This is a genomic window from Azospirillum oleiclasticum, assembly GCF_013423485.1.
In the GTDB taxonomy this organism is placed as follows: Bacteria; Pseudomonadota; Alphaproteobacteria; order Azospirillales; family Azospirillaceae; genus Azospirillum; species Azospirillum oleiclasticum.
The window spans coordinates 1-108275 of sequence record NZ_JABFFR010000028.1 but is presented as its reverse complement, the minus strand read 5'-3'; the positions used below and the strand labels follow the sequence as shown (position 1 = coordinate 108275).

111 protein-coding genes and 2 tRNA genes are annotated in these 108275 nt (G+C 70.0%); 60 read left to right on the top strand and 53 right to left on the bottom strand.

Features of this window, described 5'->3' with window-relative positions:
• Positions 1 to 199: 199 nt before the first annotated feature.
• From HL658_RS25770 to HL658_RS25760, 3 genes are all read right to left on the bottom strand, one after another.
• A tRNA-Gly gene (locus tag HL658_RS25770) sits at positions 200 to 274 on the bottom strand.
• Between the two features lie 4 nt (positions 275 to 278).
• Positions 279 to 355, bottom strand: a tRNA-Asp gene (locus HL658_RS25765).
• A 63-nt stretch (positions 356 to 418) separates the two neighbouring features.
• The gene (locus tag HL658_RS25760) at positions 419 to 2608 is read right to left on the bottom strand and encodes a patatin-like phospholipase family protein (protein ID WP_180285332.1); all 2190 of its coding nucleotides are present in this window, start codon (positions 2606 to 2608) and stop codon (positions 419 to 421) included.
• Between the two features lie 141 nt (positions 2609 to 2749).
• Between HL658_RS25760 and HL658_RS25755 the strand changes: the two genes are divergently transcribed.
• The 3 genes from HL658_RS25755 (at position 2750) to HL658_RS25745 (ending at position 6878) form a co-directional block, all read left to right on the top strand.
• Positions 2750 to 3730: an SDR family oxidoreductase gene (locus HL658_RS25755; protein ID WP_180285333.1), complete on the top strand. Its 981-nt coding sequence runs from the start codon at positions 2750 to 2752 to the stop codon at positions 3728 to 3730.
• Positions 3731 to 3813: 83 nt separating this feature from the next.
• Positions 3814 to 4710 (top strand): TrmH family RNA methyltransferase, encoded by an 897-nt coding sequence (locus HL658_RS25750; RefSeq protein ID WP_180285334.1) that lies wholly within the window; start codon positions 3814 to 3816, stop codon positions 4708 to 4710.
• 302 nt (positions 4711 to 5012) lie between these two features.
• A complete protein-coding gene (locus tag HL658_RS25745) occupies positions 5013 to 6878 on the top strand; it encodes a transglycosylase domain-containing protein (protein WP_180285440.1) in 1866 nt (621 codons plus the stop codon).
• A 7-nt stretch (positions 6879 to 6885) separates the two neighbouring features.
• On the opposite strand, the gene HL658_RS37865 is transcribed toward HL658_RS25745, so the two are convergent.
• From HL658_RS37865 to lepA, 4 genes are all read right to left on the bottom strand, one after another.
• Entirely contained in the window at positions 6886 to 8475 is a 1590-nt protein-coding gene (locus tag HL658_RS37865) for a DUF3369 domain-containing protein (RefSeq protein WP_180285335.1), read from the bottom strand.
• 71 nt (positions 8476 to 8546) lie between these two features.
• Complete coding sequence (locus tag HL658_RS25735) at positions 8547 to 9458, bottom strand: SH3 domain-containing protein (protein WP_180285336.1); 912 nt, start codon at positions 9456 to 9458, stop codon at positions 8547 to 8549.
• Between the two features lie 76 nt (positions 9459 to 9534).
• Positions 9535 to 9774, bottom strand: coding sequence for a hypothetical protein (locus tag HL658_RS25730; RefSeq protein ID WP_180285337.1), 240 nt, complete (start codon positions 9772 to 9774; stop codon positions 9535 to 9537).
• A gap of 177 nt (positions 9775 to 9951) precedes the next feature.
• A complete protein-coding gene (lepA, locus tag HL658_RS25725; protein ID WP_180285338.1) occupies positions 9952 to 11754 on the bottom strand; it encodes a translation elongation factor 4 in 1803 nt (600 codons plus the stop codon).
• A 271-nt stretch (positions 11755 to 12025) separates the two neighbouring features.
• On the opposite strand from lepA, the gene HL658_RS25720 reads away from it, so the two are divergent.
• On the top strand, positions 12026 to 12646 hold the full coding sequence (locus HL658_RS25720; protein ID WP_180285339.1) for a hypothetical protein: 621 nt from the start codon (positions 12026 to 12028) through the stop codon (positions 12644 to 12646).
• Between the two features lie 331 nt (positions 12647 to 12977).
• Positions 12978 to 15413 carry a PAS-domain containing protein gene (locus tag HL658_RS25715; protein WP_180285340.1) on the top strand — a complete coding sequence of 812 codons (2436 nt, stop codon included), beginning with the start codon at positions 12978 to 12980 and terminating at the stop codon, positions 15411 to 15413.
• Between the two features lie 20 nt (positions 15414 to 15433).
• Here the strand turns inward: HL658_RS25715 and HL658_RS25710 are convergent, their stop codons facing one another.
• A complete protein-coding gene (locus HL658_RS25710; RefSeq protein ID WP_180285341.1) occupies positions 15434 to 17320 on the bottom strand; it encodes a peptidoglycan-binding protein in 1887 nt (628 codons plus the stop codon).
• A 43-nt stretch (positions 17321 to 17363) separates the two neighbouring features.
• Positions 17364 to 18284 carry a hypothetical protein gene (locus HL658_RS25705; protein WP_180285342.1) on the bottom strand — a complete coding sequence of 307 codons (921 nt, stop codon included), beginning with the start codon at positions 18282 to 18284 and terminating at the stop codon, positions 17364 to 17366.
• Between the two features lie 308 nt (positions 18285 to 18592).
• Here HL658_RS25705 and leuC point away from each other — a divergent pair, with 308 nt between their 5' ends.
• Complete coding sequence (gene leuC, locus HL658_RS25700) at positions 18593 to 19999, top strand: 3-isopropylmalate dehydratase large subunit (protein WP_180285343.1); 1407 nt, start codon at positions 18593 to 18595, stop codon at positions 19997 to 19999.
• 53 nt (positions 20000 to 20052) lie between these two features.
• On the opposite strand, the gene HL658_RS25695 is transcribed toward leuC, so the two are convergent.
• On the bottom strand, positions 20053 to 20289 hold the full coding sequence (locus tag HL658_RS25695; protein WP_180285344.1) for a DUF1127 domain-containing protein: 237 nt from the start codon (positions 20287 to 20289) through the stop codon (positions 20053 to 20055).
• A 99-nt stretch (positions 20290 to 20388) separates the two neighbouring features.
• On the opposite strand from HL658_RS25695, the gene HL658_RS25690 reads away from it, so the two are divergent.
• The gene (locus tag HL658_RS25690; RefSeq protein ID WP_180285345.1) at positions 20389 to 21126 is read left to right on the top strand and encodes an ArsR/SmtB family transcription factor; all 738 of its coding nucleotides are present in this window, start codon (positions 20389 to 20391) and stop codon (positions 21124 to 21126) included.
• A 116-nt stretch (positions 21127 to 21242) separates the two neighbouring features.
• Entirely contained in the window at positions 21243 to 21986 is a 744-nt protein-coding gene (locus HL658_RS25685; RefSeq protein WP_180285346.1) for a family 16 glycosylhydrolase, read from the top strand.
• Positions 21987 to 21993: 7 nt separating this feature from the next.
• Here the strand turns inward: HL658_RS25685 and HL658_RS25680 are convergent, their stop codons facing one another.
• Positions 21994 to 23385, bottom strand: a complete 1392-nt coding sequence (locus HL658_RS25680) for a hypothetical protein (RefSeq protein WP_180285347.1) — start codon at positions 23383 to 23385, stop codon at positions 21994 to 21996.
• Between the two features lie 237 nt (positions 23386 to 23622).
• Here HL658_RS25680 and HL658_RS25675 point away from each other — a divergent pair, with 237 nt between their 5' ends.
• The 7 genes from HL658_RS25675 to HL658_RS25645 all read left to right on the top strand — a co-directional run bounded on the left by HL658_RS25675 (position 23623) and on the right by HL658_RS25645 (position 30562).
• A complete protein-coding gene (locus HL658_RS25675; RefSeq protein WP_343055334.1) occupies positions 23623 to 24261 on the top strand; it encodes a chemotaxis protein CheC in 639 nt (212 codons plus the stop codon).
• Complete coding sequence (locus HL658_RS25670) at positions 24242 to 26098, top strand: sensor histidine kinase (protein ID WP_180285348.1); 1857 nt, start codon at positions 24242 to 24244, stop codon at positions 26096 to 26098. The genes HL658_RS25675 and HL658_RS25670 overlap by 20 nt, the downstream gene beginning before the upstream one ends.
• Positions 26095 to 26493, top strand: coding sequence for a response regulator (locus tag HL658_RS25665; RefSeq protein ID WP_180285349.1), 399 nt, complete (start codon positions 26095 to 26097; stop codon positions 26491 to 26493). The genes HL658_RS25670 and HL658_RS25665 overlap by 4 nt, the downstream gene beginning before the upstream one ends.
• A gap of 531 nt (positions 26494 to 27024) precedes the next feature.
• Positions 27025 to 27543, top strand: coding sequence for a peptide deformylase (gene def / locus HL658_RS25660; protein WP_180285350.1), 519 nt, complete (start codon positions 27025 to 27027; stop codon positions 27541 to 27543).
• 25 nt (positions 27544 to 27568) lie between these two features.
• On the top strand, positions 27569 to 28528 hold the full coding sequence (gene fmt / locus HL658_RS25655; RefSeq protein WP_180285351.1) for a methionyl-tRNA formyltransferase: 960 nt from the start codon (positions 27569 to 27571) through the stop codon (positions 28526 to 28528).
• Positions 28510 to 29247, top strand: a complete 738-nt coding sequence (gene truA, locus HL658_RS25650; protein WP_180285352.1) for a tRNA pseudouridine(38-40) synthase TruA — start codon at positions 28510 to 28512, stop codon at positions 29245 to 29247. The genes fmt and truA overlap by 19 nt, the downstream gene beginning before the upstream one ends.
• A gap of 16 nt (positions 29248 to 29263) precedes the next feature.
• Positions 29264 to 30562: a branched-chain amino acid ABC transporter permease gene (locus tag HL658_RS25645; RefSeq protein ID WP_343055333.1), complete on the top strand. Its 1299-nt coding sequence runs from the start codon at positions 29264 to 29266 to the stop codon at positions 30560 to 30562.
• A gap of 145 nt (positions 30563 to 30707) precedes the next feature.
• On the opposite strand, the gene HL658_RS25640 is transcribed toward HL658_RS25645, so the two are convergent.
• The 8 genes from HL658_RS25640 to HL658_RS25605 are packed head-to-tail and all read right to left on the bottom strand — an operon-like array spanning position 30708 to position 40535.
• Entirely contained in the window at positions 30708 to 32639 is a 1932-nt protein-coding gene (locus tag HL658_RS25640) for an HWE histidine kinase domain-containing protein (RefSeq protein WP_180285353.1), read from the bottom strand.
• The gene (gene cheB / locus HL658_RS25635) at positions 32636 to 33724 is read right to left on the bottom strand and encodes a chemotaxis-specific protein-glutamate methyltransferase CheB (RefSeq protein ID WP_180285354.1); all 1089 of its coding nucleotides are present in this window, start codon (positions 33722 to 33724) and stop codon (positions 32636 to 32638) included. The genes HL658_RS25640 and cheB overlap by 4 nt, the downstream gene beginning before the upstream one ends.
• Complete coding sequence (locus tag HL658_RS25630) at positions 33721 to 35958, bottom strand: response regulator (protein WP_180285355.1); 2238 nt, start codon at positions 35956 to 35958, stop codon at positions 33721 to 33723. Before HL658_RS25630 ends, cheB begins: the two co-directional genes overlap by 4 nt.
• The gene (locus HL658_RS25625) at positions 35955 to 37577 is read right to left on the bottom strand and encodes a methyl-accepting chemotaxis protein (protein WP_180285356.1); all 1623 of its coding nucleotides are present in this window, start codon (positions 37575 to 37577) and stop codon (positions 35955 to 35957) included. The genes HL658_RS25630 and HL658_RS25625 overlap by 4 nt, the downstream gene beginning before the upstream one ends.
• Positions 37578 to 37596: 19 nt before the next feature.
• Positions 37597 to 38199, bottom strand: coding sequence for a chemotaxis protein CheW (locus HL658_RS25620; protein ID WP_180285357.1), 603 nt, complete (start codon positions 38197 to 38199; stop codon positions 37597 to 37599).
• On the bottom strand, positions 38196 to 39608 hold the full coding sequence (locus HL658_RS37860; protein WP_180285358.1) for a CheR family methyltransferase: 1413 nt from the start codon (positions 39606 to 39608) through the stop codon (positions 38196 to 38198). The genes HL658_RS25620 and HL658_RS37860 overlap by 4 nt, the downstream gene beginning before the upstream one ends.
• Before the next feature lie 12 nt (positions 39609 to 39620).
• Entirely contained in the window at positions 39621 to 40136 is a 516-nt protein-coding gene (locus HL658_RS25610; RefSeq protein WP_180285359.1) for a chemotaxis protein CheW, read from the bottom strand.
• A gap of 3 nt (positions 40137 to 40139) precedes the next feature.
• Positions 40140 to 40535 carry a response regulator gene (locus tag HL658_RS25605; protein WP_180285360.1) on the bottom strand — a complete coding sequence of 132 codons (396 nt, stop codon included), beginning with the start codon at positions 40533 to 40535 and terminating at the stop codon, positions 40140 to 40142.
• A 477-nt stretch (positions 40536 to 41012) separates the two neighbouring features.
• On the opposite strand from HL658_RS25605, the gene HL658_RS25600 reads away from it, so the two are divergent.
• The 3 genes from HL658_RS25600 to HL658_RS25590 are packed head-to-tail and all read left to right on the top strand — an operon-like array spanning position 41013 to position 43697.
• A complete protein-coding gene (locus tag HL658_RS25600; protein ID WP_180285361.1) occupies positions 41013 to 42557 on the top strand; it encodes a diguanylate cyclase in 1545 nt (514 codons plus the stop codon).
• 58 nt (positions 42558 to 42615) lie between these two features.
• The gene (locus tag HL658_RS25595; RefSeq protein WP_180285362.1) at positions 42616 to 43179 is read left to right on the top strand and encodes a hypothetical protein; all 564 of its coding nucleotides are present in this window, start codon (positions 42616 to 42618) and stop codon (positions 43177 to 43179) included.
• Positions 43180 to 43184: 5 nt separating this feature from the next.
• Positions 43185 to 43697: a hypothetical protein gene (locus HL658_RS25590; RefSeq protein ID WP_196242363.1), complete on the top strand. Its 513-nt coding sequence runs from the start codon at positions 43185 to 43187 to the stop codon at positions 43695 to 43697.
• A 339-nt stretch (positions 43698 to 44036) separates the two neighbouring features.
• Here the strand turns inward: HL658_RS25590 and HL658_RS25585 are convergent, their stop codons facing one another.
• The 4 genes from HL658_RS25585 to HL658_RS25570 all read right to left on the bottom strand — a co-directional run bounded on the left by HL658_RS25585 (position 44037) and on the right by HL658_RS25570 (position 45591).
• Positions 44037 to 44429, bottom strand: coding sequence for a PspC domain-containing protein (locus tag HL658_RS25585; RefSeq protein ID WP_180285363.1), 393 nt, complete (start codon positions 44427 to 44429; stop codon positions 44037 to 44039).
• Between the two features lie 12 nt (positions 44430 to 44441).
• Entirely contained in the window at positions 44442 to 44672 is a 231-nt protein-coding gene (pspB, locus tag HL658_RS25580; protein ID WP_180285364.1) for an envelope stress response membrane protein PspB, read from the bottom strand.
• A 71-nt stretch (positions 44673 to 44743) separates the two neighbouring features.
• Positions 44744 to 45421 (bottom strand): phage shock protein PspA, encoded by a 678-nt coding sequence (gene pspA / locus HL658_RS25575; RefSeq protein ID WP_180285365.1) that lies wholly within the window; start codon positions 45419 to 45421, stop codon positions 44744 to 44746.
• Between the two features lie 29 nt (positions 45422 to 45450).
• On the bottom strand, positions 45451 to 45591 hold the full coding sequence (locus HL658_RS25570; protein WP_180285366.1) for a hypothetical protein: 141 nt from the start codon (positions 45589 to 45591) through the stop codon (positions 45451 to 45453).
• Between the two features lie 174 nt (positions 45592 to 45765).
• Here HL658_RS25570 and pspF point away from each other — a divergent pair, with 174 nt between their 5' ends.
• Positions 45766 to 46767 carry a phage shock protein operon transcriptional activator gene (gene pspF / locus HL658_RS25565; RefSeq protein WP_180285367.1) on the top strand — a complete coding sequence of 334 codons (1002 nt, stop codon included), beginning with the start codon at positions 45766 to 45768 and terminating at the stop codon, positions 46765 to 46767.
• A 6-nt stretch (positions 46768 to 46773) separates the two neighbouring features.
• Here the strand turns inward: pspF and HL658_RS25560 are convergent, their stop codons facing one another.
• The gene (locus tag HL658_RS25560; protein ID WP_180285368.1) at positions 46774 to 47214 is read right to left on the bottom strand and encodes an RNA polymerase sigma factor region1.1 domain-containing protein; all 441 of its coding nucleotides are present in this window, start codon (positions 47212 to 47214) and stop codon (positions 46774 to 46776) included.
• A gap of 153 nt (positions 47215 to 47367) precedes the next feature.
• On the opposite strand from HL658_RS25560, the gene msrA reads away from it, so the two are divergent.
• The 3 genes from msrA (at position 47368) to HL658_RS25545 (ending at position 50636) form a co-directional block, all read left to right on the top strand.
• The gene (msrA, locus tag HL658_RS25555; protein WP_180285369.1) at positions 47368 to 48006 is read left to right on the top strand and encodes a peptide-methionine (S)-S-oxide reductase MsrA; all 639 of its coding nucleotides are present in this window, start codon (positions 47368 to 47370) and stop codon (positions 48004 to 48006) included.
• A gap of 123 nt (positions 48007 to 48129) precedes the next feature.
• Positions 48130 to 48663 carry a PAS domain-containing protein gene (locus tag HL658_RS25550; RefSeq protein ID WP_180285370.1) on the top strand — a complete coding sequence of 178 codons (534 nt, stop codon included), beginning with the start codon at positions 48130 to 48132 and terminating at the stop codon, positions 48661 to 48663.
• Positions 48660 to 50636, top strand: a complete 1977-nt coding sequence (locus HL658_RS25545) for a DNA translocase FtsK (RefSeq protein WP_180285371.1) — start codon at positions 48660 to 48662, stop codon at positions 50634 to 50636. Before HL658_RS25550 ends, HL658_RS25545 begins: the two co-directional genes overlap by 4 nt.
• A 56-nt stretch (positions 50637 to 50692) precedes the next feature.
• Here the strand turns inward: HL658_RS25545 and HL658_RS25540 are convergent, their stop codons facing one another.
• Complete coding sequence (locus HL658_RS25540) at positions 50693 to 51931, bottom strand: extracellular catalytic domain type 1 short-chain-length polyhydroxyalkanoate depolymerase (protein WP_180285372.1); 1239 nt, start codon at positions 51929 to 51931, stop codon at positions 50693 to 50695.
• Between the two features lie 85 nt (positions 51932 to 52016).
• Entirely contained in the window at positions 52017 to 52436 is a 420-nt protein-coding gene (locus HL658_RS25535; protein WP_180285373.1) for a CopG family transcriptional regulator, read from the bottom strand.
• A gap of 231 nt (positions 52437 to 52667) precedes the next feature.
• Here HL658_RS25535 and HL658_RS25530 point away from each other — a divergent pair, with 231 nt between their 5' ends.
• Complete coding sequence (locus HL658_RS25530; protein WP_180285374.1) at positions 52668 to 53162, top strand: DinB family protein; 495 nt, start codon at positions 52668 to 52670, stop codon at positions 53160 to 53162.
• 5 nt (positions 53163 to 53167) lie between these two features.
• Here the strand turns inward: HL658_RS25530 and HL658_RS25525 are convergent, their stop codons facing one another.
• Together HL658_RS25525 and HL658_RS25520 are read right to left on the bottom strand one after the other, a co-directional pair.
• The gene (locus HL658_RS25525) at positions 53168 to 53422 is read right to left on the bottom strand and encodes a helix-turn-helix domain-containing protein (RefSeq protein ID WP_246337882.1); all 255 of its coding nucleotides are present in this window, start codon (positions 53420 to 53422) and stop codon (positions 53168 to 53170) included.
• A 133-nt stretch (positions 53423 to 53555) separates the two neighbouring features.
• Complete coding sequence (locus HL658_RS25520) at positions 53556 to 53891, bottom strand: type II toxin-antitoxin system RelE/ParE family toxin (protein WP_246337880.1); 336 nt, start codon at positions 53889 to 53891, stop codon at positions 53556 to 53558.
• Positions 53892 to 54077: 186 nt separating this feature from the next.
• Between HL658_RS25520 and HL658_RS25515 the strand changes: the two genes are divergently transcribed.
• Complete coding sequence (locus tag HL658_RS25515; protein ID WP_180285376.1) at positions 54078 to 54452, top strand: hypothetical protein; 375 nt, start codon at positions 54078 to 54080, stop codon at positions 54450 to 54452.
• A gap of 3 nt (positions 54453 to 54455) precedes the next feature.
• Here the strand turns inward: HL658_RS25515 and HL658_RS25510 are convergent, their stop codons facing one another.
• Entirely contained in the window at positions 54456 to 55277 is an 822-nt protein-coding gene (locus HL658_RS25510) for a PAS domain-containing protein (RefSeq protein WP_180285377.1), read from the bottom strand.
• A 145-nt stretch (positions 55278 to 55422) separates the two neighbouring features.
• Entirely contained in the window at positions 55423 to 56448 is a 1026-nt protein-coding gene (gene cobT, locus HL658_RS25505) for a nicotinate-nucleotide--dimethylbenzimidazole phosphoribosyltransferase (protein WP_180285378.1), read from the bottom strand.
• A 123-nt stretch (positions 56449 to 56571) separates the two neighbouring features.
• Between cobT and cobS the strand changes: the two genes are divergently transcribed.
• The 3 genes from cobS (at position 56572) to HL658_RS25490 (ending at position 58571) form a co-directional block, all read left to right on the top strand.
• The gene (cobS, locus tag HL658_RS25500; RefSeq protein WP_180285379.1) at positions 56572 to 57351 is read left to right on the top strand and encodes an adenosylcobinamide-GDP ribazoletransferase; all 780 of its coding nucleotides are present in this window, start codon (positions 56572 to 56574) and stop codon (positions 57349 to 57351) included.
• Complete coding sequence (locus tag HL658_RS25495; protein WP_180285380.1) at positions 57348 to 58001, top strand: histidine phosphatase family protein; 654 nt, start codon at positions 57348 to 57350, stop codon at positions 57999 to 58001. Before cobS ends, HL658_RS25495 begins: the two co-directional genes overlap by 4 nt.
• A gap of 63 nt (positions 58002 to 58064) precedes the next feature.
• Positions 58065 to 58571 (top strand): pyridoxamine 5'-phosphate oxidase family protein, encoded by a 507-nt coding sequence (locus HL658_RS25490; protein ID WP_180285381.1) that lies wholly within the window; start codon positions 58065 to 58067, stop codon positions 58569 to 58571.
• 74 nt (positions 58572 to 58645) lie between these two features.
• Here HL658_RS25490 and ald read toward each other — a convergent pair whose 3' ends face one another.
• Entirely contained in the window at positions 58646 to 59767 is a 1122-nt protein-coding gene (ald, locus tag HL658_RS25485; RefSeq protein ID WP_180285382.1) for an alanine dehydrogenase, read from the bottom strand.
• A gap of 157 nt (positions 59768 to 59924) precedes the next feature.
• On the opposite strand from ald, the gene HL658_RS25480 reads away from it, so the two are divergent.
• Complete coding sequence (locus tag HL658_RS25480) at positions 59925 to 60386, top strand: Lrp/AsnC family transcriptional regulator (RefSeq protein WP_180285383.1); 462 nt, start codon at positions 59925 to 59927, stop codon at positions 60384 to 60386.
• Positions 60387 to 61381: 995 nt separating this feature from the next.
• Here HL658_RS25480 and acs read toward each other — a convergent pair.
• A complete protein-coding gene (gene acs, locus HL658_RS25475; protein WP_180285384.1) occupies positions 61382 to 63322 on the bottom strand; it encodes an acetate--CoA ligase in 1941 nt (646 codons plus the stop codon).
• 345 nt (positions 63323 to 63667) lie between these two features.
• Here acs and HL658_RS25470 point away from each other — a divergent pair, with 345 nt between their 5' ends.
• A complete protein-coding gene (locus HL658_RS25470) occupies positions 63668 to 63898 on the top strand; it encodes a hypothetical protein (protein ID WP_180285385.1) in 231 nt (76 codons plus the stop codon).
• A 36-nt stretch (positions 63899 to 63934) separates the two neighbouring features.
• Here the strand turns inward: HL658_RS25470 and HL658_RS25465 are convergent, their stop codons facing one another.
• Positions 63935 to 64138 carry a hypothetical protein gene (locus tag HL658_RS25465; RefSeq protein WP_180285386.1) on the bottom strand — a complete coding sequence of 68 codons (204 nt, stop codon included), beginning with the start codon at positions 64136 to 64138 and terminating at the stop codon, positions 63935 to 63937.
• A 243-nt stretch (positions 64139 to 64381) separates the two neighbouring features.
• Here HL658_RS25465 and HL658_RS25460 point away from each other — a divergent pair, with 243 nt between their 5' ends.
• The 5 genes from HL658_RS25460 (at position 64382) to HL658_RS25440 (ending at position 67651) form a co-directional block, all read left to right on the top strand.
• Positions 64382 to 65335 (top strand): ABC transporter substrate-binding protein, encoded by a 954-nt coding sequence (locus HL658_RS25460; protein WP_246337878.1) that lies wholly within the window; start codon positions 64382 to 64384, stop codon positions 65333 to 65335.
• Positions 65336 to 65402: 67 nt separating this feature from the next.
• Positions 65403 to 66191 carry an ABC transporter permease gene (locus tag HL658_RS25455; protein WP_180285387.1) on the top strand — a complete coding sequence of 263 codons (789 nt, stop codon included), beginning with the start codon at positions 65403 to 65405 and terminating at the stop codon, positions 66189 to 66191.
• Positions 66192 to 66195: 4 nt separating this feature from the next.
• A complete protein-coding gene (locus HL658_RS25450; protein ID WP_180285388.1) occupies positions 66196 to 66984 on the top strand; it encodes an ABC transporter ATP-binding protein in 789 nt (262 codons plus the stop codon).
• Between the two features lie 61 nt (positions 66985 to 67045).
• Positions 67046 to 67258 carry a hypothetical protein gene (locus HL658_RS25445; RefSeq protein ID WP_180285389.1) on the top strand — a complete coding sequence of 71 codons (213 nt, stop codon included), beginning with the start codon at positions 67046 to 67048 and terminating at the stop codon, positions 67256 to 67258.
• A gap of 141 nt (positions 67259 to 67399) precedes the next feature.
• Positions 67400 to 67651 (top strand): hypothetical protein, encoded by a 252-nt coding sequence (locus HL658_RS25440; protein ID WP_180287675.1) that lies wholly within the window; start codon positions 67400 to 67402, stop codon positions 67649 to 67651.
• Between the two features lie 12 nt (positions 67652 to 67663).
• On the opposite strand, the gene HL658_RS25435 is transcribed toward HL658_RS25440, so the two are convergent.
• On the bottom strand, positions 67664 to 68392 hold the full coding sequence (locus HL658_RS25435) for a hypothetical protein (RefSeq protein ID WP_180285391.1): 729 nt from the start codon (positions 68390 to 68392) through the stop codon (positions 67664 to 67666).
• A gap of 7 nt (positions 68393 to 68399) precedes the next feature.
• Positions 68400 to 69473: a Do family serine endopeptidase gene (locus tag HL658_RS25430; RefSeq protein ID WP_180285392.1), complete on the bottom strand. Its 1074-nt coding sequence runs from the start codon at positions 69471 to 69473 to the stop codon at positions 68400 to 68402.
• Positions 69474 to 69611: 138 nt separating this feature from the next.
• Between HL658_RS25430 and HL658_RS25425 the strand changes: the two genes are divergently transcribed.
• From HL658_RS25425 to HL658_RS25390, 8 genes are all read left to right on the top strand, one after another.
• On the top strand, positions 69612 to 69812 hold the full coding sequence (locus HL658_RS25425) for a hypothetical protein (RefSeq protein WP_180285393.1): 201 nt from the start codon (positions 69612 to 69614) through the stop codon (positions 69810 to 69812).
• A 234-nt stretch (positions 69813 to 70046) separates the two neighbouring features.
• Positions 70047 to 71576 carry a jacalin-like lectin gene (locus HL658_RS25420; protein WP_180285394.1) on the top strand — a complete coding sequence of 510 codons (1530 nt, stop codon included), beginning with the start codon at positions 70047 to 70049 and terminating at the stop codon, positions 71574 to 71576.
• A 167-nt stretch (positions 71577 to 71743) separates the two neighbouring features.
• Positions 71744 to 73153, top strand: a complete 1410-nt coding sequence (locus tag HL658_RS25415) for a cytochrome ubiquinol oxidase subunit I (RefSeq protein ID WP_180285395.1) — start codon at positions 71744 to 71746, stop codon at positions 73151 to 73153.
• Between the two features lie 5 nt (positions 73154 to 73158).
• Positions 73159 to 74163 (top strand): cytochrome d ubiquinol oxidase subunit II, encoded by a 1005-nt coding sequence (cydB, locus tag HL658_RS25410; protein ID WP_180285396.1) that lies wholly within the window; start codon positions 73159 to 73161, stop codon positions 74161 to 74163.
• Positions 74164 to 74359: 196 nt separating this feature from the next.
• Entirely contained in the window at positions 74360 to 75208 is an 849-nt protein-coding gene (locus HL658_RS25405; protein ID WP_180285397.1) for an electron transfer flavoprotein subunit beta/FixA family protein, read from the top strand.
• A 67-nt stretch (positions 75209 to 75275) separates the two neighbouring features.
• Complete coding sequence (locus tag HL658_RS25400) at positions 75276 to 76355, top strand: electron transfer flavoprotein subunit alpha/FixB family protein (protein ID WP_180285398.1); 1080 nt, start codon at positions 75276 to 75278, stop codon at positions 76353 to 76355.
• Positions 76356 to 76404: 49 nt separating this feature from the next.
• A complete protein-coding gene (locus HL658_RS25395) occupies positions 76405 to 77706 on the top strand; it encodes an FAD-dependent monooxygenase (protein WP_180285399.1) in 1302 nt (433 codons plus the stop codon).
• 5 nt (positions 77707 to 77711) lie between these two features.
• The gene (locus HL658_RS25390) at positions 77712 to 77999 is read left to right on the top strand and encodes a ferredoxin family protein (protein WP_425485370.1); all 288 of its coding nucleotides are present in this window, start codon (positions 77712 to 77714) and stop codon (positions 77997 to 77999) included.
• A gap of 106 nt (positions 78000 to 78105) precedes the next feature.
• Here the strand turns inward: HL658_RS25390 and pdxY are convergent, their stop codons facing one another.
• Positions 78106 to 78969, bottom strand: coding sequence for a pyridoxal kinase PdxY (pdxY, locus tag HL658_RS25385; protein WP_180285401.1), 864 nt, complete (start codon positions 78967 to 78969; stop codon positions 78106 to 78108).
• A 207-nt stretch (positions 78970 to 79176) separates the two neighbouring features.
• Between pdxY and HL658_RS25380 the strand changes: the two genes are divergently transcribed.
• The 3 genes from HL658_RS25380 to HL658_RS25370 all read left to right on the top strand — a co-directional run bounded on the left by HL658_RS25380 (position 79177) and on the right by HL658_RS25370 (position 80999).
• Positions 79177 to 79611 carry a hypothetical protein gene (locus HL658_RS25380; protein ID WP_180285402.1) on the top strand — a complete coding sequence of 145 codons (435 nt, stop codon included), beginning with the start codon at positions 79177 to 79179 and terminating at the stop codon, positions 79609 to 79611.
• Positions 79612 to 79694: 83 nt separating this feature from the next.
• Positions 79695 to 80567 carry an HpcH/HpaI aldolase/citrate lyase family protein gene (locus HL658_RS25375; RefSeq protein ID WP_180285403.1) on the top strand — a complete coding sequence of 291 codons (873 nt, stop codon included), beginning with the start codon at positions 79695 to 79697 and terminating at the stop codon, positions 80565 to 80567.
• A 144-nt stretch (positions 80568 to 80711) separates the two neighbouring features.
• Entirely contained in the window at positions 80712 to 80999 is a 288-nt protein-coding gene (locus HL658_RS25370; RefSeq protein WP_180285404.1) for a con-10 family general stress protein, read from the top strand.
• Between the two features lie 58 nt (positions 81000 to 81057).
• Here the strand turns inward: HL658_RS25370 and leuB are convergent, their stop codons facing one another.
• Complete coding sequence (leuB, locus tag HL658_RS25365; RefSeq protein WP_180285405.1) at positions 81058 to 82170, bottom strand: 3-isopropylmalate dehydrogenase; 1113 nt, start codon at positions 82168 to 82170, stop codon at positions 81058 to 81060.
• 96 nt (positions 82171 to 82266) lie between these two features.
• Positions 82267 to 82878, bottom strand: coding sequence for a 3-isopropylmalate dehydratase small subunit (gene leuD / locus HL658_RS25360; protein WP_180285406.1), 612 nt, complete (start codon positions 82876 to 82878; stop codon positions 82267 to 82269).
• Between the two features lie 270 nt (positions 82879 to 83148).
• Here leuD and HL658_RS25355 point away from each other — a divergent pair, with 270 nt between their 5' ends.
• Together HL658_RS25355 and HL658_RS25350 are read left to right on the top strand one after the other, a co-directional pair.
• Positions 83149 to 83583: a GtrA family protein gene (locus tag HL658_RS25355; protein ID WP_246337876.1), complete on the top strand. Its 435-nt coding sequence runs from the start codon at positions 83149 to 83151 to the stop codon at positions 83581 to 83583.
• Positions 83584 to 83745: 162 nt separating this feature from the next.
• Entirely contained in the window at positions 83746 to 84042 is a 297-nt protein-coding gene (locus HL658_RS25350) for a hypothetical protein (protein ID WP_180285408.1), read from the top strand.
• 22 nt (positions 84043 to 84064) lie between these two features.
• Here HL658_RS25350 and HL658_RS25345 read toward each other — a convergent pair whose 3' ends face one another.
• Entirely contained in the window at positions 84065 to 84835 is a 771-nt protein-coding gene (locus tag HL658_RS25345) for a TrmH family RNA methyltransferase (RefSeq protein WP_180285409.1), read from the bottom strand.
• Positions 84836 to 84921: 86 nt separating this feature from the next.
• On the opposite strand from HL658_RS25345, the gene dapF reads away from it, so the two are divergent.
• From dapF to ftsY, 3 genes are read left to right on the top strand one after another with little or no spacing between them, the layout of a single operon-like run.
• On the top strand, positions 84922 to 85755 hold the full coding sequence (dapF, locus tag HL658_RS25340) for a diaminopimelate epimerase (RefSeq protein WP_180285410.1): 834 nt from the start codon (positions 84922 to 84924) through the stop codon (positions 85753 to 85755).
• Positions 85752 to 87047, top strand: a complete 1296-nt coding sequence (mtaB, locus tag HL658_RS25335) for a tRNA (N(6)-L-threonylcarbamoyladenosine(37)-C(2))-methylthiotransferase MtaB (RefSeq protein WP_180285411.1) — start codon at positions 85752 to 85754, stop codon at positions 87045 to 87047. Before dapF ends, mtaB begins: the two co-directional genes overlap by 4 nt.
• Positions 87044 to 88210, top strand: a complete 1167-nt coding sequence (gene ftsY, locus HL658_RS25330) for a signal recognition particle-docking protein FtsY (RefSeq protein ID WP_180285412.1) — start codon at positions 87044 to 87046, stop codon at positions 88208 to 88210. The genes mtaB and ftsY overlap by 4 nt, the downstream gene beginning before the upstream one ends.
• A gap of 134 nt (positions 88211 to 88344) precedes the next feature.
• On the opposite strand, the gene HL658_RS25325 is transcribed toward ftsY, so the two are convergent.
• The 3 genes from HL658_RS25325 to HL658_RS25315 all read right to left on the bottom strand — a co-directional run bounded on the left by HL658_RS25325 (position 88345) and on the right by HL658_RS25315 (position 91307).
• Positions 88345 to 88740, bottom strand: a complete 396-nt coding sequence (locus HL658_RS25325; RefSeq protein ID WP_180287674.1) for an SAM-dependent methyltransferase — start codon at positions 88738 to 88740, stop codon at positions 88345 to 88347.
• A gap of 232 nt (positions 88741 to 88972) precedes the next feature.
• Positions 88973 to 89365, bottom strand: coding sequence for a hypothetical protein (locus HL658_RS25320; protein WP_180285414.1), 393 nt, complete (start codon positions 89363 to 89365; stop codon positions 88973 to 88975).
• Positions 89366 to 89408: 43 nt separating this feature from the next.
• The gene (locus HL658_RS25315) at positions 89409 to 91307 is read right to left on the bottom strand and encodes a hypothetical protein (protein ID WP_180287673.1); all 1899 of its coding nucleotides are present in this window, start codon (positions 91305 to 91307) and stop codon (positions 89409 to 89411) included.
• Positions 91308 to 91501: 194 nt separating this feature from the next.
• On the opposite strand from HL658_RS25315, the gene HL658_RS25310 reads away from it, so the two are divergent.
• On the top strand, positions 91502 to 93025 hold the full coding sequence (locus HL658_RS25310) for an AMP nucleosidase (RefSeq protein WP_180285416.1): 1524 nt from the start codon (positions 91502 to 91504) through the stop codon (positions 93023 to 93025).
• 96 nt (positions 93026 to 93121) lie between these two features.
• The gene (locus HL658_RS25305; RefSeq protein ID WP_180285417.1) at positions 93122 to 94093 is read left to right on the top strand and encodes a lipid A deacylase LpxR family protein; all 972 of its coding nucleotides are present in this window, start codon (positions 93122 to 93124) and stop codon (positions 94091 to 94093) included.
• Here HL658_RS25305 and HL658_RS25300 read toward each other — a convergent pair.
• Positions 94090 to 95280, bottom strand: coding sequence for an MFS transporter (locus HL658_RS25300; protein WP_211109846.1), 1191 nt, complete (start codon positions 95278 to 95280; stop codon positions 94090 to 94092). The genes HL658_RS25305 and HL658_RS25300 overlap by 4 nt on opposite strands.
• Before the next feature lie 117 nt (positions 95281 to 95397).
• On the opposite strand from HL658_RS25300, the gene HL658_RS25295 reads away from it, so the two are divergent.
• Complete coding sequence (locus tag HL658_RS25295; protein WP_180285419.1) at positions 95398 to 95835, top strand: MerR family DNA-binding protein; 438 nt, start codon at positions 95398 to 95400, stop codon at positions 95833 to 95835.
• A gap of 3 nt (positions 95836 to 95838) precedes the next feature.
• Here HL658_RS25295 and yihA read toward each other — a convergent pair whose 3' ends face one another.
• The 6 genes from yihA to HL658_RS25265 all read right to left on the bottom strand — a co-directional run bounded on the left by yihA (position 95839) and on the right by HL658_RS25265 (position 100374).
• A complete protein-coding gene (gene yihA, locus HL658_RS25290) occupies positions 95839 to 96492 on the bottom strand; it encodes a ribosome biogenesis GTP-binding protein YihA/YsxC (protein WP_180285420.1) in 654 nt (217 codons plus the stop codon).
• 80 nt (positions 96493 to 96572) lie between these two features.
• Complete coding sequence (gene yidC / locus HL658_RS25285) at positions 96573 to 98330, bottom strand: membrane protein insertase YidC (RefSeq protein WP_180285421.1); 1758 nt, start codon at positions 98328 to 98330, stop codon at positions 96573 to 96575.
• Positions 98331 to 98391: 61 nt separating this feature from the next.
• A complete protein-coding gene (gene yidD, locus HL658_RS25280; RefSeq protein ID WP_180285422.1) occupies positions 98392 to 98676 on the bottom strand; it encodes a membrane protein insertion efficiency factor YidD in 285 nt (94 codons plus the stop codon).
• Positions 98673 to 99065, bottom strand: coding sequence for a ribonuclease P protein component (gene rnpA / locus HL658_RS25275; RefSeq protein ID WP_180285423.1), 393 nt, complete (start codon positions 99063 to 99065; stop codon positions 98673 to 98675). The genes yidD and rnpA overlap by 4 nt, the downstream gene beginning before the upstream one ends.
• Positions 99066 to 99073: 8 nt before the next feature.
• Positions 99074 to 99208 (bottom strand): 50S ribosomal protein L34, encoded by a 135-nt coding sequence (rpmH, locus tag HL658_RS25270; RefSeq protein ID WP_180285424.1) that lies wholly within the window; start codon positions 99206 to 99208, stop codon positions 99074 to 99076.
• Between the two features lie 143 nt (positions 99209 to 99351).
• Positions 99352 to 100374 carry an aspartate-semialdehyde dehydrogenase gene (locus tag HL658_RS25265; protein ID WP_180285425.1) on the bottom strand — a complete coding sequence of 341 codons (1023 nt, stop codon included), beginning with the start codon at positions 100372 to 100374 and terminating at the stop codon, positions 99352 to 99354.
• 141 nt (positions 100375 to 100515) lie between these two features.
• Here HL658_RS25265 and HL658_RS25260 point away from each other — a divergent pair, with 141 nt between their 5' ends.
• On the top strand, positions 100516 to 100779 hold the full coding sequence (locus tag HL658_RS25260) for a hypothetical protein (RefSeq protein WP_180285426.1): 264 nt from the start codon (positions 100516 to 100518) through the stop codon (positions 100777 to 100779).
• 17 nt (positions 100780 to 100796) lie between these two features.
• Here the strand turns inward: HL658_RS25260 and HL658_RS25255 are convergent, their stop codons facing one another.
• Positions 100797 to 100967 (bottom strand): hypothetical protein, encoded by a 171-nt coding sequence (locus HL658_RS25255; protein ID WP_180285427.1) that lies wholly within the window; start codon positions 100965 to 100967, stop codon positions 100797 to 100799.
• Positions 100968 to 101119: 152 nt separating this feature from the next.
• Here HL658_RS25255 and HL658_RS25250 point away from each other — a divergent pair, with 152 nt between their 5' ends.
• The gene (locus tag HL658_RS25250) at positions 101120 to 101974 is read left to right on the top strand and encodes a branched-chain amino acid aminotransferase (protein WP_180285428.1); all 855 of its coding nucleotides are present in this window, start codon (positions 101120 to 101122) and stop codon (positions 101972 to 101974) included.
• A gap of 35 nt (positions 101975 to 102009) precedes the next feature.
• Here the strand turns inward: HL658_RS25250 and HL658_RS25245 are convergent, their stop codons facing one another.
• Together HL658_RS25245 and HL658_RS25240 are read right to left on the bottom strand one after the other, a co-directional pair.
• Positions 102010 to 102465, bottom strand: a complete 456-nt coding sequence (locus HL658_RS25245) for a TerB family tellurite resistance protein (RefSeq protein WP_180285429.1) — start codon at positions 102463 to 102465, stop codon at positions 102010 to 102012.
• Positions 102466 to 102550: 85 nt separating this feature from the next.
• Complete coding sequence (locus HL658_RS25240) at positions 102551 to 103183, bottom strand: S24 family peptidase (RefSeq protein WP_180285430.1); 633 nt, start codon at positions 103181 to 103183, stop codon at positions 102551 to 102553.
• 176 nt (positions 103184 to 103359) lie between these two features.
• On the opposite strand from HL658_RS25240, the gene HL658_RS25235 reads away from it, so the two are divergent.
• The 5 genes from HL658_RS25235 to HL658_RS25215 are packed head-to-tail and all read left to right on the top strand — an operon-like array spanning position 103360 to position 106799.
• Complete coding sequence (locus tag HL658_RS25235) at positions 103360 to 103725, top strand: hypothetical protein (protein ID WP_180285431.1); 366 nt, start codon at positions 103360 to 103362, stop codon at positions 103723 to 103725.
• The gene (locus HL658_RS25230; protein ID WP_180285432.1) at positions 103722 to 104141 is read left to right on the top strand and encodes a hypothetical protein; all 420 of its coding nucleotides are present in this window, start codon (positions 103722 to 103724) and stop codon (positions 104139 to 104141) included. The genes HL658_RS25235 and HL658_RS25230 overlap by 4 nt, the downstream gene beginning before the upstream one ends.
• Positions 104138 to 105793 (top strand): portal protein, encoded by a 1656-nt coding sequence (locus tag HL658_RS25225; RefSeq protein ID WP_180285433.1) that lies wholly within the window; start codon positions 104138 to 104140, stop codon positions 105791 to 105793. The genes HL658_RS25230 and HL658_RS25225 overlap by 4 nt, the downstream gene beginning before the upstream one ends.
• Complete coding sequence (locus HL658_RS25220) at positions 105786 to 106052, top strand: Bbp19 family protein (RefSeq protein ID WP_246337874.1); 267 nt, start codon at positions 105786 to 105788, stop codon at positions 106050 to 106052. The genes HL658_RS25225 and HL658_RS25220 overlap by 8 nt, the downstream gene beginning before the upstream one ends.
• Positions 106053 to 106082: 30 nt before the next feature.
• Positions 106083 to 106799, top strand: a complete 717-nt coding sequence (locus tag HL658_RS25215) for a capsid assembly protein (protein WP_180285434.1) — start codon at positions 106083 to 106085, stop codon at positions 106797 to 106799.
• Between the two features lie 212 nt (positions 106800 to 107011).
• Here HL658_RS25215 and HL658_RS25210 read toward each other — a convergent pair whose 3' ends face one another.
• A complete protein-coding gene (locus HL658_RS25210; protein ID WP_211109844.1) occupies positions 107012 to 108196 on the bottom strand; it encodes an ISNCY family transposase in 1185 nt (394 codons plus the stop codon).
• Positions 108197 to 108275: the final 79 nt, after the last annotated feature.

Genomic DNA, 108275 nt, shown 5'->3' with positions numbered 1-108275 from the left:
GTTGCGCTCCGCTCCCGACAGCGGTGGCGCGTTTTCGCGTTCGTGTTGATCGCACAGCGTTGCGCGGAATTACCCGCAAGTCCAAACCCGGACACGGCTAAACAGAGCGCGAAAGGCGCTCCGTCCAAACACTATCATCTCTGATGGATCGTATCGGCCATTCCCGGCCGGGAGGGCGCTCCATCCTCCCTTGGGAAGATGGAGCGGGCGAAGGGATTCGAACCCTCGACCCCAACCTTGGCAAGGTTGTGCTCTACCCCTGAGCTACGCCCGCTTCGTGGCGCGAGTGACGGGACTTGAACCCGCGGCCTCCGGCGTGACAGGCCGGCGCTCTAACCAACTGAGCTACACCCGCAACGAAGAGACGCGCTTGTATCCCTCCCCCGGCCACCTTGGCAAGGGGAAAAACGCGGCACGCTCAAAAAAGTTTACCGAACAGGATGTAGGCCGCCTGCCGACCGCCGTCGCTGCGGCCATAGCCGACGTAGAGCGGCCCCAGCGGCGTGTCTGCACCGCCGAACAGGCTGCCGCCATAGGCCATGCGCCCCAGCGTGCCGTCGGACGGATCGTCCACCGCCGCCGCCTCGAAGGACGCGCCGAGATAGAGCGGCAGGTCGAAGGCCAGCGGCGACCGCTCGCTCAGCGCCCGCATGTAGATCAGCCGGCCCATGATCTGGTTCTGGGAGGCCAGGCTGCCGCGCGGGTAGCCGGACAGCCGGAACGGCCCGCCCGCGGTCAATGTGTCGTAGAGCGGCAGATCGCCGCTGAGCGCGGTGCCGCCCTGGACGCCGGCGATGAAGGTGTTCTGGCCGAAGCTGACGGCCTGGTTGATGCTGGCCGAAAAGCGGGTGTAGTTGTCGTCGGCGCCGATGGCCTCGTCGGACATGGCGACGGTGATGTTCCCCATGAAGCCTTCGGTGGGGAAGCCCACATCGTCCAGCGTGTCGATGGTGAGGCTGCCGATCGCCTGTCCGATGCCGAAATCGAAGCCGTTCGGGCCGCCGGCCGTCTTGCGGTCGAGGTCGCCGTAACCGATCCGGTAGCCCAGCCGCACCTCGCCGTAGCTGCCGAGTTCGCGTCCGACGAAGAATTTGGCGTCGTAGATGGTCACCTGATATTCGGTGTCGGTGCTGGGCCCGGTTTGCGACGTTATGGTGTTGCGGCCGTATTCCACCTGCGGGGCGAAGAAGAAGCCCGGCTCCGGCTGCAGGGGCTGGTAGAACTCGCTGAACAACCGCTGCTGCGACCCGAAGGCCAGTTCGTTGCGCCACTCCGCCCCGAGGCTGTTGAGGGCGGTCAGGGTGAAGCCCGCGCCGATGGAGTACTGGCCATCGCCGGACAGGTCATGCTCCAGCGCCAGACCGGCGCGCAGGTAATCCTTGGCCCAGGCCTTCTCCGTCGCCGTCACCTTCATGCCGGTCTTGTCGCCGCGCTTGACCAGCGCGTAGTCGACCTGTTCGAAGTCGCCGAGGCCGTAGAGGCGGGTGAAGTCCTTCTCCACCTGCTCCACGTCCAGCGGCTCGCCCACCTTCTGGCGGATCATGTTGCGGATGCGGCCGTCGGCCAGCTTGGTGCGGTTGTCGATCTCGATGAAGTCGATGACCGGGCTTTCCACCGTCTCGCGCCCCTTGGCGTCCCTGACCGCCACATAGGCGGCGGGGTCGAGCGCCAGCGCCCGCAGCTTGTCGGTGACCTTGCGGGCCGCCGCCTCACCCGGCGCCACCGTTTCCATGATGCGGCCGAAATCGCCCGACGACATGCGGCCCAGATCCGGCTGGATCAGGATGTCCCTCGGCCCCAGGCTGGCAAGCTGCGGCAGGGAGTTCTGCTGGATCAGCACGCTGAGCATCTGGCCGACCACCCCGACGGTGGAGGTCAGCTCCTCGCGCTTCTTCAAGATGGTGGGGATGTCCACCACGATCAGCACCTCGGCCCCCAGCGCGCGGGCCACGTCCACCGGCAGGTTGTTGGCGACGCCGCCATCCACCAGCATGCGCCCGTTCACCTCCACCGGCGGGAAGACGCCGGGCACCGACATGCTGGCGCGCATGGCGGTGGCGAGGTTGCCGCGGTCGATCACCACCGCACGCCCCGTCTCCAGATCGGCGGCGACGGCGCGGTAGCGGATGGGCAGATCGTCGAAATTGGTGATGTCGCGGGCGCGCAGCGTCAGCGCGCGCAGCATCAAGGTCAGCTTCTGCCCCTGGATCAGGCCGGGCGGGAGTTGGAGGCTGCCGTCCTTGATGCCGACCTTGAGGTCGAGCAGGAAGCCGTAATCCTCCTGCTTGCTGCGGAAGCTGCGGTCGCTGCGCGGCGGACGGTCGTTGAAGGCACCCGCCCAGTCGATGCTGCCGACCAGGGAGTGCAGCTCCTGCGCGTTCAGGCCCAGCGCGTAGAGACCGCCGACGATGGAGCCCATGCTGGTGCCGGTGATGATGTCCACCGGAACCCGCATCTCCTCCAGCACCTTCAGCACGCCGATGTGGGTGGCGCCGAGCGCGCCGCCACCGCTGAGGACAAGCCCGATTCGCGGACGCCGGGGCTCCGGCTGCGCCGCGTCGGACGGCAGGGCGGGCACAGCGGCGCACAGCAGAGCCAGCGCGAACAACAATGATCTCCGGAACATCGGGCTTACCTCTTTGTGCGTAGGCCGAGCGATGAACGCACAGCCCAGGCTTGCGGTCAACCGCCGCCGGGAATGGAAAGGCCCGGCACCTGTTCCCGACGGAGAACCAGGACGGAGACGGGAATGGACAGGCTTCAGCAGGCCGTGGTGGTGATCGCCGGGGCGTCGAGCGGCATCGGGCGCGCGGCGGCGCTCGCTTTCGCGCGGGAGGGCGCCCGGCTCGTGCTGGCGGCGCGGCGCGAAGGTGCCTTGGAGGAGGTGGCGGAGGAATGCCGGGCCGCGGGTGCGGACGCCATCGTCGTGCCCACCGATGTCACGGATCCCGCCGCCGTCAAGGCGCTCGCCGACCGGGCGGTGGCGAGCTTCGGCACCATCGACGTGTGGATCGCCAACGCCGGCACCGGCGCCGTCGGGCGCTTCGACGAGACGCCGGTGGAGGCCCACCGCCGCACCATCGAGATCGACCTGCTGGGCCATGTCTACGGTGCCCACGCCGCGCTGTCGGTGTTCCGCCGGAACGGGCGCGGGGTGTTCATCGCCAACGTCTCCATCGGCGCCTGGACGCCGACGCCCTTCGCCGCCTCCTACGCCGCCGCCAAGGCCGGGCTGAACGGGCTGCTGGAGAGCCTGCGGGCGGAGCTGGTGGAGGAGCCGGGGATCGCCGTGTCCGGTGTCTACCCGTCCTTCGTGGACAGCCCCGGCCTCAGCCACGGGGCCAACCACACCGGCCGCGAACTGGACGCCGGCAGCCCCTTCATGCACGACCCGGAGGAGGTGGCGGCTGTCATGGTGGACGTCGCCATCAACCCGCGCCCGCGCGCCATCGTCGGGGTGGAGACGCGTCTGGCCCGGCTTGGCCACGCCATCGCCCCCGGCCTGATGGAGAGCATCGCCGGTCGCAGCTTCCACCGCCATTTCCGCAACGCACCGCCGGGTTCCACCACCGACGGCAACCTGTTCCGGCCGGTCGAGGCGGGGCAAGGGGTGCATGGCGGCTTCAAGACGCCGCTGCCCGGCTGGATCGCGCCGGCCATGGTCGCCGGCCTGACGGTCGCCGCCGCCGCGGCCTGGACCGGCATGGCGCGGGGCGGCCCGCGGCGGTGAGGCTTCGCACCGAGGGCCCGCCTTGAGGGCGGGCGGGGCTTGCGCCATGATGCACGCCCCGTCCCGGAACCCGAAGGCACGCCATGGCACCGCCGGCCCGCTTCCTCCGCCCGCGGCGCCCGGCCGATGCGCCGCGCGGCCGCCCCGCCGCCCCGCCGCCGGCCCGCCCGGCGCGCGAGCGCCTGTTCCGCGTGGCCGGGCTGGCCGCGGTGTCGGCCCTGTTCGAGCACGAACCGGGCCGGGTCGAGCGGCTGTTCTACGAGCCGGGGCTGAAAGCGGCGGTCGCCCCCTTCACCGAGCGGCTGGCCGCCGCACGCCGCCCGTTCCGCATGGTGGACGCCGACGAACTGGCCCGCGTCGCCGGCACCGTGCTGCATGGCGGCGTGGTGGCGCTGATGCCGCCGCGGCCCCTGCCGCGCTTCGACCCGGTGCTCGCCGCCGGCTGGGCTCGGGAAGGACGGCCGCTGCTGGTGCTGGACGGTGTCGGCAACCCCCACAATCTCGGCGCCATCGCCCGCACCGCCGCCTTCTTCGGATTGCCGCGTCTGCTGCTGTCCGGCCATCCCGGTCAGGCGCTGCCGTCGGAGGCCGCCTACCGCGTGGCGGAGGGCGGGTTCGAATGGCTGGACATCGCGGTCGCCCCCGACCTGCCGGCGGCGCTGCGCGGCCTCGCCCCCGCCGGCTTCCGCACGGTCGCGACCACGCTGGAGCCCGGCCGACCGACCATCGATCCCGGCCGGCTGACCGGCGGCGGCAAGCCGGTCGCCCTGGTGCTCGGCAACGAGGAGGAGGGGGTCCCCGCCGCCACCGCCGCCGCCTGCGCGGAGTTGCTGACCATTCCCGGTTCCGGGCGCATCCAGTCGCTGAATGTGGCGGCCACCGCGGCGATCCTGATCAACGCGATCACCCGGGCCCACGATGGATGCGCGGGTGGAGTCGCCCATCCGCAACGCCCGCGGAACAAATCGGGGACCGCCTGAGGCCGGCCTTCCGCGCCCCGCGGGCCTGCCTTATATCGAAAGCGTAAGCCGGGAATGCGCCCGGCCGGCGAACCAGAAGGCGGTGCTCACCCGTGACGTCCGAGTTGTTCCCGGGCCCCCGCCCCGTCGGGACCGAGCGGGAGGACGACGCACCCCCCCGGCGCGGCCGCAGCCCGCGCCCCAACGGGCCGAGGAAGCCGCCGCCACGCCGGCCCGAACGCCGGCACCGTCCCTCCGGCGGCGGGCGGCCCTTCCTGCGAACCGCGCTGTCCTGGTTGCTGGTCGCCGGCATCTGGGGCGGCATGGTCGTGGCCGCGGCGCTGGCCTGGTTCGCTTACGACCTGCCCGACGTGTCCAAGGTGGCGCAGGCGGAGCGGCGCGCGTCCATCGTGGTGCAGGCCGCCGACGGGTCGGAATTCGCGCGCTTCGGCGACCTGCACGGTACCGTGGTCCGCACCGCGGAGATGCCGGAGCATCTGGTCAACGCGGTGCTCGCCATCGAGGACCGGCGCTTCCGCTACCATTTCGGCATCGACCCGATCGGACTGGCGCGCGCCTTCTACACCAACTGGCGGTCGGGCCGCACGGTGCAGGGCGGCTCCACCATCACCCAGCAGCTCGCCAAGAACCTGTTCCTGACGCCGGAACGCTCGCTGAAGCGCAAGATCCAGGAGGCGATGCTGGCGCTGTGGCTGGAGCACCGCTTCACCAAGGACGAGATCCTCACCGCCTATCTGAACCGCGTCTATCTCGGCGCCGGCACCTACGGCATGGACGCCGCCGCCCGCACCTATTTCGGCAAGCCCGCCACCGAGGTGACCCTGCGCGAGGCGGCCATCCTCGCCGGGCTGCTCAAGGCCCCGTCGCGCTACTCCCCCAGCTCCAACCCCGACGAGGCGCTGGAGCGCGGCAAGGTGGTGCTGGCGGCGATGGAGGATGCCGGCTTCATCTACCCCGAGCAGAGGCAGGCCGCGCTGAACGCCCCGCCCTCCCCTCGCCGCGCGCCGGGCGGCGATGGCCGCTACTTCGCCGACTGGGTGACCGAGCTGGTGGCCGGCTTCATCGGCCGCGACCATGGCGACGTCGTCGTCCGGACCACACTCGACCTGTCGCTCCAGCACGCGGCGGAGGAGCGGGTGCGGGAGATGCTGAGCGGCCCCGGCGCCCAGGCCAATGTGGGGCAGGCGGCGCTGGTGGCGATGACGGCGGACGGTGCGGTGCGCGCGCTGGTCGGCGGTCGCGACTACGACGCCAGCGAGTACAACCGCGCCACCCAGGCGATGCGCCAGCCGGGATCGGCCTTCAAGCCCTTCGTCTATCTGGCGGCGCTGGAAGCCGGCTGGACCATGGACCAGATGGTCGAGGACTCCCCCGTCCGCATCGCCGACTGGAGCCCCGGCAACTACGACGGCAAGTACCGTGGCTCCATCACCATGGCGCAGGCGCTCGCCCACTCCTCCAACACCGCCACCGTCCGCATCATCGACCGCATCGGCACGGAGCGGGTGCGCCGCACCGCCGGCGGCCTCGGCATCGGCTCGCCCCTCACCAAGGACCTGTCGCTGGCGCTCGGCACCAGCGAGGTGACGCTGCTGGAGCTGACCCGCGCCTATGCCGGCATCGCCAACCGCGGCGTGCCCAACTGGCCCTACGCGATCCTGGAGATCCGCGACCGCAGCGGCGCCGTGCTCTACAGCCGGCGCCCCAGCGGCGGCGGTCCGGTCGCCAACCCCGCCAACGTCGCCCAGCTCACCCGCATGATGACGGGGGTGCTGGACTACGGCACCGGCAAGTCGGCGAAGCTCGACCGCCCGGCGGCCGGCAAGACCGGGACGACGCAGGATTATCACGACGCATGGTTCGTCGGCTTCACCGCCGACCTCGTGGCCGGCGTCTGGCTGGGCAACGACAACAACGCCGAGATGAAGAAGATCACCGGCGGCAGCCTGCCGGCCAAGCTCTGGCACGCCTTCATGAGCGACGCGCACGCCGGCCGACCGGTCCGCCCGCTGCCGGGTCTGGACGGCGTCGGGCTCCTGCCGCCGGTCGCCGCCGCGGCACGGCCGGCACCCCGCCGCACCGACAGCGGCATCGGCGGGCTGATCGAGCAGATCACCGGAAAGACGCCGCGCGTCGAATACGACTGGTCGAACGACAACCCGCGGTAAGGGGCGGTCAGGGCTGGCCGTCGAGCGCCCCGGTCTCCAACTCGTCCGCCACGCTCAGGAAGGCCGCCACCACCTCAGGGTCGAACTGCGTGCCGGCGCCGGCGCGGATGGCGGCCACGGCGTCGGCCGTCGGGTGGGCGGGGCGCCAGGGGCGGGGGCTGGTCATGGCGTCGTAGACGTCGGCCACCGCCACGATGCGCGCGGCCAGCGGGATCGCCTCCCCCGCCAGCCCGTCGGGATAGCCGCTGCCGTCCCAGCGCTCGTGATGGGAGCGCGCGACCTCCGCCGCGAGATGCAGGAAGCCGCGGTTGTCGGCCAGGGCGGCGGCGCGGCCGAGCAGGGTCTGCCCCGCCAGCGTGTGCGCCTGCATCGCCACGCGCTCGCCGGGGTCCAAGGCCATGGCCTTGGACAGCAGCGCCGGGTCGAGCGTGGTGTTGCCGACATCGTGCAGCACGGCGGCGAAGCCGATGGTCTCGGCCAGCGGCTCGTCCGCGCTATCCGGCACCTTCCCCGCCGCCTGCAGCGCGCGGGCGATCCGCTCCGCCACGGCGGCGACGCGCAGGCTGTCCGCGGTTGCCGCCGCCCGGTCACGCTCGGCCATGCCGCTCAGCAGCACCAGCGTGGCCTCCTGCGCCCGACGCGCCTGCTCGAAGCGGGAGAGGTTGTCGAAACCGACGGAGATCTTGCCGCAGAACAGCTCGATCAGGCTGCGGTCCAGGTCCGACAGCGGCCGGTCGGAGCGCAGGTAGACGACGTTCTCGCGGTGGTTGGGCGTGCGGATGTAGAGGGTGCAGTGGTCGGGGCCGTAGACGTGCCGGCGCAGTTCCAGGCACTGCAGCACCGCCTGGAGCACGCCCTGGTCCACATGCTCGGCCGCCGGCTCGTTGATCAGCGATTCGAAGCGGCCGGATCCCGCCAGCACATAGATGCCGTCGTGGTTGCGGCCCATCACCGACCCGCGCTGCACGCACAGGATGGCGTCGGGGCCGACGCCCAGCAGTGCGGAAAGCTGCGTCAGGACGCCCGCCGCGAACAGCTTCATCGAGCGCGCCTGGAACAGCGAGGAGGACGCCTCGATGATCTTCTCCAACCCGCGCCGGTTGGTCTCGATCGCCATGATGTCCTCGTAGGACCGCAACGCGGCGACCGTGGTGGTGAAGAGCTGCTGGGCGGTGAGCTGGGTCTTGGCCTTGTAGTCGTTGATGTCGTAGTCGAGGATCACCGCCCGTTCCGGCGCCTGCCCCGGCTGGCCGGTGCGCAGGATGATGCGCACATGGCGGTTCTTCAGATCCTCGCGGATGTGGTGGACGAGTTGCAGGCCAGCGTCGTCGGTCTCCATCACCACGTCCAGCAGGATGATGGCGATGTCGTCCTCGCGCGCCAGCACGCCGCGCGCCTCCGCCGCCGAATAGGCGGAGATGAACTGGGCCGGGCGGCCTTTGTACTGGAAATCGGCGAGGACCAGCTTGGTGATGGAGTGCACCTCCGGCTCGTCATCGACGATGAGCATCTTCCAGCGATTGACGAGCGATTGTGGTCGTTCGCTCTGCCCGTCCCGGTCGTCGAGAAAGACAAGATCGTCGTCCGATTGGTTCATGGCGTCGCCCGAGCTGGCCCAATACCTGGAGGACGATAACAGTTTCTGCCGTGAATTCCCACCCGCCGCGGTCAGAAGGTCTGCAATTCAACCGGCGTACAGTCGAGGCCGCGCTGGGCGAGCGTGGTGCAGACGCGGTCCAGTTCCACCCCCTGGAAGGGCCCGGCCCCCATCTGGAAGAAGGCGTGGCCGGAGCGGAAGACCGGCCAGACCACCGGCGGGCGGTCGCGCCACTGGGCGCCGGGGCCGGCGACGAAGGCCTGCCACGCCCGCAGCGCCTCCTCGTAGCTGACGAACTCCCCGAGCTTGGCGGCGAAGAGCGGGGCGGTGCCGACCGGCGGCAGGCCCGGCACCGGATAGGCGCCGGCCACGCCGAGCAGCCCGTCGAAGCCGGCGACCACCCGCTCCCGGCCGGGGAGCAGCAGGTCGACCCGGCCGTTCTGCACCTCACCCAGCTTGATCACCTGACCGCGGCGCAACGTGACGGTGCGGCGCTTCTTGGCGTCCACGAACTCCGTGACGCCGATGTTGCGGGTGGCGACGACGTAGCCGTTCTGCGGCGGGGCGCCGGCGGCGGCGGCTTCCCACTCCGCGCGCGGCACGACGGCGGCGACCGCCGCCGCGGCACCGGGCGCCGGCCCCGCCGCGGACGGGGCGCCGTAATTGGGGAAGCGGGGTATGTAGACGGGGTCGAGCGCGGTCCACGGCACATAGCCGATGGGCTGGCCGCCGATCGCGACCTGGGTCCAGTTCGTGCCGCGCGGGGTGCCCAGCGCGTTGAGCGGCTTGCCCTTGGAAAGAGTCATGACGATGCGCGCGTCCTCCGACGGACCGACACGCACCTCGACATCGCGGTTCAACACCACCTCGCCGGTCAGCGGCGCACCGGTGGCGACGGGGCTCTGCGCCTGGGCCGGATGCGGGCCGGCCAGCGCCAGGACGGCGACAAGGAACAGGAGAAGGGAGCGCAGGACGGGCGCCATGGGATCGGTTCCGCCGGACGGGGTGCGGCGTCATTCTGCCCGCGGTCCCGTCCGGCGTCCACCGCGGTGCGTCGGCTCAGCCGGCCTCGCCGTCGGGCTTGGCCGGGGCCACCGGGGCCGCCGCAACCGTTTCGGCGGGCTTGGCCTGGTTCTGATTCTGGTTCTGGGTGTTGCGGCGGCGGAAGGAGCCGTGCTTGGTGACGACGTTCTCCGATGGCCCTGGCGGGCAGCGGACGATCTGGCCACCTTTGGAGAGGAAGTCGCGCGTCATCGTGTCGAGATCCTTGCGGTCGGCGGATCTCTTTTCGGATGCCATGGTGCCCTCGTCGGTCGTTTCGTACGCCGTCCCGCGCGCCGCCGAAACGACGAAGGGCGGCCTGCGCCGCCCTCGGGACACGCGGGTCGAAGGGCGGTAGGGCCGCCCTCGTCACCCGATAATAGATGGTGTCGCCGGCACCCGCATGCAAGCGACCTTTCGGGGACGGGCCGCCCCCTACTCGTCGCCCATCTTCAGCGCGGCGATGAAGGCGCTCTGCGGGATCTCCACCTGGCCGAACTGGCGCATGCGCTTCTTGCCTTCCTTCTGCTTGTCGAGCAGCTTGCGCTTGCGGCTGATGTCGCCGCCGTAGCATTTGGCGAGCACGTCCTTGCGCATGGCGCTGATGGTCTCCCGCGCGATGACGCGGCCGCCGATGGCGGCCTGCACCGCGATCTTGAAGAGCTGGCGCGGGATCAGTTCCTTCAGCCGCTCGCAGAGCTGGCGCCCGCGCCGCTCCGCCTGGGAGCGGTGGACGATCATGGACAGCGCGTCCACCGGCTCGGCGTTGACCATGATCGACAGCTTGACGAGGTCGCCCTCCTCGTAGGCGTCCATCTGGTAGTCGAAGCTGGCGTAGCCGCGGCTGATCGACTTCAGCCGGTCGTAGAAGTCGAACACCACCTCGTTCAGCGGCAGGCGGTAGATGAGCATGGCGCGGTTGCCGGCGTAGGTCAGCTCGATCTGCTGGCCGCGCCGCTCGGTGCAGAGCTGCAGGATGCCGCCGAGATACTCGTCGGGCAGCATGATGGTGGCCTTGATCCAGGGCTCGTCGATGCGCTCGATCCGCACCACGTCCGGCATGTCGGCGGGGTTGTGCAGGTCCATCACCTTGCCGTCGGTCATCGTCAGCTTGTAGACGACCGACGGCGCGGTGGTGATCAGGTCCAGGTTGAATTCGCGCTCCAGCCGCTCCTGGATGATCTCCAGATGCAGCAGGCCGAGGAAGCCGCAGCGGAAGCCGAATCCCAGCGCCGCCGACGTCTCCGCCTCGTAATGGAAGCTGGCGTCGTTGAGCTTCAGCTTGCCCAGGCTGTCGCGCAGCCGCTCGAAATCGGCGGCGTCCACCGGGAACAGGCCGCACCACACCACCGGCACCGACGGCTTGAAGCCCGGCAGCGGCTCCGACGCCGGCTTGCGCTCGTCGGTGATGGTGTCGCCGACCTTGGTCAGCGTGATGTCCTTGATGGCCGCGGTGATGAAGCCCATCTCGCCCGGCCCGATGGAGCCGGTCATCAGCGCCTTGGGCGTGAAGACGCCGACGCGGTCCACGTCGTGGGCGCTGCCGGTGCTCATGAAGCGCACCTTCTGGCCGACCTTCAGCGTGCCGTCCACCACACGCACCAGGATGACGACGCCGAGATACGGGTCGTACCAGCTATCGACCAGCAGCGCCTTCAGCTCGCTGTCGGCGTTGCCCTTGGGCGGCGGCAGGCGGGTGACGATCGCCTCCAGCACCGCCTCGATGTTGAGGCCGGTCTTGGCGGAGATCTCCACGGCGTCCGACGCGTCCAGCCCGATCACATCCTCGATCTGCTGCTTCACCCGGTCGGGCTCCGCCGCCGGCAGGTCGATCTTGTTGAGGACGGGCACGATCTCGTGGTTGGCGTCGATGGCCTGGTAGACGTTGGCGAGCGTCTGCGCCTCCACCCCTTGGCTCGCGTCCACCACCAGGATCGAGCCCTCGCAGGCCGCCAGGCTGCGCGAGACCTCGTAGGCGAAGTCCACATGGCCAGGCGTGTCCATCAGGTTCAGCGTGTACTGCCGCCCGTCCCTGGCGGTGTAGAGCAGGCGGACCGTCTGCGCCTTGATGGTGATGCCGCGCTCCCGCTCGATGTCCATACTGTCGAGCACCTGCTCGCGCATCTCCCTCAGGTCCAACCCGCCGCAGAGCTGGATCAACCGGTCGGCCAGCGTCGACTTGCCATGGTCGATGTGGGCGATGATGGAGAAGTTGCGGATGTGGGACAGATCGGTCATCGGGAATCCAGGCGCATTTGATCGCCCGGAACATAGGGCGGACGGCGGCGGAATGGAACATGGGAAACGGCGGGGCCTGCCGCAGCCGCTCACACCGATATGATCGTCCCCTCCATCGATCCACCGCGGCGGCACGAAGGTCCGGTCGCCATTCCTTACCATGACGCACGGGAAAAGAGCCGCCGCGTGAGGCGAACGGGTCGATGCACGTCGATTGACGTTGCGTTTGAGACGTCACCCGGAGAAATTGCGCCTCGAGCAGGAGGCTCTCATGGCGTTTGTATGCACACTTGACGGCAACACCCGTTTCGAGTTCATGCAGGATGGTCCGTCGGCGGTCGTGATCGTGAGGGTCGGTTGCGATCATGAGGAAGGCGCGAACTGGTTCGTTCACGTCGGGCTCGACGTCATGGCGGGCGGCGATCTCGAGTATTTTTTCCGCCTCTGGCGCGTGGACGCGTTTTCGGGCCGTGAGACCGCTTACAACTCCGGGCGAGAAACCGCACACGCCATACATGGCGACGATCGGACGGAGGTTTTGAAGGCCGCATTGATGGCGACCCGCCTTCTCCTCGAACATGCGCAGCCGGACCGCGTCTATCGCGTCACGTATGACGCGTCACCTCCGGATTCGGCACTTGAAAAGCACCATGCGATCAGCGACGTGTTTTATAGCTGTGGATATCGGGTTTTCCGATACGACGAGTTCCACGGCCAGCGCATGTGGTGGATGGAACGCGACACGGTTGCCGGCGTTGACCAACGGGGCGAATCGTGCTTGGATCGCGCTGTTGATGGAGGTTGTGATGAACCGCGAGACGCAGATACGCGTGATGGAAGAGACGGAGGAACGGGCTCGGCAGCATCTGAGCCGTTGGCTGTCGAATCCTGAGTTCGCGGCTGCGCTTCATGCGTATGACCACGAGGTGATGCCGGAACCGCGCAAGGCATGTGGTCAACGCTGAACGTCGCCGTCACCGATCGAAAGCCCCGCTTCCGCGGGGCTTTTTAGTTTCCAGCCACAGGTTTCCCGGCCCCCACCCCGAAACCCTCCCCGCCCTTGCCGGCGTGCTGGCCGGGCAGCACAGCAAGAGGGCCGAGCCGGGAACGCCCCCCACCACAGGCTACCCCCCCCGGAAACGCCGCGACCGGCACGGGCCCCCTCCCCTAAACACTGTTATGGCGCTAGGGTCAGTGACGATCGACCACCGACGGCAGCGCCGATGACCCTGCGGGCGAGCACGCCACCCACCGACAGCGCGACCACGGCGACGGCCGACGGCGATGCGCTGCTGGCCGCGTTGCTGGAGCGGCTGCCCAACGCCGTGGTGGTGTTCGATGCCGAGGACCGGCTGCTGCTGTGGAACGACGCCTATCTGCGCTTCTTCCCGGAGGAGGCGCGGATCGTGGCGGCGGGCGTGCCCTATGTGGACACGCTGCGCATCTACTTCGCGGCCAACCTGCCGCGCTCCGAGCTGCCGGAGCTGGAGCGGCATCTGGCGGCCGGGCTGAAGCGGCATCGCGACCTGGCCGACGGCGGCCCCTTCGTGTTCCAGCCCGCCGACGGGCGCTGGCTGAAGGTGGAGGCGCACCGGCTGCCCGACGGGCGGCTGCTGAAGATGTGGACCGACGTCACCGCCGAGCACGCGCTGGCCACCCACGCGCCCGCCCCGCTGGACGCGGCGACCGCGGTGGATGTCGGCTTCGCCCGATTCGACGCCGCCGCCCGGCTGATCACCGCCAACCGCGGGCTGGAGGTTCTGCTGCCCGACTGCGTGGACCTGTTCCGCGCCGGCGTGCCCTACCGCGCCCTGCTGGAGAAGGTGGCCGTCAGCATGCTGGACGAGGCGGGGTGCCGGCTGCTGCTGCCGCTGGCCGAACGCGACGACCCAGTGCGCCAGCCGGTGCTGCACCCGCTGGTGCTGCCGCGCGCCGACGGCCGCTGGCTGCATCTGGAGGAGCGGCCGACCGCCGACGGCGGATTCGTCAGCAGTTGGGTGGACGTGACCGCGCAGGTCCGCTCCGAGATGGAGCTGGAGCGCACCCGCAACCTGCTGGCCGACGCCGTGGAGAGCATGCCGGAGGGCTTCGCGCTGTTCGACGCCCGCGGCTCGCTGGTGCGCTGCAACGAGCGCTACCGCGCGCTGATGGCGACCGACGGGGCGGAGGGGGTGACCATCCGCGAGATCCTGGGCAGCGGCGTGCAGACCGGCCACTTCGCCGCCGCCGCGGCGATGGGCGAGGCGGAGCGCGAGGGCTGGATCGACGCCCAGATCCGCCGCCACCGCACGCACGGCCTGCCGGTCGAGCTGGAGATCGCCGGCGGGCGCTGGATCCGCCTGTCCGACCGGGCGACGGAGAGCGGCGGCGTGGTCGCGGTGGTGACCGAGATCACCGAGGCCAAACGGCGCGAGGACGAGGCCGCGGCCCGCTCGCGCGCCGAGCTGGCCCGCAAGAACGCCATCCTGGAAGCGACGCTGGAGAATGTGGCGCAGGGCATCTGCCTGTTCGACGCGGACGGGCGCATCATCGCCTACAACCGGCGCCTGCTCGAGATGATGCGCATCCCGGCGTGGTTCGCGGACACCAACCCCGGCCTGGAGGATGTGGTGCGCTTCCAGGTCGAGAACGGCATCCCGGCGACGCCGCCCGGCTTCGAGGGGCCGGAGCGGCGCGAGGAGCTCGTGCGCTTCTTCCTCGACCGCTTCCATCAGCAGAAGGCGGAGGCCACCCATCTCCAACCCATGTCCGACGGGCGCTGCCTGGAGATCCAGGTGACCCCCACGCCGGACGGCGGCCATGTCCGCACCTACACCGACATCACCGGCCGGCGCCGCGCCGAGCAGGAGCTGCGCGCCGCCAAGGAGCGGGCGGAGCAGGCGCTGGCCGAGCTGCGCAACGCGCAGCAGAGCCTGATCCAGTCGGAGAAGATGGCCGCACTCGGCTCGCTGGTCGCCGGGGTGGCGCACGAGATCAACACGCCGGTCGGGCTGACGCTGACCACCGCCTCGCTGCTGGCCGACGAGACCGGGGCGCTGGCCCGGCGATTCGAGGAGGCGACGCTGCGCAAGTCGGAGCTGCAGCGCTTCATCACCCTGGTGGGGGAGACCTCGCAGCGCATCCTCGCCAACACCTACCGCGCGGCCGAGCTGATCCAGAGCTTCAAGCAGGTGGCGGTCGACCAGACCACCGACGACCGCCGCGCCTTCGACCTCGGCCAGTACATCCACGAGGTGCTGCTGAGCTTCGGCCCGCGGTTGAAGCGCACGGGCATCGAGGTGTCGGTGGACGGCCCCGAGGGGCTGGTGGTGGACGGCTACCCTGGCCCGGTGGCGCAGGTGCTGACCAATCTGGTCATGAACTCGCTGATCCACGCCTTCGAACCCGGCACCCCCGGCCGCATCCGCATTGAGGTGCAGGAGCTGCCGGGGGGCGAGGTGGGGTTGACCTACACCGACGACGGCAAGGGCATCCCGGCCGACGTGCTGCCGCGCATCTTCGACCCCTTCTTCACGACCAACCGGGGCGGCGGCGGCACCGGGCTGGGGCTGAACATCGTCTACAACATCGTCACCGGCACCATGAAGGGCGCCATCACGGCGGAGAGCGAGCCGGGACGGGGCACGACCTTCCGGCTGCGCTTTCCGAAGTGCCTGTAGGATGGGCGCCGCCCATCCCGTCAAACGAGCCGCAGGAAGGCCTTGTTGTCGTAGTTGCGGTCACGGCTGGTGACCAGGCCGGCATTCCCGCTATTCGTGGCGTTTCCCTCCAGGGTGACGAACATCGAGGAGTCGGCCCGCTTCACGATGCCCGTGTGGCTGTAGTCCGAACCCGTGGCCGCGTTCTCGAGATAGATCATGCCGGGCAGGATCAGGTCCGGCCGTGCCCGGGGTGTGCCGAGGCTTTGCGGGGCGACGACACGGCCGGAGCTCACCGCGTCGGTTCGCAACGTGTCCACCGCAAAGGTCGGGTCGAACGGCATGCCGATGCCGAGGAGCGCGCAGGCCTGACCGACGACGAAGCAGACGAAGCCGGCGCACCAGCGCCACTCCGTCCCCTGGTTGCCATGCATGTAGAGGCGCACCCAGGGGCCGCGGTTGTCGCCACCGACCTCTCTCGCCTTCGCCGCGAGATGCCGTTCGGCAACGGCCACCACCACGGCGCCCAGGCCGGCATTCGCTGGAAGCGGAACCGGCTCCAGGGCGCTGCGCATCGGCCGCGTCAACGCGTCCCAGGTGGCCGCATCGACGATCCCGGTCGGCGTGATCGCCACCGTCTCCTGGAATTTCCGGACCGCCCGCTCGGTCCCGTCCCCGAAATCCCCGTCGATCGCCACATCGAAGCCATGGAGAGCGCACCATTCCTGGACACGGGTCACGGCGTTCACGGTCCTGCCAAGCTTGTCGCCGCGCCGCACCAGCCCCGGAAACGCCAGCTCCTTGACGACCGTGGGGTCGTCGGAGCCGGGCTGACGTGGGGCCAGCGCCGCGGCGAGCCGCACCGCAGCGGTCGCCGGAGGATCGACGGCCACCGGAGCCGCCGCCGCCGCCCCGCCCTGCGGCAGGTCGATCAGCTTGCGATCCAGCGCCCGCTTCAGGATCGCGGCCGCCCCGGCCTGGCGGGTCAAGGCTTCCGGATCGAAGACGCCGTCCTTGACGAATTTGCCCTTGCGGTGGTGATTGGTGAATGCCCACAGATAGGGCGTAGCCCGGCCGCGATTGCGATAGCCCAGGCCATTGTACAGTTCGAGATTGAACAGCGTTCCGGCAAGCGACCAGTCCACGGCGACGCCGAATTTCCCGGTGAGGGCATCCTGCGCGCTCTCCTCCCATGTGAAGGGCGGTTGACCGGTTTTCGGCCGGCCGGCCGGCACCTGCACGGTTCGCTGGTCGAGCGGGTCGCCGTTGTGGAGATGGCTCTTGAACGAAAAGCCTGCCTCGAGCCCATGGATGATGCCGACCACCCACCAGGGAACACCCGTCTTGACCGACACCGCACGATACCGCCCCTCGTTCTCCACCAAAGGCCTGATGTAGTAGCGTTCGATCGTCGGAATCCGGTTTTCGTCAATGACACAGCTTTCGAAAAGCTGGTCGTACTCGTCGCGAAGCACATCGAGGGAGCGGCCGGCCTTGACCGGCGTTCCCCAGTCCTGGGCCGCTCCGACAGCCGGCACCGTTGTCGGCATGACCGCCGCAAGCGCTTGCATTCGCTGCGCGGGAGCGACGGTCGGATCGGTGTCGGGATCGTCGTCCGTCCTCGGCAAACGCGCCGTCGCGTGCCCCCGGCCGGTCGCTCCGATCATCCCGCGCAGGCCGGCCAGGATGTGCGAGGGGACATTGCGCTCCAGGTCCCTGACAATGTCTGTCAAGGTTCCGATCAGTTCGTCAAGGGCTTCCGTTTCGCTGTCCAGCGCAATCTGGATCAGCACCGCCCGTTCGTCGAACAGCCGATCGATCTGGTCCGACAGCGCGTCCCTCTGGTCCTGGTCGGTCAGCTTGTTGCGTTGCGCCTGCAGTTCGTTGATCGAGCGCATTAACACGTCGTCGAAAAGGTGCACCGCCATGATGGTCTCCCTGTCGATGTTGAGTCAGTCTGCCGAGGCGGCCCTAGAGGCCCGCCAACGCACGCCGGGTCGCTTCCGCCGAGGCCCGGATCTCGCCGGCCGTGACCGCCAGTCCGCCGGCCGCGTCCAGAGCGGTCGCATCGGCAGCGACGACGTCGCGGGATTCCCTCAAGGCGCGCCGGACCCGGTCGAGCAGAATCACCCACCGGCTCAGGACAAGCCGTGTGTCCTCGCGCTCGCGCAGCGCCCGCTCGGGAGCGCCCTTGAGCGGATCACCCGCGATGGCGCGCGTCAGATCGGCCGTCATCACCGTGAAGAGCAGCGAGGCTCCGCCCGATCCGTCGGCTCCGGCGCCGTCGCGAACCATAACGAGCGCCTTGTCGACCACGGCGTATTGGTCGAGGAGGATTTGCCGGAAGGCCTCGCGCGAACTGGCGGACACAAGGGCGCCAACCGCGCTTTCGAGCGCTTTCAGCGCCGCTCCGACCGGAACGGCGGTGCCGCCGACAGCCGATACGAGAAGTTCCACCTCACCCGCCGTCTTCCTCAGCTCGGCCTGGATGGGCTCCAGGGCACGGCCCTCCGCATAGGCGAGCAACGCGGCGTTGAACGAGGCGACGATCTTGAGCAGTTGCCGCTGGGCTGCCACGTGGGGCGGATCGACGTCCGCAACGAAATACGCCGCCTCGTCGGCGTTGAAGTTCCGCGAGGTGTAGGTTCCGTCACGGCAGTACCGCATCTCGATACCGGCGGGAGGGAACTCGCTCCTGGCCTGGGTACAGAGCGCTATCAGCTTGTTCCGGCGCTCGTAATGGGCAGCGCGGTCGTAGAGGGCGTTCGAGACCGCCTGGAACTCGTCGAAGGCACGGGAATAGGCCTGGAACTGCGGCACTCCCTGCGTTCCGGCACAGCCGGCGAGCGCCCCACAACCGATTAACACCCGCAACACGGACTTGATCGACATGTGGCATCCCTCCGCTGCGACTTGCGACCGATACCGACCGAACCCCGCCGACTTCTGCGCCCAGACACTGCGACCAGCGCGGAATAGCCATCCAGGAATGGTGGTTCCCGGGTGGATTCTGACGCTAAAGTTACATTCGATAATCCAGCCTGGCAAAGCGATTCCGGTATGTTTCTGTCGCGGGGACCGCGCGATCGGGAAGGGACTTGCGCGCTTGTGATGGCGTGCCGGCACCGCTATTGTCCCGCCACCGTGCGTCCGGCCCTGACATGCCGGCGCCCGTCGTCCGCGAGAGAGAGTCCACGCCGATGTCCAAGCCCCGCACGCTCTTCGACAAGATTTGGGACAGCCACGTCGTCCACCGGCAGGAGGACGGCACCTGCATCCTCTACATCGACCGCCATCTGGTGCACGAGGTGACGAGCCCGCAGGCGTTCGAAGGGCTGCGCACCGCCGGCCGCAAGGTGCGCCGGCCGGAGGCCACGCTGGCGGTTCCCGACCACAACGTGCCGACCACCGACCGCAGCCAGGGCATCGTCGAGGAGGAGAGCCGCATCCAGGTCGAGACGCTGGACAGGAACGCCCGTGACTTCGGCGTCCGCTACTTCCCGATGGACGACATCCGCCAGGGCATCGTGCACGTGATCGGGCCGGAGCAGGGCTTCACCCTGCCGGGCGGCACCATCGTGTGCGGCGACAGCCACACCTCCACCCACGGCGCCTTCGGCGCGCTGGCCTTCGGCATCGGCACGTCGGAAGTCGAGCATGTGCTGGCGACCCAGACGCTGCTCCAGAAGCCGGCCAAGAACATGCTGATCCGGGTGGACGGCACGCTGCCGGCGGGCGTCACCGCCAAGGACATCGTGCTCGCCATCATCGGCCGCATCGGCACCGCCGGCGGCACCGGCTACGTCATCGAGTACGCGGGCGACGCGATCCGCGGGCTGTCGATGGAAGGCCGCATGACCGTCTGCAACATGACGATCGAGGCGGGGGCCCGCGCCGGCCTGATCGCGCCGGACGAGACCACCTTCGAGTACATCAAGGGCCGTCCGATGGCGCCCAAGGCCGGCGCCTGGGAACAGGCGGTGCAGTATTGGAAGACGCTGCCGTCGGACGAGGGTGCGGTCTACGACACCACCATCGTCATCGACGCCACCCAGCTCGTCCCGCAGGTCACCTGGGGCACCAGCCCGGAGGACGTGCTGCCGATCACCGCGACCGTGCCGAACCCGGCCGACGTGACCGACGCCGGCAAGCGCGCCGCGGTCGAGCGGTCGCTGGCCTACATGGGGCTGGAGCCCGGGCAGCCGCTGTCCAGCGTGGCGGTGGACAAGGTGTTCATCGGCTCCTGCACCAACGGCCGCATCGAGGATCTGCGCGCCGCCGCGGTGGTGGCGAAGGGTCGCAAGGTGGCCGACGGGGTGCAGGCGCTGGTCGTCCCCGGTTCGGGCCTGGTCAAGGAGATCGCCGAGCAGGAAGGTCTGGACCGGATCTTCATCGAGGCGGGATTCGAGTGGCGCGAGCCCGGCTGTTCCATGTGCCTCGCCATGAACGCCGACCGTCTGCAGCCGGGCGAGCGCTGCGCCTCCACCTCGAACCGCAACTTCGAAGGCCGTCAGGGCCGCGGCGGCCGCACCCATCTGGTGAGCCCGGCCATGGCCGCGGCAGCGGCCGTCACCGGCCGGCTGACCGACGTGCGCGAGCTGGCCTGAGCCGCAACGGGGAGGCTGGTGTCCAGCCTCCCCTCGCCCCCTGTACATGCCAGTCAGCGCCAGAACGGTTTGCGCCCCTCCCGCCGGGCGTCGCTCCGGCTGATCCCGATGTCGCGGAGCAGGTGGTGGTCCAGATCGCGGAGCGCCAGGCGCTGACGCCGCCGCTCCAGCCAGCGGACCAGGATCGCCCGCAGCGTCCGCCATCCGCGTCCGGCGCCGGTTTCGGCACCAATCCCCCAGGCCCTGTTCATCGGTTGCGTCATCGTCGCGGCCCCCTCACCCGTGGTCATGTGCGGGTTCTCCTAGCCGATCCCGGCGGCCGGTTGTTTCGGCCGGAGCCGAAGCGTCGGCGACTGACGGCTTGCGGGCGGGGTGATAACCTGCGGGGCATGACGAACATGGCCTCCGGAAACACCATCGCGCAGGTGGCGAGCCTGATCGGCGACGCGGCGCGCGCCAACATGCTGGCCGCCCTCATGGGCGGGCAGGCGCTGACCGCCGGGGAACTGGCCCGTCACGCCGGCGTGACGGCGGCCACCGCCAGCGGCCATCTCGCCAAGCTGGCGGACGCCGAGCTGCTCGCCGTGGAGAAGCAGGGGCGGCACCGCTACTACCGGCTCGCCACGGCGGAGATCGCGCACGCCATCCACGCGCTGATGGCGGTGGCCGCGGCGGGGCCGAAGCGCCACCACCCCGTCGGCCCGCGCGACGAGGCGCTCCGGCTGGCGCGGACCTGCTACGACCACATGGCCGGCCGGCTGGCCATCGCGGTCGCCGACTCGCTGCACGTCGGCGGCCATGTCACATTGTCGGACGGGGCCGGCCTCGTCACCGAGGAGGGATGGCGCTTCCTCCGGTCCTTCGGGATCGCCTTGGAGCCGGACGCCGGCACCCGCCGGCCGCTGTGCCGCACCTGCCTGGACTGGAGCGAGCGCCGCCCGCATCTGGCCGGGCGACTGGGCACGGCGCTGCTCGACCGGGTGCTCGACCTCGGCTGGGTCGCGCGGCAGCCGGAGACCCGCGCCCTGCGCATCACCCGCGCGGGCGAGGCCGGGTTCACCGCGACGTTCGGGCTTCCCGCCTCCTGGTGGATCGCCCCGCAGCGGCACCCCGGCCCGGCGGCCTGACACCCCGAACGGACAATCCGGAAGACCGCCACCCCACCCCGTCCGCACCAGCGCGAATAAGGGGGGTGTTCTCTACCTTCAGGCCGTTCCTTTCCCCGATCGAACGGAGGACAGCCATGCGAACCGCAGCCCTGGCCGCGCTGATCGCCTCCCTCGGCCTCACGCTTCCCACCACCGTCGATGCCCGCTCCACCCTCGGCCGGCTGGACGACAGCGGCCTCGACGAGAGCTTCGACCGCCATGATCCCCTGCGCTGGGAGCGGTCGCACGGGTGGAGCAACGGCGATCCGTTCCGCTGCGAGTGGACCGGCGCGAACGCCGCGGTGAAGCGCGGCACCCTGACCCTCACCCTGTCGGAGCGGCCGACCGCCAAGGGCGGCTACGCCTGCGCCGAGTACCAGACGCGCAAGCACTATGGCTTCGGCCGCTACAGCGCGCGCATCCGCGCGGCGCGGGAGCCGGGCGTCGTCACCTCCTTCCTCAGCTTCACCGGCAAGCCCTTCGGCGACCAGTGGGACGAGATCAAGATGGCGGTGCAGGGGGAGGACACGCACACGCTGGTGCTGACCTATTTCGTGCGCGGGGCCGTTCACAACGCCGCCACCGTCCCGCTGCCCTTCGACGCGGCGGAAGGATTCCACGACTACGCCTTCGACTGGACGCCGGAAGGCATCACCTGGCTTGTGGACGGCAAGCCGGTGCACCGCGTCAGCGGCGGCAAGGACGAGGTGCCGCAGGCACCGGGGAAGATCTACCTCCAGGTCTGGACCGGCGAGGCGCCCTGGATCGCCCCCTTCCACGACCCCGGCCACCCCGTGTCGGCGCAGGTGCAGCGCGTGCGCTACGTACCGGCGGAGTGAGGACGGCTCACGCTCCGAACAGGCGGCGCAGCAGCACCAGCGTCGCCGACACCGCCAGGGCGGAGCCCAGCGCGTAGGCGCCGTTCCAGCGCCACGCCACGGTCCACACCGACACGCCCAGCATGCGCCCGATGTAGAGGGCCAGCGCCGAGAAGGGTGAGGCCAGGGTCGCCAGCCCCCAGCTCGTCAGCAGGCACACCGCCATGACGTCCGCCGGCAGCCCCAGCCGGGCGGGCGGAAAGGCCTCGCCGATCACGATCATCGGCACCACCGGGTGCAGGCCCAGCGCACCGCAGGCGACCACCATCACGATGATGGCGGGGATGGCGGCGTCGCCGGTGGGCAATGGCAGGGTGGCGCCCGACCCGGCGATGACCACCGCCAGCCCGCTGCCGAACAGGCTGGCCCCGGTGAACAGCAGCACCTCGCCCCGCAGGGCCGGGAAATGGCCGCGCACCTCCGCCAGCAGGCTGCGCCCGACCGCCGGCAGCGCGCCGCCGCCCGGCACCTTCCCCCGGCGGATGGCGGACAGCCAGAGGATGGCGTGCAACGGGCCGATGACGCCGATGGCGATGGGGATCGGCAGCGGCACCGCCTCGACCAGCAGGAGCGTCGGCACGAACAGGCTGAGGAACAGCCCGCACACCCGCAACCACGCCCCGCCGATGCCCGGTGCCGACTCGGTTTCCGCCTTGAGACGGGGTGCGGGCAGCGGCTGCGCCCGCGTCAGCCGGTCGGACAGCCAGCCGATCGCCAGCAGCACCGCGGCGGCGCACAGCCCCATCGGGGCGACGTCGAGCCAGCCCAGCCCCGGCACCACCGTCAGCACCACCGCCAACGACACGAACAGCGGCGACCAGCAGGAGGCGGCGCTGTAGCCGCGCAGCACCGCCGCCGCCAGGCGGCGGCGCAGCGCCGGGTCGCGGTTGCGCTCGATCACCGTGGCGACGAACTGCAGCCCGGCGAGGTTCAGCACCGCGCCGAACAGGTGCGACCCCAGCTCCACCGCCAGGAAGCGGCGCCCCGGCGGCTGGGACACCACATGGTCGCCCACCGCGCGCATGGACGGGCTGGCGAGCGCCGGCAGCCGCAGGCAGGCGACGGCGGCGAACAGCACCAGGAACTGCAACGCCCGCTCCGCCCCGCCGATGGCGGTCTCCGGCAGCCGGCCGCTCCAGGCGCCGAGCGCCAGCCCCGCGGCACCGAGCAGCAGCCCGGTGCCGCGCTGGATGGCCGGCACCCGCGCCGCCTCCACCGCCAGATAGGCGGCCAGCAGCAGGACCGAGACATGCACGGACAGCCGCCCGACGCCGAACGCCTCGGCGATCGTCAGCATCGTGAATCCGGCGTAGAAGCTGGCCGACCAGGCGCCGGACCGGTGCGCGGCGATGGCCGTCATGCCCTCATTCCCCCCGCTGCACAACGTATGCGTATGGTATGTTGCGGATGCGAAGTCCGCCTGTACAGCGGCGGGACCGTGAGCGTCACGCAGGGCTGCCGTGTGCGATCGTGGTCATCCGCAGGTATCGTCCTTCGGCGGAAGCGCATACGGCCGTTTTCCCGGCGGGACGGACTGTCGCTTTCCGGTGGTTGCGGCGTTACAAACGGGGGACAGGTTTCGAGGCAGGGCGACACGGTGGAACTGACGGAGCTGGAGCGCGACGCGTTGACGGAACTCGTCAACATGGGGGTGGGACGGGCGGCGACCCATCTCAGCCGCATGGTGTTCGACCAGGTGCTCCTGTCGGTCCCGTCGATCGAGATCGTCAGTCACGGCGACGCCGCGCGTTTCCTGGAACAGCGCGAACGCAACGGCCTGGTCGCGGTGGAACAGACCTTCCGCGGCGCCTTCGACGGCCGCGCCCTGCTGATCTTCCCGGAAACCAACAGCCTGGAACTGGCGCGCATCGTGCTGGGCGGCGACCTCACCCTGGAGGAGATCGTCGACCTGGAACAGGACGCGCTGGCGGAGATCGGCAACATCATCCTCAACGGCTGCCTCGTCGTCATCGCCAACATCCTGAAGAACGAGCTGGACATCTCCCTTCCCAGCGTGAGGCGCGGCGGCGGCATGGAGGTCCTGCGGGAGGTGCAGGGCACCGAGGACGAGCTGGTGCTGTTCCTTCACATCGACTTCGCGATGCAGGACCACAGCATCCGCGGCTACATCGCCCTGTTGATGGGACTGTCGTCCCTGGAGGCCCTGAAGCTGCTGATCCGCGCCTTCATCGAACGCATCGACGCCGGAATACCGCATGGACCGCAGCCCGGATAGCCCGCCACCGGAGCTGGTCGTTCCCGACGCGCTCGAGGTGCTCGACGCCGGCATCGCGGTGCTCGACGGCGTGGCGCGTGTGCGGTTGTGGAACCGCTGGCTGGAGGCCGCGTCCGGCGTCGATTCGGCGGCGGTGCTCGGGCGCGTGCTGTTCGAGGCGATTCCCGTCCTGGACGGCACCCGGCTGAAGACGGCGATCCAGGACGTGCTGGAGACCGGGGCGCCCGGCGTGCTCTCCCACACGCTCAACCCGGTGATGCTGCCGCTGCGCCTGTCCGACGGGCAGCGCATGGTGCACAACGTGGTGATCCGGCCGCTGGCCTGCGGCGGCGGGCGGGGCTGCATCCTGCAGGTCACCGACGTGACCGCCTCCGTCCACCGCGAGCGGGTGCTGCGCGAGCAGCGCGACGCCCGCTACCGTGCCATCGTCGATGCCGCCCCCGACGCCATCGTCACGCTGGACACCCGCGGCGTCATCCAGTGGGCGAACGGCGCCGCCGCCCGGCAGTTCCAACACCGCACCGACGCGTTGATCGGCCGCGGCATCGGCGTTCTTTTGGATCCCCTCTCGCCGCAGTGGGACGAGATCGCCGGCCGCTTCTCCGAGCCCGGCGGGACGGAGATCGTCGGCCGCCGGCGCGACGGCACGCGCGTCGATCTGGAGCCGTCGGTCGGCCGCTGGGAATCGCAGGGCCGCAGCTTCTTCACGGTCATCCTGCGCGACATCACCGAGCGCCGACGCAGCCGCGAGGCGCTGGAGGCGAACGCGCTGGCGATGAAGCAGATGGCCGAGCAGACCCGCGCCACGCTGGACGCCCTGCCCGCCTACATCGCCGTGCTCGACCAGGGCGGCCGGGTGGTGCTGGTCAACAAGGCGTGGGCCGACGCGCCGGTGGACGCGCCGTTCCTCGGCGCGCGCTGCCGGCTCGGCGACGATTACCTGGAACGCTGCGCCGCGGCCCCGGACCGGGAGGGGGCGCCGGCCGTGCTGGCCGCCCTGACCGGCATCCTGCACCGGGGCGGGCCGGCGGTGTCGATGGAGTATCACGGCCCCTCAGGCACCGGGCGGCGCTGGTTCCGCTGCCTCGCGGCGCCGATGGAGGCCAGCCCCTACGGCGGCGGCGTGGTCATGCACATCGACAACACCGACATGAAGGAGATGGAGGCCGCCCTGCGCGAGGTGGTCGGCCAGAAATCGACCCTGCTGCGCGAGGTCAACCACCGCGTCAAGAACAGCCTGCAACTGGTCTCCAGCCTGCTGACCTTGCAGACCATGACGCTGACGGACGAGACCGTGCGCGCCCATTTCCGCGACGCGCGCAGCCGCATCGAGGCGATCGCGCTGGTCCACAACCGCCTGTACCAGACCGAGCATTTCCAGAGCATCGAGTTCGGCAGCCACCTGGCGGAGCTGTGCGACGATCTGGAGCGGGCGTCCGGCGGCGGCTCCACCTGCACCGTCTCCGTGCACGCAGACCCGGTCGAGCTGCCGATCGATCAGGCCGCCCCGCTGGGCCTGATCGCCAACGAGCTGGTCACCAACGCCATCAAGCACCGCGACGGCCCCAGCGCGCGGGTGTCGGTCGATCTGGTGCGCGACGGCGGCGCCCTGGTCCTCACGGTGGCCGACCATGGCCCCGGACTGCCGCCCGATTTCCAGATGGGGCGGTCGCGCAGCCTGGGCATGCGGCTGGTGACCAGCCTCGCCAGCCAGATCGGCGCCAGTGTCACCGTCCTGCCGGTGGCCGAGGGCGCGGCCTTCCGGATCAGCCTGCCGCTTCCGGCACCGGATGAGGAGCTGCCGCAGCAGCCGGCCCCCCAGGAGACGGCCGGATGAGGATTCTGCTGGTCGAGGACGAGGTGCTGATCGCCATGGAGCAGCGCTGCTACCTGGAAGCCGCCGGACACGAGGTGTTCGGACCCACCGGCACGGCCGCGCAAGCGGTCGAGCTGGCGCGGCTGGTCCATCCCGACCTCGCGCTGATCGACCTGCACCTGTCGCGCGGCTCGCTGGGCACCGAGGCCGCGCGGATCCTGGCGCGCGAGGGGATCACCTGCCTGTTCGTGACCTCCTACGCCGATGAACTGCGCGACAACCACGACGGCGGCATCGGCTGCCTGACCAAGCCCTTCACCGAAGCGAGCCTGACCGGGGCCGTCCGCGTGGCGCTCGCCCTGCGCGCCGGCCTCCCGCCGGAGGACGTGCCGGGGACGATGCGGATCTTCGGGTGAGCGGGGTTCCTCCTTCCGGCCGGTGTCGGGAGCGGTGGTGACTCCACATTGGCCCGTGGCTACACTGCCGGCATGACGAATCCAGCCGCCCCCTCTTCCAAGCCACGATAGCCCCGGCAGCGCCGTCCATGGTTGGACGGGACGCACCGGGGCGTCGAGTTTGGAGAGACGAGATGTCCAAAGACATGGCGCGGGCGCGCCGCCGGTACGAACGGTTGCGCATGATTGCCAAAGCCCGCCGGGTCCGCCCTTGGGCCGACCTTCCGCAGAAGTGCGCCGACAATCTGGCATCATGCAGTTGCTGGATGTGCGGCAATCCTCGGCGGTACGGAATGGAACCGACCATGCAGGAGCAGCGGCAGGCCTTTCGGGAACGGGATTGGGATCACTGAAGACCGGACGACGCGCGGCAAGCGGCATCGCCTCCCACGCAAACCGACCTGCGAGCCGCACCCCGCCTTCCTTGACGGCGTGGCATGCCCCGCATATGTTCAGGGTTTGCAACCATCGCGACACCACAGCCAAGGAACCATGGCCGTCCTGCCGATCCTCATTGCCCCGCACCCCGTCCTGAAGCAGGTGGCGAAGCCGGTCCCTGCCGTCGATCAGCGAATCGCGCGGCTGATGGACGACATGGTGGAGACGATGTACGAGGCCAGCGGCATCGGTCTCGCGGCGCCGCAGGTGGGCATCCTCGACCGCGTCATCGTCGTCGACGTGCACGAGAAGGACGAGGCACCGAACCCCATCCGCATGGCCAACCCGGAGGTCGTCTGGTCGTCGCCGGATCTGGCCGTCTGCGAGGAGGGGTGCCTGTCCATCCCCGAGCAGTACGCGGAGGTGACACGACCCAGCGCGGTGCGCGTGCGCTATCTGGACCGCGACGGACAGGAGCGGGAGATCGAGGCGTCGGGCATGCTGGCGACCTGCATCCAGCACGAGATCGACCATCTGAACGGCGTTCTGTTCGTCGATCACCTGTCAATGCTGAAGCGCGGCATGATCATGCGCAGGCTCCAGAAGCAGCAGAGGCAGAAGGCGTCGGCCTGACCGGCCGGACGTCCCGGACGGGAGCATGACCGCCTTGCGCATCGTCTTCATGGGCACGCCGGATTTCGCCGTGCCGAGCCTGCGCGCCCTGGCGGACGCCGGGCACGCCATCGTCGCCGTCTACACGCAGCCGCCGCGCCCGGCCGGCCGCGGGCAGAAGGAGCAGACCTCCCCCGTCCACCGCTTCGCCGCCGAGCGAGGGATCCCGGTGCGCACGCCGAAGTCGCTGCGCAACGCCGGGGTGCAGGCGGAGTTCGCGGATCTCGGCGCCGACATCGGCGTGGTGGCGGCCTATGGCCTGATCCTGCCGCAGCCGGTGCTGGACGCGCCGCGGCTGGGCTGTCTGAACGTGCACGGCTCGCTGCTGCCGCGCTGGCGCGGGGCGGCCCCCATCCAGCGCGCCATCCTGGCCGGTGATGCCGAGACCGGCATCACCATCATGCAGATGGACGCCGGGCTCGACACCGGCGCCATGCTGCTGGAGGACCGGGTGGCGATCACGGCGGACACCACCGCCAGCACCCTGCACGACGCGCTGGCCGCCATGGGCGCCCGGCTGATCGTCGAGGCGGTGGCCGGCGTCGCCGACGGCCGCCTGACCCCGGTGCCACAGCCGGAGGAGGGCGTGACCTACGCCGCCAAGCTGACGCGCGAGGACGGGCGGCTGGACTGGTCGAACGACGCCGCCTTCGTGGAGCGGCAGGTGCGCGCTCTCACCCCCTGGCCCGGCTGCTGGTTCGACCTGCCGGCGGCGCTGGGTGGCGAGCGCATCAAGGTGCTGGAGGCGGCACCGGCGGATGGGGACGGGCCTCCCGGCACCCTGCTCGACGACCGGCTGACGGTGGCCTGCGGGACGGGTGCCGTGCGTCTGCTGCGGGTGCAGCGGCCGGGCAAGGCGCCGGTGGACGGGGCCGCCTTCCTGCGCGGCTTCGCCATACCGACCGGCACGGTGCTGGGACCGGGATCGTGCAGCGCTGGAAACTGACCATCGAGTATGACGGCCGGCCCTTCGTCGGCTGGCAGCGCCAGGACAACGGCATGTCCGTCCAGCAGGCGCTGGAGGAGGCGGTGCAGCGCCTGTCGGGGGAGGAGGCGCGGCTGCACGCCTCCGGCCGCACCGACGCCGGGGTGCACGCGCTGGGTCAGGTCGCCCATGTCGATCTGGCGAAGCCCTTCCTCCCCGACCGCGTGCGCGACGGGCTGAACTTCCACCTGCGCCCCTGGCCGGTTGCGGTGCTGGCGGCCGAGCCGGTGGGGGAGGAGTTCCACGCCCGCTTCACCTGCACCGGGCGCTCCTATGTCTACCGCATCGTCAACCGCCGGGCGCCGCTGGCGCTGGAGGGTGGCCGCGCCTGGCACGTGCGCCGGCCGCTCGACGCCTCGGCCATGCACGAGGCGGCGCAGGTGCTTGTGGGGCGGCACGACTTCACGACCTTCCGCGCGGCGCTCTGCCAGGCCAACTCCCCCGTCCGGACGCTCGACCGGCTGGAGGTGACCCGGCACGGCGAGGAGTTGCGGGTGTTTGCCGCCGCCCGCTCCTTCCTGCATCATCAGGTTCGCAACATGGTGGGCACGCTGGAGCTGGTCGGTGCAGGCAAATGGACGGCCGCGGACGTCAGCCGCGCTCTGGAGGCGCGGAACCGCGCCCGCGGCGGCCCCACGGCCCCGCCCGACGGGTTGCATTTCCTGGACGCGCGTTACTGAGCGGCTGGCCGCGCTGGTGCTGCTGCCGCTGCTGCTTCTGGCCGGCTGCGGCGGGGTGGACGGCGAGCAGCTTGCGCTCTGCCGCCGCCTGATCCCCGCCTTCGAGGACAACCCCGCCAGCCTGCGCATCCTGTCCGCCGAACACGACACCGTCGACGGGCGCAGCCTGACCATCCGCTACGAAGAGGAGGGTTTCGGTCACTACATCGTCTGCCGGTTCGGCGGCCGCTTCTTCGACAGCGGCCGTCACGAGCTGGAGGGGGTGGAGACGGACCGCACCGGCCTGCTGTCGGAGATGGAGTTCCTGATGCTGCGCGTGTGGGCGCGCATCCCGCCGCCCCGCGGGGAGCCGCTGCCGGGGGGACGGGCGGTGCAGTCCGGGCCGTCGCCGTGGGTGCCCGCGCTCTATTTCATGCAGCAGGTGGTGAACGCGGCCACCGTATCCTGCGTCTACGGGCTGCTCGCCATCGGTTACACGCTGGTCTACGCCATCGTCGGCCGCATCAATCTCGCCATGGGCGAGCTGACCATGACCGGCGCCATGATGGCGGCGATGGCGGCGTCCGGCCTTGCCATGGCGGGGGCCGGCGCCCTGCCGCTGGCGCTGCTGGTGGTGCTGGTCATCGCCATGGGTTTCACCGCGGTGCAGGGCTGGGCCATGGACCGGCTGCTCTTCCGCCACGTCCGCGGCGTCGGCACGCACGCGCCGCTGATCCTGGCGATCGGTCTCGCCATCGCCATGCAGGAGGGGGTGCGGCTGCTGCACGGGGCGCGCGAATGGTGGCCGGCCCCCGTCTACGCCACCACGCGGACGCTGCTGGCGGTGCCGGGTTTCCGCGTCACCGCGGTGACGGCGCAAGGGGTCGTGGTGGCGCTGACGCTGGGGCTCTACGCCCTGCTGTGGTGGGTGATGCGGCGCACCGCCTTCGGCCGCGCCCACCGCGCCTGCACCGACGACGCCTGGGCGGCGGCGCTGATGGGGCTGGACGTCAACCGCACCGTGGCCCTGACCTTCGCCATCGGCGGCGCCTGCGCCGCGGCGGCGGGCACAGTGATTGCGCTCTATTACGGCGGGGTGAACTTCTTCACCGGCTTCCTGGTGGGCTTCAAGGCGCTGACCGCGGCGGTCATCGGCGGCATCGGCTCGGTGCCCGGCGCCATGCTGGGCGGCCTGCTGCTCGGGCTGGTGGAGACCTTCTGGAGCGGCTATTTCGCCATCGCCTACAAGGACGTGGTCGCCTTCGGCCTGCTCGCCCTGTTCCTGATCTACCGCCCGCACGGCCTGCTGGGGCAGGCGCGCTCGCGCGGGGATTGATACCAAGTTCCGATGAGTTTCTCTCTCATCGGAACTTGGTTGGGCCGTTGAGGCCCCGCGGGCCCATGCCCGCGAAGGCAAGCGGCCGGATGGCCGCGCCCGCCGTTTGAGGGCCATTGATCGCTCGCGATCAATGATAGACAGCTCACCCCGCCGGGATCGGCATCGGGGCGGTGTCGCCGCCGGTGGCGTGGACGTGATCGGACAGCGGCAGCTCGATGGTGCAGGCGAGGCCCCCCGGCCGGAACTCCAGCGAAGCGCGCCCGCCCAGCTCGTAGGCCAGCCCCTTCTCGATCAGGCGGGAGCCGAAGCCGCGCCGCGACGGCGCCTGGACCGGCGGGCCGCCGCTCTCCTCCCACGCGATGGTGACGGCGTCGCCCTCGGGCGACCGCGTCCAGCGCACCGACACATCCCCGTCCGGCGTGGAGAAGGCGCCATACTTGGCGGCGTTGGTCGCCAGCTCGTGGAACACCATGCCGAGCGACAGCGCCGCCCGCGAGGTGAGCAGCAGCGGCTCCCCCGACAGGGCGAGGTTGCCGCGCGACTCGTCGCGGTAGGGAGCGGTCTCGTGCCGCAGCACGTCGCCGAGCTGGACCGAACCCCACAGGTGGCGGGCCAGCAGGTTGTGGGTGGAGGACAGGGCCTGGAGCCGGCCGACGAAGGCCGGCCAGAAGCTCTCCAGCGTGTCGTGCCGCTGCTTGGTCTGCGAGGCGATCGACAGCACCGTCGCCATGGTGTTCTTCACGCGGTGGCTGAGCTCGGCCATCAGCAGCGCCTGCTGCCGCTCCGCCTTGCGGCGTTCGGTGACGTCCACCACCTCGACCACGGCGCCGCCGTCGCCGCCCGACAGCGGCGCCAGGCTGACCGTCACCGGCACCGTGCGCCCATCGGTGTGGCGCACCGCGGCCGGGCGGTTGCGCACCGGGGACAGGGCGGCCAGTGCCGCCCGCTCCGCCGCGTCGTCCATGGTCACCAGCTCGGCGAGCGGCCGGCCGCCCAGCTCCTCCAGCGCGCAGCCCAGCAGGGTTTCGGCGGAGGGGTTCATGAAGGTCGGCCGCCCGCCGGCGTCCACCATGAACAGGGCGGAGGTGACGTTGTGGGTGATGGTGCGTGTCACCGACGCCTGCTCGGACAGCCGCCGGTTGGCAGCCTGGAGCCGTTCGTTGGCGAGCCGCAGCTCGTCGGCCAGCGCCGCCCGCGCCTCCGCCGCCTCGCGCTCGGCGCGCAGGCGGATGGTCTCCGTCTCACGCGCGATGTGGTCGTCGAGCAGGCGGCGGTTCTGCTCCATCAGGAAGCGCCGGCGCAGCATCGCCCGCAGCCGGGCACGCAGGACGGACAGGTCGAGCTGCGGCTCGATGCGGTCGTCCACCCCGTCGCTGACGTGGCCCGGCCGGCTGCGGGCGCTGTCGGCACGGTCGAGCATCAGGATCAGGGTGGGATCGCCCACCGCCACCCTCCGCAGCGCCGCGCACAGCGCGTCGCCCGCCGCACCGCCCACCGTCTCCGCCACCAGGGCGCAATCGAAGGGACGGGCCGCCACCATGACGCGCGCGGCCTCGCCGTCGATGGCGCGCTCGACCCGGCAGCCCTCCTGCACCAGGGCGCGCTCCAGGTCCTCGTCGGCGCCGCCGGGCGTGCCGACGATCAGCACCAGCGGTTGCCGGAACACCGCCCGCGGCAGCCCCGTCTCCTCCGACGCCTCGCGGGCGTGGCGCAGCAGGTTGCCGGCCCGCATCAGGATCAGCTCGGCGCTCTGCGACTTGGGCAGGAAGTCGTCGGCCCCGCTCTCCAGCCCCTCGCGCTGGCAGGCGGGGGAATCGTCGTTGGTCAGCACCAGGATCGGCATGCCGATGGTCCCGGCGTTCAGTCGGATCAGGCGGCACAGCTCGTTCCCCTGCATGCCCGGCAGGTGGTAGTCGAGCAGCACCAGATCGGGCAGCTCGCCGTTCAGCTCCACCAGCGCCCGCTCCGCCGACGGCACGTGGCGCACCGCGTAGCCCGCCCGTTCCAGCATGTCGCTCATGGCGACGGCCTGGGTCAGGGAATCCTCGACCAGAAGGACCCGCGGCCGGTTCATGGCTTCCCTCCCTCGCCGGGGCGTCCGGTCCGTGCGCGCAGATGCGGCCCGATGGCGTGCACCGGCAGCAGCGCGCGCACCGCGCCCAGCTTCACGGCCGCCGCCGGCATGCCGTAGACGACCGCGGTGGTCTCGTCCTCCGCCACCGTGTGGCCACCGGCCCGGTGCAGCTCCAGAAGCCCGGCGGCCCCGTCGCTCCCCATGCCGGTGAGGATCACGCCGATGCCGGCCTTGCCGGCCGTCGCCGCGACCGACCGCAGCAGCAGGGTGCCCGACGGCTTGTGCCCCTCCGCCATCGGCCCCTCGGTCAGGCGCAGGCGGTCGCCGTCCAGCAGCAGGTGGCGGTCGGCGGGCGCCAGATAGGCGGTGCCCGGACGCGGCGTCTCCCCGTCCTCGGCCACCCGCACGGTCAAAGGCGTCATGGCGTCCAGCCAGTCGGCGAAACCGGCCACGAATTTCGGCCCGATGTGCTGGACCATCAGCACCGGCAGCGGGAAATCCGCCCCCAGCCCGCCCAGCAGCTGCACCAGCGCGCTCGGGCCGCCGGTGGAGCTGACCACCGCCAGCATCCGGTACGGACCGCCGCCGGCCGGGGCCGGCACGGGGACCGCCTCCGGCGCCACCGCCGCCTCGCCGTCCAGCCCGAAGCTGAGGCCGCGGCGGAAGGTCTGCCGCACGACCTTCACCTGGCTCATGCGGTAGAAGTGGGTGCAGATGCGGTTGGCCATGGCGGCGAAGGCCTCGGCCGTGCCACCGTCGGGCTTTTCCAGCACGGAGAGTGCGCCGGCCCGCAGCGCGTTCATGGCGATGAAGCCGTCGCGCGCGTTCACATCCGCCGCCACCACCACGATCGGGGTGGGCCGGCGGCGCATCACCTCGATGGTGGCGTCCAGCCCGTTCATGCCGGGCAGCCGGATGTCCAGCGAGATGACGTCGGGGGCGAGATCCTCCAGCCGCGCCAGCATCGCCTCGGCGCTGGCGACGGAACCGGCGACCTCCAGCCGCGGGTCGGCCTCGACGATGGTCTCCAGCAGGAGGCGCAGCGTCGGGCTGTCCTCCACGATCAGGACGCGCACCTTCCTCATAGCAACTGCCCGATGGTGGACAGGAGTTCGGCCTGATCGAACTTCCGCTTGACGATGTAGGCGTCGGCACCGAGCGCCAGCCCGCGCGCGCGGTCCTCGCGCTTTTCCAGCGAGGTGACGAGAATAACCGGAATGTCCGCCAGAGCCGGATCCTCCTTCATGGACGCGAGCAGGCCGAAGCCGTCCAGCTCGGGCATCTGGACGTCGGCGATCACCAGATCGATCCGCTCCGCCCGCAGGTGCCGCAGCGCCTGCATGCCGTTGACGGCAAGATGGACCTCGAACCCGTGCGCTTCCAGTATGCTCTTCTCCAGCGTCCGGGTCGTCAGACTGTCATCGACCACCAGTATGGCAGGAGTCGTCGGTTCCGGCCGCCGCTCCACCAGCTCCAGCCCCGATCCGGCGCCCGCCCCGCCCGCCAGGACGAAGGGATTGATGACCAGCGCCATCGCCCCGTCCTCAAGCAGCACCCCGCCGGAGACGAGGCCGGAGGGCGGAAGCGGGTGGCCGAGATCGCGGACGAGGCCCTGGCGCAGGCCCAGAAGCTCGTCGCAGGCGACCGCCAGAAGGCGCTCCTCCCCGCCGACCACCACCACGGGCACGCTGCGCTGCCCCCCCATCTGAATCTCGCCGTCCCCGGCGCCGAGCGCACCGGCAAGGCTGGCGAGCGGCACCGGACGGTCGCCGATCCGCAGCACCAGCCGCCCCTCCACCGTCCCGATGTCGGCGGGGCCGGCCCGGTGCAGCCGCTCGATGCCGCCGGCCGGTATGCCGTAGAGCTGGTCGCCCGCGCGCACCAGAAGCAGCGCCTGGGCCATGGCGGTGACCGGGACGGACAGGCGGAACTCGGTCCCCGCCCCGGCGCGGCTGCGCACCGACACCGCCCCGCCGAGCCGGGTCGCCGCCTCCCACACCACCGACAGGCCCATGCCGCGGCCGGAGAGGTCGGAGACCTCCTCCCGCGTGGTGAAGCCCGGCCGGAAGACGAGCTGCAGCAGCTCGGTGTCGCCCATCGCCTCCACCTCGTCGCCGGCCAGCCGCAGGCGGCGGGCGGCGGACCGCAAGCGTGCCGCGTCGATGCCACGCCCGTCGTCCGTCACCGTCACGGTGAGCCGCCCCTGATCCACGGCGAAGGCAAGCGACACGGCACCGGCCGGCGGCTTGCCGCGGGCGGCGCGCTCCGCCGCCGGTTCGATGCCGTGGCCCACGGCGTTGCGCAGCAGGTGCAGCACGGGGTCCTTGAGGCGCTGGAGCACCAGACGATCGGCGCGCAGCTCCAACCCGGTCGCCTGCACCTCCACCGGCACGCCGAGATCGGCGGCGAGCGCGCGGACCATCGGGCGCACGGTGCCGAAGGCCACCTCCACCGGCACCATGCGGGCGTCGCCCAGCTCGCGCTGCAAATCCTCGCCGAGCTGACGGGCTGTGCGTGCGGCCCGCCGCTCCTGCCCGTGGACGGAACGCTGCAGCCGTGCCACCCCACGCAACCGCTGTTCGATCTGGTCGAGCAGGGGGTCCAGCTCGCCGCCGGCCCCGTCCCGCGCGCGCAAGCCACGCCGCAGCTTGCCCCAGCCGGCCCGGAGCTCGCCGATCTGGCGGCCGAGGTCGGCCAGCGCCCGCACGGCCTCGTCGCGCTGGTGCTGTCCGGCGACCAGCTCGCCCGCCGTCTCCATGATGCGGTCGAAGCGGGCCACCTCCACCCGCATGGTCTCGGCAAGCGGCTGCGGCGGCGCCACCGGCTCCGGAGCCGCCGGCCCGGCGGGGGCGGTGTCGGGAAGGGCGACGGGGGCGATATCGGGGGCGTCGTTGGAGGCGGGCGCCTCCGCCGGCCTCGCCGGCACTGGGGCCGCCTCGCCCAGATGGGCGTCGAGGGCGGCCAGCAGCGGGGCGGTGTCGGGGGGCGGGGCGCTGCCGTCGAGGCTGGCGACCTCGTCCTCCACCGCGTCGAGGGCTCGGCGCACCAGCGCCACCGCGGCGGCGTCGAGCGCGCCGCCGACCGTGCGGATGCGGTCGAACAGCGTCTCCACCCGGTGCGCGACCGTCTCCACCGCGGGCAGCCCGACCGCGCGCGCCGCACCCTTCAGGCTGTGCGCCTGCCGGAACATCTCGTCGAGCGCGCGCGCTGCCACAGTGCCCTCGCGCTCGGCGGCGTCGAGGAAGGCGCCGATGCCCTCGATGTAGTCGCGGTGCTCGATCCGGAAGGCCTGGAGCAGCCGTTCCCGCAGGTCGTTCACAGCCGGTACTTCTCCATCAGGCGGGTCAGCGCCTCGCCGAGCTGGTTGAGGTTGGTGGCGGCCTTGGCCAGCTCGTCGGTGCTGGCGGCGGTCTGCATGCTGGCCTGCCGGATCTGCTGGATGCCCTGGGCGATCTGCTCCAGCCCGATCTGCTGCTGGCCGGTGGCACCGACCACCTGCTGGAAGGAGCCGCTGTTCTCCTGCAGGTTCTCGGTCATGCGGCGGATCACGTCCTCGGCGGCCAGCGCCTTCTCGCGGCCGGCGGTGGCGCGCTTCAGCGCCTCCTCCGTCAGCATGACCGAGGTGCTGATGTTCTTCTGGGTCTGCTCCAGGATGCTGCGCACCTGCCGGGTGGCGTCCTTCGCCTGGTCGGCCAGCGACTTGATCTCGTTGGCGACGACCGAGAAGCGGCGGCCCTGGTCGCCGGCGTCGGCGGCCTCGATGGCGGCGTTGAGCGCCAGCAGGTTCGACTGCTCGGCGATCTCGTTGACGGTGGCGATGATCTCGCCGATGGCCTGGGTGCGCTCGCTGAGCGCCACGATGGTCTCGGCCACGCTTTCGGTCTGGGTGCGGATCGCCTCCATGGCCGACGCCGCGTCCTTGACCGTCTGGAGCCCGTTGACGCCCGCACCGGCCACGGTGTCGGCGCTGCTGCCCACGTCGCGCGCCATGTCGGAGACCTGCTGCGCGGACTGGCCGATCTCCTCCACCGTTGTGGTGATCTCCTGCACCGCCGCGGCCTGCTGGCGCGCACCCACCGCCTGCTCCTGGATCGAGGCGGACATCTCCGCCACCGCGGTGGCGAGGCGGGCGGAATAGTCGCGCGTCTCCGACGTGATGCCGCGCAGACCCTCCAGCATCTCGTTGAAGGTGGCGGTCAGCAGCCCGACCTCGTCGTTGGAGCGGATGGGGAGCGGCGGCTGGCGCAGGTCGCCGGCGATGATGCCCTGGGCCATGGCGACGCAGCGCTGGAGCGGGGCGACGATGCTGCGGCTGATCAGCCAGGCGGCGATGCCACCGGCCAGCAGCCCGGCCAGACCCAGCGCGATCTGGATGAGGATCGAGGTCTGCACCCGCGACTGGGTGTAGGCGCTGTACATGCGGGCCGCGTCGTCGGCCTGGGTGGACGCCGCGATGCGTTGCCGGGCCAGGTCGGCGAGCAGCGCCGGGTCGCTCCGCTGCGCCGCCGGCAAGGCCAGGAACCGGTCGACCGCGGCTTCGAAGCGGTCGGCGGCCTCACGCTGCTCCCGCAGCTTGGCGGCGATGCCCGGAGTCACGGCCGGCGGCATCATGACGGTGGCTTCGGTGGACAGGTTGATCTGGACCGGCCCGCCCTCGATCATCGACCGCAGGTTGGAGTCGAACACCCGCTTGACCGCTTCGTGATCGCGCGGGTCGCCCATCGACGTGTGCAGCACGTCGACATAGTAGCGCACGACCAGGAAACGTTGGCGCCCCATGGCGTCGGCCTGGGCGGCGGCCATCTCCTGCTCGCGCAGGGTCTGCACCGTGATCATGCCGATCGCGGCGATGGTGATCGCGAAGATGATCGTGATCAGCAGGAGCTTGTTGGCGATCCGCGTCGGTCGTCCGTCGATGGTGCGTGCTTGGGGATGCATGGGTATCGGTCTCGTGCGTTCAGGACGGGGTCGGGGCGTCGCGGAGGATCGGGAAGGCGGGAATGGCGTCGAGGCGATTGAGGTCGAGCAGGATCAGCCCGTCCGGCCCGACACCGGCGACCAGCGGCGAGACCGGCTCCCGGCCGCCGGGGATGGTGAAGGCGGTCGCGTCGAGGTCGAGGATTTCCCCCACCTCGTCGATGCGGACGGCGTATCCCTGCACCGGCCGACGCAGGGCGACGGCGCAGGCCGCCGTTCCCGACGGCGCGCCGGCGTTCAGCAGATGGTGCAGGTCGATGACCGGGCACGGCACGCCGCGCCGGTTGACCACCCCCAGCAGGGCCGGCGGCCAACCCGGCACCGGCACCCAGCGGCCGAGCGGCGCCACTTCCCCGGCCTGGGTCACCGGCAGGGCGTAGCGCTCGCGCCCGATGCGGGCGGTCAGCGCGCGGATGGCACCGGCCGGACGCTCCGCGCTCTCCGGCGGCCGGGCGAGGTGATCGGCGCGGCGGCGGAACAGCCCGTCCAGCCGTTCCTCCTCGATCCGACGGGTCGCCGACCGCGCGGCGGACAGCCGCGCCCATACGGCGGTCCAGTCGATGGCGGTGGGTCCGGCGGTCATGGCGTGGTCTCCAGGGCGGCGATCTGGGTGCGGGTGGCCTGGCGCAGGTCGGCGACCGTCATGCCCCCGATGCCGGCCACCGTCCCGTCGGGTGCGTGCACGGCGGACAGCCCCAGCAAGGTGTGGAAATGGCGGAGCGCGGCGCGGCGGTCGCGCGGCCTGAGCAGGCAGCCGAGCTGGTAGTGGGCGAACAGCAGCCCGCGCTCCAGATAGAGGGCCCGGCGGTAGGCGCCGACGGCGCGCGCGGGGTTGCCGCGCTGCTCGAACAGCAGGCCCAGATGCAGATAGGCCAGCGGATCGAGCGGCTCCGCCTCCAGCCAGCGCAGGCAGGCGGCCGTCGCCGCTTGCCACGCCTCGTGCGCGATCATGGCGCGGATGTCGGCGCCGGGATCCGGTGCCGCGGTCACCGGCTCCGCCGCGGGTTTCGGAATGGCCGCCGGCGGTGCGGGGTGCGGCAGCGGACGCCGCGGAAACGTCGGGTGTGCCGGAGCCGGACGCGCCGGGACCGGACGCGCCGGGACCGGATGCGGCGCCGGTGCGACGGTCGTGCGGCGCCGGGGCCGCTCGTCCGGATCCGACGATTTCTGGTAGATGGTGCTGTCCGGCAGCATCACCGAACGGAAGCGCTCGAACAGCGCCGCGTTCGCCTCCGCATGGCCGACGAGCAGCCATCCCCCCTCGGGCAGGGCGTCGTGGAAGGCCTCGGCCAGCCGTCGGTTGGTCGCCGCGTCGAAATAGATGAACACGTTGCGGCAGAGGATCAGGTCGGGCTGTCGCTCCCGGTCGGGCGGGATCGGGTCGCGGATCAGGTTGTGCGGCTCGAACACCACCCCCTTCCGGTATTCGGGCCGCAGCTCCCAGAGGTGCCCGTCCGCGGCGAAGCAGCGGTCGCGCACCGCGTCGGGGGTGGCCCGGAAGGCCCAGGGCGTGTAGCGGGCGGCCCGCGCCGTCGCGAGGGAGGTGCGGTTGATGTCGGTGCCGAGGATGCGCACGTCCCACCCCTCCGCCTCCCGCGCGAAGCGGTCGCGCAGCAGGATGGCGGCGGTGTAGGGTTCGGCCCCGATGGAGCAGCCCGCACTCCACAGGCTGAGACGGCGCAGCGGCCGGTTGCGGGCGAACAGGTCGGGCAGGACCAGCTCGGTCAGCGCCGACCACTGCGCCTGGTAGCGGAAGAAGTAGGTCTCGCCGATGGTCAGCTCGACGACCAGCGCCTCGCGCTCCTCGGCGCTGCCGCCCCCCTCGAGCATCGCCGCATAGACGTCGCCGCGCGCCACCCCGCGCGCCGCCATGCGCCGGCCGAGCGCCGCGGCCAGCGCGTCGTCCTTTTCCGCGTAATAGGCCATCCCGGTGAGGTCGATGGCGAGTGCCTTGAGCGTCGGGAAGGCGGGATCGGCGATCAGCGGGTCCATGGCCGGGCCGTCCTACGGGCCTTCCGGGCCGAGGTCCGCCAGCCGGCGATCGCCCAGCGCCCGGAAGGCGTCCAGCCGCGCCTCCTCTTCCCGCAGCAGCAGGCGCGCGGGGTCGAGCAGCAGGCACGGCTCGCCGGCCACGCCCAGTCCGGCGATCGCGACGTCGGCGAAGGAGCTGCCGGGCTCGATCGGTTGCAGGTCATCCGCCCGCACCCGCTGCAGCCCGCGGACACGGTCCACCAGCAGGCCGCGCGGACGTTCCCCGCGCAGCCGCAGGATGGCGCTGGCCGCGGTGGGCGGCCGGTCGGGAAGCCCCAACAGATGGGACAGCCGCAGCACGGGCAGCGCGCCGTCGGGAAGCGACAGCAGCCCCTCCAGGATCGGCGGGCGGTTGGGCGGGCGGGCGAGCCGGGCCATCGGCAAGGCCGCCGCCACCGCCGCCGCGCGCAGCGCGACGAGCTGCCCCGACAGCTCGGCCACGCAGACCCGGTCCTCGAGCCCGGCCGGAGCCGCCGCCGCGCGCCGCATCGCTCAGGCGCCCACGGTCGCCCGGCGCGCCGGCATGCTGGGGAACAGCCGGCCGAGTGCCGCGAAGAGCTGCTCGTCGCTGAAGGGCTTCTGAAGCTGGCAGAGGCCGCGCATCCGCTCCGGCAGGGTCGAGCTGTCGTAGCCGGTGGTCAGCAGCACCGGCACGCCGCGCGCGACCAGCCGGTCGGTCAGGGGAAACACCGGCTGGCCGGCCAGGTTCACATCCAGGATCGCCCCGTCCACGGTCTCGCGCTCGGCGAGATCCATCGCCTCGTCGAGCGACGCCGCCGGGCCGACGATCACGCAGCCGCGTTCCTCCAGCGTGTCCACCGTGAACATCGCGTTGATGAACTCGTCTTCCACCACCAACAGTCGCAGTCCCGCCCAAGAATTCGACATCCGGCCCAATATCCTTCTTGTGGGAAGCACAAAAGCCCGGAGCGGCACCACCGCCCCCGGCCATAGGCATCCATCGAACGCGCCGCCCGTCGCCATGAGGGCTCGGCTTTCCGATACTGTGCCGTGCCGCGGGAGTCGAACCGGACAATGGTTGTAGTACGAAACGGCAATGAGTCGAAACCAACCGCCGGCAATCGAACGGATTCGATACGAATTTCGCGAAAGCGTTGCGTTCCGCCATACGGATCGTTTATGGCTAACCCCCTGTCCTGGCGGGCATCGGCGGTCCGGTGCGACGCTGCGGGCCGGAATGTGACGTTCCGGATTCCGTTTGCACGCGCCATGGCGACGTCTTTACGGTAGAGTTCGCGTTCCACCCGTACGAAAATCACCTTGGGGAGGTCATCCTGAAACCGATCTTCCGCATCGCCTGTTCGCGTTTCACGGGTTGATCGACGGCGAGGCGTCCGAGCAGCCATGGGAAACGACCTTCTGTTCGCCGACGAACCTCTGGTGCCACGCGCCGCCACCCCGGCCGGGCCGCCGGCCGACGCGGGCGAGCCCTGGAAGATCCTGGTCGTCGATGACGACCCGGAGGTGCATGCGGTCACCCGTCTGGCGCTTGGCAAGGTGCGCTTCAAGAACCGCCGGCTGGCGCTGCTCAGCGCCTTCTCGGCCACGGAGGCGGCGGCGATCCTGCGCGCCGATCCCGGCATCGCCATGGTGCTGCTGGACGTGGTGATGGAGACCGACGACGCCGGCCTGCATCTGGTGCGCACCATCCGCGAGGACATCGGCAACCGCGCCATCCGCATCATCCTGCGCACCGGCCAGCCGGGGCAGGCGCCGGAAGAGAACGTGATCGTCGAGTGCGACATCAACGATTACAAGGCCAAGACCGAGCTGACCACGCAGAAGCTCTTCACCACCGTCATCGCGGCGCTCCGCGCCTATTCCGACATCACGGCGCTGGAGACCAACCGGCGGGGGCTGCAGCGGATCGTGGAATCCACCGACCGGCTGTTCGGCATGCGCACGCTGCGAGCCTACGCGTCGGGCGTCCTGACGGAGGTGGCGGCGGTGCTGGGCATGGAGCCGGACGGGCTGCTGTGCTCGCTGCGCGGCGGCGACCGGCTGGCCGTGCTGGCCGGTGCCGGCGGCTTCGCCGGGCTGGTGGAGCGCCCCTACGACAACCGCGCCATCGAACCGCCCGTCCGCGAGTGCCTGATCCACAGCTTCCACGAACGCCGCTCGGTCTACCGCCCCGACTGTCTGACCCTGCACATCGACGTGCCCGACGGCTCGGGCATGGCGGTTTGGATGCGCACGCGCCGCCCGCTCGATCCGATCGATCACGGGCTGGTGGAGGTGTTCGCGTCCAAGATCGGGCTGGGCTTCGCCAACGTGGCGCTTTACGAGCGGCTGCGCGAGGCCAACGAAACGCTGGAGGCGCGCGTGGCCGAGCGCACGCGGGCGCTGGCGGAGGCCAACGGCAAGCTGGAGCGTCTCGCCACCTTGGACGTGCTGACCGAGGTGTGGAACCGCCGCCATTTCATGGAGCTGGCCGCGGCAGAGTTCGCGCGCGCCCGGCGCCACGGGCGCCTGCTCAGCGTGTTCCTGATCGACCTCGACCATTTCAAGGCGGTGAACGACAGCTACGGCCACGCTGCCGGGGACGAGGCGCTGCGCACCGTGGTGACCTGCGCGCGGGACGCGCTGCGCAACTCCGACCTGATCGCGCGGTTCGGCGGGGAGGAGTTCGTGGTGCTGCTGCCGGAAACCGATCTCGCCGGTGCCGCCGCCGTGGCCGAGCGGGTCAGGCTGGCCATCGCCGCCAAGACCTTCACCTTCGGGCCGCACACGCTGACGATCACCGCCAGCATCGGCGTGGCCGAGCGCGAGGAGGGCGAGCCGACGGTCGAGCGCACCCTGATGCGCGCCGACGCGGCTCTCTACGACGCCAAGCTGGCCGGGCGCAACCGGGTGGTCCTGGCCGGGAGCCCGCCATCCGATCCCGGTTGATCCGGTCTGCGGGAGCGTCTACCAAAGTGACGCGCATCCCCTCCCCCAATGCAACGCCATGTGGAACGACTACGTCCAGGCCCTGATTGCTGCGCTGGCTCTTTCCGGGCTGGCCTACGGGGCCGCCCGGGCGGTCGTGCATTTCGGCGAGCGCTCCATCGAGCAGCGCCACGGGCTCGTCGGCATCCGCGGCATGATGACGCGGCGCGCCCGCATGGAGCAGGCCTTCGAGGCGCGGCACGCCGCGCGCGCCAAGGAGGTCAAGGCGTTCGATGCGGAGTTGCGGGAGGTGGTGCGCCGCCGCCAGCGGCTGGACCGGCAATGGACCGACGCCACCAACGCCGGCGAGCAGCTCATCCGCCAGATCGGCGAGGAGGTGGAGGGCGCACCTTGCTGGGTGGCGCACGTCATCAATCGCTATGTCGGCACCGGCAACGTCCCGCGCAGCCCGATCCTGATCGACCGGAGCTGGTCCCAACCGCAGATCATCGAGGTGTGGGTCCGCTCGATGCAGGACGCGCGGGCGGAAGTCGAGCGGCGTTACCCGCCGTCCTTCGGCTTCCACGTGCAGCGGCTCAACGAGCACGGCAGCGGTGACGGGCCGGCGGCGAAGGCGGGATAGCCGCCATGGTCTATGTGTTCGCCGGCATGGTCGGGTTTGTGGCTCTGGTCGTCTCCATGGTGCACGCCATCAAGCGGCTGAAGGAGACCGAGGCGACCATGACCAAGATCGAGTCGCGGCGGCAGGCCCAGGTCGAGCGCATCAAGCGCGCCGCCCGCGGCACGCTGGGACAGGCGCGCGAGCTGGCGGCCATGCGCCGGCGCAAGACCGCCATCGAGATCGCCTGCCAGGAGATCGAGGAGCGGCTGAACGCCACGCGGGCGCTGGACCGGCGCCTCTTTGTGCTCGACGACCGCCGGTCGGAGGCCGAGCAGGGCTGGATCGTCCGCATCGCCCATCCGGACTACGCGCACAAAGTCAACGCCAAGCTCGAGCGCACGGCGCTGGAAAGCTGGAGACGCGGACGCCGCTTCCTCGTCTGGGCCGCCGACGAGAAGAGGGCGCACGAGAAGGTCCACGCCCGCTTCCCCGAGAACAAGGGCTTCACCCTGCAATCCACCGAGCGTTACGAGGGTTAGGCCGGGGCGGGGCGCCGGATCGGGCGTTGCAGGCCTGCGACAATTTGCGTGCCGGATGGTTGCCGGTCATTTTTCTGCTACCATGTACATCCCATGGTGCCTCACCATAGGAGGCAAACCAGGAGGAGCGACTATGGAACTGGCTCTGCTCGGTGCGGCGATGGCTCTGGTGCTGGCGGGTGTGATGGCGACGCGGCCGGAGCCCAAGCGCGTGCCGGTGCGCGTGCGCGGCAACCGCCGCCAGCGCTGACGGATTTCGGACCGGGTCCCGCCCGGTCCTCATGGCGCGACCGCCGTGCGGCTGCCGCGACGACGGTCGGCCAGGGCTGCCGCGGCGGCCTACCGCCGATCCAGGTCCCGGATCGCGCGGCTCAGTTCATACTCGCGGGAGGCCACATGGGCCTCCAGGTTCTCGATCCGCTTTTCGCAGGAGCGGAAGCGGTCGCGCAGGCCGTGCAGGCGCGTGCTTGCGGTCTCCTCCGGCACGTCCGCGGCGGTGAAGCTGCCGGCTGGCGGCTGCACCGGCAGCATCAGCGCGGCCAGGATGTAGCCGGCGATGGCGAAGGGCGTCAGGAAGATCACGGCCGCGACGAAGCCCAGCCTGATGACGAACCGATCGACCCCGAGATAGTCGGCCACACCGGCGCACACGCCGGCGATCCGGCCGCGCTCGGGGTTGCGGAACAGGCCGCGCGGACGGAAACCGCCGAAAGGCGAGGTTCGCTCATGCATCGACGTCCACCCCTATGACAGCTTGTTGCGCCAGCCCGGAGACTCGGCGTCGAGGATGCGCTCCAGGGTCTGGACGCGGTTTTCCATGCGCTCGGCCAGCGCGCGCAGATCGTCCAGCGCCCGCTCGTCCTCGGCGTTGAGCGCGCGCCGGGTCTCCGTCCGGTGGCGGTAGTGGTGACGGATCCACATCGGCACCACCACGACCAGAAAGAGGATGCCCAGTACGAAACCGAAATGATCCATAGGATGTCAGCCCTTCTCCAGGCGATCCGCGGCCGGGGGCCGGTTTCGGCCGGCCCCCGCGTGTCCAGGTGTCAGGACCCGCCCGCCTTGCGCGCGGCGATGCGGGCGCGCAGTGCCGCCAAATCCTCCTCCACCTTGTGGTTCGCCTCAAGTTCCGCAATCTCTTCCGACAGCGACTTCTTGCGGCCGAGGTCGTAGGACTCCACGCGGCCCTCCAGCTCGTCCAGGTTCTTTTCCACCTGCTCGAAGCGCGACAGGGCCTCGTTGATCCGCTCGTCGTTCAGGGTGTTGCGGACCTTGACGCGGTTGGCCGCGGACTTCTGCCGGGCGACCAGCGCCTTCTCGCGGTTCTTGGCGTCGGTCAGCTTGGCCTGGAGCCGGCCGATGTCGTCGTTGGCCTTGGTCAGCGCCTCCTCGACGGCCTTGTGCTGGACCTCCAGCTGGTCGGCCTGGTCGGCCAGCCTGGACCGCTCGATCAGCGCGCCTTTGGCGAGATCCTCACGATCGCAGGTGAGCGCGATCTCCGCCTTGCGATCCCAGTTCTCGCTCTCGCGGCGCAGATCGGCGACGCGGCGCTCGATCTCCTTCTTCTCCGCGATGATCTTCACGGTGGAGGAGCGCACCTCCACCAGCGTGTCCTCCATCTCCTGGATGATCAGGCGGATCATCTTCTCCGGATCCTCGGCGCGGTCGAGCATCGCGTTGAGGTTGGACTGAACGATGTCGGTCAGGCGCGAAAAGATGCTCATGTCTCTCGTGTCCTCAGCGAAGAAGCGGGTCAGCCGAGCAGCGCGCCGGCGACGATGCCGGCGAAGAAGAACAGCCAGCTTTCCGACGGGCGGCTCATCAGCCAGGCGCGCAGACGCTGCACGGTGTCGCGGTTGTCGGGGCGGTAGCGGGTGTAGGTGTCGTCGCTCATGTCCGGTCTCCTTTGCCCGAACAAAAGCAACGGCCGTGCCAGAGCCTGGCAATCCGCCGGAACCGGCCCGCCGCCTGCGTTTGGGCCCGCCCGGCTTGACCAGCCTCCGCGACGGAGATAGCGTTTCTCACCATTTCTTCGTTGATTCCACCACATGCTATCGCGGATTTCACCATGACCGTCGTTCCCGCCGAACTGCCGCCGCTGCTGGGGGAATCGCCCGCCTTCCTGGCGGCGCTCGCCCACATCTCCCGCGTGGCACCGATCGAACGGCCGCTGCTGGTGATCGGCGAGCGTGGCACCGGCAAGGAGCTGGCGGCGGCGCGCATCCATTACCTGTCGCGGCGCTGGGACCGCCCCTTTGTCAAGGTGAACTGCGCCGCCCTGCCGGAGACGCTGCTGGATTCCGAGCTGTTCGGCTTCGAGGCCGGGGCCTTCACCGGCGCCAGCCGCCGCCACGCCGGCCGGTTCGAACAGGCGGACGGCGGCACCCTGTTCCTGGACGAGGTCGCCACCGCCAGCGCCGCCGTGCAGGAAAAGCTGCTGCGTGCGGTGGAGTATGGGGAGATCGAGCGGATCGGCGGACGGACGCAACGGGTGGACGTGCGGGTGGTCGGCGCCACCAACGCCGACCTGCCGGCCATGGCCGCCGCCGGAACATTCCGTCCCGACCTGCTGGACCGTCTGGCCTTCGACGTGGTGCGTCTGCCTCCCTTGCGCGAGCGGCCTGAGGACATCGAACCGCTGGCCGAGCATTTCGCGCGCGGCATGGTGCGGGAGCTGGAGCGCCCCTACTTCCCCGGCTTCACGGAGGAGGCCCTGGCCGCGCTGCGCGCCCATCCCTGGCCCGGCAACGTGCGGGAGCTGCGCAACGCGGTCGAACGCTCGGTCGCCGCGGCCGACGCCGAGTCACCCGTGGACACGGTGATCCTCGACCCGTTCAGCCGCAGCGCCGCCCTCACCCCGCCATCCGTGCCACCGGCCCCACCGGTCGAAGATGCGGAACCGCGGGCCGGCGGCCCGCTGACCGAACGGGTCCGGGCCTTCGAGGCCGAGCTGCTGCGCGCGGCGCTGGCGCGCAACCGCCACAACCAGCGCCGGACCGCCGAGTCGCTGGGGCTCGGCTACCACCAGCTCCGCGGCCTGCTGCGCAAGCACGGGCTGGTGGGGCGATGAAGGCGCTCAGCCCAGCGCGATCATCAGCACCAGCGCCGAGATGCCGAAGGCGACCACCGGCATGATGTTGACCCCGTCGGCCTCCCAGCTCGGTGCGCGGCGGCTGCCGTGGGCGGGGGCGTCGCCGTGGGTGCCGACCCAACCCTCGCGCGACGGACGGACGCCGGGTTCGGAGACGGCCGGGGCGGCCACCGGCGGGATGGTCGGCGGCAGCGTCGGCGCCGGCGAGCCGGCGGCTCCGCGCTGCGGGCGCGGACGCCCGCCGGTCAGGCGCTCGTCGACATCCACATCGATGCCGGCGGCGTCCAACCGGTCCACGACGGCGGCGATCTCCGCCGGGTCCATGGATTGGATCGGCAGCGCGCGGGACAGGTCGTCGGTGGTCAGGCGCCCGGTGCGTCGCCCCTGTTCGATCAGCCGCTGAACCGCGGCGTCGTGGCTTGCCATGGTGGTTCTCCTATGAAGGATGCTTCCGGGAAAGAGAACGCCAGGACTTGCGGCAAGTTCACGCGGGAGTGAGTTGCACCGGGCGGTGCTGCTTCCGACATCTGAGGCAATCCCGACGGATGCGATCCGCAGCAACACCCGAAAGGTGGACCCATGGGCCTGTTCTCGCGCAAGCCGCTCTCCATTCCGGGGCCGGGCGACGCCCTGCCCGGCCGCCAGGACCCGATGCCGGTGCCGGCGCGCCACCACGTCAACGGCAACCCGCTGACCCCGCCCTATCCCGAGCATCTCCAGGTCGTCGATGTCGCCCTCGGCTGCTTCTGGGGGGCGGAGCGCAAGTTCTGGAAGACGCCGGGCGTGTGGACGACGGCCGTCGGCTATCAGGGTGGCCACACCCCCAACCCGACCTACGAGGAGGTCTGTTCCGGCATGACCGGCCACACGGAGGTGGTGCGGGTGGTGTTCGACCCGTCCCGAGTCACCTTCGAGCAGCTTCTGGCCGTCTTCTGGGAGGCGCACGACCCCACCCAGGGCATGCGCCAGGGCAACGACGTCGGCACCCAGTACCGGTCGGCCATCTACACCCATTCCGCGGAGCAGTTGCAGGCGGCGGAGCGCAGCCGCGACGCCTATCAGGCGGCGCTGGGGCGGGCCGGCTATGGCCCGGTGACCACGGAGATCCGCGAGGCCCCGCCCTTCTACTTCGCGGAAGGCTACCACCAGCAGTATCTCAGCAAAAATCCCAACGGTTACTGCGGGCTCGGCGGCACGGGCGTGAGCTGCGCCCTCTGACGCTGGAGCGCGATGCGGCAGGGAGGGGGACCGGTGCCGGTTGCGCCGGCCCTCGCCTTGCGGGTATGGTTCCGGCAGCCCCGAACGCCCGACAATGGCCCCGCTGCCGAACCGCGTGTACCCATGATCAAGGAAAGAACCGAGCTGGTCACGCCCGCCCTCAGCGGCTTGCTTGATTTCTGGCTCGGCAAATGCACGAACGGAAATCCACCGGTTTCCAGCACCATCGCGCCGCAGGAACTGCGGCCGTGGAAGGATAATATTGTCATCTTCGAAGTGATCAACGACGAGGATTTCGTTTATTCCTACTACGGCCGCAAGCTGGCGGAGGCGTTCGGGCATTCGCGGCTGGGCGCCACGCTGGACGCGCTGCCGGCCGACCAGCGGGCCATCCTGGCCGCCGAATACGCCGCCGTACGGCGCGAGCGGCTGCCGGTGTCGCGCGTCCACATGGCCGATTTCGGCCGAGGGCTGGGCAGCTGGGAACGGCTGGTGCTGCCGCTGTCCAGCGACGGCGCGTCGGTGGACAAGCTGCTGGTGGCCGCCTACGAGCTGTCCACGCCGCAGCCCGAGTCGGAACCGGCGGTGCCGCGCATGCCGGAGTCCGCAGGCTTCGACCAGACCACCACCGACGAGCACACGAAGGCCCCGGCATGAAGCCGCGCACCCCCCACCTGAAGGCCCCGGTCACGCAGACCGGCGTGGTCACCGCCGACGAGTTCAATCTGTGGTGCGCCCTGAACGGCCAGCCCTTCAATCTCATCCCCAACACGCGCGGCGACGGCCGCCTGCAGTGGGATGTGGAGGTGCTGCCGGGCACCCCCGGTGCCGGCACCGTCTACACCACCGGCCTGGGTGACGAGGCGCTGGCGGTGGTTGCGGGCTTCGCGTTCCTGGCGGGGGTGGAGTGGGCCGACGCCGTGCGCCCGGTGGTGGAGCCAGCCGCCGCCATGCCCGGCCACGGCGTCGAGCCGGCCAAGCCGGCGCTGGAGGCGGTGGCCCCGGCCGGCGAAGCCGCGACGGCGGCGGTGCCGGGTCCGGTCGAGGCGCCCGCGGCGAACGCCGCCGTGTCGGAGCCGGTGGACGTCGACATTCTGGAGCCGCCGCCCGCCGGGGCCGGCTACCAGCTTCCGCCCATCGCCCTGCTCCAGTCGCCGCCGCCCTCCCCGCCGCAGCAGCACGACGAGCTGGTGCTGGCGCAGAACGCGCGCATGCTGGAGACGGTGCTGAAGAACTTCCGCGTGCGCGGCGAGATCATGGAGGTGCGGCCGGGCCCGGTCGTCACCCTCTACGAGTTCGAGCCGGCGCCGGGCACCAAATCCTCCACCGTCATCAACCTGACCGACGACATCGCCCGTTCCATGAGCGTGGTGACGGCGCGCATCGCCATCGTGCCGGGCCGCAGCGTGATCGGGGTGGAGCTGCCCAACCCCGTGCGGGAGATGGTCTATCTGCGCGAGATGCTGGAGACCGACGCCTTCCGCAACGCGCCGGGACAGCTCGCGCTGGTGCTGGGCAAGGACATCGGCGGCGAGGCGGTGATCGCCGACCTCGCCCGCATGCCGCACCTGCTGATCGCCGGCACCACCGGGTCCGGCAAGTCGGTGGGGATCAACACCTTCATCCTGTCGCTCCTGTACCGGCTGCCGCCCGACCGCTGCCGCTTCATCATGATCGACCCCAAGATGCTGGAGCTGTCGGTCTACGAGGGCATCCCGCACCTGCTGACCCCCGTCGTCACCGACCCCAAGAAGGCGGTGATCGCCCTGCGCTGGGCGGTGCGCGAGATGGAGAGCCGCTACGAGGCCATGTCCAAGCTGGGCGTGCGCAACATCGAGGGGTACAACGCCCGCATCTCCGAAATGATCGCGCGCGGCGAGAAGATGCCCCGCCGTGCCCAGCCCGGCGAGGCGGAGGCGATCTTCGAGGCGCCGCAGGAGCCGGTGCCGCTCCACTACATCGTCGTGGTGGTGGACGAGATGGCCGACCTGATGCTGGTCGCCGGCAAGGAGATCGAGGCAGCCATCCAGCGTCTCGCCCAGATGGCGCGCGCCGCCGGCATCCACCTGATCATGGCAACCCAGCGCCCCTCGGTGGACGTGATCACCGGCACCATCAAGGCCAACTTCCCGACCCGCATCAGCTTCCAGGTCACCAGCAAGATCGACAGCCGCACCATCCTGGGCGAGGCGGGCGCCGAACAGCTCCTCGGCCAGGGCGACATGCTGCACATGGCCGGCGGCGGTCGCATCACCCGCGTGCACGGCCCCTTCGTGTCGGATTCGGAGGTGGAGGAGATCGTCCAGCACGTGAAGGCGCAGGGCTCCCCCAACTACGTCACCGCCATCATCGAGGAGGAGGAGGAGGCGGTCGCCGACGAGGACGACGACAGCTCCGGTGGCGGCGGCGGTGCCGACGACCTCTACATGCAGGCGGTCAGCTTCGTGGTGCGCGAGCAGAAGGTGTCGGTCAGCTCCATCCAGCGCCAGCTCCAGATCGGCTACAACCGCGCCGCCCGGCTGGTCGAGCGCATGGAGCAGGAGCGCATCGTCTCCCCCGCCAACCACCAGGGCAAGCGCGAGGTCCTGCTGTCCCCGGCCGGCCTGTCGGCCAAACGCGCCGGCATGTGACCGGAGGGTGCCCCGCCGTCCCATCGGGACGTGAGCGGGGCATCCGGGGACCGTTCCTACGTCCTGGAGTGCTGACGCCGCGGGTTTGCGAGGAAGAAGCGCAGCATCTCCCGCGAGGCGTCCGGCCCGCGTGGATCGGTGTAGGATCCGGCCGGGCTGCCACCGGCCCAGGCGTGGCCGGCCCCGTGGATCGTCCACTGCTCGCAGATCGCATGGCCGGAGGCGTCGGCATGCCGGGTGCGGCTGTAGCCATGCCCGCCGGACACCGCCCCCCGCTCCACCGTCGTCCGCAGCCCCGTCGCACCCGCCGTCGTCTGGGCGACGACATCGTCACCGTTGCCCGGGTGGACCGTGCTGTCCCGGTCTCCATGGAAGACGATCGTCGGAACCGGCTCGCCGGATGGCCGCCCGGCACGGCCTCCGCCCTGGCGCATGGCGGCGAAGGCGGATGGGATATCGCGGGCGGCCCCATGGGGAAGACCCGAATGCACCCCGACGCCGGCGTAGAGGTCCGGATAGGTGCCACCCATGACGACCGCCGCCGCCCCGCCGGCCGAAAGCCCCGCGACGTAGACGCGGGTGGGGTCCACGGCGTGCTCCTGCATGATCTGCCGGGTGATCCCCGCAATCAGCGACGGCTCGCCATGGTCGCGCCGCTGGTCGTCCGGGTTGAACCAGTTCCAGCACCGGTTGGCGTTCGCCGAGGACGGCTGCTCAGGGTAGGCGATGAGAAGGCCGAGCTCCTCCGCCAGCGCGTTCATGCGCGTCCCGGCCGCGAAATCATCCGGCGACTGGGTGCAGCCGTGCAGCATGACCACCAGCGGGCGCGGCTCCCCGCCGCCCCGATTGGCGGGAACATACAGCTTGTAGGAGCGTGCGCCGGCCGCGTTGCCGTAGGACGCCGTCGTGAAGGAGGCACCGTCCGGCAGCGGGTCGGCCGCAGGCCGCGCCACGCCGCCAATGCCAAGGTCGAGGCCGTCCGGCAGGACGCGCCGTGCGAGATCGCGCAGCGTCTCGCCCAGCCCGGACCTGGGGCCGGAATGGAACCGGCCGGCGTGGGGAGCGGCGGCCGGCTGGGGCGGATCGCGCGACGGCGGCGCGTCCGCCACCTCCACCGTGACCGGCTCCACGTCGATGATGGTCGGCGCGCCGGGGTGGGACGTTGTGGGTGCGGGGGCCGCGGCTGCCCCCCCACCTCCCAGCAGGCGCTGGATGAGGGCGGTCGCCTCGGTGAGCTTGCCGGCGGTGGTGAGGCGCATCGCCTCTGCCATATCGCTGGGAATCCGGTTGGTCATGTGGGTGCTTTCCGATGTCGGACGCGGCACCGGCGGAAGGCCGGGCCTGGAAACTTTTCAAGGGTGCGGCGGGTGGCGCACGGCTTCACCGCATGCGGTCCGCAAGGGCCGCCTTGACGGCGGCGCTGGCGTGCAACGCCCCGAGCACGGACACCGAGGCGATGGCGTCGCGGGCAAGCTCGGGGGTGACATCCTGGGCGATGCTGGCAAGCCCGAGGACGCGGATGTGGAGCGTCTGTCCGGCGTCCCGCGCCGCTTCGAGATCCTCGCGGCTGTAGTGGCGCAGGCCGAGATCCACGCTTTTGCGCGTCACCGCCTGACGGACGGCGTCGCCGTGACGGTCGATCTGGTTGCGGATGGCGGTGCGGATGAAGTCGGTGCGGTTGGCGTAGAAGCCTTCCTGCACGAGCAGATCGATGTGGCCGAGATCGACGTAACCGAGGTTGATCGTGATCTTCTCGCTGTCGCTGCCCTTCGGGCGAAGCTCCTGAACGTTGCTAGCCATCCCTTCACCATCCTTCCACCATCCCGTTGGATGGTAAATGGGGGTGGGCGATGGCCGATCAAGGTGAATTCTCACAACGGGGAAAAGCTCCCGTTCCTTGGGAGCCGGTCGCCGCCCCATGGTCCTGGCGAGCGGCGTCCTCCGCATGGCGGCCCTCCGCAAGCCGGCCGTGATTTCGGGCGGACGCGACGGTACCGTCTTGCTGTGCTGTGACCTGCCGGGGGTGCCGTCGTGAAAGCCCACTTCCAGACCTTCGCCGCCTACAACCGCTGGGCCAACGACCGCCTCTACGCCGCCGCGGCCGGGCTGTCGGAGGCGGAGTTCGTCGAGGACCGCGGCGCCTTCTTCGGGTCGATGAGCGGCACGCTGAACCACATCCTGGTCGCCGATCGCATCTGGCTGCGCCGCATCACCGGCGAGGGGCCGCAGCCCAAGGCGCTGAACGAGATCCTGCACCCGGACCTCCCCGGCCTGTGCGCCGCGCGGCAGACGGAGGACGAGCGCTTGGTCCGAACCATCGACGCCATGGACGAGGAGCGGATCGCCGGCACCCTGGCCTACCGCACCACCACCGGCGAGCCGTTCGAGCAGCCGCTGGCGCTGGTGCTGGCCCACCTTTTCAACCACCAGACGCACCACCGCGGCCAGGCCCACACGCTGCTGAGCCTGCACGGCCGCAACCCGCCGCCGCTGGACCTGCTCTACTATCTGCGTGAGGTGGCGTGAGCGCCCTACTCCGCCCGCAGCGCGTCTTCGACGGCCTGCGGGTTGCGCTGGATAACGCGGAGATAGGCGCGAGCCGCCCGGTCCGGCTTGCGCCGCCCTTGCTCCCACTCCTGGATCGCGCGGGCGTCGAGATCGAACCGCTCGGCGAACTTGTCCCGGCTGAGTCCGAGTTCCTTGCGGATCGTTGCCACATCCGGGGTCGGGACGACCTGGACCGGCAACGGGCTCTCGCCGGTCACATGGTCCAGGACCTCCCTCATGGCGGCTTCAAGTTCCAACCCGAGGGCGGAGCGTTTCGATGGTTTACGGGGCATGACGGCACCAAAAAGTTGAATACAAACGTAACATATCGTACAAACAAAATATCCGAAGCCGTGCCTGTTCTGCCGAAAATCAAGCCCTCTTCTTGTATTCCTCCTTGATCATTTTCACAAAGTCGCGCAGCACTTTTTTGTCGCCGGGGGTCAAATCGGCCTGCTGGTTCTTCGCGTAGACATACAGGAAATAGATGGTTCCGGCAGAATCATGATGGAAGTAGGTCGTTCGGACCCCGCCCCGCTTGCCACGTCCCGGCAAGGCCCATCGAAGCTTTCGAATACCGGCTAATCCGGGAATGACGTCTCCCGCCTTTGGATCCTCGACGATAGCGCGTTCCATTGCCTCGCGCACCTCGTCAGACATCAGTTCCGTCACCGATGCCAAATACCGCTTTGTCCTGACAATCTCCATCCGTCCACCTCCGAACTCCATACATTCTGCGGCATTGCCGCAGCATTGTCAATAAATCCTGCGGCAATGCCGCAGTGCTCACCGCATGAGAAACCCCCTATCCATCCGTGGCATCGGCAGGCGGACCGCAACACCCAATCTGAAGCGCGTCAGGTGCCTTGGGGCGCCGCAACGCGGAGCGTGTCCATGCCATCCTTTCCCCTGCGCGCGGCCGCGTTGTCAGCGCTGCTGCTGACCGCCGGTTGCGCCGGCCTGTCCCCGCCGCCCCACCGGAAGCCGGACCCGGACCTGGTCTCGGCGCTCGACCGTCTGGCAAAGCACCGCTGCAACCGCGAGGCCGCTTCGGTTCTGACCGCGGTCGGGATGGCCGCGGGCGACGTCCGGTCGCTGTGGGTCTACACGGTGCCCCGCTATTCCGGCGAATCGCTCGGCGGGCCGGAGGCCCATGTCGGGCTGAACGGGCAGCCGGGATCCGTGATCATCCCGATGACGGACGACTGCAAGGCACGGCAGGTCTACACCACCGGCGGCGCCCGCGTGCCTGGCATGACGGGTTGGTAACGGTCAGCCGCCGGGCACGTGGCGGTAGGCCAACACGGCGGCCGGGCGCCCGGCCTCGTCCGCCAGCGGCAACAGCAGCTCGATGAAGCGGGCGCCGGGCACCAACGGGTCGTTGTGGACGACGTGGCAGAGCGCCCGCCCCTGCGCGAGGCAGGCGTCGAGATCGGCGCGCAGCCGTCCCGCCGCCTCGGAGGGATGGCAGGCGGCCAGGGTCCGCGTCACCGCCCGCTGGTCGAGCCGGCGCTGGATGGTCCGGCCGCAGGCGCGGTAGACGAAATCGCCCCCGTCGCCCGCGCGCTCCAACAGGCAGATCCGGCCGACGCAATCACGGAACCGGGCGGTGTCCATTTCCCGCGCCATCGGCATGCCGCGCTGCTGCTTCACCCGGTGCCAGTGGGCATAGAGCACGCGCGCCTGCGGCGGAGCCTTGTCGAACTCCAGCGGTGTGGAGCGGCAACCGGTGTCCGGCGGTTCGACCACGACCACCGGCGCCGCCGTGACGACAACGGACGCCGGAGCCGGCGGCTCGGCGAGGCGGCCGGCGGGGGCGCCGGCCAGCAGGCCTGTCATGGCCGCGGAATGGCCGGGGGTGCGGGTCGGCCGCGCGCCGTGCGACTTCAGCATCGGCAGCGGCGCCCAGGCGGCGCAGGTGTGATAGGCCTTGGTGACCTTGCGGTAGTCCTGGCTGCTCGCCGTCCGGCAATCCCCCTCCACGCTGTAGCGGGCGACATGCACCAACGTGTTGTCGGGCGCCATCGACCGCTCCCCGCCCCAGCTCGTGCAGGCGGCGCAGGCGCGGCTGTCTTTGGCGAAGGCGTGCGACATCGAACGGCGGACCGGACCGGGCTTGCGGGGGACTACGGCTTTCGATTGATGACGCCCTTTCCCCCGCGGCGCAAGACGCCCGTCACCACCCCGCCCCTTTCCGGGGGCGGCGGGATGGATCGGCAACAGGGGGAGGACGCGCCGCTCAGGCGCGGTCGCTCACCCCCGCCTCGGCGAAGGTCGCCATGCCGGCGTGGCATTCCGCGGCGGCCTTCAGGATGGGGATGGCGAGTGCGGCCCCCGACCCCTCGCCCAGCCGCATGCCGAGATCGAGGATCGGGTCCTTGCCGATGGCCTCCAGCAGGCGGCTGTGGCCCGGCTCGACCGAGCGGTGGGCGACCACGCAATGGTCGAGCGCCCGACGGTCGGCCTTGAACAGCACGGCCGCCGCCGCGGTGCAGGCGTAGCCGTCCAGCACCACCGGCATGCGCGCCATGCGGGCGGCCAGCACTGCCCCGGCGATCGCCGCGAACTCGAAACCACCGAGGCGGCGCAGCGCCTCGAACGGGTCGTCCCTGGCCTGCGGGTTGGCGGCCAGACCGGCCTCCACCGCCGCCACCTTGCGCTCGAAGCCGGCGTCGTCCACCCCGGTGCCGCGGCCGACCCAGCCGCGGGCGTCGCCGCCGAACAGCGCGCAGCAGAGTGCCGCCGCCGCCGTGGTGTTGCCGATGCCCATCTCCCCCAGACCGAGAAGCTGGACGCCCATCTCCGCCGCCATCATGCCGTAGGCCATGGCGCGGCAGCATTCCTCCTCGTCCATCGCGGGGCTTTCGGTGAAGTCCCGCGTGGGGTTGTCGAGGTCGAGCTCATAAACGCGCAGCTCGGCGTCGGCCACCTCGCACAGCCGGTTCACCGCAGCACCACCGCGGGCGAAGTTGGCGACCATCTGCGCCGTCACCGCCGCCGGATAGGGGGATACGCCCTGCGCCACCACGCCGTGGTTGGCGGCGAAGACGGCGACGCGCGGCCGGCGCAGCTCCGCCGGGTGGCGGCCCTGCCAAGTGGCGAGCCACTGGGCGAGATCCTCCAGCCGGCCGAGCGAGCCGGGGGGCTTGGTGAGCTGGCTCTGGCGCTGCAGGGCCGCCGTGCCGGAATCGAGATCCGGGCCGGGCAGGTTGCGGACGAGCGCCCGCATCTCCTCGAAGGTCAGGGCTGGCTGCGCGTTGCTCATGGCGGAAAACCCGTGCGGAACGGTCGTGGACCGGGGCGGAAAAGCGGGGCGGAGACTGGCACCGTTGGGCGCCCGCGTCAAACCGCTTGGCAGCGCCCGCGGGGCGCTTTACTGACGCGGACCATGCCCGACGACGCCCCCACCACCCGCCGCCCCTGGCGCTGGACCGACGACGCCACGCTGGCCGTGGTGTTCCTGACGCGCATCCCGCTGCGTCTGCCCCCTGCCCTGCCGCCGGACGCGCACGGTCGGGCGATGGCGTGGTTCCCGGTGGTGGGGGCGCTGGTCGGGCTGGCCGGCGGCGCCGTCTTCGCGCTGGCCCAGGCGCTGGGTCAGCCGCCCATGGTCGCCGCCCTGCTGGCGGTGGCCGCCACCGCCTGGGTGACCGGGGCGCTGCACGAGGACGGGCTGGCGGATGTGGCCGACGGCTTCGGCGGCGGCTGGAACCGCGAGCGCAAGCTGGAGATCATGAAGGACAGCCGCGTCGGCACCTACGGCGCGCTCGCCGTCGTGCTGTCGGTCGGGCTGCGCGCCGCGGCGCTGGCGGAACTGGGCCAGCCTGATACGATTCTCGCGGCGCTGGTGACGGCGGGGGCGGCGTCGCGCGGCGTCATGCCGGTGATCGTCCGCGCCGTGCCCTCGGCCCGGCCGGACGGGGTGGCGGCGTCGCATGGTCTGCCGCCGCGCGGACGGGCGCTGGTGGCGCTGGTGGTGGGAATCGGCATCGCGATCGCCACCCTCGGTGCCGATGCGGCGGTGGCGCTGCCGGTTGCCGCGCTGGGGGCTGCGGCGGTGACGCGGCTTGCGGTGCGGCAGATCGAGGGCTACACCGGCGATGTGCTGGGCGCCGTCCAGCAGACGTCCGAAACACTGATCCTGCTTTCGCTGGTGGCCCTTCGATGACCTTCGCGACAACCCGCTGGTGGTTGCTCCGCCACGCCCCGGTGATCAATCCGGAGGGGCGCATCTATGGACAGGGCGACGTCGAGGTCGATCTGGGCAACCGGGCGGCCTTCCTGGCTCTGGCCACCGTGCTGCCGCGCGGGGCTGTGTGGCTGTGCACGCCGCTGGCGCGCACCGGGCGGACGGCGCAGGCCATCCGCGACGCGTGGCACGCCGACGAGACGCCGCCGGAACCGCCGGTTCCGGTGCTCGACCTCGTGGAACAGCATTTCGGCGCGTGGCAAGGCCTGACCCACGACGAGCTGAACGCCCGCCAGCCGCGCGCCGCCCAGCGCTTCTGGATCGCCCCGGCCACCGAACGGCCGCCGGGCGGGGAGAGCTTCGCCGACATGGCGGCGCGGGTGGGTTCGGCGCTGCTGCGCCTGTCGGTCGAGCACGCCGGGCGCGACGTGGTGTGCGTGACCCACGGCGGCCCGGTGCGCGCCGCGCTGCGGCTGGCGCTGGGGGTGGAGGCGGAGGCCGTCCTGCGCTTGCGCATCGACACGCTGTCGCTGACCCGCATCGACGCCATCGCGGAAGCCGCGGCGCCGCCTGTCTGGCGCATCGACGGGGTGAACCTGCCGCCCGGTGCGGTGCCACCTGCCACCTGAAGCGGAACCTTCCGCCCGCTTCCCGGTTGGTCCGTTCCGTCGGACAACCGAGGAGAACACGCCATGGCACGCACCGCCGGACCGGACGAGATCGATAAGCTCTGGTCGATGATCAAGGACGTCCAGTTCGCCATGATGACGACGCAGGACGAGCAGGGGAACCTGCATTCACGCCCCATGGCGACGCTGCAGCACGCCGGCTTCGAGAACGGCGCCCTGTGGTTCTTCACCAGGGCGCCGTCGGGCAAGGCGCACGAGATTCAGAACGACACTCACGTCAACCTCGCCTACGCCGAGCCGAAGACGCAGGATTACGTGTCGGTGTCCGGGCGCGGGCAGATCGTCCGCGACAAGGACAAGATCAAGCACCTCTGGCGCGAGATCATGGCGACCTGGTTCCCCAAGGGCGTGGACGACCCCGACATCGCGCTGATCAAGGTGACGGTGGACAGCGCCGCCTATTGGGACGCGCCGTCCAGCGTCATGGTCCACGCCTATGGCTATGTGAAGGCCAAGATCACCGGCGAGCCGCCGCATCCCGGCGAGACCGGCAAAGTGTCGTTCCAGTAGCCACAGGCGGTCAGGCGGCGTTTACGCCCCACCCTCCCCCGACCCGCGTGGGGAGGTCGGGAGGGGGGGCAGGGTTACGCCGCGTTCAGCACCTCATCCGCCGCGGTGAACGGGATGCCCAGCGCCTCGGCCACCGCCGCGTATGTGATCAGGCCCTTGTGGACGTTCAGCCCGTCGCGCAGGTGCGGATCGTCGGTCAGGGCCTTGCGCCAGCCCTTGTCAGCCAGCGCCACCGCGAAGGGCAGCGTGGCGTTGTTCAGCGCGTGGGTGGAGCTTCGGGCCACGCCGCCCGGCATGTTGGCGACGCAGTAATGCACAACCCCGTCGACGATGTAGGTGGGGTTGCTGTGGGTGGTGGCGTGGCTGGTCTCGAAGCAGCCGCCCTGGTCGATCGAGACGTCCACCAGCACCGAGCCGGGACGCATGCGCGCCAACTGCTCGCGCCGCACCAGCTTCGGCGCCGCGGCCCCCGGCACCAGCACCGCGCCGATCACCAGATCCGCGTCGGTCACCAGATGGTCGGTCGCCTCGGCGGTGGCGTAGACGGTCTTCAGCCGCGGCCCATAGAGCGAATCGAGCTCGGTCAGGCGCGGCACGGAACGGTCGGCGATGGTGACGTCGGCGCCCAGCCCCGTCGCCATGCGGGCCGCGTTGGCCCCGACCACGCCGCCGCCCAGCACCACCACCTTGCCCGGCAGCACCCCCGGCACGCCGCCCAGCAGCACGCCGGAACCGCCACCGGCCTTCTGAAGCGCCACGGCGCCCACCTGGATCGCCATGCGGCCGGCGATCTCGCTCATCGGCGCCAGCAGGGGCAGGCGGCCGGCGCGGTCGGTCACGGTCTCGTAGGCGATGGCGGTGCAGCCGCTCTCCATCAGCAGCTTCGCCTGCTCCGGATCGGGGGCGAGGTGGAGGTAGGTGAAGAGCACCTGCCCCTCCCGCAGCATGCGGCATTCGGCCGGCTGCGGCTCCTTCACCTTGACGATCATCTCCGCGGCCTCGAACACCGCCTCGGCGTCGGGCAGGATGGTGGCGCCGGCGTGTTCGTAGTCGGCGTCGCTGTAGCCGATCCCGGCGCCGGCAGCGCTCTGCACGACGACGGCGTGACCGTGGCTGGCCAATTCCCGCACCGAGGCGGGCGTCAGGCCGACACGGTATTCGTGATCCTTGATTTCCTTGGGCACCCCGATTTTCATGCTGGCGGCTCCCTTCCCGGCGTCACCCCGCTGCGGGATGACCGCTGGGTATCAAGGTAGTTCGCACCACCAACGAAGGTGCTTGCGAAGTGGCGCAACGGCTGCGTTAATCGGGGGTCCCCATGAAGAATCCACGGCCGCTTTCGAACGATCTGCGATGAGAGCCCTCGACGCCATCGACCGCAGGATCGTCCGGCTGTTGCAGCTCGACGGGCGCATCAGCAACGCCACGCTGGCGAAGGAGGTCGGGCTGTCGCCGTCCGCCTGCCTGCGCCGCGTCCAGCTCCTGGAGCATGACGGCGTCATCCGCGGCTACACCGCGCTGGTGGAGGAGACCGGGCAGGAGCCGCAGACCGTGGTGATCGTGCAGATCACCCTGGAGAAGCAGACCGAAGCCTTCCTCAGCGCCTTCGAGGCGGCGGTGCGCAAATGCCCGGACGTGATGGAGTGCTACCTGATGTCCGGCGGCTTCGACTATCTGCTGCGTGTCGCGGCCCGCGGTGCGGCCGATTACGAGCGGATCCACAAGGACCAGCTCTCCCTGCTGCCGGGTGTCGCCCGCATCCACTCCAGCTTCGCCATCCGCAGCGTGATCCGGGCGGGGAACGGGGCGGGGTAGTCGTTGTGGAGGAATTCAAAACGACGGATGCCTGCTTCCGTTCCTGGTCTTGACCGGAACCACCATATGCCAAGCGATCAGTCAGGGTCAGTGTCTATGGTGGAAGACCGAGAACGAGTTGATCCGCTTCGATGGATGCCGCGAATCGGCTCAGCGATTCTATGACGACTCCTGGTGAATCGACGATACTCGGATGCCTGTTTTCCGCAAAATGCCGCTTTCAACAGTCACTTGATGAAGGGCTTTCAATCCGGTCCACCAGAATGGTGGACTGCCCTGGATCGCTTGAAAAGCCTAGTCTTTCGGCACTCGATGCTTGCTGAAACATGCCGGATTGGCATACGCAACTGTCATCCCGTCGCGCATTGACGAACAGAAGCCGTTTTTCCTCTTGACGAGGGGGCTCGGGTCTGGGAGATCCTAGGCCATCGGGGACGATCCCGATTTGTACTCACCCCACCCCATGGATAATGGGTTGGAAGCCTGGAAGAGCGCTAGATCTAGAAGGAGAAATGCCATGAGCTAGACGCAAGACACGTCCAAGGCGCAAACAACTCGCTCAGCGGTTGTTTGGACACTTCCTGACTCCCGACGTTGCCGCGTCAAAAACCAGGAAGCGCCAAATCAAACCGATCCATAGCTCAGGGCTATGGCGTCACAGATGCTTACGGAAAGCGAAAGTAAGCTAACGCATCTGTGCGCCCTAATCAAGCCCTTGAGCGTCGCTCCTGTATGGAGAGCCATCATGGGACTCCACAGTCCGCGTAGAGCCAACTTCATCAAAGCTTGCTACGTACTTTGGCTGGTAAAAATCGAGGGTACGACCCTTACAGAGGCCGCCATCCGAGTCGGCCTCAGCGACGGAACCGTCTGCCACATTGTCCATGGCAGACGCTTCGCGGACGCATTCCCGGTCTGCCCGCCGTTCCTGTCTACGGAGTGAGTCGAAACAATGGTCCCCTCTTCCTGATGGGGAGAGGGGACCATTCTTGAACTCACGCCCGGTTCATGCGGTTGTCGACCAGCTCGCTGACCACGGTGGGGTCGGCCAGGGTCGAGGTGTCGCCCAGCGCGTCGTGCTCGTTGGCGGCGATCTTGCGCAGGATGCGGCGCATGATCTTGCCGGAACGGGTCTTGGGCAGGCCGGGCGCCCACTGGATCAGGTCGGGCGAGGCGATCGGGCCGATCTCCTTGCGGACCCAGTTCACCAACTCCTTGCGCAGCTCCTCCGTCGGCGTCTCGCCGGCGTTGAGCGTGACGTAGGCGTAGATGCCCTGGCCCTTCAGGTCGTGCGGGTAGCCCACCACGGCGGCCTCGGCCACCTTCGGGTGCGCCACCAGCGCGCTCTCCACCTCGGCCGTGCCCATGCGGTGGCCGGACACGTTGATCACGTCGTCCACGCGGCCGGTGATCCAGTAATAGCCGTCGGCGTCGCGCCGGCAGCCGTCACCGGTGAAGTACTTGCCGGCGAAGGTGGAGAAGTAGGTCTGCACGAAGCGCTCGTGGTCGCCGAACACCGTGCGCATCTGGCCGGGCCAGCTGTCGCCGATGCAGAGGTTGCCCTCCGTCTCGCCTTCCAGCTCCTTGCCATCGTTGTCCACGACGACCGGCTTGACGCCGAAGAAGGGCTTGGTGGCCGAACCCGGCTTCTGGCCGATGGCGCCGACGAGCGGGGTGATCAGGATGCCGCCGGTCTCCGTCTGCCACCAGGTGTCGACGATCGGGCAGCGGCCGTCGCCCACCACGTTGTAGTACCAGAGCCACGCCTCGGGGTTGATCGGCTCGCCCACCGAGCCCAGCACGCGCAAGCTGGCGCGGGAGGTCTTCTTCACCGGACCCTCGCCCTCGCGCATCAGCGAGCGGATGGCGGTGGGGGCGGTGTAGAAGATGTTGACCTTGTGCTTGTCCACCACGTCCCAGAAGCGCGAGACGCTGGGGTAGGTCGGCACGCCCTCGAACATCAGGGTGGTGGCGCCGTTGGCGAGCGGCCCGTAGAGGATGTAGCTGTGCCCGGTGACCCAGCCCACATCGGCCGTGCACCAGTAGATCTCGCCGTCCTTGTAGTCGAAGACGAGCTGGTGGGTGATCGAGGCGTAGACCAGATAACCGCCCGAGGTGTGCAGCACACCCTTCGGCTTGCCGGTCGAGCCGGAGGTGTAGAGGATGAACAGCGGATCCTCGGCGCTCATCTCCTCCGGCGGGCAGTCGGCGGACACGCTGGCGGCCTCCTCGTGCCACCACAGGTCGCGGCCCTCGGTCCAGGCGACGGTGCCGCCGGTGTGCTTGACCACCAGCATGTGCTTGACGCAGGCGGCACCCGCCACCGCCTTGTCGGCGTTCGCCTTCAGCGGCACCTTCTTGCCGCCGCGCAGACCCTCGTCGGAGGTGATGACGAAGTGGCTGTCGCAGTCGACGATGCGGTCCTTCAGGCTGTCCGGCGAAAAGCCGCCGAACACCACGGAATGGATAGCGCCGATGCGGGCGCAGGCCAGCATCGAGTAGGCCGCCTCCGGGATCATCGGCAGGTAGATGGTGACGCGGTCACCCTTCTTGACGCCGTGCTTCTTCAGCACGTTCGCCATGCGGCAGACCTGCTCGTGCAGTTCCTTGTAGGTGATCGCCTTGGAGACCGAGGGGTCGTCGCCTTCGAACAGGATGGCGGTCTGGTCGCCGCGGGTGGCGAGGTGCCGGTCGACGCAGTTGGCGGCGACGTTCAGCGTGCCGTCGTAGAACCACCGGATGTGGACGTCGCCCTCGAAGGACACGTCCTTCACCTTGCTGTAGGGCTTGATCCAGTCGATGCGCTTGCCGTGCTCGGCCCAGAAGCCTTCCGGGTCGGCGATGGACTGCTCATACATGCGGGCGTAGGCGGCCTCGTCCACGTGCGCAGCCTGGGCGATCTCCGGCTTCACAGGAAAGAACGTGTTGTCGGTCATTGGATCGCGATTCCCCCATATACTTCTGGTTGGGCCCATAGGGCAGGATCGAGACGGCGTCCGGGCCAGCCCGAGTCGACGCGCATTATCCACACTCGGTGCGGCGCGAACAAGGCGGCTGGCCGTGGCTTTTGCGCGCATGCGGCCGTTGGGAACCATCGCTTTTTGCGGTGCCGAAGTCGCCGGCCAGCGTGTTGCGGCGGCAACCGCGACGCTATGTCGCGCCCCGGTTGGCCCGACGCGTGCGGACATCGGGCGTCGGCACGCTTAACCCGGCCTTAACCCCCGAACGGCTATTTTCGCGCGTCGGTAGTACGTACGTACACGAAGCTGAACAGGGCGCTCATGGCAGAGACGAGCAACGCGGGCGGTTCCGAGGACAAGGATCTCGCGGGACGGCTCAGTCGGATGTGCAACCGCACCAGCCTGATGGTGATCGACGCCACACTCAGGGCCTGCGCGTCCGAGGACGGGCCGGAGGCGGCGGTGGAGGTGCGGGCGCTGGCGCGGCGCATCGTGCGAGCCACCCATGATTTCAAGGCCACCTTGGAGCTTCAGCCGGAACCCGCCAGCTGACAGCCATCAGCGCCACAGCTCTCAACGCCGCAGTTCTCAGCGCCGCGCGCCGATGAAGCGGCGCCAGAAGGACCCCGCGGCCGTTTCCGCACGCTTGGCTTCCAGCCACTCGTCGGCCAGTTCGCGCACCTGCCAGTCGCCGAGCCAGCGATCGCAATCGATGGCGGTGTAGAGGCGCACCCGGTCTTTGCCCAACCGCTCGAAGTAGGCGAGCGTCCGCTCGCGATCGGTCTCGTCCATGCCGGCTCCCATGGGGCGGGTCGCAAAGGGGGCATGGTTGCCCGGCGCGACGCCATTGCGACATCCGCTAGATATAGTGTGCGGCGACTCGCGCCCGCAATACCCTCAAGCGGGTGGACCGCGACACCATCGTCGCGCCCCCTTCGGCAAGGCAGCACGTTCACAATCCCCCTTTTCCAGTGCAGAATGCGGCAAACCCGCGCGCCGCGCGGGACGACCAGGATGAACGGGGAACAGGCAGAGATGACGACAGGCTGGATGTCGGGCGCGCTGGTGGCGGCGCTGGTTGGGCTGTCGGCCGCTGGGGCGGCGGCGCAGGATATGCCCAAGGTCACCATCGCCATGAGCGGCTGGACCGGCTTCGCGCCGATCACGCTGGCGCGCGACGCGGGCATCTTCAAGAAGAACGGCGTCGAGGTCGAGATCAAGAAGATGCCGGTCGCCAACCGCCACCAGGCGATGGCGGCGGGCGAGGTGCAGGGCATCGCCACCACGGTGGACACCCACACCCTCTACGCCTCCTCCGGCGTGCCGGTGCAGCAGGTGCTGGTGCTCGACAGCTCGCACGGCGGCGACGGCATCGCGGTGCGTGGCAACATCGAGAAGGTCGCCGACCTGAAGGGCAAGAACATCGCGGTCGAGACCGGCGGCGTCCCGCAGTTCTGGCTGGCCTATGTGCTGAAGAAGAACGGCATGTCGATCGGCGACGTGCAGCAGACCAACCTGTCGCCGAAGGATGCCGCCGCCGCCTTCGTCGCCGGCCAGTTCGACGTCGCCGTCACCTACGAGCCGTACCTGTCCAACGTGCGCAACGCCCAGGGCAAGACGCTGGTCACGTCGGACCAGACGCCCGGCGTGATCATCGACACGCTGGCCTTCCAGCCCGACTACATCGCCAAGAACCCCAAGGTGGTGCAGGCCATCGTCGATAGCTGGTTCGAGGCGCTGGCCATGATCAAGGCCGACCAGCAGAAGTCGTTCGAGATCATGGGCAAAGACGTCAACCAGTCGGCCGAGCAGTTCGCCAAGTCCGCGCAGTTCGTGAAGTGGTACGACAAGCCGATGAACGCGGAGTATCTGGGCACCACCATGCCGGTCTTCCTGAAGGAGGTGACCGAAGTGATGCTTGAGGCGAAGCTGATCCGCCGCGCGCCGCCCGACCAGGCGTCGATGTCGACCGCGTCCTTCGTGAAGTGACCGCCCGCCCCCGCCGCACCACCGACGGGGGCGTCCCCTTTTTGAGAACCACACTGCAACGGACCCCATGGACGGCTTCTTCGCGCCGCTGAAGCCGGTCGGCCCCGGTTTGCGGCTGGCCCTCGGCATCGCCTGCTTCGCCCTGTTCTTCCTGGGCTGGGGGATCGCCACCTACGGCGGCTTCGTAAGGCCGCTGTTCCTGGCCTCGCCCGGCGAAACGCTGGCCTCGGGCTGGGCGCTGTTCGTCGAATACGGCTTCGCACGCGACGTGCTGATCACCGTCGGGCGGGTGGTCGGCGGTTTCCTGCTGGCCGCCGTGCTGGCGGTGCCGCTGGGCATCCTGATGGGTGCCTTCAAGCCAGTGGACGCCTTCTTCCAGGGCTTCATGTCCTTCGCCCGCTACCTGCCGGCCTCGGCCTTCATCCCGCTCCTGATCCTGTGGGCGGGGGTGGGCGAGCTGCAGAAGGTGCTGGTGATCTTCATCGGCTCGGTCTTCCAGCTCGTCATCATGGTGGGGGTGATCGTCGGCTCGGTCCGCATGGACCTGCTGGAGGCCGCCTACACGCTGGGCGCCAGCCGGCGCGGCGTGGTGCTGCGCGTGCTGCTGCCGGCCGCGGCCCCGCAGATCTTCGAGGCGCTGCGCCTCGTGCTCGGCTGGGCCTGGACCTACGTCATCGTGGCCGAGCTGGTGGGTGCCTCGCGCGGCATCGGCCACATGATCATCGAGGCGCAACGCTTCCTGGACACCGGCCAGATGATCTTCGGCATCTTCATCATCGGGCTGATCGGCCTGATCACCGATTTCCTGTTCCAGGCCGGCAACGCCCGCCTGTTCCCCTGGACGCGGGGGCGCTGAGGCCATGAGCAAGCTGTCGATCCGCGGCGTTTCCAAGCAGTTCCCCGCCCGCCGGGGGGCCGCCCCCACCCGCGCGCTGGAGCCCACCAGCCTGGAGGTGGCGGACAACGACTTCATCACCGTGCTGGGCCCGTCGGGCTGCGGCAAATCCACCATGCTGCGCATCGTGGCGGGGCTGGAGACGCCGACCGAGGGCACGGTGCTGCTGGACGGCCAGCCGGTGACCCGGCCCGGCCCCGACCGCGGCATGGTGTTCCAGTCCTACACCCTGTTCCCCTGGCTGAACGTGCGCGACAACGTGTGCTTCGGCCTGCGCGAGCGCGGGGTGCCGCGCGCCGAGCAGCTCGCGGTGGCCGACCGCTTCCTGGCCCAGGTCGGGCTGAAGGGCTTCGAGAACCACATGCCGAGCCAGCTTTCGGGCGGCATGCAGCAGCGCACCGCGCTGGCCCGGGCGCTCGCCAACGATCCAAAGATCCTGCTTCTGGACGAGCCCTTCGGCGCGCTCGACCACCAGACGCGGGAGGTGATGCAGGAGCTGCTGCTGGGGGTGTGGGAGCAGCACCGCAAGACCGTGCTGTTCGTCACCCACGACATCGACGAGGCGATCTTCATGGCCAGCCGCGTGGTGGTCATGTCCGCCCGCCCCGGCCGCATCAAGTGCGACATCGCCATCGACCTGCCGCACCCGCGTTCCTACAGGATCAAGACCACCGCCGCCTTCGCCGCCTACAAGGAACGGCTGACCGAGGAAATCCGGGTGGAGACGCTGAAGACGCTGGGCATGGAGGGGTAGGCGCGGAAACCTTCACCCCGCCGCCGGGTTGTCCCCTCGTTCATCAACCGAGGAGGAAGCGATGGCCCAGCGCAACGAGGGTGAAGGCAACCGCACCGCCGATCGCCAGTATGTCGAAGGCGTCAAGGACCATGTGAAGAACCACGACGTCCAGGGTGACGCCCAGCGTGCCAAGGACGCCGTGGACGGACCGGAAGGGGCCGAGCTGCGCCGTGCCGAAGAGGCCGGCAAGAACCACAGCAAAGGCGAGGATCCGCTGCTGAACAAGCGCTGATCCGGGTATGAACCTCCCCCGAACGGGGGAGGACACCCCTTCCTGACGGACGAATTTGGAACAATCCGCCCGACACCGACGTTCATTCCCCTGCATGAGCGGCGAACCGGCATGGCCGGGGCCGCAACAATCACTGGGTGGATGATGATCAGGACGCTTTCCGCGGTCGTGCTCGGCGCCTTTCTCCTGTCCGGCTGCTCGCTCACGTCGCGTGAGAACCGGGCGCTGACGGGTGGTGCGGTGGGGGCCGCCGGCGGCGCGGTGGTCGGTGCCGTGGCCGGCGGCAGCGCGCTGGTCGGCGGTCTGGTGGGCGGTGCCGCGGGTGCCGCCATCGGGGCGCTGACCGACGACGGCGACAACCGGCGCGGCCGCGGCCACCGCCATCACGATTGAGCGCGGCGTAAACTACTCCTCCCCGTCCTTCACGTCGTCCCACGACATCAGGGTCAGGGGATGCGCCTCCGGATCGTCCTCCGCCTCCTCCGGCTCCGGTTCGGGTGGGGGTGGCGGTGGGGGCGGAGCGGCCGGACGGGGCGGGGCCTTGAGCGGGCGCTTGGCCTGCCCCTTGGGGCCGATGCTGGGCTGGTCGCCGAAATCGGGCAGGGGCATGGAGCGGTCCATCACCCCCTGCACCAGACGCACGATGCGGTCGGCCTGGAGCTGGAGCGCCCGACCGCGCTCCCCCTCGTAGCGGGAATCGTCGAGGAACTTGCGGATCTCCAGCACGCCGCGCAGCTCCACGCCGCAGATCTCGAAGGTGCCGAGCGGCAGGTGCTTGACCCGGCTGTAAAGGTCGAAGAAGGCCGCACTGCCCTCGACGAACTGCACCACCATGCGGGCGTGCATGCGATCGAGCGCCGTCGCCATGGAGGATTCCGCCAGCTCGGGCGAGGCGTAGATCTTCTCCTCCGTCACCGAGGCGAGCGCGAAGAAATCGCGGACCTTCTTGGTGAATCGGCGGTAGCGGTCGAGCCCGCCGGTGGACACCCGCTCGCGCGCCTGCACCGACAGGTCGGACGACTGCTTGACCATCTCGTCCAGCCGCAGCAGCAGCTTCGCCACCTCGCGCTGGCGCTGGGCGGGGGACAGCGGCTGCCGGGGCGGCTGCGGCCGGATGGGTGGAGAGGGCGGCATCCGGCGGTCAGCGGGCGGTGCGCACGGTCAGGCTGCGCCGCCCGCCGCCGCGCAGAACCTCCAGATTGACCGGCGAGCCGGCACGGATCAGCCCGACGCGGTTGCGCAGGTCGGTGGCGCTGCGGATCGGGCGGCCGTCCACCGCCACCACCACGTCGCCGCTGCGCACCCCGGCGCGCTCGGCGGGGGAGCCCTGCTCCACCGCGGCGATCAGCGCACCCTCATCGCCGGTCATGTTCAGGCTCTCGGCGAGGTCGGGCGTGAGGTCCTGGAGCGCCACGCCCAGCCGGCCGCGCCGCACCTCGCCATACTCGATGATCTGGTCCATCACCGCGCGCACGATGCTGACCGGCACCGCGAAGCCGATGCCGACCGAACCGCCGGCCGGGCCGATGATCGCCGTGTTGATCCCCACCAGCTCCCCGCCAAAGCTGACCAGCGCGCCGCCGGAGTTGCCGGGGTTGATGGAGGCGTCGGTCTGGATGAAATCCTCGTAGCCTTCCACGCGTAGCCCGCTGCGGCCGAGTGCCGAGACGATGCCCGAGGTCACCGTCTGGCCCAGCCCGAACGGATTGCCGATGGCGACCACGAAGTCGCCGACCTGCAACCGGTCGGAATCGCCCCAGGACAGCGCCGTCAGGTTGCGCGCGTCGATCTTCAGCACGGCGATGTCGGTGGCGGAATCCGATCCCACCAGCCGCGCCTTGAACTGCCGGCGGTCCTTCAGCGTGACCGTGATGTCCTGGCCGTTGGCGACCACATGGTGGTTGGTGATGACGTAGCCGCGCGCCGCATCGACGATCACACCCGAGCCGGCGCTGTTGCGCGGCCGGCCCTGCGGCTGGTCGGGGATGTTGAAGAAGCGGCGGAAGAAGGGGTCGCGCAGCAGCGGGTTGTCCACCTGGGGTGCCCGCTGGGTGACCGCGATGTTGACCACCGCCGGCGTCACCGTCGCCAGCATGGGCGCGATGGTGGTGACACCGTTCACCGCCGGCGGCAGCGCCGTCTGCGCCGGCGCGGCACTCCCCATCGTCACCGCCACCGTGACCGCGGCCAACACCGCCCGAACCCTACCGACCATGAGCCAAGACCCCACACGACCATTGCCCTGCCGGATTTGGGAAAAATCGATCGCGCGGTCAAGCGCGGCGACGCCCATGCCCGTTCCGGGTTATGCAGTATGCCATCACCGCGCGCGCCGGATAAGGACCACCTCACCATGTCCACTCCCAACACCCCCGTCACTCCCTTCACCGGCCCGGCCGCGGCGCTCCGCCTGATGGCCGAGTGGAACCGCGTGGCGCTGGAGGTCTGGCCGGCGTCCATGCTGGTCGCCACCTCCCCCTTCCTGATGGCCCCGCCGCTGTGGATCCTGGCGCTGATGGCCGGCGGCGGGGGCCGCGGCGGGAGCCGGTCATGACGATGGCCCCGGTCTCCAGCTTTTCCGGGTGACGACCGTTCGAAGACAGGCCCTGTTCCCGGCGCGGGCGGCGGCCCTGCGCGGTGCCGATGCCGGATCATCCGGTTTCGGCAGCTCCCTATGATTGTCGACAAATGCAGTTTGGATTCCCCAAATGACCTGAATACAATTTTCTCCGTGCATGCGTGACGCCAGGACGTCCATGAGCGCGAACAAACGGAGAGAACGATCACCATGGCGACGACCGACGCTTCCAGCCAGGGGCCCGTGGATCCTCCGGCCGACACCTCGATCCTGTTCCTGGGCATCGATTCGGTGCAGGGGACGGCACGCAACACCGCGGTCACCGGGGATTATCAAACGGTAGGGTCGGAAAGTTCGTTGCTCCTGCAACTGTGCGCCGACTTCGAAACCTTGAGCGACAGCACCGACATCACCCAGTCCGCCAGTGTCGGCGTGGGGCTTTTCGGCGTCAGCGAGAAGGTCCGGTTCGTCAAGAACACCCAGCGGACCACGTGGTCGCTGAATCTGATGATTCGCAGCACCAAGGTCAGCGGCACCCACATGGCCACGCATTACCGGCTGAACGACGGGATCGCCGTGCCGCAGACCGATGAGGAGAGGGTCGATTTCTTCAAACAGTACGGAGATTCTTTCATTTCCTCCTTGACAGTCGGAGCCGAATACATTGCAATTTTCACGATATTCCTGAATTCCGAATCCGAACACCAGTCGGTGATGACCGAGGTATCGGCGCACGGGCTGATGTCCGCCTTCAGTTTCGACGCTGGTCTCCAATCCAACCTGACCAGCTTCTTCCAGAAGATCAAAGCCCGCGTCGTCCTGAAGCAGAAGACCTTCGGGGTCGACAGCATCGAATTGCCGGGCATCGAATCCATGATCGAGTTCGCACGGAAGTTCCCGACGATCACGGTCGATAAGCCGTCGATCATCCGCTTTTCGACGACCGGCTACGAGAACCTGCTGCCGGGGCGTTCTTTCGAGACCATCGCGGCGAACCGCAACTATCTGGTCGGAACCGGATATTCGGAAGGTATCTACAGCGACCGTGCGCGGGTGCAGGACCTGATCAGCCAGCTCGAGTCGATCAACGCCATCCACGAAACCTATGGCTTCTCCGATCCCCGGATGGAGGAGGTCAAGGACAAGGCGACCGCCGACCTGAAGGCGCTGGACGGGCAGATGACCGGTTTCGGGAACGACCCTTTGGCCTCCTTCACCAAGCCGGCGCTGCCCTCGCTGGCCGAGGGCCTGCCCAGTGTGAGCTTCGAGAGCGGCCAGTCCGAGGCCTGGGGCGGCAACAACGTCGCCCCCTTCGACGACGTGGGTAAGGTCGGCGACTTCATCGGCAAATGCGCCCGCATCTCCAGCATCAAATTCCACACCGGCGAGTTCGTGACGGCGCTGATCGTCACCTACCAGGGCGTGGACGAGGCGACCGGGCTGCGCAAGGTCCATGGCGGGGAAGACCACACGGCAGGGTACGAACTCTTCCTGGAGAACGGCGACCGGATCGTCGAGGTCTCCGGCGAGGCGGGCGTCTATGTGGACCAGATGACCGTCAGGACGGCCGCGAAGCATTCCACCGCCGGAGGGGTCCCCCACGGGGCCAGCCCGTTTGGGTGGACGGCCGAGGCTGGACAGGTGCTGCTCGGCTTCCGCGGCCGGTCGGGCGCTTTCCTGGACCAGATCCAGGTCGTCTGGGTGAAGCTGCTGCCGACGGTGTGGAAGCCGCGCTTCTGATCCCGGCAGCGCCAGCCGCCGCGAAAGGTCGGTGACCGCGGCGCAATGCCGCAGGTTCGGAGCACACGGCCATCCACCGGTGTTGTGCGTGGGGCGGGCGACGGCCCCGCCCCACCACCCACCCAGGCCCCGCCCATCGGCGGCGGCCGACGCCGATGGATGCGCGCATGGACCTCGATCCGCTGATCCTCTCCCGCATCCAGTTCGCCTTCACCATCTCGTTCCACATCCTGTTTCCGTCCTTCACGGTCGGGCTGGCCTGCTGGATCGTGGTGCTGGAGGCGCGCTGGCTGATGACCGGCCGGGCGATGCTGCGCAGCCTGTCGGAGTTCTGGACGAAGATCTTCGCCATCTCCTTCGGCATGGGCGTGGTGTCGGGCATCGTCATGTCCTACCAGTTCGGCACCAACTGGAGCCGCTGGTCGGACATCGTCGGCAATGTGCTGGGGCCGCTGATCCAGTACGAGGTGGTGACCGCCTTCTTCCTGGAGGCGGCCTTCCTCGGCATCATGCTGTTCGGGCGCAGCCGGGTGCCGAAGGGCATCCATTTCATGGCCTGCTGCCTCGTAGCACTCGGCACGCTGATCTCCAGCTTCTGGATCCTGTCGGCCAACAGCTGGATGCACACACCGGCCGGGGCGGAGCTGCGGGCGGATGGGCGCTTCTATGTGCTGGACTGGTGGGAGGTGGTGTTCAACCCGTCCTTCCCCTACCGCCTCGCCCACATGCTGACGGCGATGTTCCTGACCACCAGCCTGGTGGTGGCGGGCTTCAGCGCCTGGTATCTGCTGCGCCGCCGGCACGAGCGGGAGGGCTGGATCGGCTATTCCATGGCGCTCGCCATGCTGACCGTGCTGGCGCCGCTCCAGATATTCCTGGGCGACCTGCACGGGCTGAACACGCTGGAGCACCAGCCGGCCAAGATCGCCGCCATGGAGGGCCATTGGGAGGGCGGGTCCGGAGCGCCGCTGATCCTGTTCGCCGTCCCCGACGAGGCCGCCGAGACCAACCGGTACGAGCTGGCGATCCCCGGCCTGTCCAGCCTGATCCTGACCCACGACTGGAACGGGGTGGTGCCCGGCCTGAAGCAGTTCGCGCCGGAGGACCGGCCGCCGGTGCTGATCCCCTTCTACGCGTTCCGCATCATGGTCGGCATCGGCTTTGTCCTGCTGGGGGTGGCTGTGCTGCACGTGGTCCTGCGGCTGACCGGCCGGCTGGAGAGCGCCCGCTGGTTCCAGCGGGTGGTCGTCGCCTGCACGCCGCTGGGTTTCGTCGCCATCCTCTGCGGCTGGTTCACCACGGAGGTCGGGCGCCAGCCCTGGACCGTCTACGGGCTGCTGCGCACCGGCGACAGCGTGACGCCCGCGCTCACCACCGGGGCGGCGCTGACCTCGCTGACCACCTTCGTCGTCGTCTACGCCTTCATCTACCTGTTCGGGACCTATTACCTCGTGCGCCTGCTGCGCAAGGGGCCGCAGTCGCCGACCTTCGACCAGGCTCAGCCGGCGGAGAACGATGTGCCGCGGCCCAAACGGCCGCTGTCGGTCACCGACGAACGCGCCGAACCGGCGGAGTGACGACGATGGAAGACTGGAGCCTCCTTACCCTCGCCTGGGTCGGCATCATCGGGCTGGCCGTGGTCATGTATGTGCTGATGGACGGGTTCGACCTGGGCATCGGCATCCTGTTCCCCTTCGTCGCCGGCGACGCCGACCGCGACGTGATGATGAACTCCGTCGCCCCGGTGTGGGACTTCAACGAGACCTGGCTGGTGCTGGGCGGGGCCGGACTGTTCGCGGCCTTCCCCATCGCCTACGCCACCGTGCTGCCGGCCATGTATCTGCCGCTGCTGGCGATGCTGATCGCCCTGGTCTTCCGCGGCGTGGCCTTCGAGTTCCGCTTCAAGGCGGGGCGCAGCCGCGGCTTGTGGAACACCGCCTTCTTCGGCGGCTCGCTGGTCGCCACCCTGGCGCAGGGGGTGGTGCTCGGCGCCTACCTCCAGGGCATCACGATCGAGGGGCGGCACTTCGCCGGCGGCATGTGGGACTGGGCGACCCCCTTCAGCCTGTTCTGCGGGCTGGCGCTGGTGGCGGGCTATGGGCTGCTGGGGGCGACCTGGCTGATCTGGCGCACCACCGGGCCGTTGCAGGGCTGGTGCTACGGTGTGGCACGCCGGCTGCTGCTGGCGGTCCTCGCCGGCATCCTGGTGGTGAGCGTGTGGACGCCGCTGCTCGACCCGCGGATCGCCGAGCGCTGGTTCTCCACGCCCAACCTGTTCTGGCTGACCCCGGTTCCCGTGGTCACCGCGCTGCTGGCGCTGTGGCTGTGGCGCTCGCTCGACCGCTGGCGGGAGCGGCAACCCTTCTTCCTGGCCTTGGGGCTGTTCCTGATGTCCTTCGGCGGGCTGGTGGTCAGCCTGTGGCCCTACCTGATTCCCTACAGCCACACGGTGTGGCAGGCCGCCGCCCCGCCGGAGACGCAGGTCTTCCTGCTCGTCGGCATGGCCTTCCTGATCCCGGCGGTGCTGGCCTACACCGCCTACAGCTACTGGGTGTTCCGCGGCAAGGTCACCGGTGGCTACCACTGATACCGGCGACCGCCGTCATGCTGCGCCGCACTGTCCCGAATCCGACATGAAACGGACGTTGTCGTCTTTGTGACACGACCACCCTTCCCGATTCTCATTTATTTCCAATAGGTTGACCCTCTTCCATCGGCTGGCACGGCGCTTGCTGGTATGACCGGCGCCGCCCGCGGGCCGGCGTATGGAAGAGGAGAGCGGGATGCACATCGTCGTCTGTATCAAGCAGGTGCCCGACAGCGCGCAGATCCGGATCCATCCGGTGACCAACACCATCATGCGCCAGGGCGTGCCGGCGATCATCAACCCGTACGACCTGTTCTCGCTGGAAGAGGCGCTGCGCATCAAGGACCGCACCGGCGCCCGGGTCACCGTGCTGACCATGGGACCGCCGATGGCGGAGAACTCCCTGCGCAAGGCGCTGTCCTTCGGCGCCGACGCCGCCGTGCTGCTGACCGACCGCAAGTTCGCCGGGTCCGACACGCTCGCCACCTCCTACGCGCTGACCTCGGCCATCCGCAAGCTGGCGGAGGAGGAGCCGGTGGACATCGTGTTCTGCGGCAAGCAGACGGTGGACGGCGACACCGCCCAGGTCGGCCCCGGCATCGCCACCCGGCTGGGGCTCCAGCAGCTCACCTACATCTCCAGCATCGATTCGGTCGACACCCAAGCGCGCGAGATCGTCGTGCACCGCCGCTCCGAAGGCGGGGTTCAGGTGCTGAAGACGGCGCTGCCCTGCATGATCACCATGCTGGAGGGCACCAACAGCATCCGCTTCGGCAGCATGGACGACATGTTCCGCGCCGCCCGCACGCCCCTGAGGGTGTGGAGCAAGGACGACGCCGCCGCCGACGAGACCAAGGTCGGGCTGAAGGGCTCGCCCACCGTCGTCTCCAAGGTCTTCGTGCCGAAGCCCAAGGCGGAGAAGGCGAAATTCATCGAGGCCGAGGGCGGCACGGCCGACGCGTTCGCCGCCGCCGCGGTCGAGGCGATCTTCGCCGCCCAGCCCAAGCTGTCGACCGACCTGCTGGCCCGCGCCGCCCAGGGCTGACGCGCCCGCGGCCCAGGGCCGCTGCCCACGGCCACCCCGACACACCCTTCCCCCGGAGCACACCCCGATGAGCGAACCGAGCAAGCCGCAGGGCCGCAAATTCCAGTTGCCCGAGCACCTGAAGGTCTACAAGGACGTCTGGGTGATCGTGGAGCAGGAGCGCGGGCAGGTCCATTCCGTCTCCCTGGAGCTGCTGGGCGAGGCGCGCAAGCTGGCCGACAAGCTGGGCGTCGCGGTGGGGGCCGTGGTGCTGGGCGAGGCCGGGCCGGACCTGGAGCGCATCTGCGGCGACGCCTTCGCCTACGGCGCCGACGTGGTCTACCGGGTCGCCGATCCCGTGCTGAAGGATTACCGCACCGATCCCTACTGCCGGGTGATGACCGACGTGGTCAACGCCTACAAGCCGGAGATCGTGCTGCTGGGCGCCACCACGCTGGGCCGCGACCTCGCCGGCGCCATCGCCACCACGCTGGCGACCGGGCTGACCGCCGACTGCACCGAACTCGACATCTACATGGAGAACCGCTCGCTGGCGGCGACCCGGCCGACCTTCGGCGGCACCCTGCTCTGCACCATCCAGACGCTGGCCTACCGCCCGCAGATGGCGACGGTGCGGCCGCGCGTGATGGCGATGCCGGAGCGCGACGACAGCCGGACGGGGCGCGTGGTCGATGTGTTCCCGGCCCTGGCCGAGGACAGCGTGATCACCAAGGTGCTGAGCTTCATCGCCGACCGCGAGCGCAACGAGGCGCAGCTCGCCTTCGCCGACATCATCGTGTCGGGCGGCAAGGGGCTGGGCAAGCCGGAGAACCTGAAGCTGGTCTTCGATCTGGCCGCGGTGCTGGGCGGCGAGGTCGGCGTCACCCGGCCGCTGATCCAGGCGGGCTGGGCCACCGCCGACCGGCAGGTCGGGCAGACCGGCAAGACGGTGCGGCCGAAGCTCTACATCGCCGCCGGCATCTCCGGCGCCATCCAGCACCGGGTGGGCATGGAGAAGTCCGACCTGATCCTGGCCATCAACACCGACAAGAACGCGCCGATCTTCGACTTCGCCCATCTGGGCATCGTCGGCGACGCGCTGAAGATCCTGCCGGCGCTCACCGACGCCTTCTCCCGGCGGCTGTCGGTCAACCGTCTGGCGAGCTGAGCCACCGCAACAGCCCCCCACCCCAACGGAACGAGGAGAGGACCAGGGCATGGTCGAAAAATTCGATGCCATCGTCGTCGGCGCCGGCCCCTCCGGCAACGCCGCGGCCTACACGCTGGCCAAGGGCGGGCTGAACGTCCTCCAGCTCGAACGCGGCGAATATCCGGGCGCCAAAAACGTCCAGGGCGGCATCATGTACGCCGCCGAGCTTGAGAAGATCATCCCCGACTTCCGCGACGACTGCCCGACCGAGCGCCACATCATCGAGCAGCGCGTCTGGCTGCTGGGCGACGACAGCTACATCGGCACCAACTACCGGTCGGACGCCTTCAACACCGACCGGCCCAACCGCTACACCATCATCCGCGCCAACATCGACAAGTGGTTCTCGGAGAAGATCCGCGAGGCCGGCGGCCTGCAGATCTGCGAGACCACGGTGACCGAGCTGATCCGCGACGGGTCGGGCAAGGTGATCGGCGTGCGCACCGACCGCGAGGGCGGCGAGATCCACGCCGACGTGGTGATCATGGCCGACGGCGTGAACGCGCTGCTCGCCAAGCGCGCCGGCTACCAGCCGGAGCTCCAGCCACAGAACGTGGCGCTGGCGGTCAAGGAGATCCTGTTCATCGACCCCGAACTGATCCAGCAGCGCTTCGGCGTGAAGGAGGAGGAGGGCGTCGTCATCGAGATCATGGGCAAGGTGACCAAGGGGATGGCCGGCACCGCCTTCCTCTACACCAACAAGGAATCGCTGACGATCGGCATCGGCTGCCTGATCTCCGACTTCAAGGCCGGGCAGTGCCCGCCCTACAAGATGCTGGAGGACCTGAAGGCGCACCCGGTGATCAAGCCGCTGATCGACGGGGCGGAGATGAAGGAATACGCCGCCCACATGATCCCGGAGGGCGGCTACAAGGCGATCCCGCAGCTCTACGGTCCCGGCTGGATGGTGGCCGGCGACGCCGCCCACTTCAACAACGCCGCCCACCGCGAGGGCTCCAACCTCGCCATGGCGTCCGGCCGCATGGCGGCGGAAACGGTGCTGGAGCTGAAGGCCAAGGGCCAGCCCTGCACCGCCGCCAACCTCGCCGCCTACAAGGCGAAGCTGGACCAGTCCTTCATCATGAAGGACCTGAAGAAGTACCGGAACCTGCCCTCCGTGCTGCACGGGAACAAACAGTTCTTCAGCGAATACCCCGATGTCATCAACGCCGCGGCGCACAACTGGTTCACCGTGGACAGCGTGGACAAGAAGACGAAGGAGAAACAGATCATGGGCTCCTTCGTGAAGACCCGCTCCGTCCTCGGTCTGGTCGGCGACGCCATCAAGCTGGTGAGGTCCGTGCGATGAGCCACATGGTCAAGATCGAAGAGAAGCTCTACCAGAACCGCTACATCGTCGATGAGAGCCGGCCGCACATCCACATCCGCAGCGCGGACGTGTGCAGCGGCTCGTGCAGCGCCAAGCCCTGCACCGTCTGCTGCCCGGCCGCCTGCTACACGCTGGGCGAGGACGGCGGCGTGACGCTGGCCACCGACGGCTGCCTGGAATGCGGCACCTGCCGCGTCATCTGCCAGGACAACAAGAACATCGCCTGGGACTACCCGCGCGGCGGCTACGGCATCAGCTACAAGTTCGGCTGATCCACGGGCGCCGCGTCCACCCGCCGGCCCCGCCCGCCCCGCCCCTCCCCCGGCGGCGGGCGGGGCCGGCGGGTGCTTCACCTCAGACAGGGCACAACGCGCCGCGTCACCCCACCTGTTCGACCACGAACACCCGCGGCGGGGCGACGAACTCGTCCTGGGCGGCGATGATCTGCAGTTCGCGGGTGCCGGCGCGGCGGGTCGCCTCGAAGATGGCGTAGATCGCCGCCGCCGCCCCTTCCAGGGCGCGGGCGGGGTCGCGGCTGCGCAGGTAGTGCGCGAGGAACAGAGCCGCCACAGCGTCGCCGGAACCGTTGGGCGCCGGGTCCAGCGGCAGGCGCGGGGTGGAGACGATCCAAGCGCCGGCTTCGCCGCCGTCGGCCAGCATCTCGATGCGGTCGGCCGGCCCGTCCTCGCGCAGCAGGCTGGTCACCAGCACCAGCCGCGGCCCGGTCGCCCGCACCGCCGCGGTGGCGGCCAGCGCGTCGGCCAGAGTGCGGATGGGGTGGCCGGCCAGGAACTCCAGTTCGAACTGGTTGGGTGTCACGATGTCGGCCGCGGGAACCGCATGCTCCTTCATGAAGTCGGGAATGCCCGGCCGCACGAAGAAGCCGCGCCCCACGTCCCCCATCACCGGATCGCAGCAATAGATGGCATCCGGGTTGAGGGCCTTGACCCGCGCCGCCGCCCCGACGATCGCCTGCCCCAGCGCGGCGTCGCCCATGTAGCCCGACAGCACCGCCGAGCAACGCTCCAGCGCGCCGCGCGCGGCCACACCGTCCAGCACGTCGGCGATGTGCCCGGCGCTGAAGACCTGCCCGGTCCAGGAGCCGTAGCCGGTGTGGTTGGAGAACTGCACCGTGTTCACGGCGATGACGTCGATGCCCAGACGTTGCAGCGGGAACACCGCGGCGCGGTTCCCGACATAGCCGTAGGCGACGTGCGATTGGATGGAGAGGACGGTCTGCATGGCCGCGAACTCTAGGCCAAGGCCCGCAAGCCCGCAAACGGGAAGCGCGCAGGGCACCCCGCGCGCGCCGCATGCTGCACCGCCAAACGCAGATCAGGTATGCGAGACGGATCACACATGTTTCGGAAAGAAAATCTTTACGACACACGAGTATAACACGAACAAAATAAGGTGCGTCCCGCACCGCAGAACGTGGGAGAGTCGATCATGTCAGTGGAGCTGACCGGAATTTCGTTGCGCCGGCGCGGACACGGGATGACCAGCGTGTCGGGTTATGTTGCGTTGCATGGAAATGGCGAGGTCGAATTCTGCGGTGCGGCAGCCGAACAGGGCGCACTGATCCGCGACGCGCTCGACCGTGCCGACATGATGGCCCCACCCCGTGATCTGCGGGCCGAACGCGCCTTCGCGCCGAGCTGCGCGACCTGCCCGCTGGTCGGCCGCGCCACCCCCAGCTGCGCCTGCATCCAGGCCGAGGGCTGGCGGGTCGGCGGCGTGACCGGCTCCGCGACGGTCCGCATCCGCCCGGAGCTGCCGGCCACCCTGACCGGCACGGTCGACGACGTGACCCGCGGCCAGCTCCGGCGCGAGCTGGCGGCTTTCGCCGCCGGCCGCTCCATGGGCGGCGTCCGCGCGGCGTGACGCAGGGCGCGATGGTGGACACGGGGGGACTCCCCGGCTAATCAACGGGCTGCCGACCGATCCCCGCAGGAAGGAAGACAGCCATGGCGAGCGCCGTCCGTCCCCGCCGCAGCGTGCTCTACATGCCCGGCTCCAACCCGCGCGCCCTGGAGAAGGGGCGCGGGCTTGCCGCCGACGGACTGATCCTGGACCTGGAAGACGCGGTGGCGCCGGACGCCAAGGCGGCGGCGCGCACCACCATCCGCGACGCGCTGGCCGCCGGCGGCTATGGCCGGCGGGAGCTGGTCGTGCGGACCAACGCGCTGGCCTCCCCCTGGGGCTATGACGACCTTGTGATGGCCGCGACCAGCGGTGCGGACGCCGTGCTGCTGCCGAAGGTGGAAAGCGCCGACACCGTGCGCCAAGCCGAATCGGTGTTGCGCACGGCCGGCGCGCCGGACGGGCTGGCCATCTGGTGCATGATGGAAACTCCGCTCGGCATGCTGCGGGCGGCGGAGATCGCCGCGGCCAGCCCGCGGCTGGGCGCTCTGGTCATGGGCACCTCCGACCTCGCCAAGGACCTGCATGCCGCCCACACCCGCGACCGGCTGCCGATGATCACCAGCCTCGGCCTCTGCCTGCTGGCGGCGCGCGCCTACGGCCTCGCGATCCTCGACGGGGTGCACCTCCACCTCGACGACGAGGAGGGCTTCGCCCACGCCTGCCGCCAGGGGCGGGAGCTGGGTTTCGACGGCAAGACCCTGATCCACCCCAAGACCATCGCCACCTGCAACGCCGCCTTCGCGCCCTCGGCCGACGAGGTCGCACAGTCCAGACGCATCATCGACGCCCACGCCGCGGCGCTGGCCGAGGGCAAGGGCGTGGTCGTGGTGGACGGCCGGCTGGTCGAGAACCTGCACGTGGACAGCGCGCGACGCCTCGTGGCGCTGGCCGACGCCGTCGCCGCGATGGGGTAAGCCGTAGGACTCCGCCCTTCGGCGCGGGAGACGCCCATCGGATTGCTAGCGCTCCCTACCCGTTGGGGGAACGGACGCTTCGACTTTGGAACCATTCCATCATCACCACGGTTTCCTGCCCAGTGGCTGAGGTGGAGATGGCCGATGTCCGCAAAGGAAGGTGGGCGCACGTCCAACCGCGGGTTCGCGTCGATGGACCGTGAGCGTCAGAGACAGATCGCCAGCAAGGGCGGCGAGAGCGTGCCGGCGTCGAAGAGAAGTTTCTCCAAGAATCCGGAACTCGCCGCGGAGGCCGGCCGCAAGGGCGGCCGCAGCGTGCCCGCATCGTCGCGCAGCTTCTCGCGCGATCCCTCGCTCGCCGCGGAAGCGGGGCGCAAGGGCGGGCAGGCGAGTCACGGTGGACGGAGCACGGAGCTCCCGGACGCCGACTGAGGTTTGAACGGGGAGGACGTTGGGTCGGGGCGAAGCCGTCGACCCAACGTCCGTCTCCTTACGACGACACCTTATCCAGCTCGCGCAGGATCGAGTCGCCCATCACCGTGGTGGAACAGCGCGCCATGCCCGGGGCCATGATGTCGGCCGTGCGCATGCCGCCGCCGAGCACGTTCTGCACCGCCTTCTCGATCATGTCGGCGTCCTGGCCGCGGTCGAAGGAGTAGCGCAGCGCCATCGCGAAGGACAGCATCGTGGCGATCGGGTTGGCGATGTCCTTGCCGGCGATGTCCGGGGCCGAGCCGTGCACCGGCTCGTACAGCGCCTTGCGGTTGCCCGCCGCGTCCGCCGCACCCAGCGAGGCCGACGGCAGCATGCCCAGCGAGCCGGTGAGCATCGCCGCCTCGTCCGACAGGATGTCCCCGAACAGATTGTCGGTGACGATCACGTCGAACTGCTTGGGGTTCTTCAGCAGCTGCATGGCGCAGTTGTCGGCGTACATGTGCTGCAGCTCGACGTCCGTGAAGGACTCCTTGTGCAGCTTCGTCACCTCCTCCCGCCACAGCAGGCCGGATTCCATGACGTTCGCCTTTTCCACCGAGTGCAGCTTCCGGCCGCGCTGGCGCGCCAGCTCGAAGGCGACGGTGGCGACGCGGCGGATCTCGCTGGTCGTGTAGGACTGGGTGTTCAGGCCGCGGCGCTCGCCGTTGCCCAGATCGGTGATGCCGCGCGGCTCACCGAAATAGACGCCGCCGGTCAGCTCGCGGACAATCATGATGTTCAGGCCGCGGACCACGTCGGCCTTCAGGGTGGAGGCATCCACCAGCGCGTCGAAGACGATGGCCGGGCGCAGGTTGGCGAACAGCCCCAGCTCCTTGCGCAGCGCCAGCAGGCCCGCCTCCGGCCGCTTGTCGAAACCGATGTTGTCCCATTTCGGGCCGCCGACGGCGCCGAGCAGCACGCAATCGGCCGCCTTCGCCTCGGCCAGCGTCTCGTCCGCCAGGGGAACACCGTGCGCGTCGATGGCGGCACCGCCAACCAGGCCTTCGCTGACGTCGAAGGTGAGGCCGCGCTTGCGGTCCATCCAGTCGATGACCCGGCGGACCTGACGCATCACCTCCGGACCGATGCCGTCACCGGGGAGGAACAGGATCTTCTTGTTGGCGGGCATGTTGCGGTCTCCGCGTTCAATACTCGGTGTCGATGGCTCAGGTGATGACGGTGGCAACGCCCGCTCAACGAAACGATGGCGTATGTCCGTAAGAGGTCAGCCCCACATCCAGGGCTGGCTGCCGCGCTGCGCGCCCTCGTAGGCGTCGATGGTCGCGGCCTGCTGCATGGTCAGCCCGATGTCGTCCAGGCCATTGAGCAGGCAGTGCTTGCGGAACGGGTCCACCTCGAAGGGGATGCGGCCGCCGTCCGGCCCCGTGATCTCCTGCTTCTCCAGGTCGATGGTGACCACCGCGTTGGCGCCGCGCGAGGCGTCGTCCAGCAGCAGGTCCACCTGCTCCTTCGGCAGCTTGATCGGCAGGATGCCGTTCTTGAAGCAGTTGTTGTAGAAGATGTCGGCGAAGCTCGGCGCGATGACGCAGCGGATGCCGAAATCGAGCAGGGCCCACGGCGCGTGCTCGCGCGAGGAGCCGCAGCCGAAATTCTCGCCGGAAACCAGGATCGAGGCCTTGCGGTAGGCCGGCTTGTTCAGGACGAAGCCGTAGATCTCCTGCCCGTCGGCGGTGTAGCGCATCTCCTCGAACAGGTGCTTGCCGAGCCCGGTGCGCTTGATGGTCTTCAGGAACTGCTTGGGAATGATCATGTCGGTATCGACGTTGATCATCGGCAGCGGGGCGGCAACGCCGGTAAGAACGGAGAAGGGTTCCATGGGCCGGTAACCTGTCGAGCAAGGAAGCGGCACGGGGTGCCCCGCACCGGGGAGACGGTGAATAGCATTCCGGCTGCGCCAATGCAAAAGGAAGCTTGCCACATTTCCGGCCCGTCGGGTGCGAAAGCACATGGCGCGACGCATCGGAAGGAAAGATTCTTCCCATGGTGGTGCATGCCGACGGGGCCGGTCAGGCTGCGTCCATCCGGCGGTTGCGGCCACGCCGTCGGCGGGCTATCCCGTGGCACATGAAGCGAGCATGAACGAGCGATGATGACCGACCTTGCCAGCCTGTTGCCCGGCCGTTTCGGCCATCTCGTCCGCCAGCTCGGCGCCTTCGGGGGGGTCGGGGTGATCGGGCTGTTGGTGGACATGGCGGTGGTGTGGCTGTGCCTGCGCGGGGCCGGGCTCAATCCCTATGCGGCGCGTGCCGTGTCGTTCCTGGTTGCCGCGACGACGACCTGGGTGCTGAACCGCGCCTTCACCTTCCGCGGCGCCCGGCCGGAGGCGGCACACCGGCAGTGGGCGAAGTTCCTGGCCGCCAACGCCGTCGGCGGCGCCGTGAACTATGGCGTCTACGCGGCGCTGGTGAGCGGTGTCGGCTTCTTCGCGGCGGTGCCGGAAGCGGCGGTGGCCGTGGGGTCGCTCGCCGGGCTGGGCTTCAATTTCACGGCGTCGCGCACGCTGGTGTTCCGAGGCGCATGACCGCCCGCCATCCGGCGCATGCATGGCTGTGCTTGCGGACATGCACCTCTTTTCCGCACCGCAGCACCTTGTCCCGCGACAGGACCTTGCCACCTCAAGGAGAGTGACGGCGTGAGCGGGGGCCGCCGTCCCGAATGACGTTACGACAGGCAGGGTACCCCGATGACCATGAAGGATGTGATCGCGGCGTGGGCCGCGGGCGTGATGGCGGTCGTCGTCGCGCTGGGCGGTCTGACGGTCGCGTCGGCCAACTCGACGGCCACGTCGACGGCTGGAATGCCGTCCACCGTGCGCTCGTTGGAATCCGCCGCCTATGGCGGCGCCGACTGGGCGATGGATGTTTGGGAGACGACCGGCACCATTCCGGCGCGTCCGGCGGTTGGGGACCGCCACGCGCCGGAGGATCCGATCGACCCCGTGGAAGACGAGGCGATGAACAGCGTGCTGGCCGGGCCTTGAGGCCCTGCCAGCCGTTTCGCCGTCAATAGGGCCGCCACCGCGTGAAATGGGCGAACAGCGCCAAGCTGGCCGCCACGGTGGCGTTCAGCGACTCCACCGCCCCGGTGGTGGGCACGGCGAGGCGGCGCAGGGGCAGCCCGTCGGGCAGCCCCTGCCCCTCCTCCCCCAGCACCAGCCGCAGGTCGCGCGGCCAGTCGAATCGCGTCAGATCCTCGCCACCGCCATCCAGCGCCAGCACCGGCCCGGCGATGCCGCCAAGCTCCGCCCAGGACGGGCCGCGCAGCAGCGTCAGCGCGAAGGGGGCGTTGGCGGCGGCGCGCAGGCAGCGGGGGTGGAAGGGGTGTGCCGCTTCCGCCATCAGCACCACCCGGCGCGCGCCGAAGGCCGCCGCGCTGCGCAGCGCGGCTCCCAGATTGTTGGGGTCGCCCAATGCGCAGACCAGCTCCAGCCCCTGTGGCGGCTGCGACGGGTCGAGTGCCGGCATCTCCGGCACCGTGCCGACCAGGAGGGGGAAGCCGGTCCCGGCCACGTCCAGCCGCTCGAACAGCGGCTTCGCCAACAGATAAGGGGCGACGCCGGGCGGCAGCGTCAAGGCGGCGAGCGCGTCCGCGCCAACCGACAGCGCGGCGACGAAGCGGCCGGGGTGCGCGGCCAGCGCCTCCGGCACCGTCTTGCGGCCGGACAGCAGGAAATGCCCGTGCTTCCTGATGCCGCGCCCGTCCAGCACCGCCTCCCACAGCTTGAACTGCGGGTTCTGCGGGCTTTCCAGGGTGCGGAGGCGGTCACGGCTCATGACCTCCGTCAATAGTGGGCCGGGCGACCCGCCGCAAGCCCCGCCGGGCATGGACTCGCGGGCCAGGGTCGCCATATAACGGCGTCATGATGCGGGAATTCCTGAAAATGCATGGGCTCGGCAACGACTTCGTCGTGATCGACGCCCGCCGTGAACCCTACGCCCCCAGCGAGGCCGAGGTGCGCGCCATTGCCGACCGCCGGACCGGCGTGGGCTGCGACCAGTTCATCGTGCTGAATCCCGCCGTCACCCCCGGCGTCTCCGGCTTCATGCGCATCCACAACGCCGACGGCAGCGAGGTGTCGGCGTGCGGCAACGCGTCCCGCTGCGTCGGCTGGCTGCTGATGGAGGAGGCGGGAGCCGACCGTGCCCGCTTCGAAACCAACGCCGGTGTGCTGGAGGCCACCCGCGGCCCCGCCGGGACGGTGACGGTGGACATGGGGCCGGCGCGCCTCGCCTGGAACGAGATTCCGCTGGCCGGCCCTGCCGACACGCTGCGGCTCGACGTGGAGCATGGCGGCTTCGCCGGCCCGGTGGCGGTGAGCATGGGCAACCCGCACGCCGTTTTCTTCGTCGACGATGCCGAGGCGGTGCCGCTGGCCGAGGTCGGCCCGGCGCTCGAACATCACGCCGCCTTCCCCGAGCGCACGAATGTGGAGTTCGCGACGGTGCTGTCGCCCACCCGCATCCGCATGCGGGTGTGGGAGCGCGGCGCCGGCATCACCCAGGCCTGCGGCAGCGGCGCCTGCGCGACGGCGGTCGCCGCCATCCGTCGCGGCCTGACCGCCCGCAAGGCCGACGTGGTGCTCGACGGCGGCACGCTCACCATCGAGTGGCTGGAGAACGGCCACGTCCTGATGACCGGCCCGGTCGCCCACAGCTTCACCGGCCGGCTGTCGGCCGGTCTGGGCGGGACATGAGCGACGGCACCACCCCCCGCGACCCCGAGATCGTCACCTTCGGCTGCCGGCTCAACGCCTACGAGTCGGAGGTGATGCGCGGGCATGTGCGCGCCGCCGGGCTCGACCGTGTGGTGATCGTCAACACCTGCGCCGTCACGTCGGAGGCCGAGCGGCAGGCGCGCCAGACGATCCGCAAGCTGCGGCGGGAAAACCCGGACGCCCGCATCGTCGTCACCGGCTGCGCCGCCCAGATCGACCCCGCCCGCTTCGCCGCCATGCCGGAGGTGGATCAGGTCCTCGGCAACCAGGAGAAGCTGCAGCCCGAAAGTTGGGGTCTCGCCCCGGCCGAGCGGGTGGCGGTCAACGACATCATGGCGGTGCGCGAGACGGCCGCCCATCTGATCGCCGGCTTCGAGGACCGCGCCCGCGCCTTCATCCAGGTGCAGCAGGGCTGCGACCACCGCTGCACCTTCTGCATCATCCCCTTCGGCCGCGGGCCGTCGCGCTCCGTCCCCATCGGCCGGGTGGTGGAGCAGGTGCGCGCCCTGGTCGCCGCCGGCTACAACGAGGTGGTGCTGTCCGGCGTGGACATCACCAGCTACGGCCCCGACCTGCCGGGCGCCCCGACCTTGGGGCAGATGGTGCGGCGGCTGCTGGCGCTGGTGCCGGAGCTGCCGCGGCTGCGCCTGTCCTCCCTCGACCCGGTGGAAATCGACGACGATTTGTGGCGCCTGATCGCCGAGGAGCCGCGGCTGATGCCGCACCTGCATCTCAGCCTTCAGGCCGGCGACGACATGGTGCTGAAGCGCATGAAGCGCCGCCATCTGCGCGCCGACGCGATAGCTTTTTGTGAGCGGGCGCGGAGCCTGCGGCCCGACATGGTGTTCGGGGCCGACCTGATCGCCGGCTTCCCAACCGAGACCGACGCGATGTTCGAGAACACGCTGGCGGCGGTGGACGAGTGCGGGCTGACCTGGCTGCACGTCTTCCCCTACAGCCCGCGGCCCGGAACGCCCGCCGCCCGCATGCCGCAGGTGCACGGCTCCGTCCGGCGCGAGCGCGCCGCCCGCCTGCGCGAGGCGGGGGAGCGGGCCGCCGCGCGCACGCTGGCCGGTCTGGTCGGCCGCCGCGCGACCGTGCTGGTCGAGAAGGACGATCTCGGCCGCACCGAACATTTCGCCCCCATCCGCCTCGGCGCCGTGCTCCCCGCGGGTTCGCTGGTCGAGGCGCTGGTGACCGGGCTCGAAGGCAACGAACTGCGCGGTCGCCCGTTGCGGGACGAGAGCGCAGTCGAAAGGAACGTCGCATGATCCTCCGCTGGTTCGGCCGCAAGAAGCCCGAGGACGAGGCGCCAGAGAAGGCCGTCGACCAGACAGTTCCGGAACCGGTCGTGGAGCCGGAGGTCCCCGGCGAGGCCCCGCCCCCGCCCGCGGTCGAGACACCCGCCCCGCCCCCGATCGCCCCGCCCGACAAGCCGGAGGAGCGCGAGGACGAGCCCGAGCACGCACCGGCCCAGGCCGCCGCCCTCGCCCCCGAGGAGCCGGAGCCGAAGAAGAAGGGCTGGCTGTCGCGACTGAAAAAGGGGCTGTCCAAATCCTCCTCCCGGCTGACCGAGGGCATCACCGGCATCTTCACCAAGCGCAAGCTGGACGACGCGGCGCTGGAGGAGCTGGAGGAGCTGCTGATCACCGCAGACCTCGGCCCCACGACCGCCGCGAAGATCACGGCGGAGCTGGCCCGCACCCGCTTCGGCAAGGAGATCGGGCCGGAGGAGGTGAAGACCATCCTGGCCGCTGAAGTGGCGAAGATCGTCGAGCCGGTGGCGAAGCCCCTGGTCATCGATCCGAGCCTCAAACCGCACGTGATCCTGGTCGTCGGCGTCAACGGCACCGGCAAGACCACCACCATCGGCAAGCTGGCCCGCCAGTTCCGGGAGGAGGGGCGCACGGTCATGCTGGCGGCGGGCGACACCTTCCGCGCCGCCGCCGTCAGCCAGCTCAAGATCTGGGGCGAGCGCACCGGCTGCCCGGTGGTGGCGAAGGACACCGGGGCCGACGCCGCCGGCCTCGCCTACGAGGCGGTGGAGCGGGCGCGGGCCGAGGGGGTGGATGTGCTGCTCATCGACACCGCCGGCCGGCTCCAGAACAAGGCCGGGCTGATGGACGAGTTGCGCAAGATCGTCCGCGTCATCAAGAAGGTCGACCCGACCGCCCCGCACACCACTCTGCTGACGCTGGACGCCACCACCGGCCAGAACGCCCACAGCCAGGTCGAGGTGTTCCGCGACATGGTCAGTGTCGGCGGCCTGATCCTCACCAAGCTCGACGGCTCCGCCCGCGGCGGCGTGCTGGTGGCGCTGGCCGAGAAGTTCAAGCTGCCGGTCCACGCCATCGGCGTGGGCGAGGGCGTTCACGACCTCCGCCCCTTCGAGGCGAAGACCTTCGCGCGGTCGCTGATGGGGCTGGAGAGCTGAGAGAGGCCGCCGTCGCGGAAGCGTCCGCGTCAGCGGTCCATCCAGATGATGGCAGCGGTGATCGTGTGCTGCCCGGCGATCCGCACCGGTTCGCCATCCGCGAGCGTGACGGGGCCCGGAAGCGGCCGGAGCAGCTAGCCCCAGCAGGACCGGGCGTCCGGCTGCGGCCATTGGTCCGGCTGGCTGAACGCGAAGCGGAACAGCGCGGCCCCATCCGACACCAGATGCAGGTCCTCCCGGCCGACCTCCACGCTGTAGGACGGCGCCGCCAGCGCGTCGAAGCGCGACAGGTCGAAGCCGCCGTGGGTCGCCATGCGGCGCCTGTCCAGCGAATGGTCGAATCCCAGGGCGACCATGACGGAGCCCGCCGCCGGGATCACCGTGCCGCCGGGGCGCAGCAGGCGGGCCACCGCGTCCCGGCGGGTCGGCGGGACGCCTTCCGCCAGCAGCCCGTGGTCCACGATCTCGGACACGATCACGTCGGCCGGCCGTTCCAGGTGCTCGCCGATCCGCAGGTCGCGTGAACTCACCGGCAAGGGCGGCGACGGCCGGATTCATCCCGCACCCGGTCACCCGTTCGGCTCCGGCCCTGGCCGCCATCAGGCTCAGAAGGCCGGTGCGGTCCGGCTGTGGCAGCACGGCGCGCGCCGCCCGAACGGTCGCCGCAAACTGGCGCGTCGCGCCGGAAATGTCGAGCGGCGGTTGATTCCCCCAGGTCACGGGGGCCGTGGGTCAAGGGGGGGCCGTGGGACGACGGCGCGTTCAAGGCGCGGAGTCCTTGCCCTTGCTCCATGCTTCGAGCCGACGGAGCAGTGCCTCGAACGCGCGCCGCTTCCGGCTGTCTTCGACGCCCGACCAACGGTCCTGATGCGTCCTGAGGTGGTCCAGGAGCTTGGCCGCCCAGTCCGCCTGACGGCTTGCCAATATTTCGTAGGCCTTGGTGCGCACGGGTTCGGCAATGAGGAAGATGAGGATCTGCAGGATCAGGTCCGACATCTCGCCGAACTTCGGTTCCTCGACGGTGCCGCCGCCGGTTTCGGCGGTCTCCAGGATGCCCTCGCCGATCAGGTCGAAGGTCTCCAGCTCGTCCGGTGCGACCTCGGCCAGAACGTCGCGGATCAGCGCCAGTGCCAGGGTGTTGCTGTTCGTCGTCATCGTAGCGGGCCTTGTTGTGGAGGACGCCGTGTGACCATCCGTTTCAAGGGTCCGACCTTGCTTTCCAGCGAAGCGACCATAGGCGGAACGGGTAGGGTGCCAGACCGATCAGCAGGGCGACAAGCACCGGTTCGGGATCGGCCACCATCGGTGAAAGATCCAAGGAGGTCAGCCAGTCGTTCAGCCGGAGCTGGAGCGCCTCGGTGTCCAGCCGGCCGCGGAACTCCTCCGACACCAGCGGGATGATGTACCAGAGCAGATACATGCCGAAGAGGATGCCCAGGAACAGCGACCCACCTTCCAGCAGCAGCGGCCAGGCGCGGCGCTTCTCGATGGGCCGGCGCATCTGGGCCAGGTTGTTGGTGGCGGCGAAGGCGGCGATCGCGAGCGTGACGATGGTGGCGACGTCGAACGCACTGCCGCCATGGCCGAACACGAAGGTGACGAGGATCGCGTAGCTGCCGATCAAGCCGGCGACCAGCAGGACCACCCAGGACTGCATGCGTCCGACCGCATGGATGCCACGGATCATTCCTTCTGTAAGCGCCACGCGCCCCGCAGCGGAACGGGCCGCGGGTTCGGCGTCCCCACCGGTCATCGACCGGGCGCCCTCGACGGTCCAGCGGCGTGCCAGGATCCAGCCGGTAACCAGGATCAGCGCGGCCGGCATCCAGGGATAGGCGAGGCCGACGATCCACCCATTGTAGGCCGGATCGCTGCCGAGCCAGGGGCCGACCTCCATCACCCAATAGGCGATCAGCGGCGCCACCCCGCCGAAGGCCAGCAGAGCGGGCATGCCGACCAGCGCCCAGCCGAGGAGGGTGCGCGGGCGTGCGCCGGATGCCGCGGCCCAGCGCAGAGGAAGGACGAAGGCCGCCACCATCAGCGCATCGACCGCCAGCACCATGGACATGCCCATGAGGCCGAGCGGGCCGACGCTCACCCAGCAGACGAGGCGAAGGACGATCCAGTTGAACAGCAGCGACGACACCAGCACGAAGATGCGGTCGGTCGCCCGGCGTTCGATGAAGGACAACCGCTCCTGCGGATTCGGATCGCTGGCGCGGACCAGGTAGCCGGTCGGCGGTGCCGGCTTTTCCCCCGCGTAGCAGAGATCCGCGGTCTCGCCACTGCCGTCATGGGCGAAGGTGTCCGCCGAGAACTCCTTGATCTGCCCGAAGGCCGCGGCGGCGGCGCCGTTCCAACGGTACATCGCCTGGAACACCACCACCCCGATCCCCAGCACGAGCAGGGGGCGCAGCCACTCCGGAGCCCAGAAGATGGGGGTCAGCAGGATCGCGACGGCCGTGGCGATCGCCGCACCGACCAGGGCCGCCAGGCGCCCGAACAGAGTGCCGGCCACCCGCCAGCTGTTGTCGCCGGTGGCCGCGTGGAACCACTCGTGCCACAGGATGAACCGGTAACCGCGCCCCGCCAGCGCCCGCTTCACCGCCTGCGGACTGAGAACGATCGCCGATCGCTCGACCGCCGTGTTCTCGCCGGGCGTCGACCAGACCTCGCGACCACGCAGCGGTTCCGGAAGCGGGTCGGTCACCGCAGGATGGTCGAGCCGTTTCGCCCGTTTGGCTCGGCGGCGCAGATGATGCCGCAGGATGCCGACAAGCAGCAGCACGCCGGCGATGACTGCGATCGTCCCGGCGGTCAGGCCGTACAGCTTCCAGAGCTCGCCCGTATCCCGGATCGCCGTACGGAACACCTCCATCTGCTCGGCCGGAGGCAGGGTATAGACGCCGTTCAAGTCGGAGATGAATCCAACCATCCCGACTATCACGAATACGAACAGGATTCCCGACGCCGCCAGACTGGCGAGGATCGCGAGCAGACCTTGAAGGGCGGCATAGGCCAGGGTCAGCGACCGGCCTGCGTGTAAGGTTTCCGTTGCGCGCTCGGAGGGCACGGGCGGCTCCTGTTGCACTTCCATATGCCTGTCCGGGCGATCCTATCACCCGCGAGCATTGGGGCAAAGGACGCGTGGGCGAACGGTTGTATCGCGGCACGGCCGGCGCCTCTCGCGGTGCGCGGCCCCCGCGCTTGTCGGACCGATCACTGTTGGTACACACTGTGACCAAGCCCGCCGGTGACGGGCCGCGTCCTTCCCGTGGTGCCGGAGCATTCATGCGTCCCAACCCCACCGCCCCGCTTCCCCCCGGCCCCGTCGGCAGCTTCGACAGCGCGGACGACGCGCTGGAGGCGGTGCGCCGGATCCATGACCACAACACCGCCTTCCTGCGCGGCCGTTTCCAGGCCTACGCCCGCGGCGAGGAGGCGGACGCGCGGAGCGGCGCGCATTACCCCTATGTGTCGTTGACCACGGAAAGCGGGGCGGCGGTCGATTCGCGGCTCGCCTACGGCTTCGTCGAAGGGCCGGGACGCTACGCCACCTCGCTGACCCGGCCCGACCTGTTCGACCGCTATTACCGGGAGCAGCTCAGCTTGCTCATCCGCAACCACGGCATACCGCTGGAGGTGGGGGTGAGCGCCGAGACCATCCCCATCCACTTCGCCTTTCCCCGCGGCATGCATGTGGAAGGCGACCTGACGCCGGAGCGGCTGGCGCGGCTGCCGGACCTGTTCGACCTGCCCGACCTCGCCCGCATGGACGACACCATCGTCAATGGCACCTTCGAGGCGGCGGACGGCGTGCCCAAGCCGCTGGCCCTGTTCACCGCCCCGCGGGTGGATTTCTCGCTGCACCGGCTGCGCCACTACACGGCGACCGACCCGGACGATTTCCAGAACTTCGTCCTGTTCACCAACTACCAGTTCTATGTGGACGAGTTCATCCGGCTGGCGCACGACATCATGGAGCCGACGGACGACGCGGAGCTTGCGGACTACCGCCGGCAATACGACCGCTTCGTCGAGCCGTGGGACATCGTCACCCACAACCGCAACCTGCCCGGCGCGCCGGACCCGGCCGACGCGACGCTGACCCGCCGCCTCCGCCTGCCGCAGATGCCGGCCTACCACCTGACCCGGCCGGACGGGAACGGGATCTCGTTGGTCAACATCGGCGTCGGCCCGTCCAACGCCAAGACGATCACCGACCACATCGCGGTGCTGCGTCCGCACGCCTGGATCATGCTGGGCCACTGCGCCGGCCTGCGCTCCACCCAGCGGCTGGGCGACTATGTGCTGGCGCACGGCTATGTGCGCGACGACCATGTGCTGGACGCCGACCTGCCCACCTGGGTCCCGGTGCCGGCGCTGGCCGAGGTGCAGCAGGCGCTGGAGACGGCGGTGGGGCGGGTCACCGGCCTGACCGGCTACGCCCGCAAGAGCGTGATGCGCACCGGCACGGTGGCGACCATCGACAACCGCAACTGGGAGCTGCGCGACCACCGCGAGCCTTTGGAACGCTTCAGCCAGAGCCGGGCCATCGCGCTCGACATGGAAAGCGCCACCATCGCCGCCAACGGCTTCCGCTTCCGGGTGCCCTACGGGACCCTGCTCTGCGTGTCGGACAAGCCGATGCACGGGCAGCTCAAGCTGCCGGGCATGGCCGACCGCTTCTACCGCGAGCGGGTGGACCAGCATCTGAAGATCGGCCTGCTGGCGATGGAGCTGCTGCGCGAACAGGGCATGGAAACCCTGCATTCCCGCAAGCTGCGCAGCTTCGCCGAGGCGGCCTTCCAGTAGGCGGCGGCCGGCGGTAACCCGAAAGAGTTCGCCCCTGCTGTCCTCCGGCGCCCTATCTCGCACTGCGACGATGGTGCTGATTTCGGGAGCGGGTGGATGCGGGTCCGGTGTGCGGCGGCGGTGACGGCGCTGGGGATGATGTGGGCGGCGCCGGCGGCGGCGCAGACCTTTGGCGTGTGGTTCGACAACGACATCATCGCGGGCAACGACCAGTATTACACCAACGGCATCCAGCTCTATTACATCACCCCGGAGCGGCTGATCGGCGGCGTCGACTGGCTGTCCGACCAGGTTCCAGGTGCGGCCATGCCGACCAGACGGCGCTACGGCTTCGCGCTGGGCCAGAAGATGTTCACCCCCCGCGACCTGTCGCGCGTCAACCCCGACCCCAAGGACCAGCCCTACGCCGGCTGGCTCTACGGCCGCCTGTCCGTGGTTACGGAGGAGGCGACGCAGGCCGACACCTTCGAGTTGGACCTGGGCGTGGTCGGCCCGCTGTCGCTGGCGGAGGACACGCAGAAGTTCGTGCACCGTGCCGTGTCCGGATCCACATACCCGCGAGGCTGGAGCCACCAGCTGGAGAACGAGCCGGGCATCGTCCTGACCTACCAGCGGGCGTGGCGCACGGCGGAGCCGCAGCGGGTGGGACCGTTCCAGATGGACGTGACGCCGCACGCGCTGGCCAGCGTCGGCAACATCGTCACCTTCGCCGGCGGCGGCGCCACCATCCGCTTCGGCCAGGGCATGGAGCCGCTGATCGGCCCGCTGGTGGACCGTCCCATCACCCCCATCCCCTATCAGGATTCGGTGGGCCAGGGATTCACCTGGTACCTCTACGCCAGCGCGGAAGCGCGGCTGATCGCCCGCAACATCTTCCTGGACGGCAACACGTTCCGCGACAGCCGGAGCGTCGACAAAATTCCCGGCGTGGCGACGGTGCAGGCGGGTCTGACGGTCAAGTACGACTGGCTGAGCCTGACCGCCGCCTACAACGTGACGACGCCGGAGTTCACCGAACAGCAGGGCTTCGCCAAGTACGGGTCGCTGCGGGTGTCGTTCCGGTTCTAGGCGCGGGCCACCCGTCCGAACAGCGTTCCGGACGCGACCAGGAACGCGGCGATCATCAGGCCCCCGGCGGTCAGGAAGGCGAGTCGCATCCCCGCACCGATCGCCGCCGGGTCGGCAAGGGTGACGTTCGCCGTGCCCGCACCCAGCGCGAAGACGGCCCCCATGACCGACGCGCCCACGATCAGCCCGATGTTCCGCGACAGGCCGAGAAGGCCGGACACCGTGCCGCGCCGGTCCTTGGGGACATCGGCGAGTGCCGCCGTGTTGTTGGCGGCCTGGAAGAGCTGGTAACCCGGCGTCAGCACCGCGATGGCGAGGACATAGCCGGCAACCCCGATCAGACCGGGCAGGATCGCGATCAGGAACGCCCCGGCGGCCAGCAGGACAAGGCCGGCCGCCATCACCCGCCGGCTGCCCCAGCCATCGACCAGCCGGCCGGAGGGGACCCCGCTGACGATCGAGATCACGGGACCGACGGCCATGACGAGCCCCACCACGGCCTCCGTCAGGCCAAGACCGATGCCGAGATAGAAGGGGCCGACCACCAGCGTCGTCATCATCACCGCGGCCACCAGGACATTGGTGAGGAGATTCGGCGCGACCCGCCGGTCCATCACCTCCCGCAGCCGCAGCCGAGCCGGTTCGCCCTTGCCCGCGCCACGCGGCAGCAACGCGACGGTCAGGACCAGGGCCGCCACCGCCAGGGGAACCTGCACCAGAAAGACCGCGCGCCAGCCGGCCAGCGGGATCAGCACGCCACCCAGCACCGGGCCGAGCGCCGTTCCGAGAGCCGACACGGTGCCGAGCAGGCCCATGGCCCGCCCCACGCGCGCCTCGCCCGCCGTTTCGCGCATCAGCGCCATGGACAGCGTCATCAGGAAGGCGGCCCCGATCCCCTGGAGCGCCCTGGCCGCGATCAGCACCCACAGGGTCGGCGCGACGCCGCACAGCAGAGAGGCGGCGGCGAACACGCCAAGCCCCACCAGGAGCATGCGCGTCAGACCATGGACGTCGCCGAGCCGGCCGACGATGACGACCGAAACCGTCAGGGTGGCGAGATAGGCGACGACCACTCCCTGGACCTGGCCGAAGGGTGCCGAAAACGCTTCGGCCAGCGTCGGCAACGCGATGTTGGCGATGCTGGTGCCGAGCGACGCCAGCAGCATCGCGGATGCCAGCGCCACCATGATGCCCCATGCCCTCCGGTCCGTTCCGGCCAATTCCACCCGTTCCATCCGTCTGCCCTCTTGCGTGAATCATCGTCCGGGAGCAGGCTACGAATTCAAGCTGACTTGAGGTCAAGCGTGAAATTCCTGGACATCGGCACCGTCTCCGCCCAAAGCGGCGTCAAGCCGTCGGCTCTGCGCTACTACGAAGAGATCGGGTTGATCGCGTCGGTGACGCGGCACGGCCTGCGCCGCCAGTTCGCGCCGGAGGTGCTGCTGCAGCTCAAGCTGATCGCGATGGCGAAGCTGGCGGGCTTCTCGCTGGATCAGATCGCGGGGATGTTCGGCAAGGACGGCCGGCCGGAGGTGCCGCGCGCAGCGCTGCACGAGAAGGCCGACGCCATCGATCGGCAGATCCGCAGCCTGACCGCGCTGCGGGACACGCTGCGCCATGTGGCGGACTGCCCCGCCCCCTCCCACCTGGAATGCCCGACCTTCCGGCGGCTGGTCGAGGTGGCGGGAAAGCAGGCAGGACGCGGCCGGCGCGGCCGGCCGGCGCCGCCCACGCCGGAGTGAGCGTCAGCCCTCGGCCAGCGCGGCGAGGCTGGCGCGAAGCTCCGGGATGCCCGATCCGGTCTCGGAGCTGGTGGTGTGCACCTCGGGGAAGGCCGCGGGATGCTTCTTCAGCGCGGCGGCGGTCTTGCGCTCGGTCTCGGCCAGGGCCGGCGGCTTCACCTTGTCGGCCTTGGTCAGCACGATCAGGTAGGGCACGGCCGACTGGTCGAGCATGGTCATGATCTCGAGATCATTGGGTTTCAGCCCGTGGCGCGAATCGACCAGCACCAGGGCGCGGCGCAGCGTCACCCGGCCGCGCAGGAAACGGCGGACCATGTCGGTCCAGGCCTCCACCTTCTCCTTGGATTCCTGGGCGTAGCCGTAGCCGGGCATGTCCACCAACCGCAGCCGCCCGCCCAGCTCGAAGAAATTGAGCTGCTGGGTGCGGCCCGGCGTGTTGGAGGTGCGGGCCAGCGTCTTGCGGCCGGTCAGCGCGTTGACGAGGCTGGACTTGCCCACGTTGGACCGGCCGGCGAAGGCGACCTCCGGCAGCGTCGCCTCGGGCAGGTCGCCGGCGGTGGCCGCCCCCCACACGAAGTCGCAAGGGCGCGCGAACAGCAGGCGCCCGGCTTCGATCTGCTCGTCGCTGAGGTTGCGGGTCAGGCTGGGGGTGGTCATGGCGGGCGGCCCCTCGTGGTCCAAACAGAAACACCCTCTCCCCACGGGGGAGAGGGTGTCCATAGCGGCGGGCGGTGCGATCAGGTGATCGACACGCCTTCCTTGCGCATGATCACCCACTGCTGGGCGATCGACAGGGTGTTGTTCCAGGCCCAGTAGATCACCAGACCCGCCGGGAAGCCGGCCAGCATGAAGGTGAACATGAAGGGCAGGATGGCGAACACCTTCTGCTGCACCGGGTCCGGCGGGGCCGGGTTCATCTTCTGCTGCAGCCACATGGTCACGCCCATGATCAGCGGCCAGATGCCGATCATCAGGAAGGTGGGCGGATCCCAGGGGATCAGGCCGAACAGGTTGAAGATGGTGGTCGGATCGGGGGACGACAGGTCCTTGATCCAGCCGAAGAACGGCGCGTGCCGCATCTCGATGGTGACGAACAGCACCTTGTACAGCGCGAAGAACACCGGGATCTGCACCAGGATCGGCAGGCAGCCGCTGACCGGGTTGACCTTCTCGCGCTTGTAGAGCGCCATCATCTCCTGGTTCATGCGCATCTTGTCGTCGCCGAAGCGCTCGCGCAGCTTCATCATCTCCGGCTGCAGCTTCTTCATCTTGCTCATCGCCTTGTAGGACTTGTTGGCGAGTGGGAAGAAGAGCGCCTTGACGAAGACGGTGAAGACCAGGATGGCCACGCCGAAGTTGCCGATCATGCCGGCCAGGAAATCCAGCGCGTAGAAGAACGGCTTGGTCAGGAAATAGAACCAGCCGAAGTCGATGGCGCGGTCGAAGCGGGTGATGCCGTACTGCTTCTCGTAGGCGTCGAGCAGGCGCACCTGCTTGGCACCGGCGAACAGGCGGCTGGTGTCCTCCACGGTGGCGCCCGGCGCCACCTCCCGCACCTTGCCCAGCGTGTCGATCTGGTAGCGGTCCTGGACGCCGCGCTGGGTGTAGAGGAAGCGCGCGGTGGTCGCCTCCTGCTGGTCGGGAACGATCGACACCAGCCAGTACTTGTCGGTGAAGCCGATCCAGCCGCCGGTGGTCTGGCGCGTCACGGTGCCGGCCGACTTCAGGTCGGCGTACTTCTCCTCCAGCAGCGTGCCGTCGAACACGCCGATCGGGCCCTCGTGCAGGATGTAGAAGCCGGCGGTCTGCGGCGTGCCGTGGCGGGCGGCAAGGCTGTAGGGCATCAGCCGCACCGGCTCGGCCCCGGTGTTGCGCACGCGCTGGGTGACCGTGAACATGTAGTTCTTGTCGACCGCGACGGTGCGCTCGAAGACGAGGCCCTGGCCGTTGTCCCAGCTCATGGTCACCGGCTGGTCGGGGGTCAGCGTCGGGGTGCCCTGGACCGTCCAGCGGGTGGTGGCGTTCGGCGTCGGCACGCCCGGAGTCTCCGGCACCCAGCCGAACTCGGCGTAGTAGGCGTCGGACGCCGCCGCCGGAGCCAGCAGCACGATCTCCGGGCTCTTCGGATCGGGGGTGACGTGGTAGTCGGCCAGCGTCAGGTCGTCGATCCGCCCGCCCACCAGGTTGATCGAGCCGTGCAGGGCCGGGGTGTTCACGCGGATGCGCTGCCCCTGCTGGAACTGCTCGGCGACAAGCTGGCCGCGGTCGCGCACGGCGTCGGGCTGGCCGCCGGGAGCCGTCGGCGCGGCGCCGGTGCCGGGTGCCGTGGGGGCGGTGCCGGGTGCCGGCAGCGTCTGCTCGGTCTGGAGCGCCTGTTGCCGGGCCTGCTCGGCCTGTCGCTGCTGCTGCTTCGGGTGTTCGAAGAAATACTGGAAGCCCAGGAGGATGGCGATCGACAGGGCGATCGCGAGAATGAGGTTGCGTTGGTCGGTCATGGCTCCCCGGGGGTTCCGTCTCGGGCCTTTCGATCCTATGGACGGCGTCTCGCCGGCCGGCTCAATGGGTGTGGTCGCACGGCAGGGACGCGGACGGTCCCGTGCCGTGGCGGCGCCGGTCGCCCGGATCGGGAACGGGGTCGTAGCCCCATCCGCCCCAGGGATGGCAACGCAGAAGCCTCCGGACCGTCAACCAGCCGCCCCGGATCGCCCCGTGCTTAGATAGCGCCTCGAGGGCGTAGTTGGAACAGGTCGGATCGAAGCGGCAATGCATGCCGACGAACGGAGACAAGGTCCAGCGGTAGAGATGGACAAGGCCGGTGAGCAGGAGCGCCAGCGGGCTCACGTCCGTGCCTCCGCCTCGCGCCACAGGCCCAGCCGCTTCAGCGCCGCGGTCAGATCGCCGATAAGATCCGGCCAGGGCCGCTCCGCCGTGCCGCCGCGCGCGATCAGCACGAGGTCGTGCCCCGGTGCGGCGTGCACGGAGAGGATCTGGCGCGCCGCCTCGCGCAGGCGGCGGCGGGCGCGGTTGCGGACCACGGCGTTGCCCACCTTGCGGCTCGCCGTCAGCCCAACACGAATCGGCGGCTCGCCGGGGGCGGGCCGCTGTCGATCGTCATGTCGGCGCACCTGCAAAATCAGGCCGGGGGTGACGTGCTTGCGTCTGGTCCCGGCCACGGCCAGAAATTCCGGCCGCTTCTTCAGGCGCCCGACCCCACGGCCCGGCGCCGTCATCGCAGCGCTCAGGCGCTCAGAACCTTGCGGCCCTGCGCCCGGCGACGGGCGATCACCTTGCGCCCACCCACGGTGGCCATGCGGGCGCGGAAGCCATGCCGGCGCTTGCGCACGATTTTGCTCGGCTGGAAGGTGCGTTTCACGACACTGTACCTCTTCGGACGGATCGAACACGGTTTTGAAAAACGAGCCGCGATGTATAGAGGCAGTGAATGCCCGAGTCAATCCGGTGAGCGGCGATCGCCGCGGGACTTTCGCGGGCGACCGCCGATCCGGAACCGGGCGCTTACTTGCCCAGATGCCCGCCGCCGATCAGCGCCTCGGCGATCTGCACGGCGTTGAGCGCGGCCCCCTTGCGCAGGTTGTCGGACACGCACCAGAAGGACAGGCCGTTCTCCACCGTGAAGTCCTCGCGCACGCGGCTGATGAAGACCGGGTCGTCGCCGGCGCATTCCACCGGGGTGACGTAGCCCTCGTTGGCGCGGTGGTCGATCAGGGTGACGCCGGGGGCCTTGCGCCAGGCGGCGTGCGCCTCCTCCACCGTGATCGGCTTCTCGAATTCCACGTTGACCGCCTCGGAATGGCCGATGAACACCGGCACGCGCACGCAGGTCGCCGTGACCTTGATGCGCGGATCGAGAATCTTCCTCGTCTCGACGTTCATCTTCCACTCTTCCTTCGTGTAGCCGTCATCCATGAACGCGTCGATGTGGGGGATGACGTTGAAGGCGATCTGCTTGGTGAACTTGGACTTCTCGATGGGGTCGTTGACGTAGATGGCGCGGGTCTGCTCGAACAGCTCGTCCATACCCTCCTTGCCGGCACCCGACACCGACTGGTAGGTGGCGACCACCACCCGGCGGATGGTGGCGAGGTCGTGCAGCGGCTTCAGCGCCACCACCATCTGGATGGTGGAGCAGTTGGGGTTGGCGATGATGCCCTTCTTGCGGAAGCCGGCGACGGCTTGCGGGTTCACCTCCGGCACCACCAGCGGCACGTCGGGGTCCATGCGCCAGTGCGAGGTGTTGTCGATGACCACCGCCCCGGCGGCGGCGGCCTTCGGCGAATACTGGGCCGACACCTTGGCACCCGGCGAGGACAGCACGATGTCGATGCCGCGGAAATCGAAACTGGCGAGATCAAGGACCTTGAGGACGTCGTCCTCGCCGAAGGACACCTCGGTGCCGATCGAGCGCTCCGAGGCCAGCGCGATCACCTCGTCGGCCGGGAAGTTGCGTTCGGCCAGGGTGGTCAGTATCTCCCGTCCGACGTTGCCGGTGGCGCCGACCACGGCGATCCTGTAGCCCATGGCGGAAGTCCTTCTCTTGGTAACGGCATCCGATGCCGGGATGGAGGGGGGCTGCCTGGTCCGAATCCAACGGAATTGCAACCGCGCCCGCCGCATGGCACCGTGACTTGGCCGTCCCGCTCCCCGATGTCAAGAAAGACCATGCCGAGCCCGCTCGAAGACATCATCGCCAAGGCGATCAAGGATGCCGACAAGTCCATCTTCAACGAGGATTACGGCAAGCAAGCGAAATCGGTGGTCGCGGCCCTGCGCAAGGCCCGTTACGAGGTGGTGCCGGTGCGGCCGCCGGACGGGCTGGTCGAATGGGCGAAGGAGAACATTCCCTTCGGCCGCCTGCGCCCGGCCGACCTCATCTCGCAGATGTACACGATGATGGTCGAGAACGTGAAGAAGTACGACCGCTGACCGTCACGTCCACCGGATCAGGCCGGCACCGCCGGCGGCAGGTCGGGACCGGGCACCGGATCCGGCGTGCGGTCGGGCGGGGCCGGGGTCGGCAGGTCGGGGTTGTCGGTCACGGGACCGCGCGTCGGCAGGTCGTCATTGGGCAGGGGATCGGGCCGCAGCGGGCGGGGTCCGGTCGGGATCGGCATGCTGGCTCCTTGGGCATTCGGGTCATAGCCCGACAACGGCCGCCCGGCCGATGCGTTCCGGTGAAGCGGGCCGGCCCTAAAGCATTGACCGGGTGCCACCGGGGGTTATGCTCGCACAGGGACATTCCGCCGAGATGAGGGAGGACTGGGTCATGGGCAGCACCGCCGGCCAGGCGTGGAACCATGTGAAGGGCGAATGGGTCGAGGGGAACCCGGCCATCGTCGGGCCGATGACGCACGCCCTGTGGCTCGCCTCCTGCGTGTTCGACGGCGCCCGCGCCTTCGAGGGGGTGGCCCCCGACCTGGACCTGCACTGCGCCCGCGTGATCCGCTCGGCCGACGCCATGGGGCTGGCCCCCATGCTGACCGCCGGCGAGATCGAGGAGCTGTGCTGGGAGGGCATCCGCCGCTTCCCCGCCGACGCGGCCCTCTACATCCGGCCGATGTTCTACGCCGACGCCGGCTTCGTGATGGCCGATCCGGACAGCACGCAGTTCGTGCTGTCGGTCTACGAGGCGCCGATGCCGACCGCGGCCGGCTTCACCGCCTGCCTGTCGAGCCGCCGCCGCCCGGCCCCCGCCACCGCCCCCACCGACGCCAAGGCCGCCTGCCTCTACCCCAACGCCGGGCTGGCGCTGAAGGAGGCGCGCGGGCGCGGCTTCGACAACGCGATCCTGCTGGACCCCATCGGCAACGTGGCGGAGTTCGCCACCGCCAACCTGTTCATCGCCAAGGACGGGGTGGTGTCCACCCCGGTGCCGAACGGCACCTTCCTGAACGGCATCACCCGACAGCGGGTGATCGGGCTGCTGCGCGCCGACGGGGTGGATGTGCGCGAGCGCACGCTGACCTGGGCCGAGGTGATGGCGGCGGACGAGGTCTTCTCCACCGGCAACTGGTCCAAGGTGGTGCCGGTGACGCGGGTCGAGGACCGCGATCTCCAGCCCGGCCCCGTCGCCCAGCGGGCGCGCGGCCTCTATTGGGACTTCGCGCACCGGCGGACCTGAGCCGGTCGGCCATGACGCATCAGGCGCCAGAGGGATCAGGCGTCTGGCGGCAGGCCCAGTTCGGCGGCGATGCGGTCGATGATGCGCTGCTCGGCGTCCGACACTTGGCCGTCCACCGCGGCCACCGTGCCGGCGGTGTGCAGCGCCAGCCGCGCCAGTTCGGGATTGCCGGCCAGGGGGCGCAGCCGTTCGATCACCCGGCGCCGCGCCTCCTCCCCGCCGTCGTGCAGCTCGGCGACGGTGCGCTCGAAGCGACGGCGCGAGGCTTCCATGCCCAGCCGGTCGAGGTTGCCAAGCTGGCGCGCCAGGGCCAGAGCCTCCGTAGCCTCCGAACGGGCGACGCGGCGGCTTTCCTCGCGCCCGTCGGACGCGGCGACGAGGGCCGCGGCGTCCACCATCAGGTCCAGCGATTCCGGGGGAAGCACGCCCAGCGCGCGGGCGAGGTCGTCGTAGCTTTCGGCGATCAGCCGCCCGAACCAGCGCAGCAGCATCGGTCCCCCGCACCCAAACCCACAGTCCCGGCGATGACGGTTCCGCACCGGATCAGCGGCAATCAGTCCTAGGACGGCACGCGGCCTATTGGCTCGCCCAGATGATGCGCGCGATCCAGGCGATGTCGGTGCGCGGGATCACCCGGTCGGGGTGGTCGCGGTTGATGGACATCAGCTCCACCCGCGTCGCCGATTCGCGCATGAGCTGCTTGGCCATCACCTCGCCCTCCTTCGTGCGCACCACCACCCGGTCGCCACGACGGATCTGCGCCGCCGGGGACACGATGATGGTGTCGCCGTCCCGGTAGACCGGCACCATGCTGTCGCCCGAGACCTCCAGCGCGTAGGCGTGCGGGTCACCCAGGCTGGGGAACAGAAGCTCGTCCCAGCCGCTGCCCGCGGGGTAGCCGGCATCGTCGAAATAGCCGGCGTTGCCCGCCTGCGCGTAGCCGATCACCGGCACCCGCTGCATGGCACCCTGTGCCGGCGCCTCGCCCACCAGGCCGACGAACTCCGCGAAGGAGGCGCCGGTGGCGTCCAGCACCTTGGAGATGCTTTCCGTCGATGGCCAGCGCAGTTTCCCGTCGCCGGTGGTCCGCTTGCTCTTGTTGAAGGTGGTCGGATCCAGCCCGGCCCGCCGCGCGAGCCCCGAGGCCGAAAACCCGTGTTGGGCCGCCAAGCGGTCGATGGCCCGCCAGATGTCCGCATGTTTGAGCATGGGACGATAGTCTCACATTCCCCTCATGCCGTCCCTAGGAACATTTTCATATTTTTCTTGATCCTTCGATCGAAATGGAACATAACGGGAACATAAATGCAACCACCCCTGTGCGGCACACCGACCGGCACCCCCCGACCGCGCCGCCGCCCGGGACACGAAGGGAGATCCACCCCATGGCACGCGCCCATTCCGCCCCCCGCCTGCTCGACGACACCGGAGGGGAGCCCTTCGCCAGCCCGGAGGAGGCGTGGTTCTGGTCGGTCCAGGCGCAGGAGGCGAAGCTGGCCGGCGCCCGCGTGGTGGCCGGGCGCGGGCTGATCCGCCGCCCCTGCGAGCCGGACGACGTGATGCGCACGGTGGACCGCCTCTACCGCCAGCGCCAGCTCATGCGCGACCACCTGCATGTGCTGGTCCATTACGGCCGCCGGCTGCTGGCCCCCGACCCGCAGCGCGAGCGCGAGTTCCGGGCCCGCCAGCTCTGGTGCGAGGCGTTCGATCGCATCGGCCCGGTGCTGCGCGACAAGGGCATCGTCCAGTGAAGGCCGCCCGCCCCGGCTCCCCGGCCCCCCGCGCCTGGGTGGTGTTCAGCGGCGCGGCGGCGCTGTGGTGGCTACGCCCGCTGCGCCCCGGCTTCCGCCATTGCCTGGTGGCGCTGGACGACGGCCGCCACTGGGTGGTGATCGACCCAATGGCGCCGCGCACCGACGTGGCCGTGCTGGAGCGCGCCGAGACGCCCGACCTGCCCGACCGCTTCCGCGGGCTGGGGCTGACGGTGGTGCCGGCCGCGGTGGACCGCGACGCCACCCGCCCGGCGGCCTGGGCGCCCTTCACCTGCGTGGAGGCGGTGAAGCGGGTGCTCGGCCTGCACGCCCCCTTCGTGCTCACCCCCTGGCAGCTCCATCGGCATCTGACCCGCCACCGCCACGCCCTTCCCGCACCGGGAGCCACCCCATGACCGCGCGCGCATCCAAGACCCGAAAGCCCGACCCGGCCGAACCAGCCGCCCTGCTCGAACGCTACCGCACCGCCAAGGGCCGCCGCGGCCCGTGGGAGGCGCACTGGCAGGACTGCTACGATTACGCCCTGCCCAACGGGCGCTCCTTCCTCACCCCCGGCACGCCCGGCGAGCGGCGGGTCGACCGGCTGTTCGACGGCACCGCGCCGGACGCGGTGGAGCAGCTCGCCTCCAGCCTGCTGGCCCAGCTCACCCCGCCCTGGTCGCGCTGGTTCGGCTTCTCGCCGGGACCCGAACTGGCCGGGGGCGAGCGCGACCGCATCGCCCCCATGCTGGACCGCGCCGCCGGCATCGTGCAGGGCCACATCGACCGCTCCAACTTCGCGGTGGAGATGCACCAGGCCTTCCTGGATTTGGTCACGGTGGGCACCGCCTGTCTGCTGATGGAGGAGGCGGCCCCCGGTGCCGCGTCCGGCTTCCGCTTCACCGCCGTGCCGCTGGCCGACGCGGTGCTGGAGGAGGGGGCGGAGGGGCGCCTGGACGGCACCTTCCGCCGCGCCGAACTGACCCTGGCGCAGATCGCCAGCCGCTTCCCCGGCGCCGACCTGCCGGACGAGGTCACCGCCCGCGGCGGCGAGGAGCCGGAGACCCGCTTCCCGGTGCTGGAGACGGTGCTGCCGGACGGTGTCGCCTACCGTTGGACGGTGGTGCTGGACAGCGGGCTGGCGGCCCCGTCGCTGCTGGCCGACGGGCGCTTCGCCCAGCCGCCCTTCCTCAGCTTCCGCTGGCTGAAGGCGCCGGGCGAGGTCTATGGCCGCTCCCCCGTCATGACCGCGCTGCCCGACATCAAGACCGCCAACAAGGTGGTGGAGCTGGTGCTGAAGAACGCCAGCGTCGCCGTCACCGGCATCTGGCAGGCCGACGACGACGGGGTGCTGAACCCGGCCACCATCCGGCTGGTGCCCGGCACCATCATCCCCAAGGCGGTGGGGTCGGCCGGGCTGACCCCGCTCGCCAACCCCGGCCGGTTCGACGTGTCGCAGCTCGTGCTCGACGACCTGCGCGCGCGCATCCGCCACGCGCTGCTGGCCGACCGCCTCGCCCCCGTCGGCGACGCCCGCATGACCGCCACCGAGGTGATGGAGCGCACGGCGGAGATGGCCCGGCTGCTCGGCGCCACCTATGGCCGGCTCCAGGCGGAGTTGCTGACCCCGCTGCTGATGCGCGCCGTCGCCATCCTGCGTCGGCGCGGCGAGATCCCGGATTTCGCCATCGACGGCCGGCTGGTCGAGCTGCAGCACCGCTCCCCGCTCGCCCAGGCGCAGGCGGAGCGCGACGTGCGCGCCACCCTGCGCTGGCTGGAGACGGCGCAGGCGCTGGGACCCGAGGCGCTCGCCACGGTGGACGCCCCGGCCGCCGCCCGCTGGCTGGGGGAGGCGTTCGGGGTTCCGGCCAAGCTGATCCGGGCCGCCCCGCCGCCCGCGGCGGCTCCGTCACCAATGCCGCCGTCAGCGATGGGTGCGGCCACTCCGCCACCGATGCCGCCGGCACCGCCCGCCCCCGCCCTTTCCGCCACGCCGCCGGCAATCGCCCCGGCTGCGGCCCCTGCACCGGGCCTGCGCCCCGACCCGATGGAGGCCGCGCATGTCTGAGCCCGCCGGGTGGGACTGGTTCGCCGGCCCCGGCGGCGGCCGGCCGTCGGTTGCCGCCGACGACCCCGCCCCCGCCTTCGCCCGCTGCTTCGCCGGCCCCGATGGGGCGCGGGTGCTGGCCGTGCTGCGCGCCATGACGCTGGAGCGTGCGCTCGGCCCCGACGCGACGGACGCGGCGCTGCGCCATCTGGAGGGGCAGCGCCAGCTCGTCGCCACCATCCTCGCCCTGGCCGCGCGCGGCCGGGACGTCCAGCGCTGACCCGTTCACCGAAGGAGGACCGATCCCGTCATGACCAACACGCTGCTGCCCACCGCGACCAACGCGCCGCCGCCCGCCTTGCCCCCGGTGCCGGAGCCGTTCCTTGATCCCGACACCGGGGCGATCCGCGTCGACGCGCTGCTCGCCGCCTACCGCGAGCTGGAAAGCCGCCTCGCCCGGATGACCACCGACCCGGCAGCCGCGCTCGACCGCCCCACGCTGCACCGGGCGCTGGGCGTGCCCGAGGCGCCCGACGGCTACAGCATCACCTGCGACCACGGCCTGTTCCAGCCCGACCCGGAGATCAACGGCCGTCTGCACGCCGCCGGATTCGCGCCCGACCAGGCCCAGCTTCTCTATGATCTGGCCGCCGAACGGCTGGTCCCGATGATCCGCGAGCTGGCCGCCGACCTGCAGGCGGAGCGCGAGGTCGAGCGGCTGGTGTCGCATTTCGGCGGCGAGGACCGCTGGCGCGACGTGTCGCGCCAGCTGCTCGCCTGGGCCGGCCGCAACCTGCCACCGGCCGCGGTGGAGGGGTTGTCGACCACCTACGAGGGGGTGATGGCGCTGCACCGGATGATGACCGGGGCCGAGCCGTCGGCCCTGCGCGGTGCCGCCGCCGCGTCCGCCGCGTCGGCCGGCGACGTGCACGCCCTGATGCGCGACCCGCGCTACTGGCGCGACCGCGACCCCTCCGTCGTCGCCCGCGTGACCGAGGCGTTCCAACGACTCTACCCGGACCACTGACCCGATCCCGGCCCCCGCCACCGCGGGGGCCGGACCCGCGCCATTGCCGCGAATCGTCGCAAAACGCCCAAAAACGTCCACCTGTACGAAAAGATGATGTCGGTAACAAGTCAAGTTGACCGGTTTTCGTAACATGTGAGTTGGCCGCTCTGTTCGCGTTTTGCCCCTGGGGGCATGCCCCCAGGGGCAAAACGCGGGCGGGTGGAGCGGGATCACGCCGCCTGGGGAATGGCGTCCTCCTGCAAGGTGCCTGCGGCATCGTAGCGGGCGATGCAGCGTGGGCCGTAGAAGAGGGCGAGCCGTCCGTCGGGATAGCGGTGCACGCGCACGGTGGATTTGACGAAGTGCGCCCGCCACGGGCTGGGCGGGATCTGCAACACCAAGCCGTCGAAGCGCACCGTGTTGTCGCGGGCGACCACGCGGTCCTCCTGGTGGCACAGGATCTCGGCCAGATCGACCCCGCGCAGCGGCACGAAGGCGCTGCCCGGCTCGCCCGCCTCCACCATGAAGCGAGCGTTGTGCCGGGGCAGGTAGTCCGCGGCCAGAAAGCGGTTGGCCGCCTCCAGGGTGGTGATCCCCGCATCGGCCAGCTCGTTCACCAGCCGCCCTTGCAGCGTGCCGAACATCCGTTCGCTGCGCCCGCGCGCCTCCGGCGAATAGGCCGGGATGTGCTCCACGCCGAGCTGGTCCAGAGCCCGCCCGACCTGGGTGGGCGTGTCCTTGTCCACCTTGCCGCCGGCCGCCGGCGTGTGGAAGTAGTGGCTGCCCCGGTCGGTGTAGAGCGTGCACGGCAGCCCCTTGGCCTGGAACACCTCCAGAAGGCCTTGGAAGCTGCTGGCGGTGCCCTCCTCCTCGACGAAGAAGGCCGAGTAGATCTCCGAGGTCGCATCGTCCAGCGTGACGATCAGGTCGACCACACGCCCCAGCGCCGGCAGCCACAGATGCTGCGACCCGTCCTGATGCAGCATCATCCCCGGCACCGGGCGGCGCGGCCGCTTCTTGCGGTGCGCCGAGCGCTTCACCGCCGGGCGCACCAGGCCAGCCGCGTGCAGCACGCTCTTGGTCCAGCCGTAGCTGCGCGTCAGCCCGTGACGCTCCACCAGCCGCTCGTGGAAGTGCTTCACCGTCCACCCCGTGTAGCGCGTCCGGTACAGCTCCAGCACACGCGCCGTCTCGTCCGCCGGAACCCGGTGTGGGCTCGCCTTGCCAAGCCGGCGGTCCAGCAGCCCCGAAAGCCCCTCCTCCTCGAACCGGGTCCGCTGGCGCCGAAACGTCCGCTCCGAAACCCCAAGCCATTCCGCCGCCTCAGCCGCGCTCAGACGACCCTTCGTGAAGCGTTCATGCACATCCTCGAACCGCTGCATGCGGATCTCCTGCAGCACCCCCGTCCGGACCATCAGCGCCCCCTTTTGGACGCATTCTAAAACCGGACAGTTCACCTGCTACAAAACCCGGACACTTCACATGCTAGCGACA

What these genes read in the sequence shown, in the direction of transcription:
- HL658_RS25265 (WP_180285425.1), bottom strand. Translation starts at nt 100,374, where the DNA reads ATGGGCTACAGGATCGCCGTGGTCGGCGCCACCGGCAACGTCGGACGG.
- fmt (WP_180285351.1), top strand. Translation starts at nt 27,569, where the DNA reads ATGACCGCCTTGCGCATCGTCTTCATGGGCACGCCGGATTTCGCCGTG.
- HL658_RS25750 (WP_180285334.1), top strand. Translation starts at nt 3,814, where the DNA reads ATGGCACCGCCGGCCCGCTTCCTCCGCCCGCGGCGCCCGGCCGATGCG.
- HL658_RS25420 (WP_180285394.1), top strand. Translation starts at nt 70,047, where the DNA reads ATGGCGACGACCGACGCTTCCAGCCAGGGGCCCGTGGATCCTCCGGCC.
- HL658_RS25570 (WP_180285366.1), bottom strand. Translation starts at nt 45,591, where the DNA reads ATGAGCGACGACACCTACACCCGCTACCGCCCCGACAACCGCGACACC.
- ald (WP_180285382.1), bottom strand. Translation starts at nt 59,767, where the DNA reads ATGAAAATCGGGGTGCCCAAGGAAATCAAGGATCACGAATACCGTGTC.
- HL658_RS25525 (WP_246337882.1), bottom strand. Translation starts at nt 53,422, where the DNA reads ATGAGGGAGGTCCTGGACCATGTGACCGGCGAGAGCCCGTTGCCGGTC.
- HL658_RS25495 (WP_180285380.1), top strand. Translation starts at nt 57,348, where the DNA reads ATGACCTTCGCGACAACCCGCTGGTGGTTGCTCCGCCACGCCCCGGTG.
- HL658_RS37860 (WP_180285358.1), bottom strand. Translation starts at nt 39,608, where the DNA reads ATGGACCCGCTGATCGCCGATCCCGCCTTCCCGACGCTCAAGGCACTC.
- msrA (WP_180285369.1), top strand. Translation starts at nt 47,368, where the DNA reads ATGGGCCTGTTCTCGCGCAAGCCGCTCTCCATTCCGGGGCCGGGCGAC.
- HL658_RS25460 (WP_246337878.1), top strand. Translation starts at nt 64,382, where the DNA reads ATGACGACAGGCTGGATGTCGGGCGCGCTGGTGGCGGCGCTGGTTGGG.
- HL658_RS25220 (WP_246337874.1), top strand. Translation starts at nt 105,786, where the DNA reads ATGTCTGAGCCCGCCGGGTGGGACTGGTTCGCCGGCCCCGGCGGCGGC.
- HL658_RS25440 (WP_180287675.1), top strand. Translation starts at nt 67,400, where the DNA reads ATGATGATCAGGACGCTTTCCGCGGTCGTGCTCGGCGCCTTTCTCCTG.
- HL658_RS25515 (WP_180285376.1), top strand. Translation starts at nt 54,078, where the DNA reads ATGCCATCCTTTCCCCTGCGCGCGGCCGCGTTGTCAGCGCTGCTGCTG.
- HL658_RS25610 (WP_180285359.1), bottom strand. Translation starts at nt 40,136, where the DNA reads ATGCGGCGCGCGGCGGCGGCTCCGGCCGGGCTCGAGGACCGGGTCTGC.
- HL658_RS25375 (WP_180285403.1), top strand. Translation starts at nt 79,695, where the DNA reads ATGGCGAGCGCCGTCCGTCCCCGCCGCAGCGTGCTCTACATGCCCGGC.
- pspA (WP_180285365.1), bottom strand. Translation starts at nt 45,421, where the DNA reads ATGAGCATCTTTTCGCGCCTGACCGACATCGTTCAGTCCAACCTCAAC.
- acs (WP_180285384.1), bottom strand. Translation starts at nt 63,322, where the DNA reads ATGACCGACAACACGTTCTTTCCTGTGAAGCCGGAGATCGCCCAGGCT.
- HL658_RS25405 (WP_180285397.1), top strand. Translation starts at nt 74,360, where the DNA reads ATGCACATCGTCGTCTGTATCAAGCAGGTGCCCGACAGCGCGCAGATC.
- HL658_RS25225 (WP_180285433.1), top strand. Translation starts at nt 104,138, where the DNA reads ATGACCGCGCGCGCATCCAAGACCCGAAAGCCCGACCCGGCCGAACCA.
- HL658_RS25665 (WP_180285349.1), top strand. Translation starts at nt 26,095, where the DNA reads ATGAGGATTCTGCTGGTCGAGGACGAGGTGCTGATCGCCATGGAGCAG.
- HL658_RS25735 (WP_180285336.1), bottom strand. Translation starts at nt 9,458, where the DNA reads ATGGCGCCCGTCCTGCGCTCCCTTCTCCTGTTCCTTGTCGCCGTCCTG.
- HL658_RS37865 (WP_180285335.1), bottom strand. Translation starts at nt 8,475, where the DNA reads ATGAACCAATCGGACGACGATCTTGTCTTTCTCGACGACCGGGACGGG.
- rnpA (WP_180285423.1), bottom strand. Translation starts at nt 99,065, where the DNA reads ATGACGGCGCCGGGCCGTGGGGTCGGGCGCCTGAAGAAGCGGCCGGAA.
- HL658_RS25355 (WP_246337876.1), top strand. Translation starts at nt 83,149, where the DNA reads ATGATGACCGACCTTGCCAGCCTGTTGCCCGGCCGTTTCGGCCATCTC.
- HL658_RS25710 (WP_180285341.1), bottom strand. Translation starts at nt 17,320, where the DNA reads ATGGCGGTGCACCTTTTCGACGACGTGTTAATGCGCTCGATCAACGAA.
- HL658_RS25595 (WP_180285362.1), top strand. Translation starts at nt 42,616, where the DNA reads ATGTGGAACGACTACGTCCAGGCCCTGATTGCTGCGCTGGCTCTTTCC.
- HL658_RS25540 (WP_180285372.1), bottom strand. Translation starts at nt 51,931, where the DNA reads ATGACCAACCGGATTCCCAGCGATATGGCAGAGGCGATGCGCCTCACC.
- HL658_RS25745 (WP_180285440.1), top strand. Translation starts at nt 5,013, where the DNA reads ATGGTCGTGGCCGCGGCGCTGGCCTGGTTCGCTTACGACCTGCCCGAC.
- leuB (WP_180285405.1), bottom strand. Translation starts at nt 82,170, where the DNA reads ATGCCCGCCAACAAGAAGATCCTGTTCCTCCCCGGTGACGGCATCGGT.
- cobT (WP_180285378.1), bottom strand. Translation starts at nt 56,448, where the DNA reads ATGAGCAACGCGCAGCCAGCCCTGACCTTCGAGGAGATGCGGGCGCTC.
- HL658_RS25300 (WP_211109846.1), bottom strand. Translation starts at nt 95,280, where the DNA reads ATGGTGGCGCTGGCATCCGCGATGCTGCTGGCGTCGCTCGGCACCAGC.
- pdxY (WP_180285401.1), bottom strand. Translation starts at nt 78,969, where the DNA reads ATGCAGACCGTCCTCTCCATCCAATCGCACGTCGCCTACGGCTATGTC.
- HL658_RS25585 (WP_180285363.1), bottom strand. Translation starts at nt 44,429, where the DNA reads ATGCATGAGCGAACCTCGCCTTTCGGCGGTTTCCGTCCGCGCGGCCTG.
- HL658_RS25720 (WP_180285339.1), top strand. Translation starts at nt 12,026, where the DNA reads ATGGCGTTTGTATGCACACTTGACGGCAACACCCGTTTCGAGTTCATG.
- HL658_RS25590 (WP_196242363.1), top strand. Translation starts at nt 43,185, where the DNA reads ATGGTCTATGTGTTCGCCGGCATGGTCGGGTTTGTGGCTCTGGTCGTC.
- lepA (WP_180285338.1), bottom strand. Translation starts at nt 11,754, where the DNA reads ATGACCGATCTGTCCCACATCCGCAACTTCTCCATCATCGCCCACATC.
- HL658_RS25550 (WP_180285370.1), top strand. Translation starts at nt 48,130, where the DNA reads ATGATCAAGGAAAGAACCGAGCTGGTCACGCCCGCCCTCAGCGGCTTG.
- HL658_RS25350 (WP_180285408.1), top strand. Translation starts at nt 83,746, where the DNA reads ATGACCATGAAGGATGTGATCGCGGCGTGGGCCGCGGGCGTGATGGCG.
- HL658_RS25605 (WP_180285360.1), bottom strand. Translation starts at nt 40,535, where the DNA reads ATGTCGAATTCTTGGGCGGGACTGCGACTGTTGGTGGTGGAAGACGAG.
- def (WP_180285350.1), top strand. Translation starts at nt 27,025, where the DNA reads ATGGCCGTCCTGCCGATCCTCATTGCCCCGCACCCCGTCCTGAAGCAG.
- pspF (WP_180285367.1), top strand. Translation starts at nt 45,766, where the DNA reads ATGACCGTCGTTCCCGCCGAACTGCCGCCGCTGCTGGGGGAATCGCCC.
- HL658_RS25250 (WP_180285428.1), top strand. Translation starts at nt 101,120, where the DNA reads ATGGGCAGCACCGCCGGCCAGGCGTGGAACCATGTGAAGGGCGAATGG.
- HL658_RS25640 (WP_180285353.1), bottom strand. Translation starts at nt 32,639, where the DNA reads ATGAACCGGCCGCGGGTCCTTCTGGTCGAGGATTCCCTGACCCAGGCC.
- HL658_RS25315 (WP_180287673.1), bottom strand. Translation starts at nt 91,307, where the DNA reads ATGGAAGTGCAACAGGAGCCGCCCGTGCCCTCCGAGCGCGCAACGGAA.
- HL658_RS25470 (WP_180285385.1), top strand. Translation starts at nt 63,668, where the DNA reads ATGGCAGAGACGAGCAACGCGGGCGGTTCCGAGGACAAGGATCTCGCG.
- HL658_RS25450 (WP_180285388.1), top strand. Translation starts at nt 66,196, where the DNA reads ATGAGCAAGCTGTCGATCCGCGGCGTTTCCAAGCAGTTCCCCGCCCGC.
- HL658_RS25730 (WP_180285337.1), bottom strand. Translation starts at nt 9,774, where the DNA reads ATGGCATCCGAAAAGAGATCCGCCGACCGCAAGGATCTCGACACGATG.
- HL658_RS25535 (WP_180285373.1), bottom strand. Translation starts at nt 52,436, where the DNA reads ATGGCTAGCAACGTTCAGGAGCTTCGCCCGAAGGGCAGCGACAGCGAG.
- HL658_RS25545 (WP_180285371.1), top strand. Translation starts at nt 48,660, where the DNA reads ATGAAGCCGCGCACCCCCCACCTGAAGGCCCCGGTCACGCAGACCGGC.
- dapF (WP_180285410.1), top strand. Translation starts at nt 84,922, where the DNA reads ATGATGCGGGAATTCCTGAAAATGCATGGGCTCGGCAACGACTTCGTC.
- HL658_RS25685 (WP_180285346.1), top strand. Translation starts at nt 21,243, where the DNA reads ATGCGAACCGCAGCCCTGGCCGCGCTGATCGCCTCCCTCGGCCTCACG.
- pspB (WP_180285364.1), bottom strand. Translation starts at nt 44,672, where the DNA reads ATGGATCATTTCGGTTTCGTACTGGGCATCCTCTTTCTGGTCGTGGTG.
- HL658_RS25560 (WP_180285368.1), bottom strand. Translation starts at nt 47,214, where the DNA reads ATGGCAAGCCACGACGCCGCGGTTCAGCGGCTGATCGAACAGGGGCGA.
- HL658_RS25215 (WP_180285434.1), top strand. Translation starts at nt 106,083, where the DNA reads ATGACCAACACGCTGCTGCCCACCGCGACCAACGCGCCGCCGCCCGCC.
- cheB (WP_180285354.1), bottom strand. Translation starts at nt 33,724, where the DNA reads ATGAGGAAGGTGCGCGTCCTGATCGTGGAGGACAGCCCGACGCTGCGC.
- HL658_RS25370 (WP_180285404.1), top strand. Translation starts at nt 80,712, where the DNA reads ATGTCCGCAAAGGAAGGTGGGCGCACGTCCAACCGCGGGTTCGCGTCG.
- HL658_RS25305 (WP_180285417.1), top strand. Translation starts at nt 93,122, where the DNA reads ATGCGGGTCCGGTGTGCGGCGGCGGTGACGGCGCTGGGGATGATGTGG.
- HL658_RS25210 (WP_211109844.1), bottom strand. Translation starts at nt 108,196, where the DNA reads ATGGTCCGGACGGGGGTGCTGCAGGAGATCCGCATGCAGCGGTTCGAG.
- HL658_RS25395 (WP_180285399.1), top strand. Translation starts at nt 76,405, where the DNA reads ATGGTCGAAAAATTCGATGCCATCGTCGTCGGCGCCGGCCCCTCCGGC.
- HL658_RS25455 (WP_180285387.1), top strand. Translation starts at nt 65,403, where the DNA reads ATGGACGGCTTCTTCGCGCCGCTGAAGCCGGTCGGCCCCGGTTTGCGG.
- HL658_RS25465 (WP_180285386.1), bottom strand. Translation starts at nt 64,138, where the DNA reads ATGGACGAGACCGATCGCGAGCGGACGCTCGCCTACTTCGAGCGGTTG.
- HL658_RS25240 (WP_180285430.1), bottom strand. Translation starts at nt 103,183, where the DNA reads ATGCTCAAACATGCGGACATCTGGCGGGCCATCGACCGCTTGGCGGCC.
- HL658_RS25625 (WP_180285356.1), bottom strand. Translation starts at nt 37,577, where the DNA reads ATGCATCCCCAAGCACGCACCATCGACGGACGACCGACGCGGATCGCC.
- HL658_RS25620 (WP_180285357.1), bottom strand. Translation starts at nt 38,199, where the DNA reads ATGACCGCCGGACCCACCGCCATCGACTGGACCGCCGTATGGGCGCGG.
- HL658_RS25430 (WP_180285392.1), bottom strand. Translation starts at nt 69,473, where the DNA reads ATGGTCGGTAGGGTTCGGGCGGTGTTGGCCGCGGTCACGGTGGCGGTG.
- HL658_RS25600 (WP_180285361.1), top strand. Translation starts at nt 41,013, where the DNA reads ATGGGAAACGACCTTCTGTTCGCCGACGAACCTCTGGTGCCACGCGCC.
- mtaB (WP_180285411.1), top strand. Translation starts at nt 85,752, where the DNA reads ATGAGCGACGGCACCACCCCCCGCGACCCCGAGATCGTCACCTTCGGC.
- HL658_RS25445 (WP_180285389.1), top strand. Translation starts at nt 67,046, where the DNA reads ATGGCCCAGCGCAACGAGGGTGAAGGCAACCGCACCGCCGATCGCCAG.
- HL658_RS25400 (WP_180285398.1), top strand. Translation starts at nt 75,276, where the DNA reads ATGAGCGAACCGAGCAAGCCGCAGGGCCGCAAATTCCAGTTGCCCGAG.
- cydB (WP_180285396.1), top strand. Translation starts at nt 73,159, where the DNA reads ATGGAAGACTGGAGCCTCCTTACCCTCGCCTGGGTCGGCATCATCGGG.
- HL658_RS25320 (WP_180285414.1), bottom strand. Translation starts at nt 89,365, where the DNA reads ATGACGACGAACAGCAACACCCTGGCACTGGCGCTGATCCGCGACGTT.
- HL658_RS25490 (WP_180285381.1), top strand. Translation starts at nt 58,065, where the DNA reads ATGGCACGCACCGCCGGACCGGACGAGATCGATAAGCTCTGGTCGATG.
- HL658_RS25380 (WP_180285402.1), top strand. Translation starts at nt 79,177, where the DNA reads ATGTCAGTGGAGCTGACCGGAATTTCGTTGCGCCGGCGCGGACACGGG.
- HL658_RS25690 (WP_180285345.1), top strand. Translation starts at nt 20,389, where the DNA reads ATGACGAACATGGCCTCCGGAAACACCATCGCGCAGGTGGCGAGCCTG.
- HL658_RS25245 (WP_180285429.1), bottom strand. Translation starts at nt 102,465, where the DNA reads ATGCTGCTGCGCTGGTTCGGGCGGCTGATCGCCGAAAGCTACGACGAC.
- yidC (WP_180285421.1), bottom strand. Translation starts at nt 98,330, where the DNA reads ATGACCGACCAACGCAACCTCATTCTCGCGATCGCCCTGTCGATCGCC.
- HL658_RS25670 (WP_180285348.1), top strand. Translation starts at nt 24,242, where the DNA reads ATGGACCGCAGCCCGGATAGCCCGCCACCGGAGCTGGTCGTTCCCGAC.
- HL658_RS25715 (WP_180285340.1), top strand. Translation starts at nt 12,978, where the DNA reads ATGACCCTGCGGGCGAGCACGCCACCCACCGACAGCGCGACCACGGCG.
- HL658_RS25680 (WP_180285347.1), bottom strand. Translation starts at nt 23,385, where the DNA reads ATGACGGCCATCGCCGCGCACCGGTCCGGCGCCTGGTCGGCCAGCTTC.
- leuC (WP_180285343.1), top strand. Translation starts at nt 18,593, where the DNA reads ATGTCCAAGCCCCGCACGCTCTTCGACAAGATTTGGGACAGCCACGTC.
- HL658_RS25260 (WP_180285426.1), top strand. Translation starts at nt 100,516, where the DNA reads ATGCCGAGCCCGCTCGAAGACATCATCGCCAAGGCGATCAAGGATGCC.
- HL658_RS25345 (WP_180285409.1), bottom strand. Translation starts at nt 84,835, where the DNA reads ATGAGCCGTGACCGCCTCCGCACCCTGGAAAGCCCGCAGAACCCGCAG.
- cobS (WP_180285379.1), top strand. Translation starts at nt 56,572, where the DNA reads ATGCCCGACGACGCCCCCACCACCCGCCGCCCCTGGCGCTGGACCGAC.
- HL658_RS25695 (WP_180285344.1), bottom strand. Translation starts at nt 20,289, where the DNA reads ATGACCACGGGTGAGGGGGCCGCGACGATGACGCAACCGATGAACAGG.
- HL658_RS25520 (WP_246337880.1), bottom strand. Translation starts at nt 53,891, where the DNA reads ATGGAGATTGTCAGGACAAAGCGGTATTTGGCATCGGTGACGGAACTG.
- HL658_RS25510 (WP_180285377.1), bottom strand. Translation starts at nt 55,277, where the DNA reads ATGTCGCACGCCTTCGCCAAAGACAGCCGCGCCTGCGCCGCCTGCACG.
- HL658_RS25415 (WP_180285395.1), top strand. Translation starts at nt 71,744, where the DNA reads ATGGACCTCGATCCGCTGATCCTCTCCCGCATCCAGTTCGCCTTCACC.
- HL658_RS25255 (WP_180285427.1), bottom strand. Translation starts at nt 100,967, where the DNA reads ATGCCGATCCCGACCGGACCCCGCCCGCTGCGGCCCGATCCCCTGCCC.
- yihA (WP_180285420.1), bottom strand. Translation starts at nt 96,492, where the DNA reads ATGACCACCCCCAGCCTGACCCGCAACCTCAGCGACGAGCAGATCGAA.
- HL658_RS25755 (WP_180285333.1), top strand. Translation starts at nt 2,750, where the DNA reads ATGGACAGGCTTCAGCAGGCCGTGGTGGTGATCGCCGGGGCGTCGAGC.
- HL658_RS25235 (WP_180285431.1), top strand. Translation starts at nt 103,360, where the DNA reads ATGGCACGCGCCCATTCCGCCCCCCGCCTGCTCGACGACACCGGAGGG.
- HL658_RS25390 (WP_425485370.1), top strand. Translation starts at nt 77,712, where the DNA reads ATGGTCAAGATCGAAGAGAAGCTCTACCAGAACCGCTACATCGTCGAT.
- HL658_RS25425 (WP_180285393.1), top strand. Translation starts at nt 69,612, where the DNA reads ATGTCCACTCCCAACACCCCCGTCACTCCCTTCACCGGCCCGGCCGCG.
- ftsY (WP_180285412.1), top strand. Translation starts at nt 87,044, where the DNA reads ATGATCCTCCGCTGGTTCGGCCGCAAGAAGCCCGAGGACGAGGCGCCA.
- HL658_RS25705 (WP_180285342.1), bottom strand. Translation starts at nt 18,284, where the DNA reads ATGTCGATCAAGTCCGTGTTGCGGGTGTTAATCGGTTGTGGGGCGCTC.
- HL658_RS25435 (WP_180285391.1), bottom strand. Translation starts at nt 68,392, where the DNA reads ATGCCGCCCTCTCCACCCATCCGGCCGCAGCCGCCCCGGCAGCCGCTG.
- HL658_RS25310 (WP_180285416.1), top strand. Translation starts at nt 91,502, where the DNA reads ATGCGTCCCAACCCCACCGCCCCGCTTCCCCCCGGCCCCGTCGGCAGC.
- HL658_RS25480 (WP_180285383.1), top strand. Translation starts at nt 59,925, where the DNA reads ATGAGAGCCCTCGACGCCATCGACCGCAGGATCGTCCGGCTGTTGCAG.
- leuD (WP_180285406.1), bottom strand. Translation starts at nt 82,878, where the DNA reads ATGGAACCCTTCTCCGTTCTTACCGGCGTTGCCGCCCCGCTGCCGATG.